Annotated in this window: 108 protein-coding genes and 3 pseudogenes (1 of these 111 running past the window's edge); 14 read left to right on the top strand and 97 right to left on the bottom strand. The window is 35.6% G+C overall.

The window, feature by feature from the left end; all coding sequences use genetic code 11:
- The 9 genes from polA to GHD00_RS10585 form a co-directional block, all read right to left on the bottom strand.
- Positions 1-992: the beginning of a DNA polymerase I gene (gene polA, locus GHD00_RS10625; protein WP_163538139.1), read on the bottom strand. 1642 nt of this gene lie to the left of the window's left edge; 992 of the gene's 2634 nt are visible here — the first part of the coding sequence; the start codon lies at positions 990-992; its stop codon lies off the left edge, out of view.
- A 125-nt stretch (positions 993-1117) separates the two neighbouring features.
- Positions 1118-2047 carry a protease modulator HflC gene (hflC, locus tag GHD00_RS10620; RefSeq protein WP_163538138.1) on the bottom strand — a complete coding sequence of 310 codons (930 nt, stop codon included), beginning with the start codon at positions 2045-2047 and terminating at the stop codon, positions 1118-1120.
- Entirely contained in the window at positions 2037-3026 is a 990-nt protein-coding gene (hflK, locus tag GHD00_RS10615) for an FtsH protease activity modulator HflK (protein ID WP_163538151.1), read from the bottom strand. Before hflK ends, hflC begins: the two co-directional genes overlap by 11 nt.
- Before the next feature lie 125 nt (positions 3027-3151).
- A complete protein-coding gene (gene pnpS, locus GHD00_RS10610; RefSeq protein WP_163538137.1) occupies positions 3152-4531 on the bottom strand; it encodes a two-component system histidine kinase PnpS in 1380 nt (459 codons plus the stop codon).
- The gene (locus GHD00_RS10605) at positions 4532-5227 is read right to left on the bottom strand and encodes a response regulator transcription factor (protein WP_163538136.1); all 696 of its coding nucleotides are present in this window, start codon (positions 5225-5227) and stop codon (positions 4532-4534) included. It abuts the gene before it with no gap.
- 435 nt (positions 5228-5662) lie between these two features.
- Positions 5663-5845: a hypothetical protein gene (locus tag GHD00_RS10600; protein ID WP_163538135.1), complete on the bottom strand. Its 183-nt coding sequence runs from the start codon at positions 5843-5845 to the stop codon at positions 5663-5665.
- 422 nt (positions 5846-6267) lie between these two features.
- On the bottom strand, positions 6268-7533 hold the full coding sequence (gene icd, locus GHD00_RS10595; RefSeq protein ID WP_163538134.1) for an NADP-dependent isocitrate dehydrogenase: 1266 nt from the start codon (positions 7531-7533) through the stop codon (positions 6268-6270).
- A 59-nt stretch (positions 7534-7592) separates the two neighbouring features.
- Positions 7593-8708 (bottom strand): citrate synthase, encoded by a 1116-nt coding sequence (gene citZ, locus GHD00_RS10590; RefSeq protein ID WP_163538133.1) that lies wholly within the window; start codon positions 8706-8708, stop codon positions 7593-7595.
- 222 nt (positions 8709-8930) lie between these two features.
- Positions 8931-9395, bottom strand: a complete 465-nt coding sequence (locus GHD00_RS10585) for a DUF441 domain-containing protein (RefSeq protein WP_163538132.1) — start codon at positions 9393-9395, stop codon at positions 8931-8933.
- 94 nt (positions 9396-9489) lie between these two features.
- Here GHD00_RS10585 and ytvI point away from each other — a divergent pair, with 94 nt between their 5' ends.
- Positions 9490-10611: a sporulation integral membrane protein YtvI gene (gene ytvI, locus GHD00_RS10580; protein WP_163538131.1), complete on the top strand. Its 1122-nt coding sequence runs from the start codon at positions 9490-9492 to the stop codon at positions 10609-10611.
- Here the strand turns inward: ytvI and GHD00_RS10575 are convergent.
- The 6 genes from GHD00_RS10575 to dnaE form a co-directional block, all read right to left on the bottom strand.
- On the bottom strand, positions 10599-10991 hold the full coding sequence (locus GHD00_RS10575) for an FxsA family protein (RefSeq protein WP_163538130.1): 393 nt from the start codon (positions 10989-10991) through the stop codon (positions 10599-10601). The genes ytvI and GHD00_RS10575 overlap by 13 nt on opposite strands.
- Before the next feature lie 224 nt (positions 10992-11215).
- On the bottom strand, positions 11216-12976 hold the full coding sequence (gene pyk, locus GHD00_RS10570; RefSeq protein ID WP_163538129.1) for a pyruvate kinase: 1761 nt from the start codon (positions 12974-12976) through the stop codon (positions 11216-11218).
- Positions 12977-13048: 72 nt separating this feature from the next.
- Positions 13049-14008, bottom strand: a complete 960-nt coding sequence (gene pfkA, locus GHD00_RS10565; protein ID WP_163538128.1) for a 6-phosphofructokinase — start codon at positions 14006-14008, stop codon at positions 13049-13051.
- A gap of 245 nt (positions 14009-14253) precedes the next feature.
- Positions 14254-15219 (bottom strand): acetyl-CoA carboxylase carboxyl transferase subunit alpha, encoded by a 966-nt coding sequence (accA, locus tag GHD00_RS10560; RefSeq protein ID WP_163538127.1) that lies wholly within the window; start codon positions 15217-15219, stop codon positions 14254-14256.
- Positions 15219-16076 carry an acetyl-CoA carboxylase, carboxyltransferase subunit beta gene (gene accD, locus GHD00_RS10555; protein WP_163538126.1) on the bottom strand — a complete coding sequence of 286 codons (858 nt, stop codon included), beginning with the start codon at positions 16074-16076 and terminating at the stop codon, positions 15219-15221. The genes accA and accD overlap by 1 nt, the downstream gene beginning before the upstream one ends.
- A 172-nt stretch (positions 16077-16248) precedes the next feature.
- The gene (dnaE, locus tag GHD00_RS10550; RefSeq protein ID WP_240468665.1) at positions 16249-19674 is read right to left on the bottom strand and encodes a DNA polymerase III subunit alpha; all 3426 of its coding nucleotides are present in this window, start codon (positions 19672-19674) and stop codon (positions 16249-16251) included.
- Between the two features lie 64 nt (positions 19675-19738).
- Here dnaE and ytrH point away from each other — a divergent pair, with 64 nt between their 5' ends.
- Complete coding sequence (ytrH, locus tag GHD00_RS10545; protein ID WP_163538125.1) at positions 19739-20071, top strand: sporulation membrane protein YtrH; 333 nt, start codon at positions 19739-19741, stop codon at positions 20069-20071.
- Complete coding sequence (gene ytrI / locus GHD00_RS10540) at positions 20071-20580, top strand: sporulation membrane protein YtrI (RefSeq protein WP_163538124.1); 510 nt, start codon at positions 20071-20073, stop codon at positions 20578-20580. Before ytrH ends, ytrI begins: the two co-directional genes overlap by 1 nt.
- Positions 20581-20639: 59 nt before the next feature.
- Here the strand turns inward: ytrI and GHD00_RS10535 are convergent, their stop codons facing one another.
- Positions 20640-21587, bottom strand: coding sequence for a DHH family phosphoesterase (locus GHD00_RS10535; RefSeq protein WP_205600741.1), 948 nt, complete (start codon positions 21585-21587; stop codon positions 20640-20642).
- A 121-nt stretch (positions 21588-21708) separates the two neighbouring features.
- Here GHD00_RS10535 and GHD00_RS10530 point away from each other — a divergent pair, with 121 nt between their 5' ends.
- On the top strand, positions 21709-22008 hold the full coding sequence (locus tag GHD00_RS10530) for a YtpI family protein (protein WP_163538148.1): 300 nt from the start codon (positions 21709-21711) through the stop codon (positions 22006-22008).
- A gap of 186 nt (positions 22009-22194) precedes the next feature.
- On the opposite strand, the gene GHD00_RS10525 is transcribed toward GHD00_RS10530, so the two are convergent.
- The 8 genes from GHD00_RS10525 to GHD00_RS10490 form a co-directional block, all read right to left on the bottom strand.
- Positions 22195-23508 (bottom strand): DRTGG domain-containing protein, encoded by a 1314-nt coding sequence (locus GHD00_RS10525; RefSeq protein WP_163538123.1) that lies wholly within the window; start codon positions 23506-23508, stop codon positions 22195-22197.
- 232 nt (positions 23509-23740) lie between these two features.
- Positions 23741-24421 carry a metal-dependent hydrolase gene (locus GHD00_RS10520; protein ID WP_163538122.1) on the bottom strand — a complete coding sequence of 227 codons (681 nt, stop codon included), beginning with the start codon at positions 24419-24421 and terminating at the stop codon, positions 23741-23743.
- A gap of 72 nt (positions 24422-24493) precedes the next feature.
- Positions 24494-26035: a polyamine aminopropyltransferase gene (locus GHD00_RS10515; RefSeq protein WP_163538121.1), complete on the bottom strand. Its 1542-nt coding sequence runs from the start codon at positions 26033-26035 to the stop codon at positions 24494-24496.
- Between the two features lie 180 nt (positions 26036-26215).
- Entirely contained in the window at positions 26216-26611 is a 396-nt protein-coding gene (locus GHD00_RS10510) for a DUF350 domain-containing protein (RefSeq protein WP_163538120.1), read from the bottom strand.
- Positions 26612-26629: 18 nt separating this feature from the next.
- Entirely contained in the window at positions 26630-27298 is a 669-nt protein-coding gene (locus GHD00_RS10505; protein ID WP_240468664.1) for a DUF4247 domain-containing protein, read from the bottom strand.
- A 69-nt stretch (positions 27299-27367) separates the two neighbouring features.
- Positions 27368-28036, bottom strand: coding sequence for a PspA/IM30 family protein (locus tag GHD00_RS10500; RefSeq protein ID WP_163538118.1), 669 nt, complete (start codon positions 28034-28036; stop codon positions 27368-27370).
- Positions 28037-28050: 14 nt separating this feature from the next.
- Entirely contained in the window at positions 28051-28557 is a 507-nt protein-coding gene (locus tag GHD00_RS10495) for a DUF4178 domain-containing protein (RefSeq protein WP_163538147.1), read from the bottom strand.
- A gap of 206 nt (positions 28558-28763) precedes the next feature.
- Entirely contained in the window at positions 28764-29513 is a 750-nt protein-coding gene (locus tag GHD00_RS10490; RefSeq protein WP_163538117.1) for an SDR family oxidoreductase, read from the bottom strand.
- A gap of 285 nt (positions 29514-29798) precedes the next feature.
- On the opposite strand from GHD00_RS10490, the gene GHD00_RS10485 reads away from it, so the two are divergent.
- Positions 29799-30242 (top strand): universal stress protein, encoded by a 444-nt coding sequence (locus GHD00_RS10485; protein WP_163538116.1) that lies wholly within the window; start codon positions 29799-29801, stop codon positions 30240-30242.
- Positions 30243-30440: 198 nt separating this feature from the next.
- Here GHD00_RS10485 and GHD00_RS10480 read toward each other — a convergent pair whose 3' ends face one another.
- The 4 genes from GHD00_RS10480 to GHD00_RS10465 all read right to left on the bottom strand — a co-directional run bounded on the left by GHD00_RS10480 (position 30441) and on the right by GHD00_RS10465 (position 33865).
- Complete coding sequence (locus GHD00_RS10480; protein ID WP_163538115.1) at positions 30441-31640, bottom strand: acetate kinase; 1200 nt, start codon at positions 31638-31640, stop codon at positions 30441-30443.
- A gap of 120 nt (positions 31641-31760) precedes the next feature.
- Positions 31761-32744 (bottom strand): class I SAM-dependent methyltransferase, encoded by a 984-nt coding sequence (locus tag GHD00_RS10475; protein ID WP_163538114.1) that lies wholly within the window; start codon positions 32742-32744, stop codon positions 31761-31763.
- 118 nt (positions 32745-32862) lie between these two features.
- Positions 32863-33324 carry a GerW family sporulation protein gene (ytfJ, locus tag GHD00_RS10470; protein WP_163538113.1) on the bottom strand — a complete coding sequence of 154 codons (462 nt, stop codon included), beginning with the start codon at positions 33322-33324 and terminating at the stop codon, positions 32863-32865.
- Between the two features lie 19 nt (positions 33325-33343).
- Entirely contained in the window at positions 33344-33865 is a 522-nt protein-coding gene (locus tag GHD00_RS10465; RefSeq protein ID WP_163538112.1) for a DUF2953 domain-containing protein, read from the bottom strand.
- Between the two features lie 241 nt (positions 33866-34106).
- Between GHD00_RS10465 and GHD00_RS10460 the strand changes: the two genes are divergently transcribed.
- Positions 34107-34907 carry an NAD kinase gene (locus GHD00_RS10460; RefSeq protein WP_163538111.1) on the top strand — a complete coding sequence of 267 codons (801 nt, stop codon included), beginning with the start codon at positions 34107-34109 and terminating at the stop codon, positions 34905-34907.
- A gap of 654 nt (positions 34908-35561) precedes the next feature.
- On the opposite strand, the gene GHD00_RS10455 is transcribed toward GHD00_RS10460, so the two are convergent.
- From GHD00_RS10455 to GHD00_RS10435, 5 genes are all read right to left on the bottom strand, one after another.
- Positions 35562-37169: an amidohydrolase gene (locus GHD00_RS10455; protein WP_163538110.1), complete on the bottom strand. Its 1608-nt coding sequence runs from the start codon at positions 37167-37169 to the stop codon at positions 35562-35564.
- Positions 37170-37279: 110 nt separating this feature from the next.
- Positions 37280-37486, bottom strand: a complete 207-nt coding sequence (locus GHD00_RS10450) for an alpha/beta-type small acid-soluble spore protein (protein ID WP_163538109.1) — start codon at positions 37484-37486, stop codon at positions 37280-37282.
- A gap of 152 nt (positions 37487-37638) precedes the next feature.
- A complete protein-coding gene (gene thiI, locus GHD00_RS10445) occupies positions 37639-38841 on the bottom strand; it encodes a tRNA uracil 4-sulfurtransferase ThiI (protein ID WP_163538108.1) in 1203 nt (400 codons plus the stop codon).
- Between the two features lie 6 nt (positions 38842-38847).
- Positions 38848-39990, bottom strand: a complete 1143-nt coding sequence (locus GHD00_RS10440; protein WP_163538107.1) for a cysteine desulfurase family protein — start codon at positions 39988-39990, stop codon at positions 38848-38850.
- Between the two features lie 409 nt (positions 39991-40399).
- The gene (locus GHD00_RS10435) at positions 40400-42103 is read right to left on the bottom strand and encodes a septation ring formation regulator EzrA (protein WP_163538106.1); all 1704 of its coding nucleotides are present in this window, start codon (positions 42101-42103) and stop codon (positions 40400-40402) included.
- Between the two features lie 271 nt (positions 42104-42374).
- Here GHD00_RS10435 and GHD00_RS10430 point away from each other — a divergent pair, with 271 nt between their 5' ends.
- Both GHD00_RS10430 and rpsD read left to right on the top strand, forming a co-directional pair.
- Entirely contained in the window at positions 42375-42854 is a 480-nt protein-coding gene (locus GHD00_RS10430; protein WP_163538105.1) for a GAF domain-containing protein, read from the top strand.
- 231 nt (positions 42855-43085) lie between these two features.
- Positions 43086-43688: a 30S ribosomal protein S4 gene (gene rpsD / locus GHD00_RS10425; RefSeq protein ID WP_163538104.1), complete on the top strand. Its 603-nt coding sequence runs from the start codon at positions 43086-43088 to the stop codon at positions 43686-43688.
- 332 nt (positions 43689-44020) lie between these two features.
- Here rpsD and GHD00_RS10420 read toward each other — a convergent pair whose 3' ends face one another.
- The 9 genes from GHD00_RS10420 to GHD00_RS10380 form a co-directional block, all read right to left on the bottom strand.
- Positions 44021-44146, bottom strand: coding sequence for a LacI family DNA-binding transcriptional regulator (locus GHD00_RS10420; RefSeq protein ID WP_163538103.1), 126 nt, complete (start codon positions 44144-44146; stop codon positions 44021-44023).
- A gap of 362 nt (positions 44147-44508) precedes the next feature.
- Positions 44509-45717 (bottom strand): 4-hydroxybenzoate 3-monooxygenase, encoded by a 1209-nt coding sequence (locus GHD00_RS10415; RefSeq protein ID WP_163538102.1) that lies wholly within the window; start codon positions 45715-45717, stop codon positions 44509-44511.
- Between the two features lie 68 nt (positions 45718-45785).
- Positions 45786-46640 carry a DODA-type extradiol aromatic ring-opening family dioxygenase gene (locus GHD00_RS10410; protein WP_163538101.1) on the bottom strand — a complete coding sequence of 285 codons (855 nt, stop codon included), beginning with the start codon at positions 46638-46640 and terminating at the stop codon, positions 45786-45788.
- Positions 46641-46744: 104 nt separating this feature from the next.
- A complete protein-coding gene (locus GHD00_RS10405; protein ID WP_163538100.1) occupies positions 46745-46930 on the bottom strand; it encodes a 4-oxalocrotonate tautomerase in 186 nt (61 codons plus the stop codon).
- Positions 46931-46951: 21 nt separating this feature from the next.
- Positions 46952-47731 carry a 2-keto-4-pentenoate hydratase gene (locus tag GHD00_RS10400; RefSeq protein WP_163538099.1) on the bottom strand — a complete coding sequence of 260 codons (780 nt, stop codon included), beginning with the start codon at positions 47729-47731 and terminating at the stop codon, positions 46952-46954.
- A 16-nt stretch (positions 47732-47747) separates the two neighbouring features.
- The gene (gene dmpG / locus GHD00_RS10395) at positions 47748-48776 is read right to left on the bottom strand and encodes a 4-hydroxy-2-oxovalerate aldolase (RefSeq protein ID WP_163538098.1); all 1029 of its coding nucleotides are present in this window, start codon (positions 48774-48776) and stop codon (positions 47748-47750) included.
- A gap of 5 nt (positions 48777-48781) precedes the next feature.
- Entirely contained in the window at positions 48782-49678 is an 897-nt protein-coding gene (locus GHD00_RS10390; RefSeq protein ID WP_163538097.1) for an acetaldehyde dehydrogenase (acetylating), read from the bottom strand.
- A 25-nt stretch (positions 49679-49703) separates the two neighbouring features.
- Positions 49704-50477: a 2-keto-4-pentenoate hydratase gene (locus GHD00_RS10385; protein ID WP_163538096.1), complete on the bottom strand. Its 774-nt coding sequence runs from the start codon at positions 50475-50477 to the stop codon at positions 49704-49706.
- Between the two features lie 13 nt (positions 50478-50490).
- Positions 50491-51945 (bottom strand): aldehyde dehydrogenase, encoded by a 1455-nt coding sequence (locus tag GHD00_RS10380; protein ID WP_163538095.1) that lies wholly within the window; start codon positions 51943-51945, stop codon positions 50491-50493.
- A gap of 289 nt (positions 51946-52234) precedes the next feature.
- On the opposite strand from GHD00_RS10380, the gene GHD00_RS10375 reads away from it, so the two are divergent.
- Both GHD00_RS10375 and GHD00_RS10370 read left to right on the top strand, forming a co-directional pair.
- Positions 52235-53008 (top strand): IclR family transcriptional regulator, encoded by a 774-nt coding sequence (locus GHD00_RS10375; RefSeq protein WP_163538094.1) that lies wholly within the window; start codon positions 52235-52237, stop codon positions 53006-53008.
- Positions 53009-53193: 185 nt separating this feature from the next.
- Complete coding sequence (locus GHD00_RS10370) at positions 53194-54129, top strand: amidohydrolase family protein (RefSeq protein ID WP_163538093.1); 936 nt, start codon at positions 53194-53196, stop codon at positions 54127-54129.
- Positions 54130-54192: 63 nt separating this feature from the next.
- Here GHD00_RS10370 and GHD00_RS10365 read toward each other — a convergent pair whose 3' ends face one another.
- The 26 genes and pseudogenes from GHD00_RS10365 to GHD00_RS10240 all read right to left on the bottom strand — a co-directional run bounded on the left by GHD00_RS10365 (position 54193) and on the right by GHD00_RS10240 (position 87613).
- A complete protein-coding gene (locus GHD00_RS10365; RefSeq protein WP_163538092.1) occupies positions 54193-55191 on the bottom strand; it encodes an MFS transporter in 999 nt (332 codons plus the stop codon).
- A gap of 385 nt (positions 55192-55576) precedes the next feature.
- Positions 55577-56758: an acetyl-CoA C-acetyltransferase gene (locus tag GHD00_RS10360; protein WP_163538091.1), complete on the bottom strand. Its 1182-nt coding sequence runs from the start codon at positions 56756-56758 to the stop codon at positions 55577-55579.
- A gap of 31 nt (positions 56759-56789) precedes the next feature.
- The gene (locus GHD00_RS10355; RefSeq protein ID WP_163538090.1) at positions 56790-57431 is read right to left on the bottom strand and encodes a 3-oxoacid CoA-transferase subunit B; all 642 of its coding nucleotides are present in this window, start codon (positions 57429-57431) and stop codon (positions 56790-56792) included.
- 30 nt (positions 57432-57461) lie between these two features.
- Positions 57462-58157, bottom strand: a complete 696-nt coding sequence (locus GHD00_RS10350; protein WP_163538089.1) for a CoA transferase subunit A — start codon at positions 58155-58157, stop codon at positions 57462-57464.
- A 60-nt stretch (positions 58158-58217) separates the two neighbouring features.
- Positions 58218-58970, bottom strand: a complete 753-nt coding sequence (locus GHD00_RS10345; RefSeq protein ID WP_163538088.1) for a cyclase family protein — start codon at positions 58968-58970, stop codon at positions 58218-58220.
- Positions 58971-59029: 59 nt separating this feature from the next.
- Complete coding sequence (locus tag GHD00_RS10340) at positions 59030-60166, bottom strand: FAD-dependent monooxygenase (RefSeq protein WP_163538087.1); 1137 nt, start codon at positions 60164-60166, stop codon at positions 59030-59032.
- 105 nt (positions 60167-60271) lie between these two features.
- Positions 60272-61378, bottom strand: coding sequence for an alpha/beta hydrolase family protein (locus tag GHD00_RS10335; RefSeq protein WP_163538086.1), 1107 nt, complete (start codon positions 61376-61378; stop codon positions 60272-60274).
- Between the two features lie 35 nt (positions 61379-61413).
- A complete protein-coding gene (locus GHD00_RS10330; protein ID WP_163538085.1) occupies positions 61414-62352 on the bottom strand; it encodes a VOC family protein in 939 nt (312 codons plus the stop codon).
- 143 nt (positions 62353-62495) lie between these two features.
- Positions 62496-63401: a fumarylacetoacetate hydrolase family protein gene (locus GHD00_RS10325; protein ID WP_163538084.1), complete on the bottom strand. Its 906-nt coding sequence runs from the start codon at positions 63399-63401 to the stop codon at positions 62496-62498.
- A gap of 246 nt (positions 63402-63647) precedes the next feature.
- Entirely contained in the window at positions 63648-64586 is a 939-nt protein-coding gene (locus GHD00_RS10320) for an AraC family transcriptional regulator (RefSeq protein ID WP_163538083.1), read from the bottom strand.
- Between the two features lie 163 nt (positions 64587-64749).
- Complete coding sequence (locus GHD00_RS10315; protein ID WP_163538082.1) at positions 64750-65706, bottom strand: ROK family glucokinase; 957 nt, start codon at positions 65704-65706, stop codon at positions 64750-64752.
- A 282-nt stretch (positions 65707-65988) separates the two neighbouring features.
- Positions 65989-66954, bottom strand: a complete 966-nt coding sequence (locus GHD00_RS10310) for a sugar phosphate isomerase/epimerase family protein (RefSeq protein ID WP_163538081.1) — start codon at positions 66952-66954, stop codon at positions 65989-65991.
- Positions 66955-66973: 19 nt separating this feature from the next.
- On the bottom strand, positions 66974-67414 hold the full coding sequence (locus tag GHD00_RS10305) for a C-glycoside deglycosidase beta subunit domain-containing protein (protein WP_163538080.1): 441 nt from the start codon (positions 67412-67414) through the stop codon (positions 66974-66976).
- Between the two features lie 27 nt (positions 67415-67441).
- Positions 67442-68557, bottom strand: a complete 1116-nt coding sequence (locus tag GHD00_RS10300) for a Gfo/Idh/MocA family protein (protein WP_163538079.1) — start codon at positions 68555-68557, stop codon at positions 67442-67444.
- Between the two features lie 74 nt (positions 68558-68631).
- Positions 68632-69537, bottom strand: coding sequence for a sugar phosphate isomerase/epimerase family protein (locus GHD00_RS10295; protein WP_163538078.1), 906 nt, complete (start codon positions 69535-69537; stop codon positions 68632-68634).
- A gap of 346 nt (positions 69538-69883) precedes the next feature.
- Complete coding sequence (locus GHD00_RS10290) at positions 69884-72388, bottom strand: GH39 family glycosyl hydrolase (RefSeq protein WP_240468667.1); 2505 nt, start codon at positions 72386-72388, stop codon at positions 69884-69886.
- 213 nt (positions 72389-72601) lie between these two features.
- Positions 72602-73654, bottom strand: coding sequence for a Gfo/Idh/MocA family protein (locus tag GHD00_RS10285; protein ID WP_163538076.1), 1053 nt, complete (start codon positions 73652-73654; stop codon positions 72602-72604).
- 541 nt (positions 73655-74195) lie between these two features.
- Positions 74196-74623, bottom strand: a pseudogene (locus GHD00_RS10280) (aldo/keto reductase); the annotation flags it as partial.
- 96 nt (positions 74624-74719) lie between these two features.
- Positions 74720-76213, bottom strand: coding sequence for a glycoside hydrolase family 140 protein (locus GHD00_RS10275; protein WP_163538075.1), 1494 nt, complete (start codon positions 76211-76213; stop codon positions 74720-74722).
- A 22-nt stretch (positions 76214-76235) separates the two neighbouring features.
- Positions 76236-78455, bottom strand: coding sequence for a beta-glucosidase BglX (gene bglX, locus GHD00_RS10270; protein ID WP_205600740.1), 2220 nt, complete (start codon positions 78453-78455; stop codon positions 76236-76238).
- A 47-nt stretch (positions 78456-78502) separates the two neighbouring features.
- Positions 78503-79720 (bottom strand): MFS transporter, encoded by a 1218-nt coding sequence (locus tag GHD00_RS10265; RefSeq protein WP_163538073.1) that lies wholly within the window; start codon positions 79718-79720, stop codon positions 78503-78505.
- 125 nt (positions 79721-79845) lie between these two features.
- Positions 79846-82524, bottom strand: a complete 2679-nt coding sequence (locus GHD00_RS10260; protein WP_163538072.1) for a sugar-binding domain-containing protein — start codon at positions 82522-82524, stop codon at positions 79846-79848.
- Positions 82525-82570: 46 nt separating this feature from the next.
- A complete protein-coding gene (locus tag GHD00_RS10255; protein WP_163538071.1) occupies positions 82571-83392 on the bottom strand; it encodes a carbohydrate ABC transporter permease in 822 nt (273 codons plus the stop codon).
- Entirely contained in the window at positions 83382-84260 is an 879-nt protein-coding gene (locus GHD00_RS10250) for a carbohydrate ABC transporter permease (protein ID WP_163538070.1), read from the bottom strand. The genes GHD00_RS10255 and GHD00_RS10250 overlap by 11 nt, the downstream gene beginning before the upstream one ends.
- Positions 84261-84323: 63 nt before the next feature.
- Positions 84324-85652, bottom strand: coding sequence for an ABC transporter substrate-binding protein (locus GHD00_RS10245; protein ID WP_163538069.1), 1329 nt, complete (start codon positions 85650-85652; stop codon positions 84324-84326).
- Between the two features lie 419 nt (positions 85653-86071).
- Complete coding sequence (locus GHD00_RS10240; RefSeq protein WP_163538068.1) at positions 86072-87613, bottom strand: DUF5597 domain-containing protein; 1542 nt, start codon at positions 87611-87613, stop codon at positions 86072-86074.
- A gap of 122 nt (positions 87614-87735) precedes the next feature.
- Between GHD00_RS10240 and GHD00_RS10235 the strand changes: the two genes are divergently transcribed.
- Positions 87736-88560 (top strand): helix-turn-helix domain-containing protein, encoded by an 825-nt coding sequence (locus GHD00_RS10235; RefSeq protein ID WP_163538067.1) that lies wholly within the window; start codon positions 87736-87738, stop codon positions 88558-88560.
- A gap of 328 nt (positions 88561-88888) precedes the next feature.
- On the opposite strand, the gene GHD00_RS10230 is transcribed toward GHD00_RS10235, so the two are convergent.
- The 18 genes and pseudogenes from GHD00_RS10230 to GHD00_RS10155 form a co-directional block, all read right to left on the bottom strand.
- On the bottom strand, positions 88889-89527 hold the full coding sequence (locus GHD00_RS10230) for a YesL family protein (protein ID WP_163538066.1): 639 nt from the start codon (positions 89525-89527) through the stop codon (positions 88889-88891).
- A gap of 60 nt (positions 89528-89587) precedes the next feature.
- Positions 89588-91132 carry a response regulator gene (locus tag GHD00_RS10225; RefSeq protein ID WP_163538065.1) on the bottom strand — a complete coding sequence of 515 codons (1545 nt, stop codon included), beginning with the start codon at positions 91130-91132 and terminating at the stop codon, positions 89588-89590.
- Positions 91133-91182: 50 nt separating this feature from the next.
- A complete protein-coding gene (locus GHD00_RS10220) occupies positions 91183-92955 on the bottom strand; it encodes a sensor histidine kinase (RefSeq protein WP_163538064.1) in 1773 nt (590 codons plus the stop codon).
- Between the two features lie 175 nt (positions 92956-93130).
- Positions 93131-93355 carry a beta-xylosidase family glycoside hydrolase gene (locus tag GHD00_RS21265; protein ID WP_205600739.1) on the bottom strand — a complete coding sequence of 75 codons (225 nt, stop codon included), beginning with the start codon at positions 93353-93355 and terminating at the stop codon, positions 93131-93133.
- 32 nt (positions 93356-93387) lie between these two features.
- Positions 93388-93684 (bottom strand): beta-xylosidase family glycoside hydrolase, encoded by a 297-nt coding sequence (locus GHD00_RS21260; RefSeq protein ID WP_276208265.1) that lies wholly within the window; start codon positions 93682-93684, stop codon positions 93388-93390.
- A gap of 78 nt (positions 93685-93762) precedes the next feature.
- Complete coding sequence (locus tag GHD00_RS20910) at positions 93763-94746, bottom strand: glycoside hydrolase family 43 protein (protein WP_205600738.1); 984 nt, start codon at positions 94744-94746, stop codon at positions 93763-93765.
- A gap of 53 nt (positions 94747-94799) precedes the next feature.
- On the bottom strand, positions 94800-95879 hold the full coding sequence (locus GHD00_RS10210; RefSeq protein ID WP_163538063.1) for a Gfo/Idh/MocA family protein: 1080 nt from the start codon (positions 95877-95879) through the stop codon (positions 94800-94802).
- Positions 95880-95914: 35 nt separating this feature from the next.
- The gene (locus GHD00_RS10205; RefSeq protein WP_163538062.1) at positions 95915-96205 is read right to left on the bottom strand and encodes a Gfo/Idh/MocA family protein; all 291 of its coding nucleotides are present in this window, start codon (positions 96203-96205) and stop codon (positions 95915-95917) included.
- 70 nt (positions 96206-96275) lie between these two features.
- A complete protein-coding gene (locus GHD00_RS10200) occupies positions 96276-96497 on the bottom strand; it encodes a hypothetical protein (RefSeq protein ID WP_163538061.1) in 222 nt (73 codons plus the stop codon).
- A gap of 65 nt (positions 96498-96562) precedes the next feature.
- Positions 96563-97351 carry a sugar phosphate isomerase/epimerase family protein gene (locus GHD00_RS10195; RefSeq protein ID WP_163538060.1) on the bottom strand — a complete coding sequence of 263 codons (789 nt, stop codon included), beginning with the start codon at positions 97349-97351 and terminating at the stop codon, positions 96563-96565.
- Positions 97352-97939: 588 nt separating this feature from the next.
- The gene (locus tag GHD00_RS21445) at positions 97940-98137 is read right to left on the bottom strand and encodes an excalibur calcium-binding domain-containing protein (protein WP_163538146.1); all 198 of its coding nucleotides are present in this window, start codon (positions 98135-98137) and stop codon (positions 97940-97942) included.
- Between the two features lie 119 nt (positions 98138-98256).
- On the bottom strand, positions 98257-98529 hold the full coding sequence (locus GHD00_RS10185; protein ID WP_163538059.1) for a thermonuclease family protein: 273 nt from the start codon (positions 98527-98529) through the stop codon (positions 98257-98259).
- Positions 98530-98619: 90 nt separating this feature from the next.
- Positions 98620-98700, bottom strand: a pseudogene (locus GHD00_RS21440) (S-layer homology domain-containing protein); the annotation flags it as partial.
- Positions 98701-98743: 43 nt separating this feature from the next.
- A complete protein-coding gene (locus tag GHD00_RS10175; protein WP_163538058.1) occupies positions 98744-99100 on the bottom strand; it encodes an S-layer homology domain-containing protein in 357 nt (118 codons plus the stop codon).
- Positions 99101-99924: 824 nt separating this feature from the next.
- A complete protein-coding gene (locus GHD00_RS10170; RefSeq protein ID WP_163538057.1) occupies positions 99925-101424 on the bottom strand; it encodes an ATP-dependent nuclease in 1500 nt (499 codons plus the stop codon).
- Between the two features lie 336 nt (positions 101425-101760).
- Entirely contained in the window at positions 101761-103338 is a 1578-nt protein-coding gene (locus GHD00_RS10165; protein ID WP_163538056.1) for a zinc-ribbon domain-containing protein, read from the bottom strand.
- Positions 103339-103379: 41 nt separating this feature from the next.
- On the bottom strand, positions 103380-103625 hold the full coding sequence (locus GHD00_RS10160; protein ID WP_163538055.1) for a hypothetical protein: 246 nt from the start codon (positions 103623-103625) through the stop codon (positions 103380-103382).
- A gap of 325 nt (positions 103626-103950) precedes the next feature.
- A complete protein-coding gene (locus GHD00_RS10155) occupies positions 103951-104196 on the bottom strand; it encodes a hypothetical protein (RefSeq protein WP_163538054.1) in 246 nt (81 codons plus the stop codon).
- A gap of 566 nt (positions 104197-104762) precedes the next feature.
- On the opposite strand from GHD00_RS10155, the gene GHD00_RS21085 reads away from it, so the two are divergent.
- Positions 104763-105980, top strand: a complete 1218-nt coding sequence (locus tag GHD00_RS21085; protein WP_240468663.1) for a thermonuclease family protein — start codon at positions 104763-104765, stop codon at positions 105978-105980.
- Between the two features lie 214 nt (positions 105981-106194).
- Here GHD00_RS21085 and GHD00_RS10145 read toward each other — a convergent pair whose 3' ends face one another.
- The 4 genes from GHD00_RS10145 to GHD00_RS10130 all read right to left on the bottom strand — a co-directional run bounded on the left by GHD00_RS10145 (position 106195) and on the right by GHD00_RS10130 (position 108544).
- Positions 106195-106557 carry an NIPSNAP family protein gene (locus tag GHD00_RS10145; RefSeq protein ID WP_163538053.1) on the bottom strand — a complete coding sequence of 121 codons (363 nt, stop codon included), beginning with the start codon at positions 106555-106557 and terminating at the stop codon, positions 106195-106197.
- A 139-nt stretch (positions 106558-106696) separates the two neighbouring features.
- Entirely contained in the window at positions 106697-107116 is a 420-nt protein-coding gene (locus GHD00_RS10140) for an NUDIX hydrolase (protein ID WP_163538052.1), read from the bottom strand.
- Between the two features lie 75 nt (positions 107117-107191).
- Positions 107192-107581 carry a hypothetical protein gene (locus tag GHD00_RS10135; protein ID WP_240468662.1) on the bottom strand — a complete coding sequence of 130 codons (390 nt, stop codon included), beginning with the start codon at positions 107579-107581 and terminating at the stop codon, positions 107192-107194.
- A 174-nt stretch (positions 107582-107755) separates the two neighbouring features.
- Positions 107756-108544 carry an alpha/beta hydrolase gene (locus GHD00_RS10130; RefSeq protein ID WP_163538051.1) on the bottom strand — a complete coding sequence of 263 codons (789 nt, stop codon included), beginning with the start codon at positions 108542-108544 and terminating at the stop codon, positions 107756-107758.
- Positions 108545-108779: 235 nt separating this feature from the next.
- Between GHD00_RS10130 and GHD00_RS10125 the strand changes: the two are divergent.
- Positions 108780-109619: pseudogene (locus GHD00_RS10125) on the top strand (tyrosine-type recombinase/integrase).
- Between the two features lie 68 nt (positions 109620-109687).
- On the opposite strand, the gene GHD00_RS21080 reads toward GHD00_RS10125, so the two are convergent.
- Positions 109688-109828 carry a GNAT family N-acetyltransferase gene (locus GHD00_RS21080; protein ID WP_240468661.1) on the bottom strand — a complete coding sequence of 47 codons (141 nt, stop codon included), beginning with the start codon at positions 109826-109828 and terminating at the stop codon, positions 109688-109690.
- A 9-nt stretch (positions 109829-109837) separates the two neighbouring features.
- Positions 109838-110221 carry a GNAT family N-acetyltransferase gene (locus tag GHD00_RS10120; RefSeq protein ID WP_240468666.1) on the bottom strand — a complete coding sequence of 128 codons (384 nt, stop codon included), beginning with the start codon at positions 110219-110221 and terminating at the stop codon, positions 109838-109840.
- A gap of 166 nt (positions 110222-110387) precedes the next feature.
- Here GHD00_RS10120 and GHD00_RS10115 point away from each other — a divergent pair, with 166 nt between their 5' ends.
- Positions 110388-111080, top strand: a complete 693-nt coding sequence (locus GHD00_RS10115; protein WP_163538050.1) for a hypothetical protein — start codon at positions 110388-110390, stop codon at positions 111078-111080.
- Between the two features lie 267 nt (positions 111081-111347).
- Here the strand turns inward: GHD00_RS10115 and GHD00_RS10110 are convergent, their stop codons facing one another.
- The 5 genes from GHD00_RS10110 to GHD00_RS10090 all read right to left on the bottom strand — a co-directional run bounded on the left by GHD00_RS10110 (position 111348) and on the right by GHD00_RS10090 (position 115198).
- The gene (locus tag GHD00_RS10110) at positions 111348-111653 is read right to left on the bottom strand and encodes a DUF5516 domain-containing protein (protein ID WP_163538049.1); all 306 of its coding nucleotides are present in this window, start codon (positions 111651-111653) and stop codon (positions 111348-111350) included.
- 141 nt (positions 111654-111794) lie between these two features.
- On the bottom strand, positions 111795-112967 hold the full coding sequence (locus GHD00_RS10105; protein ID WP_163538048.1) for a phosphoribosyltransferase: 1173 nt from the start codon (positions 112965-112967) through the stop codon (positions 111795-111797).
- Complete coding sequence (locus GHD00_RS10100) at positions 112957-113868, bottom strand: DNA-processing protein DprA (RefSeq protein ID WP_240468660.1); 912 nt, start codon at positions 113866-113868, stop codon at positions 112957-112959. The genes GHD00_RS10105 and GHD00_RS10100 overlap by 11 nt, the downstream gene beginning before the upstream one ends.
- Before the next feature lie 261 nt (positions 113869-114129).
- Positions 114130-114582 carry a hypothetical protein gene (locus tag GHD00_RS10095; protein WP_163538047.1) on the bottom strand — a complete coding sequence of 151 codons (453 nt, stop codon included), beginning with the start codon at positions 114580-114582 and terminating at the stop codon, positions 114130-114132.
- A gap of 163 nt (positions 114583-114745) precedes the next feature.
- Entirely contained in the window at positions 114746-115198 is a 453-nt protein-coding gene (locus GHD00_RS10090; RefSeq protein ID WP_163538046.1) for a hypothetical protein, read from the bottom strand.
- Between the last annotated feature and the right edge of the window lie 145 nt (positions 115199-115343).

Below are 115343 nucleotides of genomic sequence, written 5' to 3'. Positions count from 1 at the left end.
TCTTGATGATAATTTTCATTTAAAATTTCAAGCTCCATCGCATCTTGCCCTGTAAACAGGTCCAAAGTAATCTCTTCCACTTTGTCGTATTCGATTTCAGATAGATTCGTTTCCGGTTGTTCCTCGTCATCTCCCGTTATACGACTTAATAAGGATTGAAATCCAAGCTCCATAAAAATATGTTTCACATCATCCGTTGTATACCCATCGTAACTAGTATCTTCTATTGCAATTTCTATAGGGGATGTCCTATTTATCGTAACAAGCTCTTTACTCATAAAGGCGTCATCTTTATGGGTTTCTAATTTTTCTTTTAATTTTTTTCCAGATACATCTTCTAAATGTTCATATATTTCTTCTAATGTATGAAATTGCTTTAAAAGTTTTACAGCTGTTTTTTGTCCAACACCTGGTACACCTGGTATATTATCAGACTTATCCCCCATCAAAGCTTTTAAATCAATGACTTGATCAGGAGTAATCTCCATGTCTTCTTTTAGCGTATCTGGAGTATAAGTCATCACATCACTTATTCCTTTTTTCGTTAAGCGAACATCGACTTGGTCAGAAACAAGTTGTAATAAATCTTTATCTCCCGATATTACTTTTACTTCCCAATCTTTTTCATTCGCTTGATTAGAAATAGTTCCAATAATATCATCGGCTTCATAATTTTCTAATTGATAATGTTTAATATCGAAGGCCTCTAGCAATTCTTTTAAAACAGGAAATTGTTCACTTAATTCGGATGGTGTTTTTTCTCGACCGCCTTTATATTCTTTATATGTATCATGACGAAATGTTGTCTTACCAGCATCAAATGCTACTAATAAATGTGTAGGGTTCTCCTCTTCTATTATTCTTAATAGCATCGTGGTAAAGCCATAAACTGCATTTGTATACACGCCCTTGTCATTATTCAATAAGGGCAAAGCAAAAAACGCACGATAGGCAATACTGTTCCCATCAATCAACACTAATTTATTCGTCATAAATCCGGACTCCTTTTATCAAAGTTATGTGCTTATTTTACCATGTTTTACTCTCATTATCATATCTTGAATAAAGGTAACCATTATGTAATAGGAAAACCGGACATAAACTGCCCGGTTGCACACTACTCAATATATCCTAATAAAAGATCGGCATATGGAGAGCCTTGTGGAATAATAATCGTTGTGTCTCCGTCTACTGTTTTCTTATAAGATTCTAACATTCGATATAGCTGGTAAAACTCTTCATCCTGAGAAAATGCCGCATTGTACATTTCCGCTGCCTCTCGTTCCCCTTCAGCTCGAATTTCTTCTGCTTCAGCATTTGCTGTCGAGAGCATTTCCGTCACATCACGGTCTGCGTTAGCCATAATTCGATTCTTTTCCGCTTCCCCTTGTGACAAATATTGCTGTGCTTGTGATTCACGCTCTGAAATCATGCGGTTAAACACAGATTGTTCGTTTTCTTGTGGTAAATCAGTTCGTTTGATTCGAACATCATCTACTTGAATCCCGTAGTTACCTCTTTCTAATAACATGTTTACTCTTTCCGTTATACGTTGATTTATATCTCCTCTTGTACTTCCTTCATCATTAATAATTTCATCGTAATTCAGTGTACCCAATTCAGAACGAATTACGGAAAAAATAAATTCACCCATTCTAGATTCTGCGCCTATTTCGGACCGAGCGTTGGAGATCATAGCAATAGGATCCGTAATCTCCCAAATCGCATAATTATCAATAATCATCCTTTTTTTATCTAAAGTATTAATTTCTCTTTCCATGACATCATAGACTAATTTTTTATTAGGTAAAGTCGAAACGGTTTGTAGTAATGGGATCCGAAACTTAAGACCTGGTTCGTCTTGAACTCGTATTACTTCTTGAAATTGGCGAACTACTTTATATTCTCCTTCTTTTACAACAAACATACTGCTTCCTATAACGATTAGTAAAATAACTAATATAAGTACAGAAATTCCTATTTTTACAAGACGTTTTATTTCTTTTGGCGACATCTTTTTCATTTCATAAACATTATTATCTGTCATTATTTTCAGCCTCCTCGTTTTTCTCATTATTTCCACCTGATTCCGTTGCTGGTGGTAGAGACTGTGTATTGTTGTTTTGCCCAATCGGTAAGTATTTTAATGTATTGCCATCATCATTCATAATATAAATGTTCGCCTTAGGCAACACTTCATCTAATGTTTCTAATACTAGCCTTTGTCGAGTGATATTTGGATTACTTTCATATGCTTCATATAAAGCATTAAATCCTGCTACATTCCCTCTTGCAGTTTCTATCCTTTCAATTTTATCTCCTTCTGCACGAGAAATAATCGCATCTTTTTCCCCTTGGGCTTCCTCAAACTTTTCATTACGATATTTATTTGCTTCATTTTTCTTTGTGTTCATCGTTTCTCTTGCATCTGTTACCCTCATAAATGCTTGACGAACTTCTTCATTGGGCAAGTCCACTTCTTGTAATTTCACATTTTGAATGGATATTCCAACATCATAATCTTCCATTAACGTCACTAATAAATCCATTACATTATTTTCAATATCTGCTTTTCCATCTGTTAAGGCCTGGTCAATCGTGGAAGAACCAATAATACTTCGTAAAGAGGCAGATGTTGCATTATAAAGTACTTGTTGTGGATCATTTGAATGGAACAAATACTTACTAGGCTCAATAATTTTCCATTGCACAACTAAATCTGCCTGTAAAATATTTTCATCGCCTGTAATCATTCGAACCACATCTGCATTTTCTGCGTTTTCCTCATCGTAGCCAAAATTTAAACTAAATGTTTCCTTTGACAGTGTTTCCACCGATTGAATAGGCCAAGGCATTTTAAAATGCAAACCTGGTTCCGTTATTCCTTCTTCAGCTTTACCAAAAGTAATCAAAACAGCTTGATCCGATTCATCCACTGTATACCAGCTCGTTAGTGCGACAACACCAAGAATCAAGACTGCAATGACAATACCTATCCAACTGTAAATTTGCTTAAGTGTCACTATTTTTCCCCCTTTTTTCTTTCTATGCAGCACTAAAATTATTACTGTCTATATTACTATTACGAAACGAGTGTACCAGAGGTTTCAAATAAACAAAATAAAAATGGTGATGGAATGTCATACATTCCTCACCACTTTTTTGGTACTTTTACAATAAATGTAGATCCTTCATCCACTTCACTTTCCACCGTAATAGATCCCTTATGTGCCTCCACAATATGCTTAACAATAGCAAGGCCTAATCCAGTTCCTCCCGTATTTCTGCTTCTTGCTCTGTCCACTCGATAGAAACGCTCAAATATTCTTTGTTTAGCATCGTCTGGAATACCAATTCCTGTATCGGATACCTTTATTTCAACCTCTTCACTGTTTTCCTGTAATGATAACCCTACAGTTCCATCTTCACTAGTGTAACTAATCGCATTGTATAATAAATTTAATAATACTTGTTGAAGACGGTCAGGATCTCCATTAAATGTTACACCACTTTCAATATTTGGTTGAAAAGATATCGACTTTTTTTGCGCTTGTTGTTCCACTAATCTTATAATACTTTGAATCCAGCTATCCACATGAATTAATTTTTGTGCTAGCTTCATTTCTTCTTTTTCTAATTTCGATAATTCTAATAAATCATCTACTAATGCTTGTAATCGTGTACTTTCCTTTAAAATGATGTGGAGAAATTCTTCGGTTAAACCTTTATCCTCCATCGCTCCATCTAGCAATGTTTCTGCAAAACCCCGAATCGATGTTACGGGGGTTTTTAATTCATGAGAAACATTAGCGACAAAATCTTTACGCATCTCTTCCACTCGCTTAAGTTCAGTTATATCGTGGAAGACCAATACTGCACCTTTCAATTCTCTTAGATCATTAAAAACAGGCGCCCCAACTACCTCTATATAATGTTTATTTCCATTTATTATTGTGGTAATAGCTCCTGTCATCTTTTCTTCATATAAAAAAGTTTCCTGTACTACTTTATGGATACTTGTTTGTGTTAGGACATCATAATATAAGTAACCAATATATTGCACCGATTTATTGCCAAACATATGTATGAATTTTCGATTGACTAAATGGACATACCCTCGTTCATCAATCAGCATTAAGCCACTTTCCATATTATTAATAACGGTTTTCCATTGACTGCCTTGCATTTTTTCTTGGATTGACATCTCTTGTAAATTTCTAGCCAAAACATTGATAGAATTACTTAGTTTCTGTGCTTCTCCATATGGTTTTACATATGTTCGTACATTATAATTTCCTTTTACTAGTTCATTCGTTACATTGCTCGCTGCACGAATCGGTCTAACATAGTTTTCAAACATATGATAAATAAGTACTAACACAATAATGAGGCCAATCAATAAAGAAAACAAAATAAAAATTTGTTCTTCATTTGCAACAAGTGAGATTACCATCAATCCTATTAATAAAAAAACAGATATCACAATAAAAATATATCGGTAAAATAAATTTGCTCTTGACTTGTCATCCATTTAAAAAGGCTCCTCCATTTTATAACCTAGCCCTCTAATGGTTTTAATATAGACTGGATGTTTTGTATCAGGTTCAATTTTTTCACGAAGGTGACTAACATGCACATCTACTATACGAGTATCTCCGACAAAATCATAATTCCAAACAGCGCTTAATAATTGGTCACGAGACAACACTTTCCCTTTATGCTTAGCTAAATAATGCAATAATTCAAATTCTTTTCTTGTAAAACTAAGTGACTCTCCATTAATAACCGCTTCATATTGCTGAGGATATATCACTAATTCAGCAATCTTTATATTGGCGTTTTCTGCCATCTCTTCTGCTTTTCTAATCCGACGTAAAATAGCCTTAATTCTCGCGGTAACTTCCTTCGGGCTAAATGGCTTCGTTAAATAATCATCTGCACCTAACTCTAGTCCTAACACTTTATCGAATTCATCATCTTTTGCCGTTAACATTAATATGGGTGTTTCAATTTGTTTTTGCCTCAAGGCTTTACACACTTCTGTTCCTTCCATTCCTGGAAGCATTAAATCCAAGATAATCAAATCGAACTCTCCTGTGGAAGCTTTTTGAAGAGCTTCATTGCCATCAAAAGCGATATCCGTCTGATACCCTGCTTTTTCAATGTTATATTGTAATAATGTAACAATTGATTGTTCATCGTCTACTATTAAGACTTTCTCTTCCATTGTAGCACCCCATCCAAATTCTATTTTATCTTTATCATACATGGAGGTATAAGTAATGTGAATAGCTAGTATGCAGAAATATGGTAATTTTTATGTTAAAAATTATTTACAATTTTTTAATTTTTATTAATATTTATTTGATAAAGAAAGAACTCCATCAGCAGGGAGCTTACAGATGATTGTTCAACATGATAAAAATTTTGGGTGCAGCATGGGAAAAATAATAACACTGCTTTCTTGGAGCTCAAACTTGGCTGTGCTAACTCTAATTCCAGTCACTAGTCAAAACTGTCGTAATGTCGCCGTAGAACCAAACTACGAACTCGTGAAAATTTGTCTGGTGTCGCTTCCTTGTATTCTTGTTTGAAATGTGTGCTACTATTCGCTCCGGTAGAATACTGCGCTTTCACCCAAGGGCACAAGTGCAACATCTACTCAAGCAAAAATCGCTTTCGTAGTGTTTTCTATGCCGTCGGGCTCGGCCTCAGCTAACTTGGTAAAGAAAAACCCTTTACCAAGTGGATCTTCAGCTCTCGCTGTCCCACAGGAGTCTCCGTATTCTACCTTCGCTAATAAAGGTGTTCTGCCTTCTGGGAGAATAGACCCATTGGAATTCATTTCTTTGTACTATTTCTTTTTTCAATCAGAACACCACACAAAGCGGAGGCAAGATACGTAGACTCCAACAGGAACTCACGCGAGCCACAGACCCCGTGATGCACCTGCGTCTTCTAGTATCGCTTTGAAGTAGGCTTACTCGGTGCAAGGTGGCAAAGAAGTTATTTCCAGTAGTTCCCTGGCTAAGGCCGTGCCCGTGGAAAGCGAAGTATCTTGCCGAAGCGATTATTTGCACTCATCTTCGGGAGAATAGTAGAAAGTCATGCTAAAGTTATTGCGTAGTATATGGATATTATGAATGAATTTTACGCTTTCTTAACGTGTAAAAAAAGTCTTACTTGTAATAACGACAAGTAAGACTTTCTTTCAATTAGAGTAAGAGATGTAAACTAGTGCGTATAAGGCACTAAATGTCCGATCTCTTAACCCATATTTTTAATTAATGCATCAGCAAATTCTGATGATTTCACTTCTGTTGCACCATCCATTAAACGAGCAAAGTCATATGTTACTACCTTAGAACCAATTGTATCGTCCATAGATTTTATGATTAGATCTGCAGCTTCTCTCCAACCTAAGTGTTCTAACATTAAAACACCAGATAAGATAACAGATGATGGATTTACTTTGTCTAAACCAGCATATTTCGGTGCAGTACCATGTGTTGCTTCGAAAATAGCATGACCAGATTCGTAGTTAATGTTCGCACCTGGTGCAATACCAATACCGCCAACCTGAGCAGCTAGTGCATCCGATACGTAGTCACCATTTAAGTTCATTGTTGCTACAACATCAAACTCTTTTGGACGGGTTAAGATTTGTTGTAAGAAGATATCTGCAATAGCATCTTTCACAATGATTTTTCCAGCTTTTTCAGCAGCTGCTTGCGCTTCATCTGCCGCTTCACGGCCTTTTTCTTCTGCGATTTGGTCATATTCAGCCCATGTGAAGACTTTATCTCCATATTCTCTTTCCGCAAGTTCATATCCCCAGTTTTTGAAGGCACCTTCTGTAAACTTCATAATGTTACCTTTATGTACTAAAGTTACACTCTTACGACCTTCTTTAATAGCATAATCAATAGCAGCTCGTACTAGACGGCTTGTCCCTTCTTCAGATACTGGTTTTACACCGATACCAGAAGTTTCAGGGAAGCGAATGTTCTCTACTCCCATTTCATTTTGTAAGAAGTCTATAACTTTCTTTACTTCGTCAGATCCTTTTTGCCACTCAATACCAGCATAAATATCTTCTGTATTTTCACGGAAAATTGCCATATCTGTATCTTGAGGGCGTTTTACTGGAGATGGAACCCCTTCAAACCAACGTACTGGACGCAAGCAAGTAAATAGGTCTAATTTTTGACGTAATGCTACGTTTAAAGAACGGATTCCTCCACCGATAGGAGTTGTTAAAGGACCCTTAATAGCAATTTTATATTCACGGATAACATCTAATGTTTCTTCCGGCAACCATTCACCTGTTTGGTTATAAGCTTTCTCCCCTGCTAATACTTCTTTCCATTCAATACCTTTTTCACCGTTATAAGCTTTATCTACTGCTGCTTCTAATACACGGCTTGCAGCTGCCCAGATATCCGGACCTGTTCCATCCCCTTCGATAAATGGAATAATTGGTTTATTAGGTGTTTGAACCACACCATTTTCTACTGTAATCTTTTCACCCATTCTTCTATTCCTCCTAATGTTTGTTTATTTATGTTATATCATTTTCAATATGAAAATGGTTAACGCTCGTTAATGTCTGTATAATATTGCTTTTGTGGACCGACATATTCTGCTCGTGGACGAATTAATCGATTGTTATCGTACTGCTCTAAAATATGGGCGATCCAACCAGAGAAGCGGCTCATCGCAAAGATTGGCGTGTATAAATCATGTTTAATCCCTAAACTATGGTACACTGACGCTGAATAAAAATCAACATTTGCTGGCAGCCCTTTCTCCTTCTTGATGTAATCTTCAATTTTTTCAGACATTTGATACCATTTTTCCATATTATTTTTTTTCGTAAGTTCTTTAGACATTTTCTTTAAATGTTTTGCTCGAGGATCTCCATTTTTATAAACACGATGCCCCATTCCCATAATCTTTTCTTTATTAGCCATTTTTTCTTTTACAAATGGAATCGCATTATCTACTTCCTCTATCTCTAAGAGCATGTTCATTACTTGTTCGTTAGCTCCACCATGCAGAGGTCCTTTTAATGCACTAATAGCAGCCGTAATACCAGAATAAATATCTGATAATGTCGCTACACAAACTCTAGACGTAAATGTGGAAGCATTTAATTCATGATCTGCATGTAACACTAGTGCTTTATTGATAGCTTCTGCTTCAAGATCTCCAGGCTCTTCTCCCTTTAACATATATAAGAAGTTCGCTGCATAGCTTAAACCTTCTTTAGGTTGAACCGGATCTAATCCATCGCGAATACGTGAAAAAGCGGTTACGACCGAAGAAACTTTTGCTTGTAATTTAATCGCTTTACGCTTATTTGCTTCTTTACTCATGTCATCCGCTTCATCGTCGTACAAGCTTAACATGGAAATAGCTGTACGCAACGCTGCCATTGGATGAACTTTATGTATATCATATGCTTTAAAATGATCAATGACTGCATCTGGCAATACCATATTATCAAATAGATCTTTTTCTAATGCTGATAACTCTTCTTTATTAGGTAATCGTTTATTCCATAATAGGAAGACCACTTCTTCAAAACTAGCATTTTCAGCTAAATCATCAATGGTATAACCAACATAGGTTAACTGATCATCAATGATAGAACTAATGGACGATTCTGCTGCAATAACCCCTTCTAGTCCTTTCGTTGTTGACATAACATTCCTCTCCTTTTCTTATCCTGAATTTGCTGTCAGCAAGAACTGACTCTTATCAAGCACATTTTTACGATGCTTTTGAACATCCCCATGCCTATTATAAACAAACTACAATAGATAGTAAATGAAAACGATTAAAATTAATCATATAATCTTCCCTTATAGCATAGCTTGTATTACTGTGTCTTAAAACCAATATGTAAGATTATGCGACAATGGGTTTTAAAAGGGCAACAAGTTTACTGCTTTGATAAGAAGATAGGCAATTCCTGCCCCAATTAAAGGACCTACTGCTACACCCTGAAACACTACAACAGCAATGATAGTACCGATAACTAGTGCTGTTGTTATATGCGGATCATTGGCTAGCAAGGTAAGACCATTTTTAGCGATCACTGCAACAAAAATACCAGATGCAAGAGCAATCCAAGCATGAAAAGACTTCACACTTTCTAATAAATCTTTAAATCCTATTTCACCAGTAGCAATTGGGATCAATACAGCTACTGTAATGATAATAACGCCCCAGCCTATCCCTTTATCTTGTAAATATGGAAAAAATTTATCATCTAATTTAACAAGTTTTAATCCAAATAGAATATATACTGCTACCATAATTGCTTGGTTTTTCCCAAAATATCCAAGCAAAAAAAGAATGATTAAGAAAATAGTTGAGCCGCTAATCATGTTGAATTCCTCCGCAATATTTTGCCAGTTACATCTTATCATATGTACGTGTTAATGAAAAACATATACCGTTTTTAAAGCGAGGTTGGCTATCATGTTCATCACTAAAAATACACTATATCGCAGTACTATATTGTTGGCTGTGATAAGCTTGTTCATTATATCGGTTTTTTTCACCATACAGTATTTATTTCCATTTGTATTGGCGTGCCTATTTGCATTGATTCTCTATCCTATCATTTCACTCTTAGTAAGAATTACTCATTTACATCATACAATTAGTTGTCTTCTCGTAATTTGTTCTGCTATCGTGGTAACAGTTGTTTCCATGATATTTATTTTGATGGAATTATTTCAAGGAATTGTTTATTTGAGCAAATGGATTCCAGAAAAATTTCAATCTCTCTTTTTAGAGATAGCTGGATCAATAAACGCCATGCTTATACCTATTATGCAAAAAATCACATCATATATGAATAGCCTTTCAGAGGAACAACATGCTCTCATTCGAGAACAGGTCGAAGAATTAAGTATTAACCTAGCAGATAAAATGGGACAAGTCATAGAAGGGGTATTGAATTGGATTGGATCTCAACTTGCTGCACTGCCTGGTTCGATTACTATTATCATCTTTTCCCTATTACTAACTTTTTTTATTTGTAAGGATTGGGGTTCAATCAAGGCATTCATGCTAGAAAAGATACCACCAAAACCAATAGAAGTTTTCCAAGATATTTGCATAGAGATGAAACGAACATTCTGGCAATATATAAAAGCACAGCTATTATTAGTAACTATTGCTTTCATTACGATTTTTATTGGGCTTATGCTGATTGGAATAAAACATGCTTTTACGATCGCAGTGATTATTGCGATGATTGATTTATTACCAATATTAGGTACAGCCGTCGTATTTTTCCCTTGGATTCTTTACCTATTTGTTATTGGAGATATCTCTAGTGGGATTAGCATTTCCCTGCTCTATACAGTGGTTGTTGCTACGAGACAAATACTTGAACCAAAACTAGTTTCTAACGCTATAGGAATACATCCCATATTAACTATCTTATCTATTTATCTTAGCTTTCAAATTTTTGGTGTGAAAGGAATTTGGCTTGGACCTGCTCTTTTACTAATCTTTAAGGCTTTTCATCAAGTTCAATTATTTGCAATCACTCGTGACTATATTCTATCGGATAAGCCCTATCGTCTATAAATCGTAAAACTGCCTTTATTAGCTAAATGCTGGAACCATTTTCTTAACCATTGTTTAATCGGCTTACGGGTTACCGGTATGAGTAAAAGGAAACCTATCGCATCTGTGATAAATCCGGGAGTTAAAAGGACGGTACCACCGACTAATATGCAGATACCGTCAAAAATTTCTTCTTGTGGCACTCTGCCATAAGCCATAGCATTCCTAGCATTATACAGCGTTTCAAGGCCTTGTTGTTTGGCTAACCATGCACCAATCACACCTGTTAGTAAAATCAATAACACAACCCACCACGGGCCAATTTGCCCACCTGCCCACACAAGGACTCCTATTTCTAATGCTGGTACAACCAGTACAAATAATAAAATCCATCGAAACATACTGCTCTTTCCTTTCATTTGTAGATATAGAAACTATACGAGCTCCAAAAGAGAACCTGAGGTACACCGCTTCGGAAAAGCACTCGCTTTCCGGAGTGGCATCATAGCACTCATCTTAAAAGAATTTTTCAAAGTTTACATCGCAGTTTAAAAAATAACCTAACTTTTCAGAAAAAGTGCTTATGATAAAAAGAGAAGAAGGTTATCCCTTCTTCTCTCATTAATTATAAGACACTTGCATGTCCTGCGTAAATGTCTCCTTTATTGGCATCAATAGTAATATCTTGCCCATCTTGAATTAAATCAAGTGCATTCTCTACTCCAACAATAACAGGAATACCTAAACTAAGGCCTACAACAGCTGCATGTGATGTTAGACCACCTTCAACTGTCACAATACCTGCTGCTTTTTCAATAGAACCCATCATATCCTTATCTGTGCCATAAGTTACAATAATATCATCTTGGTTCACTTTTAAATTTGCTTCTTCGGCATTTTTCGCAGTAACAGCACGTCCGTATGCACTACCTTTTCCAACACCTTGTCCTTTAGCTAATACATCGCCAATAACATGGACTTTTAAAAGATTCGTTGTGCCGCTTTCCCCAACTGGTACACCTGCTGTAATAATGACACGGTCTCCGCGCTTAAAGCAATTTGATTGCAAGCCTCTTTCAATCGCCTCTTCTAATACATCATCTGTTGTATGTAATAATGTACCTGAAATGGTTTCTACTCCCCAAACAAGCGCTAATCTTCTACTAACTTGCTCTTGGAAAGTAACCGCAATAATAGGCGCTTCTGGGCGATATTTTGAGATCATTCTTGCAGTAAAGCCACTAACTGTAGGAGTTAAAATGGCATCAACATTTAGATTCATAGCAGAGTGATTAACTGATTGACTAATAGCATCAGTAATAGTCATATCTGTCGCTTTAGAACGTAGATCTAATACGTTTTTGTGATCAATGCCTGTTTCTGCTTTCTTGGCTATGTTACTCATCGTTTCTACTGCTTCGATCGGATAATCACCCGCAGCAGTTTCGCCGGAAAGCATAATAGCGTCTGTGCCGTCAAAAATAGCATTAGCAACATCGGAAGCCTCTGCACGTGTTGGTCTTGGATTACGTTGCATGGAATCTAACATTTGTGTAGCCGTAATAACTGGTTTACCTACATTGTTACATTTTTCAATCATGGCTTTTTGTACTAAAGGTACATCTTCTGGAGGAATTTCTACCCCTAAGTCACCACGAGCAACCATTAACCCATCACTTACTTGAAGAATTGAATCAAGGTTGTCGACACCTTCTTGATTTTCAATTTTTGGAATTACTTGGATATGTGTTGCCTCATTTTCTTCCAACAACCCTCTAATTTCTAGTACATCAGATGCACGACGTACGAAAGATGCTGCAATAAAATCCACACCTTGATCGATTCCAAAATTAATGTCTGCGGCATCTTTATCTGTGATACCAGGTAAATTGACACTTACATTTGGTACGTTTACACCTTTCTTATTTTTCAGTAAGCCTGTGTTTAATGCAACGGTTTTCAGTTCGTTTTGTTCTTTTAACACTTCCGTTACTTCTAAGGCAATAAGCCCATCATCAAGCAATAGCTTGGCTCCTACTTCTACATCATTGATTAACTCTGGATATGTAACAGAAATTCTTTCCTCAGATCCTTCGATATCATCCATAGAAACATAAACCGTGTTTCCTTTTTCAATATATGCTTGTCCATCTTTTAAAGTACCTGTTCTAATCTCAGGACCTTTTGTATCTAATAAAATAGCTACCGTTTTCCCTAGTTTTTTTGCCGCTTTTCTAATATTTTCGATTCTGGCACCATGCTCATCGAAATCCCCATGAGAGAAATTTAAGCGAGCAACATTCATCCCTGCTTTGATTAGCTCTTCAAGCTTCTCTATCGACTCCGAAGCAGGTCCAATTGTACAAACAATTTTTGTTCTTCTCATTATATATCCTCCTTCAATCATCCCAAACACTATATATCAACATATTAACATTTCTTAAAATGAAACACACTATTAAATAGATAATTGATTAGCTAGTTTATACATGTTCATATTAACATTGTGTTTTGTATTTAAAATCTCTAAAATGTCACTATATACGACCATATTATTTTCAACACCAACCATTTTCCCGCCAATATTTTCTAATAATAGATCTACCCCTTTGGCACCTAACCTACTAGCTAAGACACGATCATAACCAGAAGGAGAACCCCCGCGTTGAATATGTCCCAACACTGTAACACGAGTATCCATTTTGGTCTCTTCTTCTATTTTCTTACCATATTCCACACCGCTGCCTACACCTTCAGCTAAGATAATAATACTATGTTTTTTCCCGCGTTCTTGTCCACGTTTTAATTTAGCCACAACACTTTCAAAGCTTTCTGTTTGCTCAGGGATAATCACACTTTCAGCACCGTTTGCAAGTCCTGCCCATAACGCAAGATCCCCGGCATCTCTACCCATAACTTCGATCACATATGTACGTTCATGAGAAGTGGCGGTATCACGAATTTTATCTACAGCATTAACAATTGTATTCAATGCAGTATCAAAGCCAATTGTATAATCTGTTCCAGGAATATCATTATCAATGGTGCCAGGAACACCAATACAAGGAAACCCTTTTTCAGTTAATTTCGCTGCACCGCGGAAAGAGCCATCTCCTCCAATAACAATTAAACCCTCAATACCGAATTCTTTCATTTGCTCAATAGCCTTATATTGCCCATCATCTGTCTTGAATTCTTCTGATCGAGCAGAATATAAAATGGTCCCGCCTCGTTGAATGATATCCCCAACGGAACCTAGCTCCATTTTCTTTATATTTCCTTCCATTAAGCCTTCGTAGCCATTGTAAACACCATATACTTCTACATCATGGTACATCGCTTTACGAACAACAGCACGAACTGCGGCATTCATTCCTGGAGCGTCTCCGCCACTCGTTAGAACAGCAATTTTTTTCATTATGTCACCTCTTTACAAAATAAATTGATCCTTCTTTCATTTTTCTCCATTATTCTTTTTATTTAAACAGCACAAAACAGTAATACCACATAAGATTATACATGAAAATATATTGAAACTCATCCCTAAACACTAATATTTTAGATGATTTCTATCACAATGAAAAGGAAAAATTAATTTCATAAGTAAAAAAACACAAAAGAAAAGCATCTTCCTTTTAATGCGAAGATACTTTTCGAACTTATTTAAATATTTACTAACGATTGAACTTCACCAATAGTCTTATACTTTTCCCATCTGTTCTCTAATAAAGCGGCGTCAGATAATGCACTTAATTCCTTTAATGAAGAACCGATGACTTCCCTAATATTTTGTGCTTGCACCTTAAGATCTCGATGTGCACCACCTAAAGGTTCAGTAATAACTTCATCCACAACACCTAAATCTTTTAAGTCTGGAGCGGTGATTTTTAATGATTTAGCCGCTCTTTCTGCTTGTCCTGCGTCCTTCCATAACAGTGCTGCTGCACCTTCTGGAGAAATAACAGAGTAAGTGGAATTCTCTAACATATGAATTTTATCACCAACACCTATTCCTAGTGCTCCACCACTTCCGCCTTCTCCAATCACAATACAAATAATCGGCACTTTTATTCCTGACATTTCCATCAAGTTTCTTGCAATGGCTTCACTTTGGCCTCTTTGTTCAGCAGCCTTCCCAGGATAAGCACCTTTTGTATCAATAAACGTAATAATGGGACGATTGAATTTTTCCGCTTGCTTCATATGACGCAATGCTTTTCGATAACCTTCTGGGTGAGGCATACCAAAATTACGATCAATATTTTCTTTTGTATTTTTACCTCTTTGCTGTCCTATCACCGTTACGGGTTTCCCATTATATTTCGCAATTCCTGAAACGACTGCCTCATCATCTCCATACAAACGGTCTCCATGAAATTCAATAAAATCTGTGAAAATTTCTGCAATATAATCTAAAGAAGTAGGTCTATCCGTATGACGAGCAATTTGAACTCGATCCCAAGGTTCTAAGTTGCCATAAATATCATTTTCAAGCTTTTCTAATCTATCCTCCATTTTGGAGATTTCATCCGATAAATCGATATCACTGTCTTGAGTTAATGATTTTAATTCTTCAATTTTTTCGCGAAGTTCAACGACAGGCTTTTCAAATTCTAACACTTGCTTCATTAACGTTGACCCCCTGACTGATGCATATCTAAAATAGTTGATAATGTATCCCGCATTTCCAACCTTGGAATGACTTTATCTACTTGACCATGTTTCAACTGAAACTCTGCTGTTTGAAAATCATCAGGAAGCTTTTCACGAATCGTCTGTTCAATAATTCTTCTTCCAGCAAAGCCGATAAGGGCACCTGGTTCAGCAAAATTATAATCACCAATGGATGCAAAACTTGCGGACACTCCTCCAGTTGTAGGGTTAGTCATAACAGATATAAATAAACCACCCTCGGCATGAAGACGCTGAATCGCCATTGAAGTTTTAGCCATCTGCATTAAACTAAGTACACCTTCTTGCATTCTGGCACCACCAGAAGCAGTAAAGATAATAATCGGGATTTGCAAATCACGAGCATTCTCTATTGCTCTAGCTATTTTTTCTCCAACGACTGAACCCATGCTCCCCATTCGAAAGCGGGCATCCATGACAGCAATTGCTGTTCGAGCACCGTGAATTTTTCCTTCCCCTGTTACAACGGCTTCGTTTAAACCAGTTTTTTGTTGATCTTTCTTCACTTTTTCTTCATATTGCGGAAATTCCAACGGGTTTTGTGATAATAAGTCCTTGTCCCATTCTACAAACGTCTCTGAATCTAATAAAAATTGAATACGTTCCTGAGAAGAAATTTGATGATGATGTCCACATTCAGGACACACATTTAAATTTTTTTGTAATTCCTTTTGATAATATATTTTTTGACAGCCTCCGCACTTTTGCATAAGGCCCTCTGGTACATCTTTTTTTGCTTTTTCTCCTGGAATGGATGCATACTTCTTCTTTTTTCCAAATAAATCTTTCAGCAAGGATTATTCCTCCTTTAATACCATACATTTCCTTGTTTACAAGCGATGACTTAATAAAACGGTTAATAATAGCAGTTAATGGTAGTACTAATAAAAAATATTAGGTCAAATGATTTTATAATAACTACTATATTATATCAAACTGTTAAAGCATGTAAAGTAAGGCCTAAGCCTATTCATGGTTCGAACGAAAAACGACACATTTTTTACCAAAATTTACTTTCAACAGTTCTAATACATCATCACTCGGTAATAATGCATATTGATTGGACAATTTAAACATTTTTTTCTCATCTTCCTTATACAAATAAACAGGTGAAGTGCCGTGATATTGATTCGCAATACGTTGTAACCGTTCTAACACTTCCTCCCCTTCCATAGAAGTAACTTTAATATAGATATTAATATCCATCGCTTTTTCCTGCTCTATATCTAGCTCTTGTACATGATCAGCAATCAATTGCCATTTTCCATGCCGTTCTTCCAGTCTTCCCGCAACAAAAACAAAGCATTCTTCCTTTAACCAATGATTCACTTGACGAAAGACTTTTGGAAATAACACAGAGTCTATTTCATCCGTCTCATCTGCTAAGGTGACGAATGCCATTGATTCGCCTTTCTTTGTACGAATCATTTTTTGAGCTTGTACCACAGCAGCCATTTTTACTTTGCGAAATTTATTCTCCTTAATTCTCTGTATGGTGTAATACCCATTGTTATGCAATGAAGAACGTATAGTTGCTAATGGATGTGTAGATAAAAAGAATCCAACTACTTCTTTTTCTAACATAATCTTTTTAACAGCTGGGAACGGTTCTTGCTCTGTATAGGAAACGTCTAAAGACAGCTCCCCTTGAAATAAACTTACTTGATCCTCAAATTCACGAAAAAGATCTCCTTGCTCTAGTGCTTCATCTAAACTAGCTAATAAGGTGGCCCTATTCGCATGAGTATCATCAAAGGCTCCCGCTAATATAAGAGACTGAATAACCGTTCGATTGACCTTTTTTGTGGACACGCGTAAACAAAAATCATATAAATGCTTAAATGGTCCAGCTTTTCTTGCTTTTAAGATTTCTTGTACAGCTTGATAACCAACACCTTTCATTATACTAAAGCCAATTCGAATGGCTTTCCCTTCTACTTTAAACTTACCAATGCTTTTATTAATAGATGGTGGCAGTATCGTTATCCCAAACTGTTTTGCCTCACGTAAATACATTTGAACCTTTTCTAAACTAGCCGAGTGCATACTTAAATTTTCTGCCAAAAAGCTCACTGGATACTTTGCTTTCAAATAAGCTAATTGGTAGGCTATCACACTATATGCAACTGCATGACTACGGTTAAAACCATAGTTAGAAAAGCGTAATATCCAATCAAATACCTCCTCAGCCAATTTTGCATCATACCCATTTTTTTGGCAGCCAAATAAGAATTTTTCTTTTTGCTTAAGGATCGACTCTTTTTCCTTTTTGCTCACAGCACGACGTAATAAATCGGCTTCACCATAAGAAAAGTCAGCTAATTGGTGAACAACTTGCATAATTTGTTCTTGATAAACTAACACACCATACGTTTTCTCTAAAATAGGCTTTAAATCAGGATGTATATATTCCACTTGCTCTTGTCCATGTTTCCTAGCAATATAGACAGGGATAAATTCCATTGGCCCGGGACGGTAGAGTGCATTCACTGCCACGATATCTTCAAAATGTGTTGGTTTTAATTCGTGAAGTACTTTTTGCATCCCCTGAGATTCTAGTTGAAAAACCCCGTTAGTCAGTCCCTTTTGTAATAGTACAAACGTATCCGCATCATCTAATGGCAGTTGATCCAATGCTTCTGCAATAGGTTGATTAGGAGAAATATGTTTCATAATTTTTTCTATTAAGGACAAGTTACGTAATCCAAGAAAATCCATTTTTAATAAACCAATTTTCTCTAAATCGTTCATGGCGTACTGTGTAAGCTTCCCATCATTTGGAGAAGCCATTAAGGGTGTATAATTAGTCAAGGGGTGATCACTTATAATGACACCAGCTGCATGAGTAGAAATATGTCTCGGTAACCCTTCTAACCGATTCGCTACTTTAAATAATGTCTGTAGTTTAGGAGACTGTTTGACATATTCAACCAATTCAGGTGAGTGCTTTAATAAGCTTGAGATAGAGCTTGATGTATCCTTCGGTAATGATCGCAAAATATATTGTGCATCGTTCTCATGAACATTCATCGTTTTAAACAATTCACGTAATAATGATCTAGCAGCATAGGTGCCAAAGGTTATGATTTGCGCCACATGCTCTTCACCATACTTCTTCACGACATATTCAATGACTTGGTCCCGTTTCTCATCAGAAAAATCAATATCAATATCAGGCATTGATACTCGTTCAGGATTTAAAAAACGTTCAAATAATAAGTCGTATTTTAATGGATCGACATTGGTGATTCCTAGTAAATAAGCAACGTAAGATCCTGCTGCCGAACCTCTCCCTGGTCCTACCATGATTTGTTGTTTTTTAGCATATGTAATAAAATCCCACACAATTAAAAAATAATCATTAAAACCCATGGAATCAATCACACGTAATTCGTAATATAACCGATCATAAACATTTTGAGGTATATCCGCATGATATATGTCATTCAGTTGTTCAAGGCATAATGCTTCTAAAAAATCCGCCGCATTTTCCTTATCAGGCACAGGATACTTTGGTAATAGCTGCTGTCCTAAAGAGATCTCCACTTGACATTGTGCTGCTGCGTTAGAGGCATTATCAAGTAAAGCAGGCCATTGCCTAAACCTTTCACGCAGCTCGGCTTCACTCTCTAAGTAATTGCCTTTAACCGGCCAGTCTTGTTCCTTCTGCCACTCAGATTGGTTGTTCATAGCTTGTAAACAACTATAGGCATAACGGTCTTGTTTCCGTAAATAACGTACATCTGATATAGCTACAGCGTTTATGTTGTGTGTATATGTAAATTCTTGCAGATAAGACCATTTATCTTTTACACCATCTGAAACACCAATATAAAAATGAGACGAAGAGAAGTTCTCCATCCATTCATTCAATATATCTTCCAAATAGTATTCTTTTGTTTCTGTTACTTGATCAACTGGTAAGATCGTCACAACATCGTGCTTTATTAATTCCCAATCGGCCATGTTAACTTCTTTTCCAGTCTGAATCTGTGAACTAATCTCAAGTAATTGCTGATAACCCTTTGAATTTCGCGCCAGCAAAATCGCTTGAAAAATATGATCATGAACACATACAGAGCATTGCATACCAATAATAGGTTTGATTTTAAAATTTTTGCACAACCTGAAAAAGGATATCGCCCCATGCATCACTCCTTCATCTGTTAACGCAAGACTTTGATAACCTAATTCGGCAGCATGGGAAACTAATTCATGGAGTTGAATGGTACTCTGCATAAGAGTGTAACCACTCTTTACTTGTAATTGTGTAAACGGCAAGGTCGTCACCTCCTTACAGCGATCATATGTTTCTATTTCATTATAGAGAAAATCATCGCTATTATCCAATTGTTTGGCTTTATATTTTGCTTTCATTAAATCTACAAACATATGCAACACTTGTCTACATATATTTTATATAAGCAGACTTTTTCCATGTCATAGGAGTGATTTAATGGAAGAGCGTTTCATCCCTACGTTAATGCAGTGTTACTTTATTGCGTTCGGTGTTATGATAGGCGGTTCTATGATCGGCAGTATCGGTGCTTTTGCTACTGGTGAAGCACCTTTTACACATATGAGTCGAATTGCCAAAAGCTTAAAAATTTGGGCTATTGTCGCAGCGATCGGAGGTACTTTTGATGCGATAACAAATTTTGAAAGAAGTATAAACGAAGGTTCTACCATAGACATGGTGAAACAAATCATTGTAATTATAACAGCAATGGGCGGGGCACAAACGGCTTTCTTAATTATTGAATGGCTTATTCAAGAGGAGATTAAATAATGCATATCCCTCCATATTACAAAAGACCCGCTTGGCAACGTTTTTTGGCTGGTGCTTGTATTGGTGGATTAATTGCCTATTTCGTCTTTTTATTCATGTTCGGTCAGCTGCAAGAAAAGTGGATTGAAGAAAACCTATCACTTCGCTTAGAACTTCAAGACTTAAACAAAAGCTACGAAACCCTGTTAAAAAATCATAAGGCATTAGATGAACGATCCAAAGAAGGGATACAAATAGAATCGATTGATATCGAATTTACAAACTTAAAAGAAATGAGGATTGAAAACGATCGACCAATGATTAGTCAATTAGAGGAAGAAATTCGTAACGAAGCACATCATGCTATTGGCAGGAACGTAAATGATTTAGCAGATTCTATCGAACTTTTTATTGCGACAATTGAAAATAAAACCATTACCATTGATGACTTCTCTTATCAGGCTACTATACGTCGAATCATCGTTAGTGAAACATTAAGTCTCTCGATTCAATTAAGTGCAGCAAACTAATCAAGAGATCTAACCAATTATGATTGATCATATTGGTTAGATCCCTATTCCTAATCCAGCTAGTCGCTATAACCCGAACAAACTTTTTCTAAATCTTCTAAAACGTTTGGTACTGTCTTCCACTCATGAATCTTAGCTCCTGCAGCTAACGGGTGTCCTCCCCCTTCATACTTCGCTGCAATTTCATTAATCACAGGACCTTTAGAACGCATCCTTACACGAATAACGTCCTCTTCCTCGACGAAAATCACCCATGCTTTAATACCTTCTATATCTCCAAACACACCTACAATAGCACCTGTATCTATCGGATCCACATTAAATTCTGACAGGACTTCCGTTGTCAGCTTAACATGACTTGCACCTGATTCTGTGATCGAAATGTGTTGTAAAATATAGCCTTTTAATCTGGCGATATTTACATCTGTTTTATACATTTCCTCATAAATACTTGTTCGATCAAACGAATATTTGACGAGCTCTGATGCATATCGAAAGGTTTTGTCTGTTGTGCTTGGATATAAAAATCTTCCCGTATCGCCAACAATGCCACTGTACAATAAAGAAGCAGCTCGGTCGTTCAGAACAAGTCCACTCTCTTTCTCGTTTACATATAATTCATAGATCATTTCGCTTGCGGAACTTGCATCTGTATCTATCCACTCTATATCCCCATAACTATCTACTTGTGGATGGTGATCAATTTTAATTAATTCTTTTCCTGAATCGTACCGTTGATCAGCAATTCTTTCTTGGTTCGCCGTATCACATACAATAACCAATGCATTCGTATAAAGATCATCCGACACTTCATCCATCTTAGCGAGAAAAGCTAAAGAAGGAGATTCTTCGCCCACTACATATATGGACTTATCAGGAAATGATGCTCGAATGATTTCGGCTAAACCATTCTGTGAACCATAAGCATCAGGATCAGGACGTACATGACGATGTATAATGATAGGATCATAAGTCTTAATTTTTTCCACGATTTGGTTGGTTATCATGTTTTCTCACATACTCCTTTATTTAGATTTTTCATCTGAATCCATCATGAAAGACTAGCATTTCATGCCATCAAAAGGTACAATATAAAACGTTGTACGATTAATGAGGAGGATTGTAGTGATGATTATATTCCCAATTATTATTATATTATCGATCATTCTTTATATTTATTATAAAGTAATGATTGTGAGAGGAAACGACCCGCTCATTCAAGAAATTCAAAATGCGAAAGCACGCCTGTCTCTAGGTATATTTATTAGCTTTTTTGGAATAAATCAATACTTATTCTACCAAACACAGCTCGCTTTATTTATATGTCTTGCTTTCTTCATTTTAGGCGCTATCCAAGCGTATGGCGGGTGGAAACGATATGTACATTACCGCGGAGAATTACTAAAAAGAGAACAAACCAGTGTATAAAGTGAAACTTCCATCAGCGAATGGATATCTTCATACTTACAGATAGTTATCGAAACTTATCAGGGTGCTAGCGTCCGTTATCCTCTACTTATACTTTTTCCACCTTGAAGTGGGGTCTACGGACGATTTTTCATCGTGATAAAGTCCATGCCATCCAATTCTTAGGATGGCATTATTCATAAAAACTTAGCGATCAATAAGTTGCGCGATAAGCATCGCCTTCCCAACGATTTTTTTATCATGAAATACTTCAACATCCACCTTGGCGGATTTACGACCGACTTCAATAATTTTTGGTAGAAAAGAAATCGTTGTTTCTAACTGAATAGGTTTAATGAAGTAAACCGTGATATTCTCGACTACTAAATCACCTTTTTTTTGCTGCCTAATCATTCGACTTGCTGATTCAATGACAAAAGAAACAAATACACCATAAGATAATGTACCAAGCTGATTGGTCATTTGTGGTGTTACTTCTGCCTCGTAAGCAGAAATGCCTATGTCTGAATCGGAGTGGTCAAAATAATTGGAAATAATATCGTCAATGGTTTCCCCTACTTGCGGCTGTCTTTGAATATGTTGTAAAGCTTTTAACACATCCTGTCTAGATATTAGCCCTTCTAAGTAGTGATGATTATCTATAACAGGCATGATTTCTATTCCTTCCCAAACCATCATATGGGCTGCATAAGCAAGAGATGTTTCCTTCATAACGGTTAAAGGGTTTCTTGTCATGAGCTTATCTATCCGTTTTTCAGAACTTTCGCCGATAACATCTTTAGCCGTAACAATTCCAACGACTTTATTCCTGTCGTCGACAACAGGGTAGCGACTATGTGTAGTCAATTCTTCATATTCATACCACTTCTCCACTGTGTCTTTTTCCGATAAATAATATGTATCTTCTATTTTGGTATAAATATCTCCTACTAAGACGATTTCTTTTTTAATCAGTTGGTCATAAATTGCACGATTAATCATAGCAGCTACCGTAAAAGTATCGTAGCTAGTGGAAATGATGGGTAATTTCTTTTTATCAGCAAGTTGCTTTGATGCTTCATCTGTGTCAAAGCCACCGGTTATTAACACAGCTGCTCCTTCCTGAAGTGCAAGCTGATGCGCTTCAGTACGATTCCCGACAATGAGCAAGGAATCTTTTTCTGTATATCTCATCATGGCATCCAGTTTCATCGCCCCGATGACAAATTTGTTTAATGTTTTATATAACCCTTCTCTTCCGCCTAATACTTGCCCATCTACAATACTGACTATTTCTGCAAAGGTTAGGTTTTCAAAATTTTCTTTTTGTTTGCGCTCAATCCTAATTGTACCTACTCGCTCTATTGTGCTAACTAAACCTTTATTTTCTGCTTCTTTAATGGCGCGATAGGCTGTTCCCTCACTGACATTTAGTTCTTTGGCAATTTGGCGAACAGATATCTTATTTCCTACTTTTAATGATTCAATAAATGTTAATATTTGTTCATGTTTTGTAGCCAATAGTAGCTCACCATTCTTTCATCTGTACTATAAATTTATTCTATATTGTTATTATACAGATCTCTATAATAGGATTCAATTTTTTCTTGCAATATTATGTATGATCCAAACATTCTTAGCTTTCCAATCTCACTGTTTTATATACTTAATGAAACCTGTATTAGTATTATCCAACCATATAAAAGGCCAAAGGTCTTCCTGCCTCTGGCCTTCGTTATGACATCTTATTATTCTACAGGTTAATGGATTCACCTGGTTGCAGGGCAATACCTTTCCCCGTTTTCACTTGACTAGCAAAACCTTCGCCATCTTGCTCAATTAGAGGAAAAGTATTATAATGCATCGGCACAACCTTTTTGGCTTGTACCCAATCTGCTGCGATCAAGGCATCATCTGGCCCCATCGTGAAATTATCTCCTATTGGTAAGAATGCAATATCAATATCATTCATATCTCCAATTAACTTTAAATCAGAAAACAAGGCAGTGTCCCCAGCATGATAAACCGTCTTATCATCAGCGTAGAATAAAATTCCACCAGGCATACCACCGTAAATTTTATTGCCATCTTCATCCACAAACATAGAACCATGAAAAGCAGGAGTATATTTTACCCTTCCAAAGTCGAACGTATAGGATCCTCCAATATGCATTGGATGTGTTTTCAATCCTCTAGATTCTAGATAGACTGCTAATTCATTAGGAGCTACAACTAAGCACTCCGTTCTTTTCGCTATACTTATGGTGTCCCCTACATGATCATTATGTCCATGTGTCAGCAAAATCACATCTGGATTTTCTTTATCTGGGTCTAAATCACTTATGTCATTCCCTGTGATAAACGGATCCATTAAAATAGTATGTTTTTGTGTTTGAATTTTTACGACAGATTGTCCATGAAATGATACTTCCATTGATTTAGCACTCCTTTTTTTATTGCTTCTAACCATTGTATACCACGTTTTCTTTTTTAGATAAACCATTTATTAATAATATTCCCAAGATTTTTCATATAATTGTATTAAAATAGGATCTACTAAAGTATTTACGCCCCATTCCGTATGATCTCCATCCAATTGGGAATCTTCGTCTTTTCCAAATTTAGTTAAACTGCTGAGCACGTCGGTTTTTAGGTAATCCGTTTTTCTCGTAATATCAAGAGAATCGACATCTATTGAATCACGACTGGCCATGACGAACCCCCAATTCCCAAAACTAGGAATATCAAGGTGAATATTCTCGGTATGCATACCAGTGGAAGCAACTGTATGAGAAATAGTCCAATAAACTTCCCTTGCAAAAACCGGACTAGTTGCTTGAATCATGGCTGCACCACCTGGTTGAAGATGATTACGAACAAGAGAATAGAACTCCTTTGTATATAATTTGTTTAAACTCTCATTATTTGGATCGGGCAAGTCTATGATAATAACATCATACCACTCTTCACTTCTCTCTAAAAATTCAAAAGCATCTTGATGAAAAATGGTAACCTTCTCGTCCATTAAAGCCCTTTGATTTAATTCTAATAAATGGGCATTTGTATTGGCGAGTTCTACAACAGCTGGATCTAAATCAACAAGCGTTATATCTGTCGCAGATGGATATTTTAATATTTCCCGAACTGCCATACCATCACCTCCGCCAAGCACTAGTACTTTTCGTGCTTCTGATGTATAACTCATGGCAGGGTGAACTAATACTTCGTGGTAACGATGCTCATCAATAGAGCTCAGTTGTAAACCGCCATCTAAATAAAGCCGTACATCATCGTCGTTTTTTGTTAAGACAATCTTTTGATATTGACTTTCTTCCATGTAAATAATTGGATCCTTATATAGTTTCTGTTCAAAAGTTAGAGCCATAGCTTGACCAAAAAATATTCCTAATATTAATAGAATGGATATACCGATTCCAATAAAAGCATGAATACTCACATGCTTGATCTCACGTCTGAACAGAAATAACACAACGAGAGCAACAGAAGCATTAATTAAACCAACAAAGAATGCGGATTTAACAATACCCATTTGCGGACGAAGTAAAAACACAAATAACAGCCCGCCAATTAAACCACCTGCATAATCGGAAAATAATACACGTGCTGTACTTTTCTGAAGAGTGACTCCAATCTCATTTGCCTTGCGTATTAATATAGGTAATTCCACACCTGTTAGTGCTCCAACGAGTAAGGTGACACCATAAAGAAAAAAAGCATCTGTGCCATTAGAGGCGAAGGCAGTAATAGCAAACATAAGAAAGCTAGAAAATCCACCAATAAGCGCTACTAAAAATTCAATATAAATAAAAGATAAAACTAAATGTTTGGTCACCTTCTCACTTAAGCTAGCACCAATCCCCATTCCTGTTAAAAAGAGTGAAATGGTTAAAGTATATTGTTTAACACCATCACCTAGTATATAAGAACCAAGAGCGCCAAATAATACTTCAAATATAATGCCACAAATCGATACAATTCCCGATGCCCAATAAATAAAATGACTCTGCCTAACCTTTAATTCATCCATACTACACACTCCACACCATCTCTATCTTTGAATGTTAGCTTTTGCAACAAGGAAAGCCTGACCACTCCATCTGGGTCAGGCTTTCCATTTTCACCTTTGTATCACGATGAACAATCGACCGTGATAATTATCGCTAATCATCCGTGGGGATGGAGCCCCCCTACGGATGGAATTCTCGCTTTATGTAATCGATGCACCAATTACAAATGCTAAACCGACTGAAACACCAAAAGAAATGATACCTACCGCTAAATTATTGTCTTTCAATTGTGTTTCAACAGAGAAGGTCCTTGTCACTCCTTCAAAAATCCAGTATGCGATCAATTGCAAGAACACTCCATAGGCACCCCAAATCAAAGTCTCCATAACAGAGATGCTGTGGTAAATAGCAAACGATAGAATAATACAAATGCCAATAATTTTTCCAGAGATTGATAAAGCAATTGCCTGATTGCCTAATTTAACTTGCTCCCAATCCTTATACTTTGTTGTCATCCATTCAAAAATAGTTAGACCAATGAGAACAATAATGATAGCTGCTAGAAAATAAAGAAATGTTGAAATAAATGGTTCCATTAAAATCCCTCCTATAAATTATTTACCTGAACTTGGCCCGCCGCCACGAAAACTATTCATCCCTCTATTCGTAGAGGTTCCACCTTTGTTGTAATTTCTTGTGGTAGAATATCCGCCATAACAATCATTTGTTTGACAGTAATTTCTTCTATTAGAAACCCAGTTGTTTCCAAACATGCTTTCTAATAATCGTATTCCCAAATAAGTAGTTAAAAAATTTGGCGAATAATTATTTCGCACAAATTGTTCATTTGCCACCTCGATAAAGGTCATGTCCTCTATCTCTTCACTCTTCTTTAAAATAACGAAATCATCTGGATAAACGAGGATCTGTTGGCCGTCGATATAGTCACTGATTTCATTTGGCTGTTTAATCTCTGCTAACAAATCTGCTAGTTCTTCTACTTCAAAAAGATCTGTACCATACACGTTAGAAGTTGTTTTTTCACCAGCAACTGACTCTACAAAAGAAAAATGATTGGCAATTAATGCCTCAATACTTCCCTCATTAGCATTACGCAGCTGTTCCGTTATTTCTTCTTTCGTTTGCGAACTTTCCACCTGTTCTTGAATGATAACTTCTGACTCATCAAAAGCAGAAATATTATCGAACTGATTTTGACCGCAACCCGCTAATAGAATCAAAAAAAGAAAGAAAAAGCCGCTAATAGAGATTTTTTTGAACACTATATCACCTCCTAAAAGGACTAAAAAGAACTCTTGGCAGGAGCTCTTTTTAGTCATGATCTCGTTACTTTATTCTTTTCCCATTTTCTTTTTTAATGCCGCTAATTCGTCATCAACATCATCTTTTTCTAGTTCTTCAAATTCGTCATCAATAGATTTGCTTGCGGCTGATAGATCTTCGCTTGTATCTGCTTCTGCTTCAAACTGCATAACTTTTTCTTCCATGCGCTCAAAGCCTTTCTTTGACTCATCATTTCCAATAGAGGACATGGTACGATTCATTTTGGTTCTTGTTTTAGCTGATTCTGCTCTTGCTTTTAGCGAATCTTTTTTCAATTGCATTTCTTGATATTCTTTTTTCATCTCATCTAGCTTCTCACGTAATTGATCCGCATCCGTTTTAGCACGTTCCCAAGCTTCTTTCATAGAATCCGCCTGTGCTTGCTGATCCTTTTTATCCTCAAGAGCACGTCTTGCTAAATCCTCATTTCCTGCTTCAATCGCTTTTTCTGCTTGATTCTGTCGTTTGTCCACAAGAGCTTGCGCGTCATCATATTTACGTTTCAACATTTTTTCATTAGCAATTTGCTTCGCAACCGCAGATTCTACCTCACGAATATCTGATTCCATATCTCGCATAAATTGATCCAACATTTTCACAGGGTCTTCCGCTTTGTCTAATAAAGTGTTGAGCTCTGAACTTACTACTGTTTTGACTCTTTTAAAAAATTTAAACATATTTTTTCCTCCTTTTATGATCCTGCAATTATTTTTATTTCAAATGGTTGAATAGGATAACCATAGCTTGCTTCAACCTCTGTTCCCCAGCTTTCCAAGCTTATAAAGCTGGACTCTTTCTTATCGGTATATTCAGCATAAGAAATACGCTGGCCGTTTAACGAACCACTTCTACCTTCTCCTGTAACATCCGCTTGACCTTGTTCTTCCATATGATAAGTTTTATCCTGATAAGTTAGCTTCTCAGGATATGGATTTGTGTTAGGAAGCTGAATTTTATAATAAATCCCTAGTTCCAGCTCATCATCCATCTCTGCTGATAGCCAAATATTTTTCCCTTCCCCTAGTAATTGGTAACTTATCCATTCATAATGGCTATCCCGATAAGTAATCTTGCCTACTACTTCGTAATCGGCTAAATCATATTCAATGATATCACCTACTTGTATAGTAAGCGGAGTACGTTCTTTTACTTCTTTGGTTTCTTCTTTTTTAGAAAAAAACTTCGAGAAAAAGCCCATTGGTGCACCTCTTTTCATCATTGACTGTTTCTCTCTAATTACATGTACGAATAAATAGAGCTTAACGTTTCACTTTTTTATAAAATTTTTAAAGAAAAACTTAGCTTTTAGCTAAATCTTAATAGCGAAAGCCTTAGTTTTACTTATACTATCAACCATAATAATTTATACTTTCCCTTACTGGAAAAGCTGATAATACAAAAAAGTTATCGATGCTGGTGAATCACATCCAAGCCCCCTGTAACGTCTAATATTGTCCCGGTTATCATGTCGGCATGTTCACCACAGAAAAACATTATAGCTCGAGCTATATCCTCTCCTGTTCCCGAACGGCCAATGGGTGTCTCTTTATCATCCATTCGCTTGCTCTCCTCTATGGTTGCCTCTTTCATCTTACCTTCAATATTACCTGGACAAACCATGTTAGAAGTAATCCCATTTTCTGCTTCTTCATAAGCAATCGTTTTAGTTAACGATACTAACCCAACTTTCGCTGCCGCAAATGCAGAACGATTCACCCACCCTGCAGCAGTATTCGCTCCTTGAAATCCATAGTTAATAATACGGCCAAACTTTTGTTTACGCATATCCGGGATGGTTAGTTGTAACATGTGGAACACACTGTCTAAATTCCCTCTTACCATTTGTTCCCATTCTTCTGTGGTGTGATCCATTAATTTTTTACGTTTAAAAATAAATGGGCCAGCATTGTTAATCAGATAGTCAATCGTACCAAAAGCTTCAGCGGCTGATTTCACCGCATTTGTAACGTCTGTTTTATCGCAAACATCTGCTTGTATAATATGTACTTTATCAGCATATTGTTTTTTTAATTTTTGAGCTCTTTCCCAATCACGATAATAGGTTACGGAAACTTGATGACCTTCCTGCAGGAAAGCCTCTGTTACTTTTAAACCTAACCCTTTTGTACCTGCTGTTATAAAAGCATGACCCATCCTACCTTCCTCCTCTAATACATCATTCTCGTTTAAAAAACGGATAAACCGTACGTCACAATTATATCCTACATCATGAATCTTTTTTTTTCTAATAAATTGAAACGGAAACCATTCCATATCGTTTAATTCAATATATAAAGGGAATAATAAAGAGAAAATTATATCAGTGGGGGAGGACTTACGAACGATTGTTCACCGGGATAAAATAAAGAAACCTTTATTCGCACAATTGTAAACGGATTCATAATATATTAAAATAGAAGTATAAAGGGGGAGATAACCATGGCATTTGAATATGATCGTATCTTAGTGGCGGTGGATGGATCAGATGCATCTGAATTAGCCTTCAAAAAAGCAGTGGACATAGTGAAAAGAAACAACGCTAAAATGTTCTTAACACATGTGATAGATACTAGAACCATTACAACGGTTGCTCCAGAAGTGTATGATCAAACATTAGCAGCTAGGTCTGAAAGCTATGCTCAATCACTTTTAGCTGAATATAAAGAAAAAGCAAATAAGCATGGTGTGTATGACATTAAGACTCATGTTGAAATTGGATCACCTAAATTGAAGATCCCTAAAGATCTTGCAAAGAAATACGAAGCAGATTTGATTATTTGCGGTGCAACAGGGATGAATGCAGTAGAGCGTTTCTTAATCGGTAGTGTATCCGAAAGTATCACAAGATACGCAAAATGTGATGTCCTTGTCGTTAGAAGTTAATTAACTGTACACGCAACTGGAATATACTCGCTTTCACTCGCAAGGCACAAGTGTGACATCTGCTCAAGTTTTTCTTTAGGTTGCGCTGCCTGATCCCGCAGAAGAAGTCTTGCATATTCCAATTGCTGAAAGATAGTTGCTTTTCGGTCTCAACTGTATCAACCTATTAAAAAACCGGGCAAAACAGCCCGGTTTGTCTTACACTGTCGCTTTTTCTGTTAATCTTACTGTATCTCTTACAATCATGACTTCTTCATCCGTCGGGATCACGATTACTTTGACAGGGGAGTGCGGATAGTTTACGAATGCTTCTTTTCCACGCACATTATTTAATGTTGGGTCCCAATAAACACCCATGAATTCTAAACCTTTTAGAACTCTTTCACGAATAGTTATACTATTTTCCCCTACTCCTGCTGTGAATACAATGGCATCGATACCATGCATTCTTGCTGCATAGGAACCAATGTATTTATGAATTCGTTCCGCAAATACTTGCAGGGCTAATTCAGCACGTTCATCTCCACTATTCGCTTTTTCCTCTATATCACGTAAGTCACTAGAGAAGCCTGACAGAGCTAGCATTCCACTCTTCTTATTCAAAGTGTTCATTACTTCTTGAGCAGATTGTCCAGTCTTGTCCATAATGTATGGAATAAGTGCTGGATCGATATTTCCAGAACGAGTTCCCATTGTCACACCTGCTAATGGGGTAAAGCCCATCGATGTATCAATAGATTTACCTTTTTCAATAGCTGCAATACTCGCCCCATTACCTAGGTGGCATGATAATAAGCGAAGCTGATCCAGCGGTACACCCATTAATTCTGAAGCACGTTCTGATACGTATTTGTGAGATGTACCATGGAAACCATATTTTCTAATACCATATTTTTCATAATATTCATACGGTAAACTATATAGGAAAGACTGCTCTGGCATTGTTTGATGAAATGCTGTATCAAATACAGCAACCGCTGGCACATTCGGCAATACTTCTCTGAATGCTTGAATACCAGTCAAATTAGCAGGATTGTGTAATGGCGCTAATTCTGACACTTCTTCGATTTCTTGAATCACTTCATCTGTAATTAGTACAGAATCATTAAATCTTTCACCGCCATGGACCACTCGGTGACCAACGCCGTCTATTTCATCTAAGCTATTAATGACACCAGAGCTTGTCAATTTGTTTAATAATAATTTCACAGCCCGTTCATGATTTTCAATATCTTCAGTTAACTCGCTTTTCTCTTCACCATACTCCATGGAAAATACCGAATCAGAAATTCCAATACGCTCAATTAAACCCTTGGCTAAAACTTTTTCAGCCGGCATTTCCATTAGTTGGAATTTTAATGAAGAACTACCTGCATTAATTGCTAATATTTTTTGCAATATATTCAATCCTTTCGTTCGTTTCTTGACATCCCACTTCCATTTAAACACCGTCAGAATAAGTTTGCAACAGGGTTCGAGCATTGTTAACGTTTCCTTATTATTTTTTTTATTTTCTGACTACTTGTCTTTTTCTGTTTGAAACCAGTGATCTATTTTTTTCAATATATTATGAGTAGCATGGACATCTTTAAAAGATGGCAGTTGCGCCATTAATGTCTGCTTTGGTGGTTTTGTGTCCGTCCCTTTCTTCTGTAAGACTAATATACTTTTGGCATGTTGTTCTGATGCAAACATACTTAACGGTAATTGTAATAAACTAAGAATATGCGCATGATGACGTAAATACTTTTGTAGTTGATCACCTTGATCACTAGTAAATAAGAAGTTAGGTATTAAAAAGATCAAGTAACCGCTAGGTTTGGTATAGGTAACACTTTGTTCTATAAATAAATGATGTGCATAGGCATGCCCTTCTTCTGCATTCAATTCATACTTTGCAGCTTGTTCGTCATTCGGATAATAGCCAACAGGTAAATCTGAAATGACAGCATCAACTGGTTCTAATAAGAATGGGGTTAAGCTATCTTGATGAAAAAATTCAATCGGTTTTTCTTGTAAGTTAGCACTTTCCACAGCCAATTGAATTAAGTCTGGGTCAACCTCACTGCCGTAACCAGTTACTTCTGCTTCTGCTTGGTTCATAACGGCTGTTAATAAATTAGCTGTTCCACTTGCAGGATCAAACAATCGAAATTGTTTTTTGCCTTCCATTAGCTTGTTTATAAAATATCCAATAAACATAGCAACAGAATCGGGTGTAACCATATGCTGTTGCTGTGTAGAACCTTTCATCGCCTTTAAAATAGCTAGCTGAATCACTTTTCTTTTATCTTCACTTGTTACCTCTTTTGCATCAAATAATGTTAAAGCTTGTTTCAATTGGTCTTGAGTTGCTGTATCTACTTCTGTAATACCTTCCTCCGTATTTATATAACGCAAAACATGTATAAAACTTTCTAAATAAGTATTATGTTCATTCGCTTGAATCGTATTAATCACTTGATCTAGCTGATCAAAGGCTTTGTCTAATTCAAACGCCATACAAATCCCTCCATCTTTTAACTATACGGATCCTATCAGATCCTACTGCCTTTCTTATTATGAAGGGAGTAGGATCTAAAAGTCTACCGTCAAGCATTTATCGATGGAGATTTTTTCATTATTTACTGTTGTCATCTTTACCTTGTTTAATCATTTCCATCACTTGATCGATTACTTGTGGACCTTTATCCAATAATTTTTCATAAAGACGAGTGGAATCATTTAATGTAATAAGCTCGACACCTTGCTTATTAGCTATTAAAAAGGCATATGGTGTAATCGAAACACCTCCACCACTTCCACCACCAAAGGGGATAATCATTTCTGATTGATCAGAATTTTGATTAGAATCGGAAGATCCTTGATCTTGTTGTTGATTCTGTCCACCCATAAATTCACTTCCACCTGCTGCAAATCCGAATTTTACCTTTGACAAAGGGATAATCAAGCTGCCATCCGGAGCATCAATAGGATTGCCTACAATGGTATCGACATCGACCATTTTTTGTAAGTTTTCCATTGTTAATGACATAAACGCTTCAATCGGATGCTTGTTGTTTCCATTATTATTATCTTGCATATTCCCACTCCTTTTTTAACTAATTACGAGTTTTTTTCTTCATTTTTCTTAATACTCTTATAGTTTTGCGCAAATGAATCGAGATCATGCATAACCCATTTGATTCTACTCTTTCCTGCTGAAAATCAACTAAAATAGATAAGTTTTCTGGCTGTTTCGGGAGGTATTGAAGTAACGGCTGTATGACGGAATGCAAAAGTCCGTAACAAATGGCCGTTACTTGCGGATCACCGGTACCTATAACTGTTTCTGTTTCTAATCGCTCTAGTCGGGAACTCTTCCACAAAGATTTTAAAAGACTTAGGCGTTCTTTTCCGCCTAAATCTGAAAGGGATGGAGACTCTTTCCCATTATCATCGAATATTTCCTGAAAATCTAATGTATATTGATAGCATTTGAAACCTAGAATAATGACAATTAGGTCTATCACTTGTTCCGATTGGTCCATATACCATTCAACTGCTATATATAGTTTCAAGAACGTAAATAAAATCAGAACGATTCCTAGTAATAAGATAATTATTCCCAGTAAAATAAGCATGATTATACCTCCATATGCTTATTATTATCTATTTTTTTGACATTAATCCAAAGTTTGTAAAAATATCAAGAAAATTCATCGATTAACATGCCCTTGGTAGACGTAGTTGCCCTTATCTATTGGTATCTACGTCTGTAACATGATATAAATGTTGATATGGAATAATAAGATACTTTTTAGTAGGAGTTGCTCATTATCAGTGATAATATGGATTTAACAGGAAAGATAAGGAGGATTTACATTGGATAATCGCAAAAACCTTTATTTTTATTATGCAAAAGATAATGAACTTGAACGAAAATTAGAGCCGATTTTTCAACTGAGTGAGCAAAATGGTTTTCAAATTGTAGATCATTCAGATGAAGCTAATATTGTAGTAAGTGTTGGCGGTGATGGCCAGTTTTTACAAGCGATTCGTCATACCAATTTTAGACAGGATTGTTTATATGTAGGACTTACGAAAGAAAATGAATCCGGTTTATATTGCGATTTTCGCATTGATAACTATCCTGAAATGATTGAAGCGATGAAAGATGAAGCATTAGAGGTAAGACGTTTTCCCATTATTGATGTTACCATTAATAACCAATCCACTTTTCACTGCTTAAATGAAGCAGCAATACGCTCGGCGATTATTAAAACGATAGTTATGGATGTGTACATAGATGGTAACCACTTTGAACGATTTCGAGGGGATGGGTTAATTGTGGCAACACCTACTGGCAGTACTGGTTATAATAAGTCTACTGCTGGTGCTGTCATCGACCCTAAATTACCTTGTTTCCAAGTGTCGGAACTTGCCTCTTTAAATAACAACCGCTATCGGACGTTGGGTTCATCTTTTATTTTGAATGAAGATCGCAAACTGCGATTAGAAGTGATTCAAGACGGAAATGATTACCCTATTGTTGGTTTAGACAACGAGGCATATTCGATTCGACATATTCATACTATAGAAATTAATCTAAGTGACAAAAGAGTTAAAACAGTTAGACTCAAAAACAATTCCTTCTGGGACCGCGTTAAAAGGACATTCCTCTAAACGAATATCGACAAGCTGCTTTTTCTGACATGCAAAAAAGTCTTAGTAGAAAAAAACTGCGACATAATGAACATTCTCTTCCAGACGTTCTCCATTCTTTCAGAGATGAGTGCTAGTCCAGCGCAGCGGAAAAACACTCCCTTTCCGGGGGCACGGCTTCAGCTTCTCGACAGAAAACCGCTGCCTGCGGGATTCTCAGCTCGCGCTGTTCCCCCAGGAGTGTCGCATTTTTCCGCAGCTTTGTATGGTTTTCTGTTCGAGTAAGAAGAGCTCCAGGGAACACTCTGATTTCACAATCTTTCCTCCTTCATAAATCTGAGCCTCACTACTAGCAGAGGCAACATACGTAGACTCCGAGGTATAGAAAACTTGGCTTATCGCCCAGCCTTAGTTTTCTTATACTATGTACCATTCATTTTTTATTCCGTAGTGGAACTCCACGAGTCCGAAGACCCCGGAAGAAGCGTTCTTTGCATCACGGGAGGCTGAGGCCGTGCCCCGGAAAGCGAAGTATGTTGTCGGAGCGTATTCCAACACTATTTCCCAAGAAGAAAGGTAGAAAGCCCAAACAAAAGTTATGTCGCAGTTTATGTATAATACGACCAAATTTTATGCTTCTTTTGCTTTAAAGCAAAAAAAGAGCCAGTCGCTATGTTACGTCTGGCTCTTTTCTTCATCTTTTTGATAACAGATTTCTTCATCTACGACCGTGGCAACAACTTTTGCTTCGTGTATTCTCTCCGGATCTATTTCATACAAATCACTGTCTAGTATGGTGAAATCTGCGACATATCCTTTTTGAATCATTCCTCGATCATGCGCATGATTAATCACTGCAGCACTTCCAATCGTATACAAGGAAATAGCTTCATGAATACTCAGCTTTTCTTTTTCATAATACTTTTTCTGATCAATGGCAGACTTTCGTGTCACTGCAGCTTCTATTCCTAATAACGGGTTCACCTCTTCTATTGGGGCATCAGACCCTCCCGCACACGTAATACCATGCTGTAAATAGGTTCTCCAGGGGTAAGACCATTCTGCCCGAACTTCGCCAATTCGCTCAATAACCCAAGGAAAATCAGATGCAACAAAAGAAGGCTGAATATCTAAAATGACATCAATGTCTTCCAGTAATTTCAAAGTGCGTTCATTTGCAAGTTGTGCATGTATGATCCGATCTTTACGATTACTTTCAAGTGGATATTTTTTAAGCAATTTTGCAACTGCTTCTACAGCTTGATCTCCAATCGCATGAACAGCTATCGGATGATTAAAAGTTCTAGCTTTTTGTATTAGGTTTTCTAAATCCTTTTCATGATGGATAGGTATTCCTACATTACCTTCATCATCGTGATAAGGTTCACTTAACCAAGCTGTTCGTCCTCCCAACGCACCGTCTGAAAATATTTTCATCGCCCCTAGGGTAGTAAACTCTCCTCCATCTCCATAACGGAGACTTCTCTCGATCATTTCATCGAACACTTGATGGTGTACGAGCAAATGTGCCCGAAATTTGTATTTATTCGGAAGTATATTTTGGTAAGCGTGTAAGGTCTTCAAGAACCCGCCGTAATAAAATAAATCTTCTGTATGACCTCCTACTAACCCAAGCCGAAGTAAATCTTGTATAGCCACATCAATCGTTTTCTCTAACTTTCTCTGTGAAATTTCCGGCATCACGTCTTTCACTAATTCTTGTGCTTGATCTAACAAAAAGCCTGTGGGGTGCCCTTGCTCATCACGAACTATTTTCCCGCCTTGCGGGTCCCTAGTTTCTCCCGATATCCCCGCCAAAGCAAGTGCTTGTGAATTCACAATAACTGCATGTCTACATATTCTTGAAAGAATGACGGGATTATTAGGGAAAATAGCATCTAACTCATCCTTATGGATAATACGCGATTCTCCCCATTGATTTTCATTCCAACCGTCTGCAATCAACCATTCTCCTTCTTCTAAATCGTACTCATGCTGTTGAATGGTTTCGAGAACCTCTTCTGCCGATGGGATACTAGACAAATCAATATGCAATAATTTCTCTCCATGACCAATGATATGTAAATGACTATCTACAAAACCCGGATACATCACATGGCCATTTAAATCATATGTTTGTTCGATAGCTTGCTTGTATTTCTCTTGTAATACTTCTACTTTCCCTATATCCAGAATTCGGCCATTTTCTGTATAAACAGCTTCTGTCCAATCTTTTTCATACTGCATGGTATATATCTTTCCACCGTGCCAAAGTGTACCCATTTCTATCACCTACCGTCTGTTCTACCTCTCCTCACTAGTTATGTATAACGATAGCAAATTCCTCTGCCAAAGAAAAGGATAGTGTTTAAAAACACTATCCTTTTTCCGTATTATTGATTAGCTTGACCACCCATTTGTTGTTCAGCCATTTGTACTAAACGTTTTGTGATCTCTCCACCAACTGAACCATTTGCACGAGAAGTTGTGTCAGCACCTAAGTTTACACCAAACTCTTGAGCAATCTCAACTTTCATTTGATCTAGTGCTTGACTTACACCAGGTACTACTAATTGATTTGAGCTGTTGTTGTTTGCCATTGTGTCTCACCTCCTCTTTTGCTACATTAGTATCATGCGCTGCAGAGGAGGAAAACATGCATCAAATGTGTTGGTAGTTGTTGTCAATGATTCCAAGAAAATAGCATTCATAGAAAGTAATAAGTAGCTATCTTATTTCCTTTTAAGAGGAACTATAATAGGCTCTCTAATGAATCCTCTTTTTTGTCCTTTTGTGGTACCTGGATCGTTTCAATTTCTTCTAATACCTTCATTATATCTTCAGAAAAATCAACATTTTTTTCAAATTGTTCTACTTTTTCTAATCTTGGCTTTGTTTTAGGAGATTTTGGGACAAAAACCGTACAACAATCTTCGTATGGACGAATAGAAATTTCGTACATATCGATATTCTCAGATATTTGTATAATATCTTCTTTATCCATTGCAATAAGTGGGCGAATAATTGGATAACTAGTGACTGCATTGATAGCATGCATACTTTCCATCGTTTGGCTTGCCACTTGTCCTAAACTTTCACCTGTAATCAATGATAAAATATTCTCACGTTCTGCTACTGCTTCACTAATACGCATCATGACTCTTCTCATAACTGTCATGGAGTAGCTATTGGGAATTTCACGATGAATTTTTTGCTGTAATGCTGTAAACGGAACAATGTGTACTTTTATTTTATGCCCATAGTAAGATAATCGCTCTGCTAAATCTAAGACTTTTTCTTTTGCTCTTTCACTTGTGTATGGAGGAGAATGAAAATGTATAGCTTCCAGCTGCACTCCCCTTTTCATGGCTAGATAACCGGCAACAGGACTATCTATTCCACCTGATAAAAGCAAAAGTGATTTTCCAGAGGAACCAACAGGTAAACCAGCAGCACCTGGTATTTTTTTAGATGTAATATAGGTGGCATCTTGGCGTATATCCACCATCACTTCTAAATCAGGTTGGTGAACGTCCACCGAAATGTCATCCAAATGGGATAATAAAAATCCACCAAGTACGTGGTTAAACTCCTGTGATGGAATGGGAAAAGATTTATTAGAACGTTTTGTAGAGACTTTAAAAGTTTGAACAGAATCCGTATTTTTTATAAGTTCTAAAGCATTTTTTTTGATGTCTTTTTCATCATTTTCCGCCCTAATAGCCAAACTCATGTTTTGAATTCCAAAGATCTTCTTACAACGTTCTATGATGGGATCAGGATTTTCACCATTTAATTGAATATACATCCGGTCATATTTCTTTTTCACCCGAATGTCCTTATACTCATCCAATGCTTCTCTTACATTCGCTAATAATTGCGAAGTAAATAATTTTCTGTTCTTTCCTTTTAATGTAAGTTCGCCATAACGAATAATGATATGATCATATTGCATAAATATCTACCTCATTACTTGACTTAGATTTGTGATAACATGTTTTATTTTTTCAAAAAAGTATTGTACTTCTTCCCAAGTTGTTTGATAAGACATACTTACTCTTAAACCTGACTTTGTCACTTCTTCCGTTTTACCGCATGCTGCCAAAACGGCACTTTCATCCGCACTTTTGGAAGAACAAGCCGATTTTGTTGAAATATAAATTTGAAATTCTTCTAAAGCGTGAATGACTACTTCTGGTTTTAAACCAGGCGCCGAAAAATGAACAATATGCGGTACTTTCGTTTCACTAGGTGTATTGACAACGAGCTGGTCAATGGTTTCTAATCGATCGATTAACCAATTTTGAAGCTGTTGTAAATGCGGAAGTTTTTTTAATCTTGCTTCTTCCATTATCCTCATGGCTTTTACAAAAGCAACTATACCTGGGACATTTTCCGTACCTGATCGCAGATTATTTTCTTGGCCGCCTCCATGTGATAAGGAAAATAACCGCACCCCTCGTCTAGCATATAACAACCCAGTTCCTTTTAACCCATGGATTTTATGACCAGATATCGTACATAGATCAACGCCGAGATTAGACAGATCTAACGGTGCTTTCCCAAAGCCTTGTACATGGTCTACATGAAAAAAAGCCTTAGGATAATCTTTAAGAATTCTGGCTATTTCTTCTATTGGCTGTACGGTTCCAATCTCATTATTCACGTGCATAATCGAAACTAGAATTGTTTCCTCTGAAATAGCTTCCTTTAAATCAGTTAGATTCACACGTCCATCTCGATCCACAGGTAAATAAGTAACACGAAATCCTATTTCCTCGAGTGCAGTGCAAGCTTCTAAGACAGAAGGGTGTTCCACCACAGAAGTGATAATATGTTTGCCTCGTGATTGGTGCTCTAATGCAATACCTTTGATCGCCATATTATTCCCTTCTGTACCACCAGAAGTGAAAATGATTTCAAGTGAATTTACACCCAAAATATCCGCTGCCTGTTCCCGGGCTTTTCTTAACAGCCTTTCCGCATCTTTCCCCAATCCATGTATAGAAGATGGATTACCGAAATACTGAGAAGCTGCTTGTTGAAAACTATTTAATACTTGCTCATCGGGCTTTGTTGTAGCGCTATTATCTAAATATATCATGAAAAATCCCTCATTTTTCTCATTTAACATTGCCATATGTTATCACATTTTTAACTTGATGCAAACTCTATATATCGATTCAAAGCTTTTTCCAAAAAGATGTTTGTCATAAAAAAACTTGATCAACACCAGATCTTTTACAAAATGAGCGCTATATCTTTGTTGTGGAAAAATACTCGCTTTCACCCAAGGACACAAGCGCGACATCTGCTCAAGTTTCCTTTGGTCACTTTCGCAGTGTCTTCTTTTCCGGGGGGGCGTTGGTTCAGCCTCCTCGTGAGAAAAAAGCGCTCACTGCGGTGGCTTCATACTGTTGCTGTTCCCTCAGGAGTCTCGCATTTTCCCACAGCTCGTATTTTTCTCATTCCAGAAAAAAGATATCCCATGATGGAATATCTTTCTATGTGTATTATGGAACCATTTGTTGGTATTCTTCTTCAATTTGTTCAATTTTGACCATGGCATTTGGATCTACTTCTTCCAACGCTTTCACTGCGACTTCCAAAGCCATCTCATATTTATAATTTCTAAATAAGCTTTCTGCTTCTTTTAATTGTGCCGCCAATACGGGGTAATCTCGTTTGTAACGATTCCCATATTGAATAGCCGCTTCCACAAGCCTCGCTTGGTCTAACACTAATTCCGTTTGGTGGACAAACTGATCAACAGATTTATTTGCTTCTTGTAGTTGATGCTGTACTTTCCCTATATCTAAAGGGTGCTTTTGTAAATAAATAAGCACTGCTTCACACTTATCAGATGCTTCCTCTAAAGCATTTAAAATAAAAGAAGGAATACCTGGGATATTGCTTTTTTCCAACTTCTTATTCGTGTGGATTAACTGTGTTTTGAGCTCCGCCATTTGTTTTTTAGCCTCTACCTCATCTTTTCTCAAGTCACGGATTTGCTCCTGAAATTCTTCTTGCGCTTGCTCTAAATTATCAAGCTCATTAGATATTACGTCCAGCTGATCTCTTATTTCAATATGATTATTCTTCTTATTCTGATAATCTTGCTCCAATTGTTGTAATTGATTAGTTAACTTATCCAGCCATTTCTCGATGCTCAGAAACAATTCTAAGTCTGACTCTTCCACAAAGTAAGTTTCTTGAAGCCTATTTATTTCTTCCTTCATTTCGTGGAACCGAACCTTTAATTCTGAATATTTCTGCTGTACATTAGGAAAATGGCTCTCTACTAGTGATTTAGATTTCGCTTCTTTTTCCAGTAAAAGATACATTTCATTCAAACGATCTTCCATCTGCTCAAAAGTATCATAAACGGAAGTGACTTCACCATTTTCTAGTGCTCTTAAGCTCTGCACAAGTACTTGTTCATATTGCCTTAGTTCTTTCTCGAATCCGAATTGTTCTACACGGTATCCTTCCTCTGACATACCTGCCATACCTTTGAGTAATTCTTTCAGTTGATTTGGGAGAATTTGCTTACATTTTTTCAGTATATCTGGAAAAGCGCTCATCTTTTCTTCCAATTGATTTATTTCTTCCTTTAACTCTTCCAATGCTTCTTGCGCTTCTAAATAATTCCCTTCTTCTGCTAATTGTGCACACTCCATTAATTTTTTTTCATATTGAAAGAGTATGGTTTCAAATGAAAGCTCTGCTTTACCAAAGTGTGTTCGATTATGTAGTAAATATTTTTTTAATTCTTTTATTCTTGGCGATAATTCATCTATTTGCTCCCGAGCATATTTTTCAGAATCTAATAAATGATCCAATTCCTTATACATATCTTCTATATTATTTTCTATAGATTGTAATGTTTCTTCTACGATTTGCAGCTGTTTTTTAGCCGTTCTGATTTTAAACTTGTCCGATGCTTCTTCTGCATCCATTAAATATTCCTCTATGTCTGGTAAATCACTAGTTAGAATAATATCCCAATTTTCTTTCCAACCTTCAAACTTTTCCTGTGTCTCACCAGATAAATTTAATTGTTTTACCTTTGCTAACTCAGATGTTACATTCCGGTTCATAATATCCATTTTCCATTCCTCAAGCCTATCCACACTATCATAGACTTTTTTCCGAAAAATAAGTCCAACGATCATGACAGCAATGATAATAAGTATGACACCAATCACGTATTCCATTCACAAAATCCTCCTTCTGCACCACAATTCAAATTCGTCCATTTCTATATGTAAATGATCGTTACCATTATATACAATTCTAATTAATAGTTATGATACCATGATTCCCTATCATTTGGCTAAACTTTTTAGCAATTATTTCAACATTTTTGACTATTTTGTCATAAGATGGGGAAAACCGAAATCATTTGTTTGTCACATTTTCTAATCTGTTGTATGATGAGTAAAATTCAGATATAATATTAACCTTTAATAAGGAGAGTGGGCATACATGTTTGAAACAAAAAATTATGATGGATCAAAAGAGAAGGATTACCCTGTTGTCATTAAACAGCTAGATGCCTTATTAGCTGATGAGCCTGATGTGATAGCTAACTTAGCTAACGCCTCTGCTCTATTAAACCAATTTTTAAATGATGTAAACTGGGTCGGTTTTTATATTTGGAAAGAGGATGAGCTTGTGCTTGGACCATTTCAAGGTCTGCCTGCATGTGTACGTATTAAGAGCGGTAAAGGAGTTTGTGGTACTGCGATCTCAGATCAAAAAACACAGCTAGTAGAGGATGTTCACCAATTCCCGGGCCATATTGCTTGTGATGCAGCTAGTCAATCGGAAATTGTGGTTCCTATCATGAAAGATGGAGAAGTATACGGTGTACTAGATATTGATAGCCCTAATAAAGGCCGTTTTGATGAGATTGATCAAAAATATTTAGAGCAATTTGTCGAAACGCTTGAAAAATACATTTAAACAGCCACTAGCTGTTGACATTAGTATCCTATCATCATATAATGATCTTTGTGTAAAAAAGGTAGCCTATGTGAACCAGCGGCAGACCATTCTGTTCCTCAATGAAACTGAGGTGTATCGCGTAACTCTCTGCTACTAGGGCGAAGGTACATGAAAACAAAATGGCTGGCGTCATTTGGGACACACTGTCTTATTTTATGCAAATTTTATATATAAAGGAGAAGATGTACAATGTCTCGCTATACAGGTTCTGTATGGAAGAAGTCTCGTCGTCTTGGTATTTCATTAACAGGTACTGGTAAGGAGCTAGACAAGCGTCCTTACGCACCAGGTCAACATGGACCAAATCAACGTAGAAAATTATCAGAGTACGGTTTACAATTACAAGAAAAGCAAAAATTACGTTTCATGTATGGAATTACAGAACGTCAATTCCGTAACCTTTTCGATCGTGCTGGTAAAATGAAAGGTGTTCATGGTGAGAACTTCATGATTCTTCTTGAATCTCGACTAGACAACTTAGTTTACCGCTTGGGTCTTGCACGTACTCGCAGACAATCTCGCCAGTTAGTAAACCATGGTCACATTACAGTAGATGGCGGTCGTGTAGATATCCCATCTTACCAAGTAAAACCTGGTCAAGTAATTGGTGTACGTGAAAAATCTCAAAACCTTGACACGATCAAGGATGCGATTGAAGCAAACTCATTCGTACCTGAATATCTAACTTTTGACGAAGACAAACTAGAAGGTACTTTCACGCGTTTACCAGAACGTTCTGAATTACCTGCAGAAATCAATGAACCATTAATCGTAGAGTACTACTCTCGTTAATGAGTCCGCTTTGTATAACTCATTATTTAAAAACCCTGAAACCCTTGATAAACAAGGGATTTCAGGGTTTTTCTCATATTTTAACTGTTTAAAATAATGTATAATCACTTATTATTTTGGGGCATTTTTTGGGGCAAGTGGGGCAACTTTTGGGGCACATTTATTATTAAAAATATGCGGACAGATGCTGATTAATATTTACTCACTAAAATAAATTCTTTAACTATAATACAACTACTACAATGACCTCTTTAACAAATTTCCTAATAGGTTCTTTACTTTATGATTATAGTGACATTTAAATATTATTTTTTCCATTTACTGGTATAACCTCAAATGGAGCAATCGAATTCCACTTTTAGTTTTGTTTTTAATGTTACTGAATTATTATTTAAAGCCCTCGAAGCTGTTACAACAGAGACACCTGCTATTTTTGCTACCTGTTGAATATTTGTCACACTGAATCCTTCTTTCGATATTAAAAGATTTATTTGCGAATTATGTCATTAAAAAACTAATAGAACAGCAATAATATTGTCATCGAATAACTAAGAAAAGTATTAGCTATACAGTGTAATACTTTATATTCAAACCTTTATCATTTTTTTGTCTTTTTTTATGTTATTTCTTATCAAAAGTTTATCAGTCCTTTATCAAGAATATTAAACAATTAAAAATCAGCGTCAAAATTTTAATGTATAAGGATTCATATATAATATAATATTCCATTTGAGACTTGTCTGTAAGTGGCATAATCTTGAAAACAATAAAAAAGTAAGCTGCTAATTCATTAGCAGCTTACTTTTTTATTTGTTAATCATTATTGATAAACCAATTTATGATTATTAGTGTCAAAACTTAATGGAAGCCCTACATAATTTTCCGCTAAACTAGCTGAATGATGTTGTGATGATGTTACATTATCAAGTTCAGCTAGTTGGATACCATGTTCGAATTGGCTATAATTTTGATTTCGGTGGAGCATATTTGTCATCCAGTTAGAGAAGCGTTGTGCCTTCCAAACCCTTCTTAAGCATATTTCAGGATAACAATTTAGCAATTCCTCATTACCATTTTGATAAAGTTCAGCAAGTCCTTTTGCCAGCACTTGAACATCAGCTACAGCTAAGTTTAGCCCCTTCGCCCCAGCAGGAGGAACAATGTGAGCAGAATCACCCGCAAGAAATAGATTGCCATAACGCATCGTCTCACAAACAAAGCTTCGCATTGAAACGATATTTTTTTGTATAATTGGACCCTCATTTAGCGTCCAACCATCATTTGTCCTTACCCTCTCATGAAGTTCTGACCAGATTCGATCATCTGACCAGTTTTCAATTTTATCGTTAGGATCGACCTGAATGTAATGACGTTGCACGTTAGATGTTCTCGTACTCAATAGCGCAAAGCCTTTTTCGTGGTAAGCATAAACTAATTCCGGACTAACTGGTTGGGTCTCCGCTAGAATTCCTAGCCATCCAAACGGATAAACATGCTGTACTTCTTTACATTCATTATCTGGAATAGCTTTCCTACTGGGTCCATGAAAACCATCACACCCTACAATGTAATCACAGCTTAATTCTTGGAGCTCACCTTCGTACTCAAATGTAATTTTCGGAGTAAAAGATGTTATATCATATAAATTAACCTCACTGACATTGAATAAGATATCCCCTTTATTTTCCAACCGTTTTGCAACTAAATCTCTTATCACCTCATGTTGAGGATAAAGCATAATACTTTTTCCATTTGTCAGTTCTTTCATGTTTATCCGGTGACGCTGCCCACTAAACTGAAGATAGATTCCTTCATGTTCTTTGCCCTCTGCAATCATTCGATCACCAAGGCCGGTCTCATTCAGTAAATCTACAGTCCCTTGTTCTAAAACTCCAGCTCTAATCGTACTTTCAATGTCTGCACGTGATCGATTTTCTAGAACAATTGAATCGATTCCTTGTAAATGTAATAAATGGGACAGCATCAGTCCTGCTGGTCCTGCCCCAATTATACAAACTTGTGTTTTCATGCAAAAACCCCTTTCCAATTAGCAAACTATCCTGCCATAAAACTGACACCCATCTTTGCAATCAATAGTCATTTCGTATCGGCAATTTTCAATGTTGGATTTTGCTTTAAATCATCATAGTTTCTTTCTCCAATAGTAATTAATGCATTCCAACTTCCTGAAGATTGACCATCAGCCAAGTAAGTAGGTTCTTGGTTTTCCTCAATCATGCTTAAAAGCATCGCGAGGTGACGCCCCCCAGATTCTACTCGAGCTAACCTTGCATATTGAGGTAGCATCTCATAAGCTGATATATAATCCTTATCTAATATAAACTCGGCAAATTGCTTATCCATGGCATGCTCTGAAACAGTTGGTTTGTTATGTCTGCCACGAACTAGATTATGAGACAAAGCACCACTTGAAATAAATACATACTTCTTATCATCTTCTCGTAACACCTTCGCGATTTGCCGACCCCAATTGTATGTTTCTTCTAGACTTGCAGCTAATGTAACAGATAAATTAATTACCGATATATCTTCATTTGGAACAAGATAGCGTAATGGAACAACACTGCCATAGTCCCATACGTAATACGGGTCATCGACAGCTTTTACCGCAAGTCCAGCATCTTCGCCAGCTTTAACTAGCCTTTCCCCTAACTGTTTATCTCCAGGATATTTATACTTAACATTATTAATTAAATCAGGTGCTTCAATTGCCGTTAACATACCTTCGTGAACAGGAGTACAATCTACATAGTGAAAAAAGGTTGATGGCCAGTGACACGAAACCAATACGATTGCATCTGGTTTAATTTGTTCCAGTTGCTTGGAAACTTGCTTCATGGCAGCAGCCATATCTTGCTGAAACTCTGGAACTTTATCCTCATAACACATACTAGGCACATGCGGGACTAACATACTTAATTCGATCGTCATCTTTATCCTCCTAATTGTTTTACCTATATTTACCGTATCACCTACCGAACAGATAAATTCACATCATGGTAAACGTTTTCAAAATTAATTGTTTTTATTACCTATTATCTTTCTGAAACAGGTTTTCCTTCTTTACCCCAATGTGTCTTTGGAATTTCAGTTACAATCACTCGAATATTTTCCTTGGGGGCATCTAATGTTTCGGAAACCGTGTTTGTTATATTTTCAATGACCTCTCCAATTTTTTCTGGTGGTCGGCCTTCGATTAATTGCACATTAATAATCGGCATAATTACATTCCCCTTTCTCTATTAATTAGTGACCGTAAAGAAAACTTCTCCTAATCCATCAAATTTTCCAGAGACAATATCCCCTTGATTCAGTAATACCGCCCCTGTAATTCCACCGGTTAAGATTATGTCACCCTTTTTGACCTTTTCTTCTTTCTTTGCTAGCATATTAGCCAACATGGCTATTGAATTGGCTGGGTGACCAAGTACGGTTGCACCAGTTCCTAAGTCCTTTATCTCTCCATTAATAGAAAGGACTCCTCCTACTAGATCAAGTTCTAAACTCGGCTTCTTTAAGGATGTTCCAAAAACAACACGAGAAGTAGAGGCATTATCCGCAACAACATCAGGAAGTGTAAACTCAAAGTTTTTATAACGGCTATCAATAATTTCAAGAGCAGGTAATACGTAGTCTGTCTTAGCTAAGACTTGTGCTACTGTTATACCAGGACCTTCGATATCTTCTCCAATAACAAAAGCTATTTCCGCCTCTACCTTTGGATGAATCATGTCACTAAGGGACAACTTTCCACCATTTTCGATTAACATATAATCAAACAAATAGCCGTAAATGGGATTATTCACGTTCATTTGTTTCATTTTCGCCTGACTAGTTAGACCCATTTTTGGTCCAACGATACGATGACCTTCCGCAAGCTTTCTTTGAACGATTTCTTCCTGAACCAAATAACCCTCTTCTACCGTTAGATCCGGTTTTAAATCAGCGGTTATTTTTTCCACTTCTCGCTTTTCTACTTCGGCTGACACTAAATACTGCGAAATATCTTTATATAACTTCATGAATCCTCCTCCCTCCTTATACTTTTTCCGTTATGTTCCGTTGTTTTGCAATGTCGGCTGCCACATCAACAATCATGTCTTCCTGTCCACCAACAATCTTTTGTCTACCTAATTCTATTAAAATATCACGTGGATCTAGTCCAAATCTTTCCGCTGCTTTTCTTGTGTGTAATAGAAAACTAGAATAAACTCCCGCGTAACCAAGTACGAGACTATCTTTGGTAATCTCTTGTGGTTTTTCTAAAACTGGTGCTACTAAATCTTCAGCAACATCCATTAATTTGTAGTGATCGACACCAGTATGGACCCCCATTCTGTCAAGCACAGATACTAATACTTCCGTCTGTGTGTTACCCGCTCCAGCGCCTAAACAACGAATACTACCATCGATTCTCGTTGCCCCTTCCTCTATCGCTACCAATGTATTGGCCATTGCTAAGGATAAGTTATTATGTGCATGGAAGCCTACCTCTACAGTTAACTCATTTGTTAGTGCTCGAATTCTCTCACGCACTTCATGTGGCAACAGTGCCCCAGCAGAATCAACTACGTACACACAATCAGCACCATAGCTTTCCATCAATTTGGCTTGCTCTACTAGTTTCGTCGTCGGAACCATATGTGACATCATCAGAAAACCGACCGTTTCCATACCAAGCTCTTTTGCTAGAGCGATATGCTGTGGAGATACATCTGCTTCTGTTACATGGGTAGCTATCCTAGCCATCTTAGCCCCAAGATTAGCAGCTTGCTTAAGCTCTGGCATAGTACCGATTCCAGGTAAAAGTAACACAGCAATTTTGGAATGATTAACAACCGATGCTGCAACCTCGATCAGTTCCATTTCATTTGTTAGAGATAAGCCGTATTGTAAAGAAGAACCACCTAATCCATCACCATGGGAAACTTCAATAACCGGTACCTTTGCTTCATCTAAACCTCTGGCAATTTTCGTAACTTGATCTACTGTAAATTGGTGTCTAATAGCATGACTACCATCCCGTAAAGCAACCTCTGTTATACGAATCTCTCTTTTCTTCTCCACTGTTTTTAACCCCTCTCTTCAACGGTAACTTTACTTAGCTTGTGCTTCGCCCATTCTTCTGCAACCTTTACAGCAGCTGCTGTCATAATATCTAAATTTCCAGAGTAGGTTGGTAAATAATCACCCGCACCTTCTACTTCAATAAAGACCGTGATGCGATTTCCATCAAAGACTGGCTCCTGCCTAATCTTATATCCAGGAACATAAGACTGTACTTCCTTTTCCATTTCACGAATAGAAGCCATAATTCGATCTTGATCCACGTATTTCCCTTCGACCAACACATGAATCGTATCTCGCATAATAATTGGAGGTTCCGCCGGATTCAAGATGATAATCGCTTTTCCTTTTTTGGCACCACCAATCTTTTCGATACCTCGTGCTGTCGTCTGTGTAAACTCATCAATATTCGCTCTTGTACCCGGCCCTGCACTTTTACTTGAAATAGTTGCTACGATTTCCGCATAATCAACCAATTGTATTCGGTCAATGGCATGGACAATCGGAATTGTTGCCTGACCACCACAAGTAATTAAATTAATATTGTCAGCATTTAAATGCTCCTCAATATTAACCGGAGGTACGACAAATGGACCAACAGCAGCTGGTGTTAAGTCGAGTACTTGCTTACCAATTTGTTTTAACAGTTTGGCGTGGCGAATATGTGCTTTGGCTGATGTTGCATCAAAGACGATATCTGCAAGTTCTGGCCTTTCCAAAAATCCATTTATACCATTATCAATGGTTTCATATCCTAACTCTCTTGCTCGCTGTAAGCCATCTGAATTTGGATCAATACCGATCATGGTAGTTATTTCCAGTATTTCTGAACGATCGAGTTTTATCATTAGGTCCGTTCCAATGTTACCTGAGCCAAGTATAGCTACTTTAATCTTGTTCATAGTTCTCTCCTTTCTATAGCCTTAGTTATTCAAAATTCACACTTACTTGCCCAATATGAGCAAATTTTGCGGTAAATGAATCTCCTTTTTCAGCATCAACTGCTGCTGAAAGTGCTCCTGACAATATTACTTCGCCCGCTTTCAAAGTAATGTCATAATCTACTAGTCGATTTGCTAGCCATGCAACACAATTTGCTGGATTACCAAGTGCCGCCGCACCTACACCTGTATTAGCAATCACTCCATTTTTACTTAACAGCATTCCAGTTAATTCAAGGTCAATATCAGAAATCTTAGTTGGTTTACCTCCTAATACATACAGTCCTGATGATGCATTGTCGGCAATCGTATCGGGTAACGTTATCTTCCAGTCTTGGATTCTACTATCAACAATTTCTAGGGCTGGAACAACATAATCAGTTGCTTGTAATACATCTAGAGTAGTAACATGAGGACCCTTTAAGTCCGCTTTCAATACAAATGCAATCTCAGCCTCCACCTTAGGTTGCATCACGGATTCAACCGAAATCTGCCCTCCGTTTTCCACTACCATCCCGTCTAATAAATGGCCATAATCAGGCTCATTAACACCTAATAATTGTTGCATCGCTTTTGACGTCAGACCAATTTTTTTCCCAACAATTTTTTGACCTGATTCTGTTTTCCGTTTGATATTTTCCAACTGAATCGAATAAGCATCATGTACAGTTAGGTTGCTTTCTGATGTGAGTGGGGTTGTACCAACTCCTGTTTCCTCAGCCTTAGCAAGCTGTTCGGCGTACTTTTTTACTTTATCCAACTCCTAGCCCCCCTTACAATTTAATCGTGATATTTGATAACTCTGAATAAAAATCAATACTATGCATGCCACCAGCTCTACCACTTCCACTATGTTTCATCCCACCAAATGGTGTCCTTAAATCTCTTAGGAACCATGTATTCACCCAAATAATACCTGCATCAATTTGATGAGCAACACGGTGCGCTCTTCTTAAATCATTGGTCCAGATTGTTGCACTTAGGCCGTAATGGGTGTCGTTCGCTTGCATGATGACTTCCTCTTCCATGTCAAATGGAGTAATCGTAACAACGGGGCCAAATATTTCCTCGCGGACACACCTTGAATTGCGGTCAAGACCAGTAATAATGGTTGGTTCTAAATAATAGCCCGTATCCATACCTTCTGGGCGTTTCCCTCCAGTTAAAATGTTTGCCCCATCCTCACGAGCAATGTCTAGGTAACTATTTACCCGATCATAATGCTCTTTACTAATTAATGCCCCTACATTAGTTGTCTCATCGAACGGGTTTCCTACCTTTAATTGTTTTGTTCGCTCGACAAACTTTTTTACAAACGATTCGAAAGCATTTCGTTCCACATAAATCCGTGATCCACAGAGACAAACTTCCCCTTGATTGATAAAGCTAGATTTAATAGTAGTTTCAACAACTTCATCTAAATCAGAGTCTGCAAATATAATGTTGGGATTCTTTCCACCTAATTCAAATGAAAGTTTCTTTATTGTATCTGCACCAGCTTTCATGATTGAACTTCCTGTCCTTGGTTCTCCAATGAAGGAAATAGCATCAACATCAGGATGCTCTGCTATTGCTCCGCCTGCAGAATTTGGACCAAAACCATGAACGAGGTTAACAATGCCATCTGGGACCCCAGCGTCTTTAATAATTTCCATTAAGACAGTTGCTGTCATCGGTGTCCATTCAGCCGGTTTTACTACAGCAGCATTCCCCATACCAATACAAGGGGCTAGCTTCCAAGTTAGTAACAATAAAGGTAAATTCCAAGGTTTGATTAAGCCGACAACCCCTACTGGCTTGCGATGGGTATAGTGAAGCGCCTGTTGATTCTGCTGATAAGCTTCTTGGCCAACAGACGTAATATAATCGGCAAAAAAATGAAAGTTATAAGCAGCACGAGGAATATCTATAGAGTTCGCAAGCCAAAATGGTTTGCCCGTATCATACGATTCCAAGTGTACAAGCTCCTCTTGTCTCTCTAATATAAGATCACCGATATTGCGTAGCATCTTGGAGCGTTCAACTAAGGTTGTATTTTTCCAAGGCCCAGCTAATGCTCTTTTGGCAGCTGCAACAGCATAGTCTACTTCCGTCTTTCCACCTTCTGCAACAGTACCTAATACCTCTTCAGTTGCTGGGTTAATATTTTCAAAAGTTCTTTTGTCATTTGAGTCAACGTATTTACCATTAATAAAATGACGGCAATCAATAGATGGTATTTTTTTCATGGCAAACTCTCCTTCAGTAACGTTTTGATATTAACAATTGATTACGTTAATGGTAACGCTATTTCTATAGACACTCAACGATGCAGTTGCATTATATGCAACAAGTAAAAATATTTTTTCATAATATGGATTCCCACATAACCCATGATACAACTACATTTATAGCAATTAATTAACCATACAAGTATTATTTTTTTAAAAAATGGCACTACTCAAATGATTAATTGTCTGTTATATTGCACTATATAAAACAAACGAGATACAAAGTGCTTACGAAAGGAGTGTATACATGAAAAATACCGAAGAAGAATACCTAACCTCCGTAAAAAATGCTTTAAAAATGTTAAAAAGCTTTTCCATGGATGAACCAAAAAAATCTATTACTGATTTAGCAACGTCTCTTGGACTAAGTAAAAGCACTGTCAGCAGAACAATGGCAACACTAGCTAGTGAAGGATTTGTTTACAAAGACCCTCAAACGAGAAAGTATCGGTTAGGACTTTCTATCTTATCGCTAAGCGGTATTGTTAACACAAACATGGATATTCACAGAGAGTCACAGCCAGTTCTATATAAATTAGTTGAAAAATTAGATGAAACAGCTCACATCTCCGTCTTAGACAATCTAGATAACATCTATTTACATAAAGTAGAATGTAACCACCCTGTTAGAGTCCTAACCCATATCGGCAAGCGTAATCCTCCATTCTGCACAAGTTCTGGAAAAGTACTACTTGCACATGCTGATCCAGAGATAGTCAATCAAGTAATAGAAAAAGGATTAAAAAGGTTTACGAAATATACGATTACAAATTCAGATTCATTACTTCATGAATTAAAACAAATAAAAGAAAATGGTTACGCTTTCAGCATGGAAGAGTTTAATGAAGGGGTTAATTCTGTTGCTGCACCTGTATTTGATTACCGCGGGAAAGTAATTGCTGCCATTACTATCGTTGGGCCCAAACAACGGGTTTCCTCCCATAAAATACAAAAGCTTGCCAAACAGGTGATCCGTGCTGGATTAGAGATTTCCAATCGAATAGGATATATAAACCATTAAATAAAAGCTCGTAGAATTCTATTTATTTTTGTCATTAACAAAAATCTTTTAGGAAACATTGATTTCCGACTGTCTCAGATCTATGGCATTTACTATCATTAGACTAGAGATTGCATCAGTCGGATTTTCTATCAACTAAGACATTTAAAAAGAAACCTAAGAACAAATAAAAAGAGGTGATTGGTATGCATGATTTTCATACTCATTTTATACCTGAACAAGTGATAACATGGCTCAAGGATAACCAACAAATAGTTTCCGCTAAATGGGTAGATAACAAAATGACTAATAATCAGTTTTTAACAGTAAACGGGAAATGGGGTTTTGAGCTAAAGCCGCAATTTATTGATTCAGTCCTTTATTTACAGGAACAAGATGCCATGTGCGTTAGTCATTCCATCGTTTCTCCAATTCCACAACTGTTTCTTTATGATTTTTCAGATGAAATTACATCTGAGTTATCTACTGTCTATAATCAGTCACTTGCAACGTGGACAAAATCGACACCTAACCGTTTATCAGCATTAGGAACCGTTCCATTAAACAACCCTAAAAAAGCTGCTGAAGTTCTAAGAGATGCGATGAATATCGGATTAAAAGGTGTAATTATTGGCCCTGGAATTGGCGAACAGATGCTAACAGATGCAACGTTCACCCCATTTTTCGAGGAAGCAAATCGTTTACACGCCATTCTCTTCATCCATCCACTACTGTGTGAAGATCCTCGTCTAAGAAGAAAAATGCCTAACTTAATCGGTGTACCATGGGAAACGACTGTCTGTGCGACCGATATCTTATTAAGTGGGTTGATTGACAAATATCCAAATGTGAAAATTATCTTTGCACATGGAGGTGGGTTTCTCCCTTACCAACTTGGAAGACTAGATAAAGGATATGAACAATGGACTGATGTTTCAAGGTCTCTCCAATTACCACCATCTACCTATGCAAAACGTTTTTGGTACGACACCGTCCTGTTGAATGAACAAAGTCTACATTTCCTTATTGAGACAGTTGGGGCAGACCGGATTGTACCTGGATCAGATTATCCATTTGATTTGTCCTCCTGGCCTCCTCAAGGTGAATTTTATCAAGGTGTACGTTCGTTACTAGAGTCATAGTTATAAAGGGACTGTGTTTCATACACAAGTCCCTTTTTCTACACTCATATAATTGCTCACAAACTAACTTACAATGCTTGCCTTATCATCACTATCTACCCTTGTTTTAACTGGAGCTGTTTCTTTCATTCCAAATGAACATAGGAAGGCTATAATCCCTGCTCCAGCAACCACCCAAAATGGAGCAAACAGACTAAATTGATCTGCAAGAATTCCTCCAAAGATAGGACCTGCAGTTGCACCTATGGCTTCACCAACTAAGATAATGGCTGATATTGCTGAAGCTGCAAAGATTCTAGGCACAGATTCACCTGGTATTATCGCAATTAACAATGGTTGATAAGCATTACCTAATGCGAAAAATGCCATAGAAATCAGCAGTAATGTAAAGTTATTGTAAAAGATGGTTATTGCAATTGGTAGGAAGATGGCAATGAAACTAGAAACATATAATACTGGTTTTCGCCCTACTTTATCAGACACTGCTGGCCCAACCATTTGTCCCACAAACATCATGAAACCTAATACGGCCAACAAAATACTATTGATTCCATCCGTATTATCAGTCATATTTGCTAAGAATGTAGGAATGAACGCCATAAGCGTTGTTAGCCACATCATGTTACACGTCATCATTATCATCCCTAACCAAATGTTACGGGTTTTAAAAATTTGCAGGTATTCTTTTTTTGTGGGTTTCGCTGTATTCTCCGCAGTTGTTCTTGGCTCGCGCATATACTTCCATAAAATTAATCCAACAATAAAACCTGGAATCGCAATGACGTAAAAAGCAGTTCTCCAATCAAATGCTATCGCTAGTCCAATTACAATAATTGGGGCCAACGCTCCACCCAATAACGACGAAGCACTTTGAACAACTCCCATGTTAAGTCCTCTTCTTTTCACAGATGATTCATCCAGAAGAGTAGATTGCACTAACGGAATAACTGGACCTTCTGCTGCCGCCATTAACGCTCTAACTAACAATAATGTTGCAAAGGATACTACTAAACCCGATGCAAATGTCGCCAATGAAAATAGAAAAATAAAAAAGATTAACATCGTTTTTTTTCTTACCTAAAAAGTCTGAAATACTAGAAAAGATAATGCTTGAAAAAGCAAAGCACACGGACATTACCGCAATAATGATTCCTAATTGTGTATTATTCATTCCCAAATCTTCTGAGATATAAGGAAAAATAAAGGAAAGAGCCATTCGATCTAAGAAGACAAGTCCAAAAACCGCAAACATAGTAATCGTTAAGAAATTTTCATAATTCCTAAACCTCTTTTTTGTTTCAGTTGTCATTCCCGTACACCCACTTTGTAAAATTTTTAAATCATGCTTTTTTATGATTAAAAACTTGGATGTTCTTCATCCCCACCTATCCCCATAGGAATAAGACAGGACTTGCGAATAACGTTTATCTACACAAGTCCTGAAAATTTAAGCCTTTTCAAAAGCTGTTGTAATTCCTTGCCCTCCCCCGATACAAAGAGCAGCAATTCCTCGCTTATGTTCACTTCTTACCATCTCATGAAGTAAAGTAACAACGATTCTAGTCCCACTTGCTCCAATTGGATGCCCTAAAGCAATCGCACCACCATTAACGTTGACAATATCCGGAGAAAGACCTAGTTCTCTTAATACCCCCAACGATTGGGCAGCAAAGGCTTCATTCAATTCAAAGATATCTACATCATTTGTTTCCCAGCCGGCTTTTTGAAGTGTTTTTTGGACAGCTGGAACCGGTCCTAGCCCCATTAGTTTTGGATCACATCCTGCTGAGGCATTACTAACTATCTTCACCATTGGCTTTAATCCTAGTTCCTCGGCTTTTTCTTTGCTCATAAGTAGGACTGCCGCGGCACCATCACTAATACCTGAAGAATTACCAGCCGTTACAATGCCATGTTTCTTAAATACTGGTCTTAAATTAGCTAGTGTGGCTGAAGTTGTACCACGACGTATACTTTCATCGTATTTAAAGGTAATTGTCTCTCCTTTTCTTTGAGGTATAGAACAGTCTACAACTTCCGCTTCAAATTTCCCCATCGCTTGTGCAGCTTCCGCTTTGTTTTGAGATGTAGCAGCAAATTCATCTAGTTCTGTTCTATTCAGCTTAAGCTTCTCTGCAATATTTTCCGCAGTAACCCCCATATGAATATCGTTAAATGCATCCCACAATCCATCTTGAACCATACTATCTACGATTTCACCATTTCCCATTCGATAACCATTACGAGCCTTATTCAGTAAGTATGGCGATTGACTCATGCACTCCATTCCACCAGCAACAACCACATCAGTATCACCGGCAGCAATTGATTGGGCTGCCAAGTGGATACTCTTAAGCCCTGACCCACATACTTTATTTACCGTATAAGCAGGAATATGGTATGGTAATTCAGCTTTGACTGCTGATTGTCTGGCAGGGTTTTGCCCTAACCCAGCGCTTAACACGTTCCCCATGATAACCTCATTGATATTATCAGGATTCAGTTTGGCTCTTTGAAGCACTTCTTTTATCACAATGGAACCAAGTTCAACAGCTGATAAACCAGATAGGCTTCCACCAAATTTTCCAATCGCCGTGCGAACAGCCCCGACAACAACTACTTCTCTCACACGGTTCCCTCCTTTTTATTTAGTTAACTCTTTAGACCTTTAAAGCTAACTTAAATTCAGCCTCTGTTTTTTCTCGAACTTCTTCTACAGTAACTCCTGACTGTAGTTCCACAAGCTCCATTCCATCAGAAGTAAAATCGAATACGGCTAAATCTGTAATCAAACGATTAACAACTTGTTTACCTGTTAAAGGTAAGGAGCATTCCTTTTTCACTTTTGAAGCACCATGTTTCGTCACATGTTCCATCACAATAACGATCTTCTTCGCTCCATTGACAATGTCCATGGCACCGCCCATTCCTTTCACCATTTTTCCAGGAATGATCCAGTTAGCTAAGTCACCTCGCTCAGAAACTTCCATTCCTCCAAGAATGGCTAAATCAATATGACCGCCACGGATCATCGCAAAAGACTCTGCACTATCAAAAAAAGCAGAACCGGTTACTGTCGTTACTGTTTCTTTTCCAGCGTTAATTAGATCTGCATCAACTTCATTCTCACTTGGATATGGGCCGATTCCTAATAACCCATTTTCAGATTGCAGCATGACATCAAAATCATTAGGAATTTCATTTGCGATTAAGGTAGGCATTCCAATCCCTAAATTAATGTTCATTCCATCCTTTACTTCTTTTACCGCACGCTTTATGATTCTTTCACGAACATTCATCATACATTCATCCTCTTTTTTTTATTGTGGTTTTTAATGGCTATTAACTGTAAGACGCTCTATCCTCTTTGAGTAAGCTGCTCCTTGTAATAGACGTTGCACATAAACACCTGGCGTATGAATATAATCTGGATTCAAGTTATCATCCACTTCCTCCACTTCAGCAATTGTTACTTTTCCGGCCATGGCAGCTACTGGATTAAAGTTTCTAGCTGTTTTACAATATACGAGGTTACCCTTTTGGTCTGCTTTCCACGCCTTTATCAAAGCAAAATCACCTACAATACCTTCTTCTAAAATATAGGTGCGACCATTAAATTCTTTGTGTTCTTTTCCTTCAGCAATTGGTGTCCCTACACCTGTTGCAGTATAAAAGCCAGGAATTCCAGCACCACCAGCACGAATTCGTTCTGCTAACGTTCCTTGAGGTACTAATTCAACTTCTAACTCCCCACTCAAATATTGCTCAGCAAAAATTTTATTTTCACCGACATAGGATGAAATCATCTTCTTGATTTGCTTATTAGCTAACAACAAACCAAGCCCCCAGTCGTCTACACCACAGTTGTTACTAACAATTGTTAAGTCTTTTGTCCCCTTTTCTCTTAAGGCTTGAATTAAATATTCAGGTATTCCACATAAACCGAACCCTCCGACAATGAGAGTAGCTCCATCTTGAATATACTCAACAGCTTGATTAAATGATTCCATTAATTTTGCTCTACCCATAAACCTCTATCCTTTCTCAATTATTGATATTGGTAATGTCCTTATCCGAATCCAAAACTATCATTCTATAATTGCAACAGCACGAGTCCATCCCGCACTTGCTCCAGTAATCTTCACAGGAAATACCGAAACTTTGAATCCATAAGGAGGTAATTGCTCCAAATTAGCTAGCTTCTCAATCTGACAATATTCTCTCTCTTTACCTGCAAAGTGTGCTGCCCAAATAACACCGGGGCGGGGATTATTTTTATAATCCTCAGCTTGAACTTTTAACGGTGTATCCCAACCCCAGCCGTCCGTTCCCATTACCTTTATCCCTTGATCAACTAACCAAATAGTTGCTTCTGCTGATACACCAACATGTATCTCAGCATAATTGTCCTGATATCTTTTTTTGTCCGCGTCACAACGAATCATGACAATATCAAAAGGTTTTAATGAGTATTGTATCTCATCTAATTTTGCTTTTATGTCTTCTACAGTGAGGGCATATCCAGGTGGTTTGTGTGTAAAATCGAGGACAACACCATTGCCATAAAACCATTCTAATGGGAGTTGATCGATTGTTTTTGCGGGCTTTCCTTCTGAGGTTGGCCAGTAATGCCATGGTGCATCGACATGAGTGCCAGCGTGTGTATTCACGTAAAGCCTTTCTCCAGCTAGAGCTTTCCCATCCGGAAAGGCATCTTTCCCAACACCCGCTAACTTACTACCAAACTTTGCTCCCTCTTCATGGTTCTCAAATTCAATCGAAAATGGTAGTGGATCTTTTATTTCCTTTTCTATCGATACACTTAAATCTACTATTTTCATAAGCGGAACTCCCTTTCCATGCTGATATCTATCTAGTCAAATTTCTAAAACAAAATAGACTAGATAGCTTCGTTCATTTTTGCTAATGTCTCATAAGAAAATTTGGCAAAATTAGCATCTTCAGGCAACTTGCCTTCCCACTCTAAAAACTCCCACTTGACAAGTTGATGGCAATTTTCAACAAGCATACAGCATCGTTCATATCGCCTATCAATGAAAGCGCTTAATAATTGTGGTACACTTAAACCTTGTTGAATAAGTTCACTTAGAACAACTGCATCCTCAATTGCAAGGGAAGCGCCTTGGCCAAGGTGCGGAGCAGTACAGTGGGAAGCATCACCGATTAACAATACTCGTCCTTTGTACCACGGAGATGGTAATATAAAACTGAATATCGGTCGGTAAACAACTTCGTTCGGGTCTACAATTTGCTCTCTCGCTTCAGCTACTTGACCACCGAAGTCTGCTAATCTATCACGTAGTAGCTGATCTAACTGATCCTCAGGCATTCTTGGATTCCCAGGCTCTGAAGTTGTTAATAGCAGATACATTTCATCCTCTGACATAGGAACTAGACCTGCTTTTGCATTCGGACCATAATAAAGAATACTGTTTTTAATGTTCTCCATCCGCGGCAATGTGTAACGCCAAACCGCTTGACCGACGTACTCCTGTTCAATAGGTCCAAACATAAGATCTCTAACCTTAGAATTTTGACCATCTGAACCAATAACTAAATCTGCCGTTACCATAGACCCTTCGGTTAGCTTGACTTGTGCTTGGTCTTCCTCTTGATAAATGGCTGCTACAGTCGTTCCCATTCTAAATTTTGTTCCTACAGACTTTGCTTCCTCAAAAAGGATGTCATGCAACGTTCTTCGTGAAATAACATTAAGTCCTGGATAACCATCAATTTTAGGAGCTTGAGGCTCTGCGAATTGATTTCCTTGTGAATCACAATAAGCCATCCCATCAAAGTTATAGCCAAGTTCCATGCATTTATCCGCTACACCTATTTCATCTAATGCTCTTAGTGAATTCGGGGGTTGGAAAATTCCAACACCATATACTTCCCATTTTTGTTTTAATTCAATGATTTCTGTTTCAATTCCTATCTTCCCTAGAGCAATAGCAGTTGATAGTCCACCAATTCCTCCACCGACAATCAATACTTTTTTCACATTAGCATTTGGCATTTGAAATACCTCCTAATCTATTTATGAAAAAACGTTTAAATACTCTAAAATTCAGAAGAGAATAGAGGATCTTGAAAATAAAATCCTCTATTTCTTATTAATCTACTAAGCATTTAACTGTTCTTTCATCCAATCTAACAATGGATAAGCTTTTGTAATGTTATCGACTTGGCAGTGTGCTGAACCTGTACTACTTGTTGGAATGATGTTAAGCCATCTTGGACACTTCAAATCATTATATAGGTTGTAAGCATTCTCTACGGATACTTGGCGATCATCTTCGCCATGTATGATATAAGTAGGCATACTGATTTGCTCTGCAACCCCTCGTAGATTGAAGTGGTTTAGCTTTTCTCTGGCCTCAGCCATGTTTTCTACTCCAAGAATATGTTGCAAGATTCTTGCTAGTGGATGATTATCCGGACGACTTGCCCAGACGCTGTTATAATCATACACAGCCCCCCAAGTGGCACAAGCCTTATATCTTGGTTCAAATGCTGCTGATCTAGCCGCCATATATCCACCCATGGATATTGCCATTACACCTACACGATCTGGATCAATGTCAAGATTCTCGGCAGCCCATTCATAAGCTGCTGTTCCAGCTACATCGTAATCATATCGAGAATAAATATGATTCAACCTTAGCGCACCACCTTGCCCAGGTCCATCTATTGCTAGGAATGCAACTCCTCGCTCATTTAATAGTTGGGCGTGACCATAATAAAGTTCTTCTGCAGTAGAATCTAGTCCTCCGAACATAATCACAAGCGGACTTTTTTCTTTACCAGGGACTGGATAGAAATAACCTGGCAAATGTGACTGTTCAAAAGGAATTTGAATCACTTGAGGTGGATGTTCTAACATTTCTACACCTTTTCGGAAAGATTCAACGCCTTTTAGGTAAGTTTCAACTTTTCTTGGGTCATCATGTTGTAAAAAGAACTCCGCAACCCTTATATAGTTCGATGCACGTAAGTAAGCCGCTCTAGCACTTTCCGTTCTTCCTTGATCCAATGCTTCATTTGCATCTGTTAGAGCTTTACTTCCTGTTTTCATCCATTCCTTATGAAAGCTTTCATAATCCCCAACTTTTATTCGACTAGCAGTTTCTAGTATTTCGTTTACTTCCCCACCGCCAAAGTGAGCTTGACTTAGCATCCTAACAACTTGATAAGACCACATATAGTTGTCTGGAAAATAATGAAACATGTAAATCTCTCCTCTGTTTACTTCGTTTGTACAAATTAATCTTTTTTATCTCCAACTAGAATATTTGACTCAGACCAAGCATCGTTTGGATTTTCCGATACTCTCCAAGTTACTGGTCCATAATCCGGTGCAAAATAAAGTGGTGAGCCAGCATATATTTCAAATCGGTTACCACCCGGGTCAAGTGCATATAAGTAGAAAGCTTCCCCCACTGCATGCTTCGATGGCTTCATATCCAATTTGTAACCATGCTCTTTAATGAAATCTGCTGCATCAAGAACTTCTTCACGATTTTCCACCGCATAACATATATGATTCATATTGCTCTCATTCGGGTGATTAGGAGGAAGACTAAACAGAGCTACTTCATGTGAAAGACTTGTAACAGCAAGAAGACCACCGATCTCTTTATTTACAGGTTCATCTAACAAAATAGCCTCATTATGCTTAAACCCTAATTTTTGATAAAATTCACGATGTCGTTGTACATCACTAGTCCAAAGTGTCACGTGATCTAAGCGACGAACTGAAAACCCACCACCTGGATGTTTTTGTGGACGACTTCTCCATCTACTTTTTTCCTCTTCAGGAATTGCTGCTAATTCTACTTCCCAAAAAATTTCCTCTAAGTGTCCGTCAGGTGAACGGAATTGATAAGCGCGACCATGTCCAATATCTCCTTCTATCCATCCCTCACCACAGCCTAACTCTTCAATAAACTCTACAGCTTCTAGTAAGTCTTCTTCGCTTTCAGCTCTCCAACCGATATGACCCAACCCTTTTTCCGGACCTTCTGTAATTTTTAAGCTATGATGAAAAAACTCACCCCAAGCTCGTAAGTAAACAGAATTATCTTTTCTATCTGACTCTTGTAATCCGATTGTATCAATATAGAACTTTACTGTTTCTTCTAAGTGTGGTGTGTAAATCTCCACGTGAGCAAGTTGTGAAATAAAATGATTTCTTTTTGGCATAATAACCCCTCCATGTAAGTCATCTTTAAAAATTCATCTCGATCTAATCAGTGATTTTTGATAAACACCCTAAATAAAGCGTTTTTATAAGTGGATTATAGATGGAATGGATTGACTCTAAACTCGCTAGTAGTTTTTTCCACCTATACTATTTCATTTTTTAAAGATCCGAGCCCAGTAATGGTTAGTTCTACTTCATCTCCTGGTTCAAGCCAGCAGTGTACTTCCGGGCCATGCTCCATAATACAGCCGAATCCAACTGTGCCAGACCCAATAATATCTCCTGGATATAATGTGACATCCTCAGAAGCACGTTCAATCATATCCCCGAAGCTGTAGTAAATGTCTTTAAAGTTGCCCTTGGATAAAGTTTTTCCATTTACTCTTGCCGTCATCTCCAAGTCAAACCGACTATTGCTTTTGTAAGATACAAGTTCATCTTTCGTTGCAATGTAAGGTCCAATGGAAGTAGCAAAATCTTTTCCTTTCGCAGGACCAAGGAGCACTTTCATTTCTTTCATTTGTAAGTCTCGTGCTGACCAATCGTTTAAAATGGTGTATCCAAAAATATAATCTTCCGCTTCTTCTGCCTTAATGTTAGTACCTTGCTTGCCAATGACGCAGGCTAGTTCTAACTCATAATCAAGGCACGAACATTTAGATGGGCGTTTCACCTTCTCCTCCGGTCCCCTCATTGTATTGGTATTAGAAAAATAAAAGATTGGCATCTCATACCATTCAGGTGCTACCTTATCACCATTTCGTTTCGTTGCATTTTTTACATGTGTCTCAAAGGCAACAAAATCCCGAAAGCTGTTAGGCTTTTGCAATGGGGCTGTTATTCGAACCTCGTCTTTTGCAATGGTTGAATAATCGCTAGCAATTATCTCTTCTATGATTGGTAGATAGGTGTGGTAGTTAGCAACAAGATCTTCCATACAATCGGGTAATCTTCCACCCGATACCTGATACATATCGACTACTCTCTCTCCATCCTGCCATCCTGCTCGAATTTGTCCATCAGGGTTATAAAAAGTAACAAACTTCATTGCACACCTCCTTATGCACAAATAAACCGCATTAGCACCCTTATTATTCGTTTTTCACCTCTAGAATGATGAGCCCTTCACTCTCTACTGAAAATAATCTTTCTATGAAACAACTTACTAGAAAGATATATCCTTCGCTTCTATTACAAGGTGATTTTTCAAACTTAATAGTGTAAGCGGTTTAATTAGTTTTAATTATAAAGACGATTCTTATAGAAAACGTTCATTTTTTTAACAAAATTAATATCAATTTTTAATATTCTGTAAAGTATTTAAGTAATCTCGTAACAATTCAACATCATACTCCTCGTTAAATTGATAATTTTCAATGCCACTATATTCTAATCGGGTAGTATTCATGGGGTTGATTTGATGTTTAATCCGGTATTTGTAAGGAGTTGTTTTAAATGTATCTTTGAATAATTTATGGAAGGTATTCAAATTAGTAAAGCCTGATTCCATAGCAATTTGAATAATAGGCCAGTCTGTTTCAGTTATGTATCTTACGGCATGTTCCAACCGTACACTATTTAAATATTTCACAAAGGATTGTCCTATGTGCTGGTGAAAATACCGTGATAAATAAGGAGCAGTTAAGTTCTCTAGCTCGGCTATTTCATTTAGAGTAACACCATGCATATAGTTTTCCTGAATATAATTAGTGATTCTTGTCAATCGTTCAATGTCTTTATTTTGATTAATGTATGTGTATTTTTCTACTTTATATTTTGAAATGAGGTTATAGATAATGTCTAGTAATAGCGAATGACTTTTTATATCGAACCCCTCACCTTTAGATTTTATTGTTAGCATTAGGCGAACAATTAACTCCCGAATAACGTTTAAATCCTTTTGATGGTCAGACGCAGAAGATTGACAATGGAACACTACTTCCTCAATATTGCTATAGTATTTTTTTATAAAGGATATTGGGATTTGAAGAACTAATAATTTATTCTCGTCCGTTGATTCAACTCCATGAACTTCATTACTGTTAATAAGTATAAGATCATTTTTCTTTAGCAAATGCTGCTCTTGGCCAACAATTGTATTAACTTTTCCTTGTAACACAAAAACAAATTCAATTCGATCGTGCCAGTGTAATGCAATATATTTTACACTAGTCATTAACATAAACATTGGTATTTCTTCCGTCATTACCAAACTCTCATATGGATATTTCATAAGAGCCTCCCAGTATATCCAATTTTTTTAGCTTTATATTATCATATTTTTGTAGCAGCGGGATGGTTTTGTTCACCTCAATAGAAAAACTATCGAAAAACAAATACATAAATTCTGATAGTATAAAAAGAAGCAGGGGAACTACCCTTGCTTCAATGTTTAATTATTCATGTATTTTAACTAGCGATGCTGCACCTATAACACCTGCATCATTGCCCAATTTAGCTAATTTTATCTTTGTACTAGTTTTTATTGGTGGGAATGCATATTTATTGAAATACTTCTCTACTCCATTAATCAACATCTCTCCGGCTGCTGATACTCCACCACCAATAACAATTGTTTCTGGATGTAAGACATTGGCGATATTTCCGCAAGCAAGGCCTAAATATGAGTGAAATTTATCAACTACCATTTCAGCTAATTGATCCCCTTTTTTTGCTTGATCAAACACTGTTTTGGCAGTAACTTCTTGTCCATCATCAATAAACCACTTTAATTTGGAATCCCCAGCATATTCTTTTGAAAGATCTCTTGCTAGTCGAACTACCCCCGTTGCACTTGCTACTGTCTCCAAGCAACCAACGTTACCACAAGTACATTCGTAGCCACTAGGATCAACATTAATATGACCAATTTCACCTGCAGCTCCCACACCATGGACTAAATTACCTTCAGAAACAATTCCTCCACCTACACCTGTGCCAAGTGTCACAAATACAACATTGCCACTTCCTTCGCCTGCACCTTTCCATTGTTCTCCCAAGGCTGCAACATTAGCATCGTTGTCTATGTAAAAAGAAATGCCTGTTCCTTCTTCTATTTGTTCTTTCACTAGCTGTAACGTACGCCAATTTAAGTTATAAGCACCAATTACAGTACCTTTATTTATATCCACAGATCCTGGAGAACCCATTCCGATACCTGAAAAATCATCAACTAATAACCCATACATGTCAAGACGGTGGTTAATGGACTTAATAATATTAGGAATTATATTCTTTCCTTCATTTTGAATATCCGTTTCTATACTCCACTTTTGCTGAACTTCTCCCTCTGCTGTTAAAATAGCAAATTTTACTGTTGTTCCACCTAAATCAACACCAATTAATTTTTTCATTTTATCCTCCTATAAAAATTCTAATGCTTGTGGGGTTTTTTAAGTGCAAATTTATTTGAATATTTTTTCAAATCTTTTATTTTATCGTTTTCTCTCCATTAATCATTTCGATTATTATTAAATAGTAACCTTGTTTTCAAACTTAACATTGATGTTCTAACGAATATTTTAAAATTCATCTAATTATTATCTTTTATTAAGTCTTGAAAAATCCATTTTGAGTCTAACAAAACATCCTTAAATGAAATGATACAGGTGAGAACCCACCTGCATCATTTATAACTAGTTTCCTAATATGTTTCGTTGCATTTGTAAATGACGCTTGGTCATTCCAAGTGCATCATCTGACGCTTCATACTCTGACATGATATAACCGTTAAAGTTAGACTCCTGAATAATTGGTAGAATATCTCCGTATGGAATGCTCGCTTCCTCCAGGTTTTCATCGATATAATGAAATTTCCCATGGAAGTAAATCACGTGAGGCATGATTTTCTTTAGCCCCTCAAAATCTGGTTCATGTGAGAATTGTACAAAACCATACATACCATTAAAGGCTCCCATAACAGGGCCATTTGCCCCTGCATCCTTTAAGCGTTTTGCTGCTTCCTGCCTTGGAACACCGTCATAACGTAATTTAGCTGCTAATTCTAACAGTTCTAAAGGTGCACCATTTTCAAGCGCTTGATCCCAATAAATTTTATTCGGTCTTGTCGCAAAACATCCAAAGTCAGGTACAAATCCAATGTATTCTGATCCTGATTTCTCAATAACCTCCAAGTACTCTTGCATCTTTGGAGATGTCGGATATTCCGGATTATGGATTTCCACTCCAACTTTTACACCATAAGCTTCTGCATAGGGAGCTAGTTTCCCTATGGCTGATGGTGACAATAAATATTGTGCCCGCATCATCTTACAGCCTAATTTATTTGCTGTCTTCAAATCAATAATCGTTGATTGTAACATTTCTTCTTCAGTCAAATCTCGATCAGATCTTAAGCCTCGATCTGTATTTGCGCCGTAAGAAACAAAATCGACACCATATGCATCTGTCATTGACTTTATTTCACCTAAGACTTTATCAGTAGCATAAGGATAAGATCTTAACATGGTAGTTCCTACTAGTTCAAATCCTTCTGCACCCATTTCAGCTGCCGAACGGATACAGTCTTCTAAAGAGAGAATACCTTTGACATAGTCCGTTGAAAAACTAAATAATGAAACACCTAATTTTATATCACTCATTTGGTTTCTCCTCCTTTCCTTACTCTTTCACTGTTAATGTTTTGCTACCACACGCATCTAATAATGCATAGTTCAATCCTTCAGCGTTTCCTGGAATCGGCATATAAGGAATACGTAGCATGAGTGTTAGGCTTATATGATGTTCACCAGGTTCTACACCTCCAGGCGTATAAACTTTAATCGTAGCTGCGTCTGTTACTCTCCAAAATTCGGAAATGAGATTTGGTAATTGACTAACCGTAAATTCTTTATCGTTAAGTGTGAACGTAAAATTAGTTGCATCTATCTTATTACCATCAACTGTAAAGGAAAGTTCTTCAATACAAGATAGATAATGTCCTCGATAATTACTCAAACGAATCTGAAATTCATATCCTATTTTCTCCCCGTTAACATACGTTTGCTTTAAACTATCATCGACAACTGCATCGACAAAAGGCATTTTTAATGACACTGCCATGTGATCTCCTCCTTAGTGCGTTGCTTTTTAAGCACGATCGCTAAGTACTACTTCTTTCCCTGTTTCAGCCGCAGTATAAATCGCATCTAAGATCTTTGTTACTACAAATGCTTGTTCTGGTTTCACTAATGGTTCTTTATCATTCTTAACTGCATCTAACCATTGTTTTGCTTCTAACACTTCTGGTTTGTTTGATCCACCTTCAAAGAATGCGATGTTTCCTAAAGGAGAGTTTTTCTCTGCTACTAACATACCATTATGAGCAGAGTTATAAATTAGCTCATTCTCCTGATAGCTCATCCCTGCATTGATATGTGCTCCTGATTTTGTACCACAAAGCGTTGTTGCAGCTTCTTTTGACTCTACTACATTTAATGCCCAAGAGGATTCTAAGAAAATTGTTGCGCCATTTTCCATTTTAATGTAACCAAATGCTGAATCTTCTACTTCAAATGTTTCAGGATCCCAAGGACCAAACATGTTTCCTTCTGTTGCTTCTGGCAGGTTACCTAATTTATGAAATACAGAACCTGAAACAGAAACAGGTTTGTAATTATCCATTAGCCATAATGTAATATCAAGTGCGTGGGTACCAATATCGATTAATGGACCACCACCTTGTTGAGATTTATCCGGGAATACACCCCAAGTTGGTACGGCACGGCGACGTACAGCATGTGCTTTTGCAAAATAAATATCGCCAAGCTCATCTTTTTCGCAAGCTTTATGAAGTGATTGTACTTCTTCACGGAAACGGTTTTGGTAAGCAACGGTGAATTTTTTACCGGATTTTTTCCAAGCATTCATCATTGCTTGCGCTGCTTCAGTGTTGTGTGCCATTGGTTTTTCACACATGACGTGTTTACCAGCTTCAAAAGCAGCAACCGTAATCGGACTATGAGACACGTTTGGCGTTAATACATGAACAATATCTATAGATTTATCTTTTAAAAGTTCGTTATAATCTGTGTACACCTTTGCGTCTTCCGTACCATACTTTTTCGCTGCTGTTACTGCACGTTCTTCAACAATGTCACAAAATGCTACCATTTCACATTCATCTTTAAAACTAGATAATGCCGGAAAGTGTTTGTTATTTGCGATTCCACCACAACCGATGATACCAATTCTTAATTTACTCATTACTTATTCACTCCAATTTTCTTATTTTTTATTGTTAAAACTTTATAGTAGAATTAACTATTTACATAACACGATCACACGAAAAATTGACTCAGATAGTTTTTACTAATTTTAATTGAATCCTTTTTGGACTGAAGCGAATCTTCAAATGCTTTGTCTTCCACTTCAATAACTGCGGCTCCACGGTAGCCAATATCGGTCAACGCGGATACATAACGCGCCCAATTCACATCGCCTAAGCCAGGTAGTTTTGGTGCTAAATATTCCAATGGGGTAGCCATAATGCCAACATCATCTAACTTATCTTCATAGACTTTGATATCCTTAAAGTGGATATGGAACATACGATCTTTAAATTCATATAACGGCTTAATATAGTCCATTTGTTGCCAAATAAAGTGGGATGGATCAAAGTTTAAACCGAAGTTCTCATTCGGCACCAATTCAAACACTTTTCTAAAAATCGCTGGTGTCGTCATTAAGTTTTGCCCACCTGGCCACTCATCATTTGTAAATAACATCGGACAGTTTTCGATGGCAATTTTCACACCTTTTTCTTCCGCGAAATCAATAAGTGGTTTCCACACCTTAACCATTGTCTGTAAGTTCTCATCAATCGTTTTACGCTGATCTCTCCCAATAAATGTGTTTACTAGATTGACATCAAGCTTAGATGCAGCTTCAATACATTTCTTAATATGATCTACATAATAGTTACTTTTTTCTTGATTACCGTCTAGTGGATTAGGGTAATAAGCAATGCCCGAAATGGCTACGCCTCTATCCTCTGTATAATTTTTGATGTATTCGACATCTAAATTGTCTACATCGATATGTGTTACTCCAGCATATTTTCGCTCTGCTTTACCTTTTGGCCATGCACATAGTTCCACACAGGAAAAACCATTTTCTGCCGCATATTCTATTACTTCTTCAAAGGTACATTCAGCTAGAATGGCACTATTGAAACCCAGTTGCATAGTTCAACTCCTCCTATTTCAAATATATCCAGTTATATTGATTTCGCTTACATAATTAATTTTAACCTGTATTCATTTTTATTCCTTTTCAATAATTAACTCTATACCTGTAAATTTTCGTCACTTTCAATATCCTTTAATAAATCCCACTCACGAAGATTAAATATCTACATATTATTATTAACCAATAAAGTGTGATTCCTATCAGTAGGGGTATTTAACTCTTTCCCAGCTGATTTGGTATACTGTCCAATAATACGTGAGAAATAAAGAACCCTGGTAGTAGGAATTAACTATAATTCCTACTACCAGGGTTAACTGTTACTTATTTTAGTTTAATAAATAATTACTCACCTATTAACAAGTTAAGTTCATATAACCTTACTTCATGGGGTTGAAGTTGGGCATGCAATACTACGCTGTTTTTTTTCACAAAAGTATAAGTTACCTTCATGTAAGGTGTACAGATCTGTTTCAAATATTCAACTTCGTCTCTTTTCATGTCAGAAACTGCTCCAAAATTTAACCATTCATCTAGGACACTTCCATGGAGGCGATTTTGAACAATCTCTTTAACACGGTACTTCCCATCTGATACGCCCTGTATTTCTAGAGAAAGGTTTAAAGGTTCTGCATCCTCAAAGATATCGTATTGTTCATTAACACCTGCACTTGCCTCGGGATGCAAGTAATAGGCGTAGTTAAAATGCTTATAATTAAAGAAGAGAACTTGGTATCTATTGTCGAACTTTTTAGTTATAATATAATTCTTACCCTTACCAACTATTGAATCACCTAATTGGTTCATCAAACTAAAAGCATGGTAACTTGGTTTCTTTATTCCACTTTTAGTAAGTAATCCAGCGCCACCATGCAGAACATTTTTGGAATCTCTGAAATCACTAAAAATATCTGAGAGCAGCCAATATCCTACCATATTTATCTGATGTTGATTCACATTGTCAACCAAGTTTTTAACTATATAAGAGGCCTTAAAGCAACTATCATTTAGGTAATCTCTATTTGATATTGAAATGTTCCATTCCGTTATATTAAGCTCAAGATCAACAAGCCCTGCCTTTTTAAGAGCCTTCCTTATCATAACAAGCTTATTCTTTACAAAATCAGGATTAGCAGATTGCATATTTTTTATAGGAAGTCGATTGTTTCCCCAATCTACCTCTATCGGGTAGATATATACGGAAAGAAAATCCGGCTGTAATTCCTCCAATTTCCATTTCTCTAAAAAAAAGGAGAGTCTATCATCATCTAAATCCATAGGCAAACCACACCCTCCAACTTTAGCTGAAGGAACAATCTCGTTAATATTTTCTTTCAATGTATGAAACAGATTAAAATAATCTTTAAATTCACTATGGCTAAACTGAAGGTTACTATTAACGTTTTCTTTATTAGAAGTCCTTAACGGATCACTATGCTTATTCCAAATCTCAAAATACCATGTCTCTACTTCTTCAATACCGTATCTTTCCCTACAATGATGTAAGAAAGCCCTTATAAGGTTGGTCCATTCTTTTAAAGTCCTTTCTCTACATGATTGGATAATTAATGTCTTTTCAGTTGATTTTGATATAATTTTAGGTTTTGGTCCTAGTTCAATAAAGGGTTTGATATTATTATTTAGAAGAAAATCTATTAACTTATTAATACTAGAAAAATTATAAGTGATTGTATAATCATATTCATCTTCTACATGCATGTCATCACTAAATATCCCCCAAAACCTAGCAAATTTAAATCCAATATCATTCTGCAAAAGTTTAACTTGCTCCTGCATATCTGAATTTAAAATATCTTTTGCATAGCCTAAATTTATCAACTTATTCCAATATTTATAAAGAGTCTTACTTTCTCCAACCTTAACAATCTCTGGTTTTATAAACTCTGGGGTGTCAATACTAGTTTCGTTAAGTTCTGTGTTGGTATTTAAGTAATCACGCAATTCTTTTTCTGCTTTATCACTTTTTTTTGTCAATTCTTTAGTCACTTGATTTTCTTCTTTTTTTACTAATTTAGAATTTTTCTTTCTATATTCACTCGGTTTCATATTATAATATTCATAAAAAATTCTATTAAACGCTGCTAGGTTTGGAAACCCGTTATCTAAAGCAATACGAGTAATGGTTTCATTAGAGCTTAATAAATCGTCTACTGCATGTGCAAGACGTATTTCATTTAAGTATTTAGAAAAGGTCTTTCCAGTTTGCTTCTTAAATATTTTAGATAGATAAGGACTAGATAAAAAATGAAAACCAGCAACTTCATCCAATGATAATGGTTCTCGATAGTTAGTTTGAATATATTCTATTATTTCTGTTAACCTATCACTCTGTCCTTTACTTGTTATTGAGTTTTTCACTTCTAATTGGTTTCTATTTATTAAATAATTTTTAAGAATTGAAATTAATTTATAAGCCTTTTCAAGAAATTCGACTTGTATATCAACTCTTTGTTGTACAAATACTGATAACAACTCTTCAATAGCCAACCTTAATTTCTGATCAAAAGAATGTTGTTTTTCAGATGAATTACAAGAGAACATAAGATTCTTTTGTTCTAATAGTAAGCTTAATTCATAATAGTTAAAATGTAGTAATACAAATAAGTTATCACTGTTCGATATAATAGAATGTAATTTATTTGAATTGATTAATAGAAAATCAGATTTATTTAACTGATAGTTATTATTATTGAGATTAACTTGTAAATTACCTTTGATCACATAAATTAATTCAATTTCTCTATGGGCATTTTCAAGTTTATTTTCATTATTAATCACCGAGATATTTACAATTTTTGAATCTTTATCATATTGGGGAAGTTTGTTCATATTCAATTCTCTCCCTCATAAAAATCATATTTATATAATCACACAAAGATAATAGTACGTATAAATATTAATCTACCAATTAATTGTATCATAATAAAAGAAAATAAGGCTAGAAACCAATAATAAAAGCTTCTAACCTTTTATGGAACTAATTAATACATTATATGCCAGTCCCACGCTTATGACATATTGCAAGTTATTATTTCCCCTTCATTATCTTTCAAATGAAATAGATTTATTTATTCTGCTAGACTCAAAGGCTGCTTCCATTACAGCTAGTACTCTTCTTACTTCAGTTAACTTTATTTTTAATTCTGAGTTACCATTTAATACTTCGACAATATTTTTATAAAAGTCTGTCCATTCTATCTCAACTGTTGGTAGTGGATCTGAATAGAGTACTCCTGCAGGTTGAGGAGCAAATTGTCGTGTAGGACCAGCAACAGTTTCAGCTATTTGTGCAGGTAGTTTATTTAACAACTTACTAGTTCTCATAATTTCCCCATCACATGCAAATGAATTGATAACCATTGTTCCTCTATTTCCTGCTGCTAACCATCTAGGCTGATATTTCAGGACATACGTTCCCAATTCCGCGTGTGCTGTAATCCCATTATCGAATTTCATAATTACCTTGAAGTAGTCATCCACCTCATCGTTAATGATACTTTTAATATCAGCAAATACGGATATTAACTTAGCTCCCTCCATCATATGAAGAAACTGATCAATTAAATGAACTCCCCAATCATACATCATACCTCCACCATATTCCTTGTAAAGGTGCCATTCGTGTATTCTTCCATTAGCCGTATGCAACTTAGATTCAATAGTAAAAATATCACCAATTAATCCTTCATCATATGCTTTTTTCACAATCTGAAAGTCACGATCCCAACGTCGATTTTGATGTACGGTGAAAATAACATTATTTTTTTCTGTTGCATCTATCATTTCGTCCAGCTCACTTACGGTCAGTGCAACAGGCTTTTCACAAATAATATGCTTACCTGCGTTTGCAGCTTTTATTACTATTTCCTTATGCAAATGGTTAGGTACCGAGATTAATACCGTATTTACATCTTTATCATCTAGCAATGCTTCTACGTTTTCATAGGTTTTTAACCCCCGCTCACTAGATTCCTTACGCCTTTGTTCTTTTATGTCACAAGCTGCTACGATTTCAACATGTTCCACACGGATAGCATTATCTGCATGCCATTTCCCCATACCACCAAATCCTATGATCCCTAATTGAACATTCATTAAAACCTCTCCTATTCTCACTTTGAATAACTCAAAGTTTTTACTTATATATTAAATTTTATGATAATTTCTTATGAATTCCTTTTGTTTTTTTATCCTAAAATTGTTAAGTAATTAGCTATATTTCTTAAAACGCTTTAATAAAGAATAAATATAAGCATAGTATTTTTAACCTAACTTTTTTCTGAATTTATAATCGTTTCATAATACCTGATTATTTTATAAAAATACTTAACCAAGCCCTCTAGCAGATTATCCATACAAATTTAGTAAACAGTTATTATTTAAATACTCACTTGTGCTTCAATTATCCGTAAAATTAGCACTTGTTTTTCTAGTTTTTCTTTGGATAATCCATAGAGGTTCTTAAAAGAAGTGCAAACAGGAAGAGAACGGGTCGTATAAAGTCTCTAAGTATATTTCTTAAATCCCAAACTAGATGAAAATAGACCCATGATTACTCATGAGTCTGCTATGTTTATATGACAACAGTCTTATAATCTTTTAAGTCTTGATACCTTGTTAACTAATCTTTTAAAGTATTGGAAACTCCAAAATGCCTTACTTTTCCGGATTGTTTCAGCAAATCAAATGCCTCTGCTACTTCATCACGATCCATCAATGAATCTGGACGATGAAGAAGTAATATATCTAGATAATCTGTTCCTAAACGCTGTAAGCTTCCATCAACGGAATTAAAGATGTGTTGCTTGGAAAAATCATAATACTTTAAAGTCCTATTATTTCCTAATCGTAGTCCGCATTTTGTTTGCAGTACCACTTGCTCCGGAGACTAGGGCGCTCTTTTAAGACTCGTCCAAATACTTCTTCCGCTTTCCCTATTTTGTAGATGTCTGCATGGTCGAACATGTTTATTCCAATAGATAGTGCTGCATCTATTGCCTTTTCAGCTGTTAAAATATCCTCATTTGTCAACGGGGAACGATTCCAAGCTCCACCTAACCACATACATCCCAATGTTAATCTACTATTAGTTATTTTATGTTGCTCCATTGGCATAATAGACAAATTATTCCTCCCAAATCTTATATACTACATAACTACCTACCACACAAAAACTTTTTTAACTTCTTTCGGTACTAGCATCTCTCCATAAACTTGTGATTTCCCAGGAAGAACTTTATTCGTATCATTGGGTTCAATTACACAGATCCAATCTTCTTCTTTTCCACGAGTTGGTGTCTTTATTTGAATCGTTGTACGATGTTCATCTGTCTTTACTCTTTCTAACAAGTTGATTGCTTCTTTAGAAATCACATTTTCTTGAGAATAGCAGTTTCCATCTCTCGGGTTAAACCAATACATTTGTAATTGCCTTTTATTTAACTTGCTTATATCAATGACTTCTTCCCCACCTGATGGGAAATAGACACAAGCAAACATGCCATCTTTTTCTATACAAGCTTGGTTATGTTCATCCTGTATGTTTTCAAGCTTTTCATTTTGTCTTATTAATATCTCCTGACTAGGTATACATTGGCTTATATTTCTTGACTCAAGAAAATCTCGGAGTATTTTGATTTGCCATGCACCAGGGTGATCTAAAGCTTCAAACCAAGAATACTTTCTAAAGCTCTCTCTCTCTTTTTCTGATATCATTGGCCAAATGGATGAATGGCCATAGGTGTGACCAAAGGAACCCGCGAATAAACTCCAGTATGCGCGCTTTCGTACCATCCAATCTCCATGGTAATCCATCGAAGAAGAAGGTGGCCATGATGTTGGCATTTGTTCATAGGCTGGTTCTCCATCAAAAACTGGCATAGTGTTTTCTCTTTCATACTCTTTTTTTACTAACTCATAGTTTTTTGGTTCTAGCCCATGTCCCGATTGAATCATAATAAACGATATCCAAGCTTCTTTATCCGTCCAATAGGACATCGTGGAACATTCGCCTGTCTCTCGCTCAAAGCAAGTATGATACGTCATAAGAAGCTTTTGCCAGTCTGGGTCTTCAACATTATATAATAAGTCCCTATTCAGAACGCCTTTTGCAATTCCTTCAGCCATTTTCCTCCAAACATCCCTGTAATCTACACCAAGATGAATCGGCTGTCGATCACCTCCAAGACACCAAATTATATTTTTTCGACCTTTATATCGGTTTCCAATCCACTTTCCATAAAGGTATGCATTTTCTTCCGTAACAATTTTTTCCGAAAACTCATTCATCCAATTATGACCAACCACAAGCTCCCCCCAAACCGGAAGAAACAGTACATAAAATCCATACTCCTCTGCTTTATCCAGTACCCAATCTAAATACTTAAAGTATGCTTCATTTGGTGTGCTCAGATCATCCTTTATTAAAGCCTTTTCTCCAGCTGGATTTCTTATTTCCTTGTCCTGTTCCGGATCAAGCGCCACGATTTGAAGGACTGTGAATCCTTGTGATTTACGTTTTTGCATTAGAAATTCTACATCGTCCCACTTTAATCTTTGAGCGATAGTCCAAACGGTATCTGATAACCAGATAAAAGGCTTCCCGTCTTGATAGGTGAAATATCTATTATTCTTTGACACTTTTAACTTTTCCACACAATCACATCCTTCTGACCTATTATTGTTTAATTATATTAAATTCTCCTTCTAAACCTTCTTTGGAATTTGGTCCTACGTACAATTTAAATAAACCCGGCTCAATAACATAGTCCATTTCTTCGTTGTAAAACCCAAGATCTTGCATCTCAAGTTCAAATTTTACTGACTTACATTCCCCTGGTTGAAGCATAATTTTTTTGAATCCTCTTAGTTCTTTCACTGGTCTCACCCTACTTGCAATTACGTCAGCAATGTAAAGTTGCACAATTTCCTCACCAGATTGATTTCCACTATTGGTGACATCTACACTGATAATTGCTTTTTCATTCTTAGTAAATTCAGAAGATGATAAATTAAGATTGCCATACTCAAAGGTAGTATAGCTTAAACCAAATCCAAAAGGATATAATGGCTCATGGGGACCATCAATGTATTTAGAAGTAAATTTCACTTCACTAGCTGGTCTTCCGGTTCTAGGATGATTGTAGTAAATCGGTACTTGTCCTACTGAATATGGAAACGTAGCTGCTAGTTTCCCACTAGGATTATAGTCTCCAAACAGAACATCTGCGATGGCGTTCCCACTCTGAATTCCTAATTGCCATGCTTCTACAATAGCGTCTGCATGAGCAGCAACCCATGGAATGGTGAGCGGTCGACCATTGATAAGAACGACCACTAACGGCTTACCAGTTTGATGCAAAGCTTTTAATAATTCTTCCTGTCTTCCAGGTAGATCAAGTTCCATACGGCTAGAGGCTTCACCGCTCATATCAGAATTTTCTCCGACTACCGCAATAATGACATCAGAATCCGAAGCTACTTTGAGCGCGGTGTCAATATCCGTTTCCTCCTTATCACTTACGTCACACCCCTTGGAATAGGCAACTTCTGTGTCTGCATGAACGGCACCTTCAATTCCCGACAATACAGTAGTAACATCATTGGGATCACCAGTAACCGCCCATGTCCCTAACAATTCTCTTTGATTATCTGCTAATGGGCCAATAACTGCCACCTTATTTAATTTCTTCTTCAAAGGAAGGGTATTATGTTCATTTTTTAATAATACGATCGAACGTTTGGCCATCTCCCTTGCTGCTTGCACATGTTCAGGTGCAAGTAAAGACTTTTTCTCTATCTCTTGGTTGGTACGGTAAGGGTTATCAAAAAGCCCAAGATTGAATTTCATCCGTAAAACTCGTCTCACTGCCTCATCCAAAGATGCTTCTGGTATGTCACCATTCTCGACTTGCTCTGGTAAGTCTTGTAGATAAGTTCCTTGGCTCATGTCCATGTCTAATCCGGCCAGTAAAGCTTTTCTACTAGCTTCTTTACGATCTCTCGAATAGCCATGTTCTACACATTCCGCGATAGAATTCGCATCACTTACAACAAAGCCATTAAACCCTAGCTTGTCTCTTAATAGATAAGTCAATATATATCTGCTTGCTGTACAAGGTACACCATTTAGGTCATTAAATGCACTCATGAACGTACCAACTCCAGCATTTGTTGCAGCTTCAAAAGGTGGAAGGTAAACTTCATGAAGGGTTTGAGGAGACATGTCAACAGTATTATAATCACGACCACCAACAGCTCCCCCATAACCGATAAAATGTTTGGCACAAGCTAGAATTCTTTGAGCATCCGTTAAGTCCTCTCCTTGAAATCCTTTTACTCTAGCAGTCGCAATTTCGCTAGATAAATAGGTATCTTCGCCACTTCCTTCTGCTACTCTTCCCCACCTGGGGTCTCGACTGATATCTACCATAGGAGCGAAAGTCCAGTGAATCCCTGCAGCCGCAGCCTCCTTTGCTGCAATTTCTGCAGTCTTCTCCATCCATTCCAAATCCCAACTACACGCTTCTGCAAGTGGAATAGGGAAAATCGTTTTATAGCCATGAATAACATCTAATCCGAAAATCAGGGGAATTCCTAGTCTTGATTCTTCTACGGCAATCTTTTGTAATCTATTGGACGTTTCTGCTCCCGTCACCCCACCCATTGAACCGAGAACTCCACCTCTAATTTTATCTTCATGGTAGTTTCTATCTAGTTTTTGAAATTCGTCATACGAAATTTCACCATTAATTAATTTTGCGATTGTCTCATCAAATGCTCCAAATAATGATGGAACAATCTGAATAAGTTGTCCTATTTTTTCTTCCAAAGTCATTTGATTAATAAGCTCATTTATTTTTTTCTCGTAAGATTCATTAATAAAATGTTCTTTCATAGTTATCATTTCCTTTCATAATTGACTTAATCAACTAGTCACAGATATTAACCAGACAAATCCCTATCCACATTCTCATTGCCTTTCTTTCTTTTACTCCATATAACACATATGACTAGCCCACTTAATAAAATAATAGCTCCAAATACATACGGAATATCAAAATGAATATCAAATATGATTCCAGCTATCGCAGGTCCTATAATATTTCCTAAGCTACTATAAGCATTAACCATCCCAGCAGCAAACCCTTGTTCTTCACCAGCCATTTTTGATACTAATGTGTTTAGCGCCGGTCGCAGAATGGATGTAAAACCAATAAAACATATAGTCATTAGAAGAACATACCAAAAGTGTCCAGAGAGTAATACAAGGATCATTGATGCAGCTGATAATGCAAAACACCATTCGACTAACTTTATTTCACCAATGTATTTAATTAATTTATCGATAAAGAGTGCCTGTAGTAAGACGCCAAACAGAGCACCTGCAGTTAACAGGATGGAAATGTCTTTAGGAGAATAGCCATATTTCCGATCAACATAAAGTCCAAAGATCGATTCAAACTTAGCGATACCAATAGTCATAAATAGAGTAAGAATAAGGAGAATCAGATATTTTGATGTAAGAGATTTCTGAAATAAATAGAGTATACTATTACTTTCTCCCGTTTTTTTTCTAGCTTTTAACTGTTGTTCTTTTGTCAAAGGCTCGGGTAAAAATAATAAAGATATTATCGCAGCAATACCTGCAACAAGCGCAGAAACATAAAACGGAACACGAATTCCCAGTTCGGCAAGAAAACCTCCAATTCCTGGTCCTATGACAAAGCCAAACGAAAGAGCAGCTCCTAAATACCCCATTCCCTTACCTCTATCTTCTTTAGAAGTTACATCAGCCACATACGCCATATTCGCAGGAACAATTAATCCGACGCCCATACCACCAATAAGGCGGGAAAGATAAAGCATCCATAACTCAATGCCCACTGCAAATAAAAGCTGGGAAACTGTAAGTAGAGATAAACCAATGATCAAAATCTTTTTACGGCCATATTTATCTGATAGCTTCCCCCCTATTGGAGAAACGAAAAATTGCGTTAATCCCATTGCTGCGACTAGATAACCAATGTCTTTCCCACTTCCATTAAATTCCAAAATATATTGTGGCAATACAGGAATGACCAATCCAACTCCGAGTAGTGCAATAAACATATTTGTCATCAGAATTATTAAAGATAAACTTAACAAGTTAGACTTTTTCATAAATTACTTCTCCTATTCTAAGTAATAGGTAACTTATTAGACACATTTACCCAAGTGATTTTTATATAAATAAAGTGTGCTCCTTTACAGAGTCACACTTTATCTTGACAGTAATCTTTAGCATATTATCTATACAAAGTAACTCTTCCAAACATCCCTGTTGGATCAATCGGATTATGATTTAAGATGAACGGAGGTGATGGCTGATTAAATTGATCTCTATCTAACGTTGTTGCTACTTCTAACCGAATCGTGTTTCTTCCCTTTTTCACATAGTCCGCGATCTCAAACACATATGGCGGACAAATTTTCCTACCAACATATTGATCATTGATCCACAAATCCGCAGCTTCATAGATATATTCGAAAGCTAATAGCCCTTGTTCTGGTACTTCATCCAATTTAAAACTTTTCTCATATTTAATAATTCCAGCAAAGGTCGGATGCTCTTTTGAAACAGGAACCAATGTCTCCATTGTCCTGATTTCATTGAAATTTGGATATTCTTTGTTCTTTACCAAAGAATAGTTCCATTGTGCAGACAAATCATTTTGCTGCTTACATGCTGCCAATTTAGTAGACATTGGTACATAGTTTGATAGTTTAGGTAGCTCTTCTACTTTTTCAAACACTACACATGATTCATAGGGTTTTAACTCTAAATGAATCATCGATTTTCCATTATCTTTTTTAACATTTATTTTTTCAAATTTGTTATCTAATGCCTGGTATATAACAGCAGGCTCTTCAATTGATAATTCTATATCCCCACTAAATGTCTCATGCGCTGACTCATTTTGAAACATATAGATGTTATTTTCTTTAAAATAATGATAGTAAGTTAAGTCTTTAAAAGGTTTCTTCAGATTAATATCATAAATATCAAGCGTTCTAAGTTCATTCGCTAAATCTTCTAATGGCACTACCTTACATCTTTCTGTCGCTTCTAGAAATACTTTCACCTCATCTTGGTCTAACTCATTAGATATATTTTCAGGTCGATCATCGACAAATATTATCTCTAAATCTATGGCATCTCTAATAAATGCGGCTAACTCTTTCGTTATATATTGACTGTATGGAATAACCAAACAAGCAAATGATTCCCCATTTATTTTCAATTTATCTTTTTCTAATGAACCATTATAAGACTCTAAATCGTTCAAAATATCGATTGGTACAAAATCAAAGTCAATTTGATTCTCTGTAAGAGTTCTAGCTGGTTTCTGCATTTTCATATAGTTACCGGTCCATTCACTTTCACCATGATATAAAATAGCTACCGGTGCAAAGTGCGTCCCACCATTAAAAATATGACATAATCGATTCGCATAGTGCATAAGATATGAAAAATGTTTAAACTGAGGATTATACCCTTTTGCATAAAAGTGCGGGGGACAATCCATATCCGGATATTCGCGCATAGAAAAGGCATGAGGTACGAGATGGTTAATACCGCGAACGATCAAATGATCTAAAATATATCTCATATCTCTTACTCCGAGTTTCCAGCCATAAGCTCCAAATAGTTCACACATCGTTCTTCCTTGCTTCTTCGGATCAAGGTGTCCATAGGAAGATCCAAGTTTCCCTAGTGAGTAATGATAGAATTCCCCATCCCCTTTAAAAATTCCATCTCGCTCTATACCTGCGCCACCAAATGTAATTTGACCACCGATTACATCAATCCCGGACATATGTTGACCTTTTAATGCTCTAAAAAAATGACCAGCGCCACTTCCTAACCTACTGTGTTGATTATTGTCCTCTATTACATGGCCAATATATTCGACACCATGCTCCTCACACCATTGTCCCAATTGGCCACTAAAATTCTTTTCATATAAACGCGTAATAATATCCATATACGTATATCTTGTAGTCACACAGCGATTCATTTCTTCGGTATTCACCCATAAATACGGTAGGTAGACTCTCCAATTAGAACCAAACGCATTCCTTACCATCATCATTGCTTCTTCACTCCAAGGTAAGGGCATCTCTTTGCGACCAATGGATTCGTCAAAATTAAATCCGGTTGTATTTCCAAATTGTGGTTCATCAGAAAAAAAGCCTGCAAATGTATGGCCAAAGTCTTCTTTATAACGTTCGTAATGTGGTTGATACACAGCCTCAATTTGTGTATGCACTGACTCTTCATCTATCATATTTATATAGGTCGGGTTTCCACCATCTGTTTTCGTTTCATAAACGACAAATAGCCTCCAAGCGCCTTCTGGTAAAGAACATGTCATAAAACCATCTGCTACATGATGCGTTAAATCAATTGCATCCGATTCTTTAATAATTCCATCCTTCACTATTCTTGTAGCCACTACACTGATTAATATATTGTTTTTTTGTTCTTCCATATCTATCTTTTTATCTAAATCTAACCATGAGTTTTTGGGTTTTAACATTGGCGTTATATGAATAGTTACTTCGCTTTGAGCACCTAATACATCAACAAGATTATAGTTAATATAAGTTTTTTTACGATTAGGGTATTTCTCTTTTATAAAACCATTTGCATATCCAGTTGGGAAATGAGCATCATCTAATACCCAGACACGCATGTTGCGTTTCTTTGCCTCTTCCATTACAATATCCAGATCATGCCACCAGCCAGGTCCTACAAAGTCCGGATGAGGTCTCGCTTCCACACAGAGAGCTCTTATACCACATTGATAGATTCTATCAATCTCTTCTCTTATAACAACATCTTCTTCTCCCCTCATCCACAAAAAAGGGAAAATATAATTTTTACCTTCATTTTTGTATAGTTGATCAATTAACTGTTCCATGATGACCTCCAAAGTAGAATGTCTTGGTCAGACTTTTTGTAAGCATTTACCCTTTGACTGCACCACTTGCCATACCATCAATAATATATCTTTGGGCAAATAGGTATACAAGCAATACTGGCAACGTAACAATCACTACGTTTGCGAAAATAAAATTCCATTGCGAGCTATATTGCCCTTGGAAAAAGTAAATAGTTAGTGGAAGCGTAATGTTATCACTTCCTGACAAGAAATAGATTGGCATCATGAAGTCATTCCAAACCATAATAAAACTAAAAATACTAACTGTTGCTATAATAGGTAACATCATCGGAAAAATAATTTGATAAAACAAACGTAATGGACCACAACCGTCCATTAATGCAGCTTCATCTAACTCTGTAGGTAATCCCTTTAAATATTCATGCATTAAAAAGACAGAGATTGGTGAAAATAAACCAATATAAATTAAAATAACTCCTATTTTCGTTCCCGTTAATTGCAATGTTTCTAATACATAAACCAAAGGAACAATAGATGGTGTAATCATTAACCCAATTAACAGTAATCCTAATACAGCTTTACTTAATTTTGATTTGTTGCGCTGAATAACAAAAGCAACCGGCGCTCCTAACAGAATAATTAATGCTACACTAATAAAAGTAATGGTGGAACTATTTAGGAATGCTAGACCAACCCTCGCTCTTTCAAAAACCTCTATATAATTTGACCAAAGTATTTCTTTAGGTAGACTTAAATCTGGTACAGCTGCTTCAGCAGTAGTTTTGAGTGAATTCACTATCGTAATATAAAAAGGGATCAAAATAATTAAACTAAGACTTAATCCAAATACTTCTAACAATAATTTTTTTATCTTTTTAGAACCCATAACGCCTCTCTCTCTTTCCTAGGAAGATTCGAAGTATTATTGTAAACAGGACAATAATAATAAACAATAATAATTCTCCAGATACTGCTAATCCATAACGACCCATGGAGAACGCATCAAACACAAATGTGTTGATTACAACCGAACTATAACCTGGTCCCCCACCAGTTGTAACTAATACTAGATCAAATACTTTCATTCCTTGAATAACTGTAAGTATGATATTAGCGTGAAGGATGGGTGTGAGCAGTGGAAAAGTAATATTTCTAAATCGTTGCCATGCAGATGCACCATCGATTTCAGCTGCTTCATAGTACTCTTTTGAAATACTTTGAAGGCCAGCTAAGAAAATAACCATATTAAACCCTAAACCCTTCCATATATCGATCCCAGCGATAGATAGCATAACAATGTCTGGATCAATCAACCAGCCCATTGCAAGTGATTCTAAACCAATAGTACTTAACATTGTATTGATGAAACCTGTTTCTGGGTGAAGTAGTGCTTTAAAGATGACACCTGTTGCTACAAAAGTCATAAGTACAGGAAAGAAAAATGCACCTCTCAAAAAATTCTGTGTTTTTAACTTTTGATTAACTAATATCGCTAATAGCATAGCAACCGTAACTTTCACAACTACAGTAACTATCATGAAAAAAAATGTATTTGTAAATGCCCCAGACATGCTCGGGTTACTAAAAATTTCTTTGAAATTCGCTAAACCTACAAAATTAGCATCTGTTAAATTCCAATTTGTAAATGCAAAGTAGAATCCTGCTAAGGTAGGCCCCATAAAAAACAAGATGAATATAACAAACCAAGGTATTACTAACTTAAATGAATAGGTTTTTCTTCGAAGTGAGTCCATAAATTATCCCCCTTATCATTTGGAAATCTCTATTATAAAAATAGAGATTCCCATATTTAAGTATTATTCTGTAAATTCTGGTATTTCAGCGGCTTCAGCGTTTTGTTCAATAGTAGCTTGAATTGATTCTGCGATTTCTTCAGGGTTAGTATCTCCAATTAACATTTGCTGTACGCTTGGCCCCCAACTTCCTGGATTTACAACCACTATCCCATCAAACATCTCTACTGGAGTATTATCTGCATATGTTTGCGCAATACTTTGGAATAGCTCATTAGAACTTTTAGTTCCACTCTCCAAAGCAAATGCAGGGGTTTTAAATCCTTTATTATTCTCTAAGAATATTTGTTGTCCTTCTTCTGTCATGAAATAGTCAATAAATTCTTTTGCTTTATTTTGCTGCTCACTTGTGTTTGCGACACCTAATGCATAGCCTGGTTTGTAGGCGTATACATCCTCTCCATCTGACGGGTATGCAAAGTGACCTAATTTATTTAATTCTTCATCTGAATATGAAGCGGCAAGTATATTCGTTATAAAGTCTGCTGTAAGAAACATCGCTGCCTCCCCTTCTGCTATTGCAGAAACTGCGTGTTCAAGTGAAGCAGAAAGAACATCAGAATTGATTAAATCTTTATTATACAACTCTTCTAGCATTTGGTGTGATTCAATAAAGTACTCTGCATCGGTGAATTTTGCTTTATTTTCATTTATATCCTCTATCAAACTCTCATTCTTTGCTACATCAACTGCGGTGGCTGCATATCCTAAAGATTCAAGTCCTACAGGAGTCTCTCCAGTAACATAGAATGGTACTTGATCACTCTCTGACTTAATTTTCTCTGCAATCGCAACCAATTCATCTAGAGTTTCTGGTGTTTCTATACCAAGTTCGTTGAATACTTCTTTGTTATAGAAAATACCTACTCCCATTCCTCCTCCCATCGGAGCGGCATAAATTTTACCATCAACTGAAAAAGGGGAAGTATCACTAAGTTTTTCTACCCATTTTTGTTCAGATAAATCTACTAAATTCTTTTCTGGTACAATATCGTTTTTAAATTTAGTACCAGGGTGATATAAAACTAAATCTGGCAAACTATTCGTTGCAGCCTTCGTTTTATACAATTGTTGATTTTGATCTCCGTCAGGTAACACTTGAATATCGATTTCCACACCAATTTGTTCTGCGATTTCTGTCATCCATCCATCAGCTGCTTCTGAATCTCCAGCAAACACAGCCGTAGTAAGTGTTACCTTTTCATCACTAGCTTCTTGGTTATCATCACTAGCTTGCGAGTCGATATTTTCTTGAGATGATTCACTACTACATGCACTGATGAATAAAATGATAACCACTAAAAACATAAATCCAAATATTTTTTTCTTCATACTAAATGCCTCCCTTAAAAATTTTATTAATATATCAACTTTCAGTATCAGAATAACAGTTTAGCAAGCGTTTACAAATAGAATATTGAACAATCTAACATGGATAATTGTTTTCTGAAAATCTCAATTATAAAAACCTTTTTATTTACTATTGAAGTATTTTCTTTTTGGCATGGATAAATGAATTTCATATTACATAAAAGACTGGGTAGTTATTATAGGATTTTAATACATAATAATCAGTTGCCTATCCAACTTAAGTTATAGCAATAGACATTCAAAAAATGAAAAACTCCAATCCTTTACTTCTCAAGGAATTGAAGTTTCTCACTTTGATCATACAGGGATTCTCCCCCTACTAAATTCAGTTTGTTAGTAATCATAGAAAGTTAGTTTCTGCAACAGGACTTATCTTATTCTTAGTATTCATATACCTTAATTCTATATGCTGATGGCATGTCTTTCAATTTAAACATCTTAGCTTCATCACCGTTTAATATACGTCTAGATTTCCATTTTCCATTTTGAATTTCTCCTTCTTCTAGTTTTAGAAATTCAACTTGTGTATTCCTTCCTGGTTTAGCATAAAATTTAATACCTATCATAGTTCCAATAATGATAAACTCATTTTCTGAAACCTCAAAAATCATCCCACCAGATGTTGGCTTATACGGTTGTTTTGGTGAATACGAAATAAGAATATCATATTTGTCAAAATGAAGTAGTTTACCAAAGTCATGCTCATTTCTCTTTACAAAACTTTGCAAATGACTAGAATTTCTATAGTCAAAGTATAACGGCTTGAAATTTTCAATAATGGAATAACTCTTCGCAAGATATGCTGCACTTCCTTCAATTTCAAATGCTGTCGGATCGATATTTAATGCTGTCATTAGCTCAAGTGGTGGCTTTTCAATGTCTTCCTCATTCTTCATAAGGTCCTCGATTCCGAATGGTGAGTAACAAATTGCGTTACACCCCCCAACCGCATATAGTGCATACGTAGCTGACACAGCATCTTTACGGACCTCCGGAATGAAAAGTGGATTGCCGTTCTGACTATATTCATCCATCACATCTGGTACATAAGGTACATAAATATCAGGAGCTAGACAAAATAAAGATGGAGTCATCAGCTTCCACATTCTATGCATCTTCATTACAGGACCGCCGCTTGGGTAGGTTCCAGCACTCCACGGATATTGTTCCAACCATGCATTTGCATAACAAGGCAGTGGATAAGCATCTTGACCTGCCTTAGTAATTTTTTCAACAGCGGATGAAAAATAATATGCCATAAAGTATTCGCTAGCATCACAAGCAAATGCTTCTTCCCAAGTTCCAGAAACACCGAATTCCTTAGCTACAGATTCAGGCACTTCACTCTGGAAAGCTTCATTTGCTTCTTGAGAATAATCCCGATCTGTTCCTAATAATCCAATTTCATTTTCAACCTGCATAACAATTACGGTGTTTTCTTCAGAATCCTTAGATTTAATAAAGTTCATTAAATTATAAAAGGCTTTTGCATCCCTTTTCACAGCATCTTCACACAAAGGTGATATTGTATTTAAAACTTCTCCGGTTGGTTTGCAGGCACGAAAGTAAGTTTTCGTATCTCTCTTCATCCACTCTGGAACATAAGATGATTCTGCATTTTTCCATAAACCAAACCACAGAAAAACAATATGCATGTTATTCTCACGTGCTTGATTTATTATTCCTTCGACGACAGAAAAATCAAACTGGTTCTCTTCAGGCTCAATTAATTCCCAATACACAGGAATAATAACAGAATTCATATTAAGTGTTTTTAATTTCGGCCATACTTTTTGCTCCATAAATTCCAGATTTGAAGCACTAGAATTATGGATCTCTCCAGCTAGCGCAATGAACGGTTCATTATGAACATATAATGTTGGTAAATTATTTTCATTTTTTATGTGAGGTATAGTTGACATAAAATATATCCCCTTCCAAAATAAGATTATATTAATATTTTATTAGATTGAGAAAACATAGTAAATCTAATAATATTAAACAATATATGAATATATTAAGAAGAAGCAGGGAGTGTTGTATAATGTTAAAAAAGGTTTTTTTTACAAAGTATAGTGATCAAAGTGTAAATCTTCCTTTTGTTTTATCTGCAGTAGGATTAAATCACAGTCAGGAATATATTAATAGACCTTCAGGGTTACCAGCTTTTCAATTAATTTATACTGTAAAAGGTAAAGGTGTACTTGAACTAGATGATAAACAGTTTATCGTAGAAAAAGGCAATGGAATTTTATTATTTCCAAATATCGGCCATCGATATTACCGAGTGAGTAATGAATGGAAGGTACATTTTTTACTTTTTTCAGGATACGGAATAAAAGATCTTTTTAAAAACATTGGAATTGAACAATCTAGCATTTATAAACTTAACAATACTGATAAAATAGAAAATCATATGGAAGAATTATTTGTTAATAATACTCAGGATAATTCAAACGAGATGTATGAATACTCTGGAAAACTTTATAACATCTTACTCGAATTTCTGAAATCCACAACAATACAGAATGCAAACTCTTTTCATAAGCAAAATAGTAAAGTCTATATGGTTATGGACTTTATTAATCAACATTATATGGATCCAATTGTTTTATCAGATTTAGCAGCGAAAGTCCATCTTTCAAAAGAATATCTATGCCAATTATTTAAAAGAGTAAATGGTTTTTCAATATTTGATTATATTACAGATGTTCGGCTGGCAAATGCACGAACTTTACTCATTCAAGATAGAAATGAGAAAATAAAAAATATTAGTAGATTATGCGGCTATGAAGATGTTAGCTATTTCGGAAAGGTATTCAAGAAGAAAATAGGTATTACTCCAGCAAAATTCAGAGAGTTACACTAGAGCTCTATAACTAGCCATTAATGGGACACTTCAAGTCTTTTTTTAGTCTATTTTCTCAAAGATTGTTGTTATTGTCGGAATTTATTATAAATTGAGGCGGAGATGCTTCCACAAATCAAATTGTTATAGTAACTGCTATCAATATACAAAAGCTTCAATCCCCTCCAAGAGGGAATTGAAGCTTCAACTATTATCATGCTATAGATCGACAATCATGTTATAAAGAACATGCTTATAAAGTGTAACTTCACTCAACGGGGTATTCTCTTACTACAATAGCTCAATCTTCTCCTTATCTAGTAAAGCTAACAAATTCATTAATTTCCTATTAGTGATTTGCCCCATTTTCAATTGTAGTTTTTTTCTGTTCGACATGGACAAATGATTGATTCGCATAATACATTAAACAGAAAGCATAGAGACTACCTCCAAAGATAAAAGCTACTGCAGGAAAATAGACCATTCCTAGATATAAGGTTATCGTCGCAGCTACCATCATAAATGTTGCTTTTGGATTAGCTAACATGTAAAAAAACGCGTTTTTAATATTATCAATGAGCTTTAATTCATACTGAACAAACACAGGAAAAACATACAGAACCGTTAGTAAATATATAACGGTTACCATTACCGTTACACCATTTACAATCATCCATATTCCCGAATTATTATGAAAAAGAAATCTTATGTCTATAATTAAGATCAACCCTATAAAGAGAATAATCATCCCCAATAGGTTACCTTTTATTAGTTCCTTTCGGTAATTTTTGATAAAAGTACTAATGATAGGCTGATCATCCTTACCTTTTACCCAATCCCGCACGATACTGAACATAGCTACTGTCGCAGGAAAAAAACCAAAGATTATGAGCCCAATTAATGAAAAAAACACCCATAAAACATTTAGGAAAGCAAGTCTGGATATCCACAAAGAGTACTTGTAAACGCCACTCATTAACCCATTCATTTGCAATTTCTCCCTTCGCTTAGATATATACAAAAATTGTAAGCGTATACAATTTTTGTACTATTTATTATCGACCAAGGTTTCTTTATAGACGCTAGGCGACACTCCTACATTGTGCTTAAAGCTTCTGCTGAAATAAAAGTGATCCGTATAACCAACCATTTGAGCCACTTCTTTTAAGAGCAATTTCGGGTTCTCTGCTATTAGCTCCTTGGCCTTCTCCATCCGCAATGATGTTAAGTACTCTACGAAAGACTGATTCATCTCTTTTCGAAACAGTCCGCATAATTGTGTTTTCGATATATTGAAGGTTGTGGTTAAAAATGTTAAAGTGATTGGTTCGTGTAAGTTGTTTTTCAAATATTTGTTGATATCATTAAATATTTGTTGATTATCTTTGCTTTCACCTTTTATTTGATTATAGAAGTGGTCATTCAATATTTGTAAATATGACTCCTGTATTTCTTCATATGACTCAGTAATGTAGACCATCTCTTCTACCGCTTTTTCAATGAGATATATGGAAGAATGGTTGATTCCTTCTAACTCTTCAAACAATCTCGTAATTTTTTTCAGATTTTGTTCAACTGTCATACATGTATACTCTTCTTTCTCCCAAAGTGAGAACAGACTAATAATTTCATTTTGAAGATAATCCCATTTTTGATTTTGAACTAAGACCTTCAGCTTGTTATAGGTAGAATCAGAAAAGATATCCTTACTTGTCCACTTTCGATGAACAGGCATTGATTCATCTATCACTTGAGATTTTCCAATCTTCAAATTATTGTATAAACGATTTCGAATTAGGGGTAAAGAATCTACTAAATTTTCAATTGTTTTATGAACCTCACCTTTTGCAACAGACACAATCACATTCTCAGAAAAATAATAAAATGTTTCAGATACAATCGAATTAACTTTATTTCTATCCGCCTTTCTTAAGGCAAGAATAATAACTATATTCCCTTGATTACTGTCACTTACCACCCAGACATGCTCTCTATTTATTAATAGGTCATTTATCTTTTTAATGAGCAGCTGTTCCGATGGCCGAGGAAATGGAAAGTCTACGGGATATGCTCCCTCAAAGCTTTTTACCTGAATCGGATAAAAGAAATGATACCGATCATTCAATAGACTTATTAGTTTTGGATCTAGCTCTACTTTTGGATTTTTCACTTTATAGGTTAATTGTTTTTCAGTCCAATGATACAATTTATTCGCGTGCTCATGAGTTAATTTTGATAGAATGTTAATGACTTCTTCATCATAGACTGGTTTTGTAAGGAAATCGACCACGTCTAACTTTATTGCTTCTTTTGCATAATCAAAGGTCGGATAACCACTTATAATGACCACATTAATGGTTGGCCATTTACTATGAACTTCCTTAGCTAAGTCAATACCATTCATATTAGTCATTTTAATATCAGTAAATATACAATCTGGCATTAACCCAGGTATGACTCGTAAAGCTTCTTCAGCACTATAAACACTAGTGATTTCTACAATTTCCCCATCAGCTTGGTTGGCAAATTCTTCGATAATTAACTTTAGCTCATCTATAAAGAATGGTTCATCATCCACTATTAGAATTTTCATTCACCAATTCCCTCCTTATGTCTATAGTCCGTTCTCTATTTAGCTATTTATCAGTTCTTAAGTCCAACTCCAATTAATACATAAGCTCCACCAGATGGATTGTTTCCATAATTAAAAATTACATTTTCTGAGTAAAACAAATCTAGCCGAATGAAGGTGCTTAAAATTCCCATGCCTCCAATAGATAGGTCATAATTATTAGTTGGGTTATTTTTATATTCTGCTATTTGGTCATCTAGCTTCTTCATTGACTCTGCACTGAACCCTGCCCCATCATCTTGAACAAGGACTTTCCATTTATTATTTTCCATTTCAGCATTTACTCTAATATTTATTGTCTGATTATTTGCCAATCCATGGGTGAGAGAGTTCTCAACAATCGGCTGAATAATCACTTTAGGTATAGGGATATGATTCATCTCATCTAGAATATTAATTTCAAACGAGATCCTGTCTTTATATCTTGTTTTCATTAAATCTAAATAGTTTTTGGTAAATTCTATCTCCTTCATCAAGTCAATTTGTCTATAATCCATTGATGTTGTGTATCTTAAAAAATTTGCTAGTTTCCTACTAACCTTTTCCACTTCACTATTATTACCTCGCTTTGAGAGGATGGTAATAACACCTATCATATTAAAGATAAAATGAGGATTAATTTGTGCTTGTAATAATTTGAGCTTTAATTGAGATTCTGACGTATGAAATTGCACTATTTTATTCAGTGAATGTTGGAGTCTTGTATTCATTAAATGAAAAGAATGATTTAATGAATCTATTTCATTTAATTGATGTTTATTTTCCAACTTAAAAGGCTTTTCCTCTAAGCTAATATGGTCAATAACACGAATTAAATTTCGTAAAGGGTTAGTCAATCGTTTAGCTGTGATATAAAAGACGGTGGATGCCAAGGTAATGATAATAAAAACAATAAAAATCATTAAATAGTTAAATTGATCAACCGGTGCATAGATTTTATTCTCTTCCATGGAATAAATGACATGAAATTTAGACTCTTTTGAATAAAGATAATGGTATAGGTAACCATCCATATTATTGGTTACACCAACAGATTCAGAATCTATTAAATCTTGAATATGATTAACTTGTTGCTCATTCAAATCCTGACCAGAGTGATAGATAGCATTGTTGACTTTCTCATCTCCATAAACAACAGTGATTTCACCACCATGCATTAGCGAAGTAGTAGATAAATCTGATCCATTAAATTGAACTTCTAAAAAGCCAACTTCCCTATTACTAATATGTAATTGCCGATTAAATATTAATACCGGTACATCACTTGTTTTAGACCATGGATCACGACTACTATATTGTACGGATACACCACCCTTTTTAGCTCTTGTTTCTTCAAGATAATCGATTTTCTTAAAAGGATTATTAGAAGTAGTTTTTGAGGATAAGTATAGTAAATCATTTGTATAAAGACTAATTCGAGTAACTGATTCAAAGAGTTCTGTATTAAGGGCTAGGCTGTTCATTATTGCATTGTATGTTATATAAGCTTGTTCACCTGGTTTGTTTTTCCATATCTCAAAATACTCTACAGGTGTAATGCCCTGTTGATCTTGATCTAAATAAAAATATTTAGAGATTTGTTCATACTGATTATAAAAAATATCTAGACGTGTCATAATATTTTCGGCAGTTGATCTTGTTTCATTATCCAATGTCTGTTTTAAATTATCTTTAATATACATATTTATCGGTATAGCAACCAAAGATGTAAGGGCCACCAAAATTACCGAATAAACAATAAATACTTTGATATGAAGCTGTCTATTTCGTAGTCGCTGCAGCATGTGCATTCTCCTAAGAAAGCTGGATGAATTAAAAAATGTTTTTTTAGAATGAATATATTATTACGATTGATTTAACATTATTGATCTAAATTATATCATTATTTAAAAAAATTAAAAAATGCAGTAAAATTCTAACTCTTTAATAGACTAGACAATCAATATGATAAAATATCATTTACTCTGTTCCAACATAGTCAAACCATTCGAATTCCACATTATTTTCACTTTCTTTACCATTGGAGCTTGCGTACACCCCAAGGAGAGTACCCATCATACCACCTATATTCGGTGGATTTATTTGTTTTCCATCTCCATTATCATATAGTGTGGTAAAGCGTTCACCTTCCTTAGCATAAAAAAAGCTATATTTATTTCCTACTGCTCTAACACCGAGTACCACATCATCGTAATCAATTTCTTCCTTAGCAAGTTCTACCTCCGTGTTTTGCTAGTAAAATTAGCATGAAAAGGATAGCCATTCAATTCACTAGTACACTGAATTAACCTAATGACCTCCTTCTCATTCTCCATGGAACGTTCCAAGCGAAGTTGGTGATTTAATGCTTGCATGATAACAAGTCCTGCCGTTTCATTTTCCTTTAATGCTCTAAAACGCATCAGACTTGAAATACTAAAATTAATGTGTACTTGCCTTCGCCCCACAAAGCTTAAGTTTGCTACCATTAAATCCTTTTTAGATAAACCTATTTTTTGTAGTTTCTGGCTAATAGAACGAGGTAATAAACTTAACGTTAATTTACTGTTTGAAATTGAATGGAATTTATCGTAATTCGTACCAAAAAATACCTATTCCATCCCTAACTTTTCTTCGTTAAAATCGTCTCTTGTAGTCATTGGTTGCAACACTGAAGTTGGTAAATCTGGTGCAGGATAGCTACGTTCTATTCTCCCCGTTCCTGGACTTATCACTGGCCAATGATCCTCCCAAGTGACAGGTGCAATAAATGTTTCTCTTCCAAGATTTTTGTGATGACCGTCTACTAAACGAGAACCTAGCATGACTGCATACCATTCGCCACTTTCTAATTCAACTAAATCAACATGACCAACATTACAAATAGGATAATCTTTACCAAAATGTCGGTGAGTCATAATAGGGTTTCCCTTGTGACTTTCAAAATACTCAAAAATGGATGTGCTTCTTGCTACGGTAACAGCATGAAAATGTTCAGTCCCGCCTTCTGCGATCACCAAATAATAATACCCATCTTTCTTATAAAGATGAGGCGCCTCAGGTGAAGCACAATTTTTCAAAGCGCCTCCCCATATAGTTTTCTTTTCTCCAATAAAACACATATTTTGCAGATCGAACTCACTTATCCATATGACTTGTTCTCCGCTCGCTTCTCTAGCTGTACCTGTATAGTACACCTTCCCATCATCGTCAAAAAACAAAGATGGATCAATACCGTCATCCTTTAACCAGTATGGGTCTGACCAAGGACCAGAAGGGTCAGTTGCAGTAACAATAAAGTTTTCTTTACTACTAAAATTGGATGTAATCACATAGAAAGTCCCCTTATTATAACGTAGGGTAGGAGCCATTATGCCAGCGACAATATTATCCGCTGTCACATGTAGCTGCGACTGTCGATCAAGCACATGCCCGATTTGCTTCCAATTTATTAAATCCTTACTATGAAAAATGGGTATTCCTGGAAACATAGAAAAACTAGAAGTAACTAGATAAAAATCATCCTCAACTCGACATATAGATGGATCTGGATTGAATCCTGGTAAGATTGGATTTTTCAATTGTTCTTGGTTCAAGCTAATTCATTCCTTTTATTTTCTATTAATCTATCAAAAACTTAATCACTTAGTTAATAAAAGTTCACTGCAGCTTTATTTTCAAAAAATACAGGGGCTTTACGTTCAGCCGATTCATAAAAACGATCGATAATATTCATCATGTATGCCCCATCTTCTGCTGGTGTGTATAACTCTTCATTATTAAAAATACAATTCGTAAAATGTTCGAACTCATTCTTTAGTGTGAGGTTAGGGTTTAAATTTGGGATAATGTCAATGCAGGTTTCCAAGTGTTCCGAAAACAGTTTTAACTCCCCATTAATATAACTAGCCCCACCTTTCGTACCAAGAATCTCCATAAAAGTTTCATCTTTCTCAATATTTGAAGCCCAACTAAATTCAAAGTTGATTGTTGCCCCATTCTGTAGCCCGATTAATCCAACAGCTGTATCCTCAACATTAAAGATGCCCTCGGGATCTCCTTTATAACCGTTTCTATTCCGAGTTGTCGTTTTAGCAAAATTTTGATAAGTCGAACCAGTTATATAAGATGGTTCTGGTAGCCCTAGTAGAAATAACGGTAGATCAAGAAAATGGACACCTAAATCAATCATAACACCGCCACCAGATAAAGCTTTATTCGTAAACCATGTACCTCTCCCTGGGATACCACTTCTTCGTTTCCAACCAGCTTTTGCTTGATAAATGTCTCCAAAAAATCCTTGATCTATATATTGTTTTAGTTTTACCATTTCATTTGTAAATCTATTGTTTAGCCCAATCATTACCTTTTTCCCAGATCTATTTTTAGCATCTACGATTCTTTGCGCCTCTTTTGCATTAATCGCTAATGGCTTTTCACAGTGAACATTAATTCCCTGTCTCAAAGCATAAACGGCAATATCTGCATGAAGATGATTTGGTGTACAAATACTTACAAAATCCAGTTTCTCTTGCTTCAACATCTCACGATAATCACTATACACACTGTCAATATTATATTTTTCAGCTACTTTAGTTGCATTCTCAAGATTAACATCACAAACAGCGACGAATTCTATGTTTCTTAGCTTTGTGTAATTGCTAACGTGCTTTTTCACTGCATTATTGCCAGCACCAATCAATCCATACTTTAATTTTTTATTACTCATTACTTTTCTCTCCCATCATTTGTTAATTAGCTTAACTAAACGTAATTAACCCCATTTCCTAGTGCAAAAAAATAGATATCTCTATCAATTTCATAAGGTTTACAAATACTAACAACATCCAAATCCTCTTGCTTCAACATCTCACGATAATCACTATACACACTGTCAATATTATATTTTTCAGCTACTTTAGTTGCATTCTCAAGATTAACATCACAAACAGCGACGAATTCTATGTTTCTTAGCTTTGTGTAATTGCTAACGTGCTTTTTTACTGCATTACTGCCAGCACCAATCAATCCATACTTTAATTTTTTATTACTCATTACTTTTCTCTCCCATCATTTGTTAATTAGTGCAAAAGTTAAATTAACTAAACGTAATTAACCCCATTTCCTAGTGCAAAAAATAGATATTTCTATCAATTTCATAAGGTTTACAAATACTAACAACATCCAAATCCTCTTGCTTCAACATCTCACGATAATTTCGATAAACTCTTTCAATGTTGTATTTTACCGCTAGTTTATTTGCTGCTTTGGATATTTCTATCACAAACAGAGACAAATTCGAAGTAATCAAGCTGCGAAAAATGGCTAACGTACTTTTTTTCTGCATTATCACCAGCACCAATCAATCCATATCTTAACTTTCTGTTAGCTATTTAATTGCTCCTTAAACCTTCATTTAAATAGTAATCCCTTCATATAATCAATTGTGTAATTTATTCCATGTTCTCCTAATTCGCCTGTCCATACGGGAGAATGCGGTTCAATACTTAATCCACCCGTGTAATTTTTCACTCTTAACATGGAAATAAATGTTTTCCAATCTGTTTGATCAAGTCCAGCCGGAGGGTCGTCAACTCGTTCACCACTTATGATCATCGAACCCTTCAAATGTACATGGTTAAAACGGTGCCCCCAATCCATCGTCTCTTGCAAATAATCTCCGCCAAAATATCTGCTATGGGATGGGTCAAACTTTATTCCTAACTCATCCAAATGTCCGTGCACCAATTTCCAAGCAACAGGATTATGGACAAAATTAACTTTGCGGCAATTATACGAAGATACGTTAACACCCTTAGGTTTTCCATAGGCAATTAATTTTGAAAAGAAATCAATTGCAGCGGCACAATTATCAAAGTAGGATAGTTCCTCTACATAATTACATCCACTGACAAAATTAGGACATTCTAATTCACTTGCAACATCAATTAACCGAAAACATTTTTCTAATTCTTCTTCGATTACTTTTCCTTTTTCATCTACGCGCAATGACTTCCATCGACCAATTGATTGCACATCGATTTCATATTCATTTTTGAAATTTAGTAAATCGTTGCGAGATTGATAAAACGCCTCTACATCGTTGCCTTCGTTTATACAAAACTCTAGAAAATCTAAACCCCTTTCTTTTGAACGTTTAAAACTGTCAACTGTTGGAGTAGATATGTTCCCTAGTTGCATTACTTTTCAACTCCTTTTATTTGTTAATAAGATTATATTTCATCATTTTTTTGCTAATAAGTTTATTTTAAGGAAATATTTGAAACAGTTCTTCTCAACAATTAACGAATTTAGTATTAAAATTTAATAAGAAATTGCATAGCTTTTTAAACAAAAAATAAAAAGGATAAAAATTAGGTGATAATTTTTATCCTTTTTATTTTTTGTTGGTTCAATTTCACATTTAAGACAAATATGAATATAATTATTCCAAAATATTAGAGAGTGTCTCTTTAACGAAGGGAGTGTATTATATTTTTTGAAGCGTTGTAAATCTGGCATCTTTTCTCCTAAGTTCTTTATTTCATTATCGTAATAAACAAACGAACGACCTACGTAATCATCGTATACTTTCACTGCAATTCTTCGTGATTCCTTATCTCTCATGGATTCTAAACTAAATCTTTTTTCAAGTTCAACCTTTTCTCCTCCCTTCTATATGACATCAATAACATTTTCGACATTTTCCAATATATCACTTGTTAAAATTTGTTAATATAAAACATAAAAAAACCCCTCATATGAAATGAGGAGCTGAAGAAGATCGTTTTATAAACTTTCGCAAGCTATACCATTTCCATCACCATCAAGTCGGTGCGGATCCTCTCCAGGGCCTCCTGCTCTTTCAAAGAATGCTTGAGCATCTTCATGCGTATCAAAATCGCTACAATTTCTATCTTCACCATAAGGATCATATGGACCATCGTATTCGGAATCATCGTCAGTGCTCTCTTCTGAATCGTCTATAGAACTATTAAATCGTCATCTGTTACATATCCATCTATGCTCCAAATACCTAATTCAACAGATTTAGCTTCAGCTCTGTTTCTTTTAACTCTTCTTGATAAGTATACGGTGGATCATATTCAATAAGCGCATCTTGCTAAGCCTTCTGCCAATAACATCTTATTGAACATTTTTCCATCTACCCAAATATAACCTATCATCCTATCATAATAGTCACGCTGAAGACCATCATATTCTAACTGAATTTGTTTACCAATACTTAATGTTTCCTTCGCAAAAGTAGATGCTTCAACTCCATAAGGTTGTTCAGGTATTGTTGGGTGAACTGTTTCTGGTGTATCAACTAATAGTAGTCGAACTGTTTCTTCTTCTCCATTCAAATTTATTCTCACAGTATCACCATCGACTACATCAGATAAGGTTGCCCAAATATTATCTTCAAGCGAATGAATGGTTCTAGATAAAAATACAGCAAAATGTTGTCTTGAAAGCTCTTGATTAGAACGGAAAGTACCGTCTTGATATCCAGTAGTAATCCCATTTGCTGCTAAAGTAGATACAATATCATGAAGGCTTTTACTAGAATCGATGCCATTTTTCCTCTTGTTAAATTTCCCGGTCGAATGTTCCGTCTGGTTTTCCTTTAATAAAGTCTAATTCAACAGCTTTAAATTCTCCATCTTCTGTAGATACGTCCGAAAATTCAGGATCCGGTGCATTACTATTCTCAACATCTATCCCAATCTCTCGTAAAATCATATTTACAGCCTGAATTCGAAGTATACCTTTTTCAAGCCTAAAAGAACCATCGGGATCTCCATTTATGATTCCTTTACTTACTAAGTTTGAAATGTGATCAGAATATTGATTGACATCAGAAAAGCCTTTTGATGCTTCTACTTTAATGGATAAAGTTACAAAAGCTAAAGAGATTGAAAGAATTAAAACTAATAATTTTTTCATTTTTATTCCCCTGTACTTTTTCCCTATATAGGATTTATTTACATTTAGTTTTAAACTCTAGCAACTATAACAAATGTTAAAAGGACTGAAGTGAATTGATGATGGAGATGTTTCTAAGTAAAGAAGATAAACCCTACAGTGTTAAGAACATAACTGTTCGAAAGTTCATACTTTATAAGTATTTGGTCAATATATGGAAAGATATATTTAAGAAGTGGATTACAGTGCAGGATAGCATTTGAAGTAATTTCATACCCCAATGATTAATTAGTTGCTCTCTTTTAAGCTGCTAATATTCTTAAATAATATATTGGTGGCACGTAAGAAAAATCTGGATCTAGGTCTATTTCCTTTACGGAGGTTTATAAAATTATTTTGATACCTTTGAAAACTGTAAATCTATTATTTTTTATTAGTTTATAAAGGTGTACGTTTATAAACATGAAATAACCATTTAATTACAAGAATCAATAGAGTATTCGACACCTTCGTATCGTAGACAGATTGCCTACTGCTAATCATTGTAAAACCACCCGTCCACTTAATTATAAAGAGGCGTAATAAATGCTTATTATACAAAAGCACTTTTATGAAACGATTTGCAATTGGCTATCGGTCATGTTAAATATTTACTAAAGAATAAGAGAGATAATAGTGGATAAAGCAGATCCAGATCTGAAAAAAAATAGCGATCACCGCTATTCAGCAATCGCGACTAATTGTTGAAGATCTATACTTGTATATACATCCTACCTGTTGCAAATATTGAGGGTTATAATTTTAATAAAATACATATATGTATCACATGCTCAAATACAGGTGGTTCATGATGGTGAAAACTCTTGCGTAAGATAATTTTCCACTTGTGTAAGAAAGTCATATAAATCTGTGCCTTTTATCTCTTCTAACATCATATGCTTTGCAATATGTCTATTTTTCTTTTTTACATTGAATAATTGTTTTTCTAATTTTTCACCTGAATTAAGCTCGAAATCTTCAGGAATTTGTCTACCGTAGATCTTTTTTAGAGCATTAACAGTAAAATAATTTTCAATCGCATATCTTTTTAGCTGGTATACGTAAATTTCATTTTCGTCACATTGTTTTTTAAACCGATTTCGTACCTTATGGCTATCTGGATCACTATCAATAAGAGCCATAATCTTATATGCGTCCTTAAACACGCTTAAGTCTACTTGATCCATGGCATCTCCACCAAGAGGCCAAGTTTTGATATTATATTTAAATAAACCCATTTTGTTTAAAAATTCTTCTAATATAGGCTTATCTGTAGGCCCTTCAGTTAAAATGATTAAATCAGAAATTAAATTGTCAGCGACTGAAAAACCAATATCATTCAGAACAGTACTTCTAGAGGTTGCATTATGGACCTGGATTCCTTTCTCATGATCAAAATAAGAATGAAATATTCTATCAACCATTGTAATATCCAAAAACACATTAGAATGTGTTGACAGAAAGTATTGCTTATTACTTTCTTTACTCATGACATAAAGTAATTTTCGCTGCATGTCCGGATGCATATGAGTCTCCACTTCATCGATTAAGATCACATCTAAATCAGGAAGATTCATAAAAAATAGGATAATTAATAAATCTTTCAAGCCCATACCACTATCCTCGGAACCAATCCAATCCCCTTTGTCATTTGTAAAATAAAGATTAATATTTCGGTGATTAATAGTAATTTCAAAATTGTAACCACTAGTAATATAATTAAATTGTTCTTTGATTCGAATATATCGCTGTTTGGCTTCTGTGGAATCTAACTGGTTTTTGAAATCAAATAATCTATTTAACACACCAGGACCACTTGGTTCAAATTGAGCCTCATACTGTAAATCAAAAGATTCATGTATTTTTCGTTTTGATGGTATAAACACCCGTTTAGACTTTTCCATGTCATTGAGTTGGCTTACAAGAATATTTCTTAATTTGGTTGTATCGTTTATTGAGGGGCAATGTTGATTTATGCTTGGAACCAACACATCATCTATATCTTCTATTAACCATGTATTTTTTTGTAACTTCTTTAACTCTTTATTAAGTTGATCCAATTGATTTTGAACAACCCCCTGCGGAGCATTAGATAAGTTTTCTTCTTGAACGATTTGATATAGTTTTTCTTCTGAAACTGAAAGCCCTATTATACAATGTTCATCCTGTTCTAATGCTGATAGTATAACTGTTTTTCCACTATTGTTTTTTCCACATATTACGTTTATCTTTCCCAATATACTTATTTCAATATTCTCTTCTATTCCCTTATGTTTGTTTACTATTACACAATCCAACACATTCATTAATTTAACCTTCTCCCATATTCATAAAACTCCTAAACACTTTATTGGTTTAGATAATTTATTTATGTTTGATTAGATAAAGACGACTCCATTAATCATAGAATTCCCCTTAGAGTAGACTTATTATAATTGTCTCAAACTCCCAAAATCTATACAAGAAGTTAGTCTATAATATGGCCTATTTGCTGAAGACATTTGTATTTAATCAATTGCCTTAAAAATATAGATTTAATATTAATCACTTATAAAAACACACTTAAATTATTGAAGATCGTATACAGAACAATGCATAAGGTGGAGTAAGAAATCTAGCTTGTTTTACTTCCCCTAATTTTATTACTTCTTACAACTTTCACACCTCGCACTCTTGCGATTATTAGGGGGTTTCAGCCATTCATGACCACAGTTATAACATAGCCACCAGTATTTTTCTCTAGCATAAGGCCCTACTTCATATGCAGTGACATCTCGGTTTTTGGTTGGGTGCCATTGTCTTGCGACTTCAGGTTTTTTAACTGCTAAGGATTTTTCTCTTTTTACTTTTTTAGGCTTAAAACGTCCATAGAGATTATAACAAGTAGGACAACCTCCTCCACCTACACTATCATAAATCATTTTGGGATAACTATGGTTCCTCTCACATATCCACCATACTTTATCATGCTGTCCTTTGGTGACATTGTATGGAGTTAGTTTTAGTTCCTTATTCTTTTTATAATCCCATTTTTTAATTAAATCCGGGTGAGTAGTTGCAAGACAGTTCGTTTCATTCACCCTTTTTCCAGCACAATATGGACAATTTTCACTATTACTAGTTCTCCAATTAATTTGATAATCATACGTTGATTTGCATTTTGGGCAATCCCAATAAACTACTTCATTAGAAAACGGAAGATATTTTTCAGGTGGTTTATTGTTCATTTTATAGTTCCACTCTTTTGCTATTTCAGGGAATAATAGCTGTAAATTATATTTCTCGGTTGCTTTTTGACCAGCACATACTTTGCAACTATGCCCTCGAGCCTTACTACCAATTTGCACCAATGTTGAGTGCTTATTTTCGCATATAAACCAAGCCTTATGATTAGAATACTGTTTAAAATGTCGGGGCTGGAAAGGGTAATTTTTCTCATAATCCCATACCTTTTGAATATCAGGGCAGTTTTCTAATAAATTATCCTCTTTAACATCTACTGGTGGTACTTGTGCAAGGATTGGTATATTATCATGTTCTATATCAATTTGTGTTTTTACCTCATTAATTTTTGTTGTAAACCCTTCATAACAATCATCTATGATTACTAATAATTGCTCAATCATTTGTCCAACTGATTTGTGTGACCTTCTCTCATAAAGGTATTCTAGCATTCCTTTAATTTCTAGTGGTGGCAACCCATTATCTCTGATTCGTATTAAACCGTATCCTTTATCCAAAATAAAATTACTTTTATCTTTATCTAATTCTGATCTATTTCTGTGAGTATGTCCTCCATCATATTCAATGACTAGATTCAGAATAGGAATAAAAATATCTACTGACGTATAATTTCCTATACCTTCTAACCAAGTATTGAGTTTTGCATCTTTAAAGATTCGTTTAATATAAAAATAAATTGCGAGCTCAGGAAAAGCAACATTATATCTTTCGTGACACTTAGGACAACCGGTGTTATGTATAGCTCTATTTTTAACTTGCGACGACCAATAGTGATCACATTTTTTGCATCGCCATTTTATATAAACATCGGAACCAGCTCTTGTGTTGTGTGGTGTATATTCCCCATTTATTAATTCACGCCACTCTTCGATTAATTCAGGTCTTTCCTCAGCAACAAAACCCCTTGAATTTTTCATTAAATTCTCCTTATAAATTATTTCAATACATAAATACAACCATCTAATAACAATAATCAAATAAATTTAAACAACAACTATAATTATCCACACAATACTTTCTATTTTTCTTTCCATTTGAAAACTTCCTTAAACACACCATAACCTAACTCAGAAGCAATTTGTTCGATTATTTTTATCTGACTATCAAGTTGTGCACTTTCTTTATCATCTAAGAACAATAGTGGAGCAACACTTTTTCTTTCATAACTTTTTTTATATGCTTTCTTTTGTTTATCAGTTATGACAGCTCTTTCTTGATTTAATTTTTCCCATTTCTCTCTTAGTACCGAGTATGCTTTATCCAAATTACACCACCTCTATTTTAAGTTTAATCATTTTTATATTAATATATTAAAATACATTATTAATAGGAATATTATCCTTCCTTAAAATATTATCATATAAAAGTTACTTTCTATAAGTCATTGTAACTTTCTTACATTCTAGTTTTTCTGTTTCTCTCAGTTCAAATCTTAACAAGTGATAATCATCTAATAGCCTATCTGGATCCTTGTTTAATTATCTAATCATTCCGTTTACTTCTTTTGTATCATTTCCCATTCTTCACAAGACGTCTTATATTAAAGAAGTAATACAGCACCTACTATAATTAGTAGGTGCTGTTAGTCATTAGTCAATTACTTCAAATTGATTAAATGCTTCTACTTCATATTTCCCATTTTCTATATCTCTCCAGTTCAATTCTATGAAGCGTTGTAAATCTGGCATCTTTTCTCCTAAGTTCTTTATTTCGTTTTCGTAATAAACAAACGAATGCCCTACGTGATCATCGTATACTTTCACTGCAATTCTTCTTGATTCCTTATCTCTCATGGATTCTAGACTAAATCTTTTTTCAAGTTCTCTTTTTCTCAATCCTCTCTCCTCCCTTCTATATGACATCAATAACAATTTCGACATTTTCTAAAATATCCCTTGTTAAAATTTGTTAATATAAACACCATTAAAAAGCCCATCATATGAAATGAGGGGGCAAAAAATTAATCACTTCTGCTAATTGTTTAAATCTTTTTCCTCATATAGTTTATCAATGATGTTGTGATAGTCCTCCTCATTTCGATTTTGGCTTAATTTACAAGCAGCTTGAACTTCTTGCATTTTAATCCAACAATACCGTTCATTTGTTTTTTAGTTTGTGAAGAAAGATTCTCCCATAAAGCTGGATTCTTACGATTTTGTTCATATTTTGTAATAGTAGTATAAGATCTTCTTGCAAATTCATATCCTATCTAAATTTTATCATCAATTTCTACTTAACCTGATTTTTCAACTGTAATTGACTTAGATAATATTAGGTGTTAATATAAATTTTTCTCGATCTAATTCCTTTATAGATAGCTAATAACAAAATAAGACCATGATTAAGAGCGCATTTAATTAGGTGTGTCTTTTTAATGTTTTAAAATAAGGGGGAATTTAGAGTGGCTGATATTTTTCTACTTATTTTTCTATTGAGTATTATTGGACTATTCCTTGGTATAATTAAACCAAGTATCATCAAGTTAGCTTCTAGAAAAACAGCTCTTAAAATTTTTATTCCAACTCTATTTGTTAGTTTTGCTCTTTTTGGAGTTACAGCAGATTCACCTGATCAAATAGCCGAGACTTCGGATTCTGAAAAGCAGGTAAATTCTGTAACTGATAAAAATAAAAACGACAAATCAAGTCAAGAAAAATCATCTGAAGAAGAAAATAACAATGACTCAAGTAAATCAGAAGATAGTGAAAATAAAGATCAAACGGAACAAAATGGAGCATCTAATTCCTCCGACAATCAAATTAATGATAGTAACCAAGAAACTGACAGTGAGTATAAGGACACTGGAGAACGAGCTACCAATAATGACACTTCAGAAGATGAAACTAAACATTCGAATACTAAAACATCAAATAAAGAAGAAGAACAAACGAACAAGAAAGAAGAATCCTCAGATAATCAAACAACTCAAGAAACAGATGATTCTAATAACTCAGATCTGACTCGAGCAACAGTTACTCGTATTGTAGATGGTGACACAATTGAAATAAAATTAAACGGTAAAATTGAAGGTGTAAGGCTTTTATTAGTGGATACACCAGAAACGAAACACCCATCCAAACCAGTACAACCTTTTGGTCCTGAAGCTAGTGCCTTTGCAAAAGAAAAATTAACTGGAAAGCAAGTTAGGGTTGAATATGATGGACCAAAGCGTGACAAATATAATCGTTTACTTGCCTATTTATGGGTAGATGGACAAAACTTCAACCAGATGTTATTAGAAGAAGGGTTAGCTCGATTAGCTTATGTTTATGATCCACCGTATACGCATTATAATGCTTTTGTAAAAGCGCAAACTAGAGCAACTAACGCAGGTATTGGTATTTGGAGTATGGACGGATACGTTCAATCAGATGGTTTCCATTACGAAAAACCAAAAGATGAACAGAGCCAAGAGGAACAACAAAAAGAGGACACTTCTAATGATGTTTCATCTAGTTATGATGGACCGTATGATCCAAAAGGTGAAGATCGTAATTGCAGTGATTTTGATACGCACGATGAAGCTCAGGCATTTTTTAAGGCAGCAGGTGGTCCAAATGAAGATCCACACGGATTAGATCGTGATAAAGATGGTCTCGTTTGCGAGAGTTTACCATAGAACTCATTAAAATAAGACACACTTAATTAGTTAAATAAATATAAAGGTAGTTATCTATGAAATTTAAAGCCTGTATCTTAGATTATCAAGAATCATTGATACAGGCTTTTTTCCTTATTAAGCTTAAAAAATAAACGCTAAAATAGATATAATAAATAAAATCACTGACAGAAAGAAGCGAATGAAATGCATCCCGTTAGCGCAACAAGAATAATTACTTTTTTGACAAGATTGTTTTATCAAACGGAACAGTTGTTTCTAAAAAATCTTGTTCAATTTTAAAGAATACTTCTTTGAGTTTTTCTCTTCCACCCATTTTTTTATACCAATTCTGAACACGCTTAACATGCTCTTCGTCACTTTTAACTTTATTTTCAATAATTTCATAATCCTCAAAGCTGTCATATTCCCATATCGCAAAAATCTCTATAACACCGTTATTTTCCTTAGTCATCCACCTACCAACTAATCTTGCACCATATTTAAGCTGTGTTGGTAGAAGTGTTTTATTAAAATGTTCGTTAAAATCATCTAAAATACTTGGTGCAACGTTGTACATTTTTCTACGATAAATCATTGATTTGACTCTCTCCCTTTTAGCCATTTTCTAAATAGTTCAATACAGATTGAAATAAACCTTTTTTGTATAATCATGCTCTTCACTAAAAGGAATATATTACCATTATTACGGAAATGTATTCTTTACTTGAAAAGAATTAAATAAAGATGTGTTTTAAATAATCTCCGTGACCTCTTATAAGTTCAACTTCGTTCTTTGAAGAAATCCAAAAATAATGGAATAATAGCCCTTCTTCATCCCCTCCACCTGTTGGTTCGTAATCCCATTCATCTGGAGCATCTGATATATATATTTTATAAAAAAACCTATTATGAATAGCACCATTATCATATTCCCAATAATCTTCTGCAATTAAATGTTCAACATCAAAATTCCTCAATCCAGTTTCTTCTTCGATCTCCCTAATAACTGCATTATATGTATCTTCTTCATCTTTCACAGTACCTTTAGGAATCTGTACTCCGGCTGCAGGTATTGGATGTTGAAAAACCAATACTTGAGTTTTTCCATTTTTATTTCTTGTGACATAACCGTATGCTTTTTTAATCGAATTCAAACCAATACCTCCTAACTTCAATAACAATAGGGTAATGTCCTTCTTGAAGGATAGCCACCCTTTAGTACAACAAGGCTAAAAGCCTCCAGGTAAAGAAATTAAGTCAAAACCTTCATATCCATTTAATTGCCAACCCTCAAAATAATTACTTTCATGGAACAAATCAAGAAATATACTCTCATCAAATTCAATTACCAATAGAGAAAATTCCTCATAGAAACTTATGTCGGTAATTTTCTTTTCAAGTAGTAACTGCTTAACATTTTTATGTGAGTATTTATTTGGGGCGTGTACACAATCTGATGCTCCAATTATTATCTCTTTTTCTCTTCGGATTCTCCACGGACATTCTACTATTAATCCACCTTGATCAAAGCCCATACCAAGTGGAAGGTCTACCTCTGTATTTACTTCTGTTACTAGCTGTCCGATAAAATAACTAAAATCAATATCACTTTTTTTCAATCAACACACCTCATTGTCATTGAAAATACCTGCCATTTAGTAAAACAGGAGCTTCTGTACCAGAAACTCATAATCAATATTCGCACCCGTTAATTTCAGTGCAATTATTCATAAACTCTTCATTTCTAAAGTTTACTTTCATAACTTTTATTAGTGACCTTTATCAATTAATTACTAAATAACCTTCATCAAATGTAAATATTTCTCAATTTCAAGATTTGTTTTATGAAAATACTCGTTCTGATGCTTACCATAATTAAAAAATCCATGTTCCATACCTTCAAATGTTTTAAATGTTATATCATTTTCCTCTTGTTTCATCAGTTTAATAAATTCTTTATTAAGTTCATAATCTATATCGGATGTCCCACATAACCATAGAGTTTGTGGCAAACAATTTTTGATATTATGTATGGGTGATATCTCAATAGCTTTTTCAAGTAATTCAGTATAGCGTCTTCTCATTATATCAACACCATCCATGACTCCTGAAAAAACAACTAGAACATTGGGAACATGATTTGTTCTTTGATTATCATATTCGTGTTCATCATTTAAATCATCAAACATAATAGAAGACACGGCAATATATGCACCAGCAGACGAACCACATTCAACTATTTTGTTCGGGGCTACTCCCAAATCAGAGGAATTTCCCCTTACCCATCGGACAGCAGATTTAACGTCACAAATTGCTTGAGTTGGTAAGAAACCTTCATCCGAACCATTTCGATAATCAACACATATTGCAACCATACCCTTAGAAGAAAAATAATCAGCTTGATGTTGGAATTGCACTGGGGTTTTTGGGTCTTTTTTAAAGCTACCCCCATTAAAAAATAGAATTGCTGGTCTGTCTTTTTGGTATACTTTTGGCTCAAATATATATAATTTTAAATTTCTTTCCTCTACTTCTTTATATGTTTTTTCAATTACAGGATATTCAAACTTTAATTTTTTCAATGTTCGCACGCTCCTCCTTAAAGTATCAAATTTAATAACAATTTACCTTTTAAACGAATAATAACGTTGTTATTTTGTTCTCTTTTAATATTTAAAAATCCTTCTTTCTTAGACTCTTTGCTTCTTTTGTTTAATAGCTTCTTTGAATTCATTTTAACATTAAATTCCATTTATATCTGAAAATTTTTTTAAAAAATAGGCAATCCTGAAAACAAAACGTTTAGGAGTGATCCAATTGTTTTTATCAGAAGCTGCTAAATCATATGAAGCAGATAAAAGGATTGAAGGATTTTCCCCACAGACACTAAGAGCATACTCTCTTCAAATGAAATTACTAATTAAATATTTTAGTAATGTCCAAATAAGTAAGATCACTACATATGACCTAAAGCAATATTTAGCTGAATCAAGTATTGATTTGAAACCATCGAGCTTAGCTCACTGAATAAGGTTTATAAAATCTCTATTTCGTTGGTCACATGAAGAAGGGATAATCGTTAGTAATCCTGCAAGAAAAATTAAAGAACCTAAATTGGGAAAGCGAATTCCGAAATTCTTAACCGAAAAGGAAATTGAACATTTGCGAGATGCTTGTCATTCTTCGATGGAAAAAGCATTGTTTGAATTTATGTTTTCAACAGGGTGTCGTATAGGAGAAATAGTCACTCTTGACCGCAACAGTATTAATTGGGGAAGTAACTCTGCAATCATTCGAGGTAAGGGGGATAAGGAGAGAGAAGTTTATTTCAATGTTCGTTGCGAGATTTGGTTAGAGAATTATCTTAATGAAAGAAGCGACTGTGATCCAGCTATTTTCGTTACGGAACGTTCGCCTCATAGAATGAGTATTGCTCAAATGAGGTACATCATAAAACGAATTTCCAATCGAGCTGGAATAAATAAAACGATTCATCCTCATCAACTGAGGCATAGTTATGCTACCCATCTATTAAATAATGGTGCACCGATTGATGTAATCCAGAGCCTGCTCGGACACGAAAAAAGTGAAACAACACGAATATATGCTCAATTAAGTGGAAAGATTAGACAAGAATTTTACAACAAATACTTTTAATATGAAAAAGAGTAACGATAAATGTCTCGTTACTCCCTTTTAAAAACGCACATTTAAACTATTTCTTGTTAGATATAATCCTCTTTTAAAAGACCATATATATCAACATCTTCGTATTTGTCCCATCTTAAAATATCTTGTTTTAATGTACCTTCATATCTCAATCCAATTTTTTGCATTACCTTTCCTGACGCTTTGTTCTTACTCATTACTGGAGCCTAAATTCGATTTAGATTTAATTCATTAAAACCAAATTCAAGTATTTTCTTAGAAGCCTCCGTTGCATATCCTTTTCCCCAATAATCTTTGCCTATCCAGTATGCTAATTCGCCTTTATTATGATTTTTATCAACACGAATAGTCATAGTTCCTATAAGTTGTTTTTCACTTTTTAATATGACTGCCAACGGATAAGCGTCTCCATTTTCAATGAGTGATGAATGTTTCTTAATCCAATCTTCGACTTTTTCTATAGTGTATGGATAAGGAATAAAAGTAGTCTCTGCTATGGCTTTGTCATCTCCTAATTTCTGAGCCCTTGGTGCATCACTCAAATCATAAGGTCTCAAAACTAAGTGTTCCGTTTCAATCTCTTGCAACATTTTCAATCGTACCTTCCTTATCTGATATTTTTGATAAAATTTATTACACTATTAAACAATAGCCACCCGTTTGTTAAATAAGGAAAACATAATTTTTACTGTATTTATTTCAAAATGTTTCAAATAATAATAAGAATAACTAAATGGATGAAAGGATGGAATATTTATGGAACAAGAAGAAAAATGGAAAACCGCTGCTATCTCAATGGCAAGTGATATAAAGGTACAAACTTTTGGCGGAGCTGAAAAGATAACTCAAACTGTTGAAGATATGGAAAAGGTTCAAACGATTATTAATAATTGGAATTCTATGTCAAAGAAATCAGCAAATCTTACAATTGAACAATATGGTCCTCCGAATGAAGCGATTCCAAGTCGATTAATCTGGTACAGCAATGGACCGTGGAAACGGACTATTGTCTATCGTGATGAAATCCCACATGACTTTCCACAACCCCATACCGATGTTATCGAGCAAGTTATTAATTATAAGGTCCCCCAAGAGATGTTTAATGAGCTTGCGAAGTTTGATGGTAGTATAATCGTGGAAAAGACAAAGGGCGAGGTATCTTCTCGCTGTGATATGGAGGCTGCTAATTTCACTGCCATTAACGTAATGCACGATATTTGTACAGGAAAGTTAAATGCCGAAGAAGGGCGCGATCTTCTCTGTGAGGTTATGTCGGCTCATATGATGAATAAACCAGCACCTTATGCTGAGAAACTTCAGTTCGATGTGTCAAAAAAAGAAAAATATGATACAGACGTTGTGATGATTGCTGATGAAATGGTAGAGCAAGCCATAGAAAAAGTAAACGATATAGTTGATGATAGTATGGGTAATGGTAGGTATCATTAAAAATATAGTAATTCTTTAAGAACTGTCCAAAACAGTTCTTTTTTTAGATATTCTTGTCACGGCATTTAAGCAATACCCCTGTCCCAGCGGTATGTATGTTGGTATAAAAAGTGAGCAGGATGTCTTTTAACAACATCCTACTCACAACTAGACAACATTAAACAAACCTGCTTCTTTAATTCAACAAAGAAAAGGCGAATACCCTTGTTCAGCATTCGCCCCTGTTAGTTGAACAAGTGAAAGGAAAAATCTCTAGTCTGAAATAGGCTAGAGATTTTCTTTTTTTCTATTATCAAATTTACTTTTTGTAAACTTTCCAACATTCCATGCTCCCCATGAAACTATGCCGACACCTAAAACTCCAACCCCTAAAATTCCAAGACTTTTCGCTTCTTTAGAAGTAAAAGTATATCGTAAGCCCTCTGCTAAATGTGGTGTAGTGTACCCAGACTTTATTAAGTCATTTACCTCGTCGGGTGATTTCAAAACACCTTCGACAAATTGAAAACCTTTAGAAATAAGTTCTCGACTTTCTGCATCTGATATTAGTTTGCCGTTTTCTAACCAAGCCATATTTTTACCTCTTTTCGAGCAGATATTTATTAAAATCCGTAAACTTTGTCTATACTTGAAATTTTAATGAAAGGAGCAAGATAACTAAACTGTTAATAGGTCCTAAAGAATCTATAACATAAAAATTAAAGAGTAATGGTTCTAAATCAAATCTGCAAAATTTAAGATTTCTGAATCATTATTAGGATTATAAAACATTTCTTCACCAATATTTCCTTCATAAAGTTCTTCATCTATAAACTCATAAGTATATTTAGAATATACATCTCCGTCTATTACATAATTAGTTGAAAAGTATTTTTTTCCGAATTTACCAAATGAGAGAAATATTACTTCTTTAGCACCTGCAGCAAACAGTAAGTGTTTTGCTGCCTCAGCTGAATAGCCATTTGTAATATAATCATCAATAATACAAATTACTTTCCCCTTAATGTTATTTTTTAAAGCTGGATTCACAATTAAAGTTTCGAAATCACTATTACTTTTAGTTTCCAAACGAATTGCTCCACTACTATGTTTAGATTGCATTTGTTTATTTCTGATTAATATTTCAGGACCTCTTCTAGGTCCTCCACCAATAACTACTCTAACAGCCTCTTTTAAAAAAGAAACTGATGTAGCTATATTTTTTGGACTTGAAGATGGGAAAGTTCCCCAATAATCAATCTTATTATAATAAGGGTTTGTTGTAACTTCATTTATCAAGTGAAATAATAGAAGAAGTAATATTCTTTGATCACGTTCAGATTTGGTACCTTTTAAATTTGTTTCAAAAACTTGTTTTACTCTCGCTTCTTCTTCGGGTCTATAATACGTATTTGCATTATTTAAACTTATAACTCTAAAAGAATCTCCAAAGCTCATTTGGAAGTAGTTATCTTTATGAATCTCATCTGCCTTAAAACAATCTATAACATTTTGAAAGTCAATTATGGGCAAACCATATTTTTTTACTTTCTCTGAAACAGTTACTCGACTACTTAATGCCTCTGGATTAAATAATGGAATTTTGCAATTAAAAGAAAAGATAGCATCTTCTTCAACAATTCCTATTACACCAAAAATTCCGCCTTTATCTTTTAACTCTCTAATTTTTTCTTTAGTTTCTGAGCTTCTATTAACAAATTTTATTTTACCTTCATATTCTTTTGGTAAATTTCTTTTCAATATACCAATTGTAGCTTGCTGAGCTACAATAGCTAATTTTACTTTCTCGTTATTAAAGTAATCAGCGATTCGTAAGTTTTTCTCAATCAACTCATTACTTTCATTAAAAAAAACTAATTTAGATACGAAAATTAATTTATTTGTCATTTAGCATTTCCCCTCCAAATTCAAATATTTTATTATTTATCTCTTCCTCACCCTGATCTACAAAAAGTATCTTTTTATTCGCTTCATATGCATTTCTAATGGTATTCATAGTTCCACTTTTTAAATTTGTTTCTATAACTATTACTAAATCGCTAATATTGGCAACATATTTATTTCTATCTAAAAAGCTTGATTTATAAGTGTTTTCCTTGGGACCGATAGCTGTTAATAACAAACCTTCTTCAGATATTAAATTAGCTAAATCTTGATTTTCTTTTGGATAAATTTTATTAAAATTTGTAGGCAACACTGCAATCGTTTTCCCACCAAGACTAAGAGTGATTTCATGTGAGACAGTATCTATACCCTCAGCTAATCCACTCACAATAATATAATTATTGCGAACGTATTCTTGTGTTATTTTTTTGGTTAATTCAATAGATTTTCCCGATGGCTTACGGGTACCAACAATAGCAACTCTTTTTCTATCTAACGACAATTGTGAAACATCACCTTTTGAGTACATAAAAAGTGGCATAATTTTTTCTGGAATTAATGCCGTCAATTCATTTTGATCATATTTAAAATAGATCTTACTGCTACCATCTTTTAAAAAAGCTTCAGTATTAAATAATTCAGATTTGAAATTTTTATATTTTTGATAATCTCTTGCTAATTCTCTATCTTTATCTGTAAATTTACTTTCAATTTCCATAATCATTTCGTTTTCATTATTAAAAATACTTTCTAGGGGGTCTAATCTTAACTGAAAAATAGTTTGTAAAAGTGATTCATTAAAACCAAATTGTTTCAAAAAAAATAAGTTACTTCGTATTTTTTTGGTCATAGTTTCCCCCCTTTCTCTTTTCTCTCCTGCTTCCAGCGCTTCCCAATGCTCCATTTCTACTCCATCACCATGAAAAACGTAATAAACTGTGTCATCTTTAGTTCTTTGAATAAACGCAACTTGTCATTTTCTACTAATAATATAGATCCTCTATTTCTCATAATCATAACCTCATTATGTACGTCTTTAGATGGAACAAATTTTCGTAATCTTCTAATTATACCACGTCTTCATATATTGAATAAAAGTTAAACATCGATCTTCACTAAAGCTCCCGTTAACACAAGAAGAATTTATAGATTTAATAACAAGTATCTAAAATGTTGATAATTCAAAGATTTCTCCTTCCTTAAATTGAATGAATTCCTTCAAATTAGAGATTACACTATCTGTGTTTATTATTTCATACATTTCAGTTGGCACAGTTAAGATTATTTTAGATGGCTTATGATTAATTTCATTTACAATCCTTGCTAAATAGAAGTTATAATCAAAGGCAGCTTGTTTAAAGTCATCAGGCAAAGAATATAGTTCCATTGATGTGAGACAACTCCCATTGCTTAATGACTTCAAGAGCCTTTTCTCAGTTCTCTTTATAGTTAAGACTTTCCCAGATTTAAAGTCCTCACCAATAAGACCAATGTAGTTTGGTTCAAAAGACAATTCTGAAGAAAGTTTTTTAGAATATTTATAGAATTTTAGCCATTTGTTTGTATCCATCTTATCCATCTCTCCATATAAAACAATGGATGTTGTCATCTCAGTCATTCTTGATCACATCCTTACTTCTTCGTGGTTTTCTTCTTCAATTCTACTGCCATTTCCTTCACAACAAGAAAAGGCGAATTACCCTTGTTTCGCACACGCCACCCGTTAGTGCATTAAGGAAAGAGTTTATTTGAGGGGAAAATTTACTGAAAATAGGTGATGTTTAATTTTCTAGGGTAAATTCCTCTCCTTCAAATCTTATTGATTCAACTTTTTCTAACTTATCTTTGTCTACCTGGAATACCAATGTTCTTGGAAGACCAATATCATCACAGGTAGTTTCTTTTTGCATAGTATCAATGATTAGGTTTTCTTCTCCATTGTCAAACTCTAATTTTTCAATTTCTTTAGGACAAGAGTTTTCGGTTGTTTGTGCAACAATAATACCAGATTTTTCAAAGTCAACACTTGGATGCTCTTCTTCAAAATTAAAGTAATTCCATAAATCACCGAATTCCTCCTCACTGAAAGCAACTTCTACAATCCTACTCATTTGGTCATCCACAGCTGTTTGTTCATCGTGAATAAGGCTACCATTTTCAAATTCAACTTGACTACTATTACACCCCATTAACAGAAAGAAGATAAACAACATTAGTGTTAATACCTTTTTCACTTTACCACCTCGCTAATAGAATAAGACGTAAAAAATCAAAGTTCGTTACAAAAATGCTACTTCTTCAACTCTTCTGCATCGTTAGTACAATAACTTTTATCTCAATAATATTTTAACATAAAATTCCAACAGACCTTTTAAATTT

The sequence above is a fragment of the Gracilibacillus sp. YIM 98692 genome (assembly GCF_010993965.1).
Classification (GTDB): domain Bacteria; phylum Bacillota; class Bacilli; order Bacillales; family Amphibacillaceae; genus Gracilibacillus.
This window is presented reverse-complemented; position numbering and strand designations above follow the sequence as displayed.

Coding starts and splice junctions, on each gene's coding strand:
- GHD00_RS10435 (WP_163538106.1), bottom strand. CDS start 42,103: ATGGAATACGTGATTGGTGTCATACTTATTATCATTGCTGTCATGATC.
- GHD00_RS10490 (WP_163538117.1), bottom strand. CDS start 29,513: ATGGGTCATGCTTTTATAACAGCAGGTACAAAAGGGTTAGGTTTAAAA.
- GHD00_RS10285 (WP_163538076.1), bottom strand. CDS start 73,654: ATGAATGTTCAATTAGGGATCATAGGATTTGGTGGTATGGGGAAATGG.
- GHD00_RS10475 (WP_163538114.1), bottom strand. CDS start 32,744: ATGGCGTTTGAATTAGACAAAGCCTTTGATCAGCTAGATCAAGTGATT.
- thiI (WP_163538108.1), bottom strand. CDS start 38,841: ATGCAATATGATCATATCATTATTCGTTATGGCGAACTTACATTAAAA.
- GHD00_RS10240 (WP_163538068.1), bottom strand. CDS start 87,613: ATGTCAACTATACCTCACATAAAAAATGAAAATAATTTACCAACATTA.
- GHD00_RS10225 (WP_163538065.1), bottom strand. CDS start 91,132: ATGAAAATTCTAATAGTGGATGATGAACCATTCTTTATAGATGAGCTA.
- GHD00_RS10390 (WP_163538097.1), bottom strand. CDS start 49,678: ATGAACAAGATTAAAGTAGCTATACTTGGCTCAGGTAACATTGGAACG.
- GHD00_RS10510 (WP_163538120.1), bottom strand. CDS start 26,611: ATGGAACCATTTATTTCAACATTTCTTTATTTTCTAGCAGCTATCATT.
- GHD00_RS10340 (WP_163538087.1), bottom strand. CDS start 60,166: ATGCCAAATGCTAATGTGAAAAAAGTATTGATTGTCGGTGGAGGAATT.
- GHD00_RS10415 (WP_163538102.1), bottom strand. CDS start 45,717: ATGAAAACACAAGTTTGTATAATTGGGGCAGGACCAGCAGGACTGATG.
- GHD00_RS10355 (WP_163538090.1), bottom strand. CDS start 57,431: ATGATGAATGTTCGTGAAAGAATCATAAAGCGTGCGGTAAAAGAAGTA.
- GHD00_RS10585 (WP_163538132.1), bottom strand. CDS start 9,395: ATGATTAGCGGCTCAACTATTTTCTTAATCATTCTTTTTTTGCTTGGA.
- GHD00_RS10110 (WP_163538049.1), bottom strand. CDS start 111,653: ATGGCTTGGTTAGAAAACGGCAAACTAATATCAGATGCAGAAAGTCGA.
- GHD00_RS10210 (WP_163538063.1), bottom strand. CDS start 95,879: ATGAGTAATAAAAAATTAAAGTATGGATTGATTGGTGCTGGCAATAAT.
- GHD00_RS10290 (WP_240468667.1), bottom strand. CDS start 72,388: ATGAACAAACTTCCCCAATATGATAAAGATTCAAAAATTGTAAATATC.
- GHD00_RS10095 (WP_163538047.1), bottom strand. CDS start 114,582: ATGACTGAGATGACAACATCCATTGTTTTATATGGAGAGATGGATAAG.
- GHD00_RS10175 (WP_163538058.1), bottom strand. CDS start 99,100: ATGAAAAAATTATTAGTTTTAATTCTTTCAATCTCTTTAGCTTTTGTA.
- GHD00_RS10305 (WP_163538080.1), bottom strand. CDS start 67,414: ATGGCAGTGTCATTAAAAATGCCTTTTGTCGATGCAGTTGTCGATGAT.
- GHD00_RS10430 (WP_163538105.1), top strand. CDS start 42,375: ATGTTTGAAACAAAAAATTATGATGGATCAAAAGAGAAGGATTACCCT.
- ytfJ (WP_163538113.1), bottom strand. CDS start 33,324: ATGCAAGATAATAATAATGGAAACAACAAGCATCCGATTGAAGCGTTT.
- GHD00_RS10200 (WP_163538061.1), bottom strand. CDS start 96,497: ATGCAGAAAAAAAGTACGTTAGCCATTTTTCGCAGCTTGATTACTTCG.
- accA (WP_163538127.1), bottom strand. CDS start 15,219: ATGAAGCAAGTGTTAGAATTTGAAAAGCCTGTCGTTGAACTTCGCGAA.
- GHD00_RS10115 (WP_163538050.1), top strand. CDS start 110,388: ATGGAACAAGAAGAAAAATGGAAAACCGCTGCTATCTCAATGGCAAGT.
- GHD00_RS10520 (WP_163538122.1), bottom strand. CDS start 24,421: ATGGAAGTATCATTTCATGGACAATCTGTCGTAAAAATTCAAACACAA.
- pfkA (WP_163538128.1), bottom strand. CDS start 14,008: ATGAAAAAAATTGCTGTTCTAACGAGTGGCGGAGACGCTCCAGGAATG.
- GHD00_RS10100 (WP_240468660.1), bottom strand. CDS start 113,868: ATGGAGCATTGGGAAGCGCTGGAAGCAGGAGAGAAAAGAGAAAGGGGG.
- bglX (WP_205600740.1), bottom strand. CDS start 78,455: ATGAAAGAACATTTTATTAATGAATCTTACGAGAAAAAAATAAATGAG.
- GHD00_RS10455 (WP_163538110.1), bottom strand. CDS start 37,169: ATGGGTACACTTTGGCACGGTGGAAAGATATATACCATGCAGTATGAA.
- GHD00_RS10265 (WP_163538073.1), bottom strand. CDS start 79,720: ATGAAAAAGTCTAACTTGTTAAGTTTATCTTTAATAATTCTGATGACA.
- icd (WP_163538134.1), bottom strand. CDS start 7,533: ATGGGTGAAAAGATTACAGTAGAAAATGGTGTGGTTCAAACACCTAAT.
- GHD00_RS10315 (WP_163538082.1), bottom strand. CDS start 65,706: ATGAAAAAATTAATTGGTGTTGATTTAGGTGGAACAACAGTAAAATTT.
- GHD00_RS21080 (WP_240468661.1), bottom strand. CDS start 109,828: ATGAGTAAGAACAAAGCGTCAGGAAAGGTAATGCAAAAAATTGGATTG.
- GHD00_RS10530 (WP_163538148.1), top strand. CDS start 21,709: ATGATTATATTCCCAATTATTATTATATTATCGATCATTCTTTATATT.
- GHD00_RS10380 (WP_163538095.1), bottom strand. CDS start 51,945: ATGAAAAAAATACCATCTATTGATTGCCGTCATTTTATTAATGGTAAA.
- GHD00_RS10260 (WP_163538072.1), bottom strand. CDS start 82,524: ATGGAACAGTTAATTGATCAACTATACAAAAATGAAGGTAAAAATTAT.
- GHD00_RS10105 (WP_163538048.1), bottom strand. CDS start 112,967: ATGACAAATAAATTAATTTTCGTATCTAAATTAGTTTTTTTTAATGAA.
- GHD00_RS10205 (WP_163538062.1), bottom strand. CDS start 96,205: ATGAGTAATAAAAAATTAAAGTATGGATTGATTGGTGCTGGCAGTAAT.
- GHD00_RS10410 (WP_163538101.1), bottom strand. CDS start 46,640: ATGACGATCGAATTAAGTATGTTAGTCCCGCATGTGCCTAGTATGTGT.
- GHD00_RS10485 (WP_163538116.1), top strand. CDS start 29,799: ATGGCATTTGAATATGATCGTATCTTAGTGGCGGTGGATGGATCAGAT.
- GHD00_RS10350 (WP_163538089.1), bottom strand. CDS start 58,157: ATGGGTAGAGCAAAATTAATGGAATCATTTAATCAAGCTGTTGAGTAT.
- ytrH (WP_163538125.1), top strand. CDS start 19,739: ATGGAAGAGCGTTTCATCCCTACGTTAATGCAGTGTTACTTTATTGCG.
- GHD00_RS10120 (WP_240468666.1), bottom strand. CDS start 110,221: ATGTTGCAAGAGATTGAAACGGAACACTTAGTTTTGAGACCTTATGAT.
- GHD00_RS10170 (WP_163538057.1), bottom strand. CDS start 101,424: ATGAATGTGTTGGATTGTGTAATAGTAAACAAACATAAGGGAATAGAA.
- GHD00_RS10335 (WP_163538086.1), bottom strand. CDS start 61,378: ATGTTTCATTATTTTCCAGACAACTATATGTGGTCTTATCAAGTTGTT.
- GHD00_RS10515 (WP_163538121.1), bottom strand. CDS start 26,035: ATGGATGAATTAAAGGTTAGGCAGAGTCATTTTATTTATTGGGCATCG.
- GHD00_RS10235 (WP_163538067.1), top strand. CDS start 87,736: ATGTTAAAAAAGGTTTTTTTTACAAAGTATAGTGATCAAAGTGTAAAT.
- GHD00_RS10295 (WP_163538078.1), bottom strand. CDS start 69,537: ATGCAACTGGGTTTCAATAGTGCCATTCTAGCTGAATGTACCTTTGAA.
- GHD00_RS10220 (WP_163538064.1), bottom strand. CDS start 92,955: ATGCTGCAGCGACTACGAAATAGACAGCTTCATATCAAAGTATTTATT.
- GHD00_RS10195 (WP_163538060.1), bottom strand. CDS start 97,351: ATGCAACTAGGGAACATATCTACTCCAACAGTTGACAGTTTTAAACGT.
- GHD00_RS10535 (WP_205600741.1), bottom strand. CDS start 21,587: ATGATAACCAACCAAATCGTGGAAAAAATTAAGACTTATGATCCTATC.
- pyk (WP_163538129.1), bottom strand. CDS start 12,976: ATGAGAAGAACAAAAATTGTTTGTACAATTGGACCTGCTTCGGAGTCG.
- GHD00_RS10345 (WP_163538088.1), bottom strand. CDS start 58,970: ATGAAAATAGTAGATTTAAGTGTATCGATAGAAAAGGAAATAAAAGAT.
- GHD00_RS10320 (WP_163538083.1), bottom strand. CDS start 64,586: ATGAAATATCCATATGAGAGTTTGGTAATGACGGAAGAAATACCAATG.
- GHD00_RS10405 (WP_163538100.1), bottom strand. CDS start 46,930: ATGCCGATTATTAATGTGCAATTAATCGAAGGCCGACCACCAGAAAAA.
- GHD00_RS10400 (WP_163538099.1), bottom strand. CDS start 47,731: ATGAAGTTATATAAAGATATTTCGCAGTATTTAGTGTCAGCCGAAGTA.
- GHD00_RS10230 (WP_163538066.1), bottom strand. CDS start 89,527: ATGAATGGGTTAATGAGTGGCGTTTACAAGTACTCTTTGTGGATATCC.
- ytrI (WP_163538124.1), top strand. CDS start 20,071: ATGCATATCCCTCCATATTACAAAAGACCCGCTTGGCAACGTTTTTTG.
- GHD00_RS10600 (WP_163538135.1), bottom strand. CDS start 5,845: ATGAATTCCAATGGGTCTATTCTCCCAGAAGGCAGAACACCTTTATTA.
- GHD00_RS10575 (WP_163538130.1), bottom strand. CDS start 10,991: ATGTTTCGATGGATTTTATTATTTGTACTGGTTGTACCAGCATTAGAA.
- GHD00_RS10605 (WP_163538136.1), bottom strand. CDS start 5,227: ATGGAAGAGAAAGTCTTAATAGTAGACGATGAACAATCAATTGTTACA.
- citZ (WP_163538133.1), bottom strand. CDS start 8,708: ATGTCAACAACGAAAGGACTAGAAGGGGTTATTGCAGCAGAATCGTCC.
- GHD00_RS10300 (WP_163538079.1), bottom strand. CDS start 68,557: ATGAGTAAATTAAGAATTGGTATCATCGGTTGTGGTGGAATCGCAAAT.
- GHD00_RS10255 (WP_163538071.1), bottom strand. CDS start 83,392: ATGGGTTCTAAAAAGATAAAAAAATTATTGTTAGAAGTATTTGGATTA.
- GHD00_RS10365 (WP_163538092.1), bottom strand. CDS start 55,191: ATGTTAATCTTTTTTATTTTTCTATTTTCATTGGCGACATTTGCATCG.
- GHD00_RS10500 (WP_163538118.1), bottom strand. CDS start 28,036: ATGTTTAAATTTTTTAAAAGAGTCAAAACAGTAGTAAGTTCAGAGCTC.
- GHD00_RS10450 (WP_163538109.1), bottom strand. CDS start 37,486: ATGGCAAACAACAACAGCTCAAATCAATTAGTAGTACCTGGTGTAAGT.
- rpsD (WP_163538104.1), top strand. CDS start 43,086: ATGTCTCGCTATACAGGTTCTGTATGGAAGAAGTCTCGTCGTCTTGGT.
- GHD00_RS10310 (WP_163538081.1), bottom strand. CDS start 66,954: ATGAGTGATATAAAATTAGGTGTTTCATTATTTAGTTTTTCAACGGAC.
- hflC (WP_163538138.1), bottom strand. CDS start 2,047: ATGACAGATAATAATGTTTATGAAATGAAAAAGATGTCGCCAAAAGAA.
- ytvI (WP_163538131.1), top strand. CDS start 9,490: ATGTTCATCACTAAAAATACACTATATCGCAGTACTATATTGTTGGCT.
- GHD00_RS10495 (WP_163538147.1), bottom strand. CDS start 28,557: ATGGGCTTTTTCTCGAAGTTTTTTTCTAAAAAAGAAGAAACCAAAGAA.
- GHD00_RS10440 (WP_163538107.1), bottom strand. CDS start 39,990: ATGATATATTTAGATAATAGCGCTACAACAAAGCCCGATGAGCAAGTA.
- pnpS (WP_163538137.1), bottom strand. CDS start 4,531: ATGGATGACAAGTCAAGAGCAAATTTATTTTACCGATATATTTTTATT.
- GHD00_RS10465 (WP_163538112.1), bottom strand. CDS start 33,865: ATGCTTATTTTACTGGGAATAATTATCTTATTACTAGGAATCGTTCTG.
- GHD00_RS10370 (WP_163538093.1), top strand. CDS start 53,194: ATGCATGATTTTCATACTCATTTTATACCTGAACAAGTGATAACATGG.
- GHD00_RS10325 (WP_163538084.1), bottom strand. CDS start 63,401: ATGAAGTTTGTTACTTTTTATAACCCTGATGGACAAATTCGAGCAGGA.
- GHD00_RS10330 (WP_163538085.1), bottom strand. CDS start 62,352: ATGCCAAAAAGAAATCATTTTATTTCACAACTTGCTCACGTGGAGATT.
- GHD00_RS10250 (WP_163538070.1), bottom strand. CDS start 84,260: ATGGACTCACTTCGAAGAAAAACCTATTCATTTAAGTTAGTAATACCT.
- GHD00_RS10245 (WP_163538069.1), bottom strand. CDS start 85,652: ATGAAGAAAAAAATATTTGGATTTATGTTTTTAGTGGTTATCATTTTA.
- GHD00_RS10375 (WP_163538094.1), top strand. CDS start 52,235: ATGAAAAATACCGAAGAAGAATACCTAACCTCCGTAAAAAATGCTTTA.
- dnaE (WP_240468665.1), bottom strand. CDS start 19,674: ATGTTTGTAGATTTAATGAAAGCAAAATATAAAGCCAAACAATTGGAT.
- GHD00_RS10145 (WP_163538053.1), bottom strand. CDS start 106,557: ATGATTTATCGTAGAAAAATGTACAACGTTGCACCAAGTATTTTAGAT.